Origin of the sequence: Marinovum sp. PR37 (assembly GCF_028807375.1) — a bacterium.
Lineage (GTDB): Bacteria > Pseudomonadota > Alphaproteobacteria > Rhodobacterales > Rhodobacteraceae > Marinovum > Marinovum algicola.
Map to the genome: position 1 here is coordinate 1 of NZ_JARAML010000025.1, position 84,733 is coordinate 84,733.

The window sequence follows — 84,733 nt, forward strand, 5'->3', positions numbered from 1 at the left end:
TATGCCGCCCCTCAGGGCCATCACCAACTTTCGGCTATATCTCTCCGGCGACAAGAACCCCGAGCATGAATACGGCAAGGGCAACGTGCGGGGTATCATCGCGCCTGAAACCGGCACCGCCGCGCACCTGCCCGGCGCGATCATCCCCACCGTCGCTTTCGGCGTGCCGGGCAATCCACCGATGGCGGTGCTGCTGGGCATCTTTGTCGTCCTCGGTGTGCGCCCGGGCCGGGACATGCTGACCTACAAGCTCGACGAGACCTTCATGATGGTCAATGTCGTGACCGTCGCCAATATCATCGCCGCCGTGCTCTGCCTTGTCTTCCAGCGCTACCTGGTGCGGCTCTGCTTCGTGCGCGCAACGCTTCTGGTGCCCTTCATCCTGGCCGCGATGGTCATGGGGGCGTCCTTCTCCAACCTGTCGCTGGGCGATATCGGCTTCTTCGCCGCCGCCGGCATGGCGGGCTACATCTTCAAGCACATGGACTGGCCCCGCGTGCCAATGGTCATGGGCCTGATCCTGGGCGGCATCGCAGAACCCTACTTCTTTGCCGCATGGGACCGCTATGGCCTGACCTGGCTTTACGAACGGCCCATCGTGCTGATCCTCGAAAAGATGATCCTGTTCATGCTGTTCTCCAAACCGATCCGCCGCCTGCTACTTGACCGGTATGGCAGAGAGGCCAAGGCCAATGACTGATCCTGACGATCTCTCCCCCGAACGCCGTGCCGCCATCGGCTTTGGCAGAAAGGCCGACTGGATCATTGCCGTGACGATCATGGTGATTGCGGTGGTCTTCATCTGGATGCTGCAACCGTTGCCGCAGCGGGCCACGTTTTTCCCTTGGTTCATCACCATCAGCATCCTGATCATCGGCACCGTCTATGGCGTGGGCAAGTTGCGCAACCCGGCGCGCTGGGACGCGGAATACGATCCGGAGGAAGAGGCCGGCGACACCGGCCCGCCCTTTCTTGTCGAGTTCCGCGCGGGCATTCTGCGGGCGCTGGTGGTCTTCGTCTGCCTCATCGCGGGCACCATGGCCTTTGGTCCGAAGCTCGCCGTTCCGGTGTTCGTGACAATCGCCCTCTGGCTCAACAAGGAAAACAGGATCGTCGCCGTGTTGTCAGGCATCGCCTTCTGGCTCGCGATCCATTTCGTCTTCGGCAAGTCGATGTCGATCAACCTGCCCACCGGCTATTTCACCGACGCGCTCGGACTGTAAGGAAGAATGACCATGATAGACGTGACACGATTTGACGACGCCAAGGCCTATGACGCCAAAGGCCATTTCGGAATGACGGCCATGCGGTTGCAGGGGCAGGGGGTGACCGGCCTCGAGGATTACTGGGTGGGCTTTTCCACCTTCCTGCCCGGTGGCGGGGCCGACAAGGCCGCCGCGCCCACCGGCAAGGTCTATGTCGTGCTGGAGGGCGAGATCACAGTGACCACCGCCGAGGGCGACACCGTGATCGGCAAGTACGACAGCTGCTACATCCCGCCCAATACCGAACGGTCGATCGTCAACGCCACCAACCACGCCGTTCAGATGCTCGTCATCTCGCCGAACTGACGCCATGTACGACGCATCCCGGATTAACACCGTCACGGTCATCGGCTTCGGCACCATGGGGCTGGGCATCGTGCAGAACTTCGCCGAGGCCGGGTTCGCCGTGCGCGCCGTGGACCGCTCGCCCGAGCAGTTGCAGCGCGGTAAGGCGCAACTGGCGTCCAGTTTGCGGCTGGCGCAGGAGGAAGGGTTGATCGCCGATCCCGAGGCCGTGCTGGGCCGTGTGTCGGTGTATTCCTTCGACGATCTCGCCGATGCGACCGAGGGGGCGCAGCTTGTGGTCGAAACCGTGCCGGAGGTGCTGGAGATCAAGAAAGAGGTCTTTGCCGCGCTCGATGGTCTGCCTCGTGACGTGCTGATCGGCTCGAACACCTCCAGCTTTACCGTCAGCCAGATGACCGGCGAGATGGCGATGCCCGAACGTGTCGTCGGCCTGCACTATTTCAACCCCGCCCACCTGATCCCCGCGGTCGAGGTACATCACGGGGAAGCCACCGACCCCGCCGCCATCGACGCGGTGATCGCGGTGATGGAACGCGCTGGCAAGGTGCCGGTGCGGGTCCGCAAGGAGGTGCCGGGCTTCATCATCAACCGGCTGACCGGCGCATTGGAACGCGAGGTGGACTTTCTGCTCGACAACGGGGTGGTGACGCCGGAAGACTTGGATGTCGCCGTCCGCGCGAGCTTCGGATTCCGGCTGGCCTGCCTTGGTCCGATGGAGGCCGAGGATTTCATCGGTCTGGATACTTCATGGCGCGTGTCAAATAACGTTTTCAAGGGGTTGAGCAATGCCGACAAGGCGTCACCCGACCTTGGCGAAAAGGTTGAACGTGGTGAGCTGGGCGTGAAATCCGGCAAGGGCTGGTACGATTATGCGGGCCGTACCACGGAAGACATCTGTGCCGAACGCGACCGCAAGCTGATGCGCCAACTGGCGGTCTATCGCAGCAACAACCCGAACACAGGGGACAACTCGTGAAACTTGTCACTTTCGAAATCGCATCGCCTGTGGGGCGCGTCGAACGCATCGGCGCCCTGACCGACGCGGGCATCGTCGACCTGAACCTTGCCTGTGCCGCGCAACTGGCTGCAAGCGGTGACACCGGCCGGCCATTCGAGATTGCCGACGCGTTGCTGCCCCCTGAAATGATTGGCTTTCTGGCCGGTGGCGCGCTCAGCCGCCGGGCCGCCGATGAGGCGTTGGATTTCGTCGCCAAAGGCACCCGCACCGGCCCGGATGGCGCGCAACTGCTCTACGCCGAAGATGCCGTGCGCTTGTTGGCCCCGGTGCCGCGCCCGAACTCGATCCGCGATACGCTTTCTTTCGAAGGTCACATGATCAACTTCGAGCGCCGTACCGGCAAGAAGACCCCGCCGCGCTGGTACGAGGCGCCGATCTATTACAAAGGCAACCGGATGTCGGTGATCGGCCCCGAGGAAGAAGTGCCCTGGCCCGACTATACCGAGAAGCTGGACTACGAGCTGGAGTTCGGCATCTACATTGGCAAGGAGGGTGTGAACATCAGCGAAGAGGAGGCGCCTGCCCATATCGGCGGCTACACCATCTTCAATGACATTTCCGCCCGCGATGTCATTCCCGGCGAGGTGCAGATGTTCCTCGGCCCGGCCAAGGGCAAGGACATGGACCGCGGCAACATCATGGGGCCGTGCCTGGTCACGCCGGACGAGCTGGACGCCGGAAATCTGGAGATGATGGCCCGCATCAATGGCGAGGAATGGTCGCGGTCGAACTCCACCGACATGTACCACAGCTTCGCCCGCATCATCGCCTATATCTCGCGTCACGAGACGCTTTATCCCGGCGATTTCATCGGCTCGGGCACCGTCGCCAATGGCTGCGGCGACGAGATGGAGCGCTGGATCAAGCCCGGCGATGTCGTGGAACTGGAAGTCGAGGGCATCGGCATCCTGCGCAACCGTATTGCAGAAAAGAAGGGCTAGGGAATGAACCCGAGTATCGCCAAACTGTTTGATTTGTCCGGAAAATCCGCCCTGATCAGCGGCGCGACCGGCGCCCTGGGCGCCGCCGCGGCGCGTGCCTTATCGGGTGCCGGGGCGCATGTGACGATTGCCGGGGGCAATGCCGAAAAGCTCTCCGAGATCGCGGAGGAACTCAAGGCTGGGGGCGCAGGTGTGACCATGGTGGAAGGCCGCCCCTCGGATGAGGCCGCCTGCGACGCCATGGTTGCCGCCGCCTGTGCCGAGGGCAGGGGGCTGGATATTCTCGTGCCCGCGTCGGGGACGGCCGCCGTCAAACCGGCCATCGAGATGGACCTGGAGACCTGGGACAAGGTGATGGATGCCAACGTGCGCCAGACCTGGCTGCTGTGCCGTGCCGCGGGCAAGGCGATGATCGACCGAGGGCGGGGCGGGGCGATCATCCCGGTGTCCTCGGTCCGGGCGCGGTTTGCCACGCCCGCGGGCACCAGCGCCTATGGCCCTTCCAAAGCCGCCGTCGACATGATCACCAAGTCGTTGGCCACCGAATGGGGCCAGCACGACATCCGCGTCAACGCCATTGCGCCGACGGTGTTCCGCTCGGAACTCACGGCCTGGCTCTTCGAGGATAACGAGCGCGCCAACGAGGCCCGCAAGGGCGTCTTGTCTCGCATTCCGCTGGGCCGCCTGGCCGAGCCGGACGATTTCGCCGGCGTGCTGATCTTTCTCGCCTCCCCTGCATCCGGTCTGATCACTGGCGAGACGATCAACGTCGATGGGGGATTTTCGGCCAATTGAAGGCGCGGGGCATTGCCGGGTTGCTTTGGTTTGGCCTGCCTTGGCCCGAGCGTCTTGCGTCAAGCTGCCCTTTCGTGCGCAGCGTCGTCCCAAGGAACGAAGGCCGCGGAGCATGCGGGGCGATATGAGGTTGTCGTAATTGTTGCCGCCGGTTTCGGCGCTCTGGGCCGGATGAGCGCTCAGCCGGGGCCGGCCGAGCCGCGTTCGACGATGCCACTTGACAGCAGCTTCTTGTAATAGCCCTCGCCGATGAACAGCCGGGCGTAGCGCACCGGCGCGCCGGCGTGTTCGCGCATCATGTGTTCGGCGCGTACCGCATCGCCGGCGCGGATCGCATCCCAGATGATGACGTGCTGGGTATGCCCGACCGTGATCCGCAGCATTTCGGCCTGCGCCATGCCCTCGACCTCGGTAAAGGCGCCGGGGGCGACAATCGGGATATTGGCGATCTTTTCCAGCCCGAGGCGGACGAAATCATTGTCGCAGGCATCGACGATGGTGGTGTGAAACAGCTCGTTGGCCTCCTGATAGATCGCCACCTCGCGCCGGGTGACGGCGCTGCGGCTGACAATCCCCTCGGTCATGGCAATCGAGCTTTCAATCGCCGCCACGGTCTCTTGCGACGGGCCAAGGCTGGCGAGGCGTCCGGCGGCCAGCGCCTCGAGCGCGGCGCGCACCTCGGAGGCCTTTTCCAGATCTTCGAGGCTGAAGGGCCGGATCTTGTAGCCGCGCCCCTCCAGCTTGACCAGCAGCCCCTCGGTCTCGAGCTGGGCCAGCGCGGCCCGGACCGGGGTGCGCGAGAGGCCGAGGAGGCTGGCCGCGCTGCTTTCCGTCACCCGGTCGGAGACCGGCAGCTCGCCATTCACGATCATCGCCCGAAGCTCGGAGACAGCGGTTTCGACTGCGGTGCCCATATGCGATTTCGGCCCTCTTTGAATACATTTCTTGCCTCGTCATAGCAGCTTGCCGGCCATTTGGTCAAATATGCATCCGTTCTTGAAATACGGATACGTTTATGGTACGAATCTATAAATCGGGAGGGTATCCGAGATTTTTGGATACAAAATGTGCCACGGCAGGGCTGCGGCCATCGCTCCCTTTCGGGCAAATGGAGGACGACGATGCCACTTGGAACCAACAGGATCGCCGAAAGCGGGTTGCCCCTGATCCACGAGATCGGGAATTACGACAGCCTCGGTCCCGGCACGCCGGAAATCCGCCGTGGCGATGCCTTGCGCACGCTGGTCACCTCGCTGTCGGGCTTCCAGAAAGAGGCGCTGGTGTCCTCGCGCCGCTCGGCCAGGACCTGGCGGATGGTGTCGGACGAGGGCAAGTACCTGAACGGGCATGACGCCGCGCCGCCGCCGCTGTCGTTTCTGACCGTCGGCATGATCGCATCCTACATGAACGAGATCACCGCGCTGGCGCGGCGGGACGGCATCGAGATCCGGCACCTGAAGCTGACGCTGGACAATTACTACACCATGACCGGCTCGATGCAGAAGCGCACGATGGTGGGCGGCGCCGAACCGGTGGAATTGCAGGTCGAGATCGATTGCGACCTGTCGGGCGGCGCGCTGACGCAGTTCCTGATGAACGCGGTGCATGCCTCGCCGTTGAACGGGCTGATGCGGGGCGAGCATGACAGCCTGTTCGCGCTGTCGAAAAACGGCGTGGAGCTGGCGCCGAAGACGGTGGCGAAGCTGGCGGCGCCGCTGCTGCCCGATCCCAGCGACGCCGGCGCGCGGGCAGAGATGACGGCGGGGGGCGAGACGCTGCTGGCACCTCTCGGCCTCACCGAGAAGAAGCCGGTGCAAGGGGGCACCGAAAAGGCGGCTTCGTCGCTGTCGGAACATCAGGACCGCCGGCTGAACATCGCCGCCACCGCCGTTCTGCGCGCCGACGGGATGAAGGAAATCCGCCAGCAGCTTTATTCGCCGCATGGCAAGGAATGGCTGTTTCTCTCGGAAGAGGCCGAGGTGGATGGCGGCAGGGGCAGGGCGCCGGATGCGGCCAGCTATATCTCGGCCGGCATCGGCTTTTGCTTCATGACGCAGTTCGGCCGGCTGGTGCCGATGCTGGGGCTCGATCTGCCGCAGTATCAGATCCTTCAGGACACGCATTTCAGCCTTGGCGGCGCCTCTGGCGGCACGGGCAGGGCAGGCGAGGCCGATCCGGTGGAAACCCATGTCTATCTGACCACCGAGGAAAGCGACGCGGTGGCGCAGGAGATGCTCGATCTGAGCGAACAGACCTGTTTCCTGCATGCATTCTGCCGCACCGACCTGAAAACCAAGCTGAAGACGGTGACAAAACCGGCTTCGACTGCCGCAGCATAGGGGGCGCGACATGGCAAGGATTGGCAAGAACCTGATCGCCGACAGCGGGCTTGTGCCGTTTTTCAAGCTGGCCAATGCCGACGAGGTGTCGACTGACGCGCCGGAGAACCGCAAGGGCGACGCGCTGCGCACCTGGGTGCGGTCGCTCTCGGGATTTCAGAAAGAGGCGCTGGTGCGGTCGGCCAGGACCGGCGACACGTGGCGGCTGGTCTCCGACGAAGGCCCCTATTTGAACGGGCATGATGCCGCGCCGTGCCCGCTGGCCTTTCTGTCGACCGGCATGGTGGCGAGTTTCATGAACGAGATCACGGCGCTGGCGGACATCCGCGGTGTCGAGATCCGCAAACTCAAGCTCATTCAGGACAATTACTACACGATGAAAGGCTCGATGCCGAAACGCACCATGGTGGGCGGGGCCGAGAACATCGAGCTTCAGGTCGAGATCGATTGCGATCTGGACGATGCGGCGCTGCATCAGTTCCTGCTGGATGCCACCTATGCCTCGCCGCTCAACGGGCTGATGCGCGGCCAGTTGGAGAGCCTGTTCAAGCTGGGCCGCAACGGCAAGGAGCTGGCGACGGCCAAGGCGGCGGAGCTGGACGCGCCGCTGTTTCCCGATCCGGGGCAGCATTTCGATACTTCGGTGCCGGAGGCCTCGGGTCTGACGCTGATGGAGCCGGTGGGCGCAACGCCGAAGAAAGCGGTTGTGCTGGGCACCGCTTCGGGCGGCTCGTCGCTGGCCGACGAACAGGACCGGCGGCTGAACATCGGGGCGGTGGCGGTGCTGCGCGAGGACGGGATCAAGGAGATCCAGCAGATGCAGTATTCGCCTTACGGCACCTCGTTCCGCTTTCTCAGTTCCGAGGACGGCCGGGCGCCGGATGCCAATACGCTGATCTCGGCCGGCATCGGCTTCTGCTTCATGACGCAGTTCGGGCGGTTCGTGTCGATGCTGAAACTGGATCTGCCGGATTACCGCATCGTGCAGGACACGCATTTTTCGCTGGGCGGTGCTTCGGGCGGCACGGGCAGGGCAGGTGAGGCCGATCCGATCGAGACGCATGTCTATCTTCAGACCGGCGAGAGCGAGGAGACCGCGCAGGAGATGCTGGATATCTCGGAACAGACCTGTTTCCTGCATGCCTTCTGCCGCACCGATCTGAAAACCAAGCTGCGCGTGCGGAGGGTGTGAGATGAAGACCCAGGTCTGCATCATCGGCGGCGGTCCGGCGGGGCTCATGCTCAGCCATATCCTTGATGCCAACGGCATCGACAACGTGGTGCTGGAACGGCAGTCGAAAGACTATGTTCTGGGCCGGATCCGCGCCGGGGTGCTGGAGGCCAACACCGTGCAGATGCTGCGCGATTACGGTCTTTCCGAGCGGATGGACCAGATCGGCAAGCCCAAGGACGGCACGCGGATCCTCTGGGAAAACCGGCCCGCGTTCTTCATCGACGTCAAGAAATGGACCGGCAAGCAGATGATGGCCTATGGCCAGACCTATATCACCGAAGACCTGTATGCCGCGCGCGACCGCGACCGTGGGGCGGTGATCTGCGAGGCCAGGAATGTGGCGCTGCATGAGATCGAGAGCGACAGCCCGCATGTGACCTATGAAAAGGACGGGGTGCGCCATCGGGTGGAGTGCCGGTTTATCGCCGGCTGCGACGGGTTTCACGGGCCGTCGCGCAAGGCGATCCCCGAGCGTTCCCGGAGCGAATATCTGCGCGAATATCCCTTTGGCTGGATGGGCGTCATGGTGGAGCAACCGCCGCTCGACGATTTCATCTATGCCTATCACAGCGAGGGCATGGCGATGGCGGCGCAGCGCAATCCGATGCTGTCGCGGTACTACGTACAGGCGCCGATCACCGACGCCCCCGAGGATTGGAGCGACGAGCGGTTCTGGGACACCCTGCTGCACCGGTTTCCGGCGGATGTCGCGGCCAGGATCCGGACCGGGCCGACAATCGAGAAATCCATGGCGCCGCTGCGCAGTTTCGTCTCCGAGCCGATGCGGCATGGCAGCCTGTTCCTGGCCGGGGATGCGGCGCATATCGTGCCGCCGACCGGGGCCAAGGGGCTGAACCTGGCGTTTTCCGATGTCCATTACCTGCAACGGGCGCTGGTGGCGTTCTTCAAGGACGGGCAGGGCGCGCTGATCGAGCGCTATTCCGACACCGCGCTGCGCCGGGTCTGGTCGGCCGAGAATATCTCGTGGCGGCTGACCAAACTGTTGCACGTGTTTCCGGGGGAAGATGCCTTTGCGCAGAAGATCCGCGAAAACGACTATGACCTGCTTTTGATGTCCGAGGCGGCGCAGCATGCGCTGGCTTACGAATACATCGGCCTGCCGTTCGAGGCGTGAGCGGCGCCATCCCCTCTGGCGCAGGGAGGAGACCGCGCCGGGGGGGCACAAGAAGACTTGTTCAAGGGAGGAAAACATGAACAAATTTACGGCACTCGCAACCGCGGCCTGCATTCTGGCCGCGCCCATGGTGGCCGCCAAGGAGCTGGCGCTGTCCTATTTCATGGGCCCCAATCACCCGATGAACAAGGCGGTGTTCACACCCTTTGCCGAAAAGTTGGCTGAGGTGTCGGGCGGCAAGCTGACGGTCTCGCAGTTCCCCGGCGGGGCGCTGAATTCCTCGCCGCCGAAGCAATATTCCATCCTGCTGGACGGCATCGCCGATGTGGCCTTTCACTTGCCGGGCTATACCGCGCAGCTGTTCCCGGTGACCACGGCGATCACCACGCCGGGCATGTGCGACGATGCGGTCGCCTGCACCGAGGCGATGTGGCGCGCCATCGAGCCGATCGAACAGGAATTCGATGCCAAGCTTCTGGCGCTCTGGGCGAATGATCCGCAGGTGCTATACACCAAGGACAAACCGGTGCGCAGGCTCGAGGACATGGAGGGGCTGATCGTGCGCGTGACCTCGGCCCAGGACATTCCCTTTACCGAGGCGCTGGGGGCCTCGTCGGTGTCGCAGCCGGTGTCGGTGATCAACCAGAACCTGGCCAATGGCGTGGTGGATGGCGTCGCCATCGACCCCTCGGCCACCATGTCGTTCAAGATGCATGAGCCGGCCAATTACATGACCACCAACATTCCCGGCGCGGGCAGCGCCTTTGTCCTGTTGATGAACAAGGGCGTCTACAATGCGCTGTCGGAGGAGGAAAAGGGCTGGGTCGACGAGGCCTCGGGCAAGTGGCTGTCGATGCAGGGCGGTCAGGCCTATCGCGACATGGCCGACCGGGGCATCGAGATCGCGCGGGAGAACGGCGTCGAGATCATCGAGCTTTCCGACGAGGAACGCGCCCGCTGGGACGCGGCAATCCAGCCTGCGATGGACGACTGGCTGGCGAGCGATCTTGGCCAGGGACTGACCGGGGCCGACCTCGAACGCCTGTTCAAGGGCGAGTAGGCCATGAGCGGCGTCAAGACCCAGGAGACCACCGGCCCGGCTGGCCGGTGGTTTCACAGGCTCGCGAACCTCTTTGCCATCTTGGGCGGGATCGGGCTGTTCGCGCTGATGTTGATCACGGTGATCTCGGTGTTCTGGCGCTATGCGCTGCGCGACCCGATCTTTGGCATCGGCGATCTGTCGTCGATGTCGCTGGTTGTCGTCGTGGCCGCCGGGGTGGCCTACGGCGCCGTGCATCGGGTGCATATCAGCGTCGACATCATCTCGGCCTTTGCCGGGCGCGGGGTCAAACGGGTTACCGATCTGATCGTGCGTGCGCTCAGCGTGCTGATCTGCGGCTTTGCGGCCTGGGCGCTGGCGGTCAAGGGCGGCTGCGGGCTGCCCTGCGGGGCGGTGACGCAGAACCTCAATATCGTGCACACGCCCTTTTACTATCTGCTCTCGGCGGCGCTTGCCCTGATGACGGGCTTTCTGCTCTACCAATTGATCCTCGGCCTGAAACATTGGTCGGGCGCGGACCCCAGCGAGGTTGACCTCTGATGGACACCACCACACTTGCCATTCTGGGATTTGCCGCGCTGCTGATCCTGCTGTTCCTGCGCATGTCCGTCGGCGCCGCGATGCTGCTGGTCGGCGCGGTGGGGATCTGGATGATCCGGCCCGCCGCCAGCCTGCCGGTGGTGGCCGGCGAGATCTTTGGCGAGGCGTCGAATTATTCGCTGACCATCCTGCCGCTCTTTATCCTGATGGGCAATCTGGCCGGGATCTCGGGCATGAGCCGCGATCTCTATGACGCCGCGCACAGCTGGATCGGCCATCTCAAGGGCGGGCTGGCCTCGGCCACCATCGTCGGCTGCGCCGGGTTCTCGGCGCTGTCGGGCTCGTCGCTGGCGGCGGCGCTGACCATGGGCAAGGTGAGCCTGCCCGAGATGCAGCGCTATCGTTACCACGACGGGCTGGCCACCGGATCGATTGCCGCCGGCGGCACGCTGGGCATCCTGATCCCGCCGTCCGCGGGCTTCGTGATCTATGCCATCCTGACCGAGGAATCGATCGGCCGGCTGTTCATGGCCGGGGTGCTGCCGGGGCTTTTGCTGACCACGCTGTTCATCCTCGCGATCTATGCCGTGGTGACGCTGAACCCGAACAAGGCCCCGACATCGCGGGGGGCCGAGAGCCTGTCGCAGCGGCTGGCGGCGCTGGGCCGGGCGCTCTGGATCATCGGTATCATCGTGCTGACCATCGGCGGCATCTACACCGGGGTGTTCTCGGCCGTCGAGGCGGCGGGCATCGGCGCCTTCCTGGCGCTGGTCGTCTGTTTCCTGCGCGGCTCGATCACCTGGGCGAGCCTTAGAGAAGTGACCACCAGCACGCTGAAATCTACCGGCATGGTGTTCTTCATCCTGTTCGGCGCCTTCGTCTTCAAGACCTTCGTGGGTTTTACCGGCGTCACATATGCGATGACCCAATGGGTCGAGGCGCAGGGCTTTGGCGCGGCGCAGGTGGTGATTGCGATCCTGCTGGGCTTTATCGTGCTGGGCACCTTCATGGAGGGGTTCGCGATCCTGGTGCTGGCGGTGCCGCTGGTGCAGCCCTTGCTGGAATCGCTGGGCGTCGACCTGATCTGGTTTGGCGTGCTGATGGTGATCGTGCTGGAAATGGCGCTGATCTCGCCGCCGGTGGGGGTGAACGTCTTTGTCGTCAAGGGCATCGCGCCGACGGTCTCGCTCAACACCATCTTTCGGGGCATCTGGCCGTTCTGGCTGGCGATGTTCCTGGCGGTGCTGCTGATCCTGCTGATCCCCAACATCGCGCTCTACCTGCCGAACCGGATGTTCGGCTGACGGGCGGCATGCTGCGTGCCGGGCGGGGCGCCGCCCGGCGGGCTTGGTGGTTCGAGAGCTTTCGGCTGTTCAGGCACTGGCGAGCGCCTTGTCCGCTGCAATCGTCGCGCCACGCAGAATCCGGATTATGGTAAAAAGATACCTCATCCGGCCTGCAAGACCCGGTTGGCCATCACCTCGGCCTTCTCGATCAGCCAGGCGCAATCGATCATGGAGTTCTTCCTCTCCGGCTCGATGGCCAAGGTCCTCACCCTGCTGACCGTGGTCGGCATCCTGATGCTGCGTCCGCAGGTGCTCTTTGCCCTCAAGCTGCGCAAGTGACCCGGAGGTCAGACAGATGAAATCTCACAGCCACGCCTTCCTCTCGCCCCGCGACATGATCGGCTTTGCCCTGCTCGCCGCGGTGCTCTTCGTGGTCTTCCCCCTGCTGCTCGAGCCGTTCCGGCTCAACCTTTTCGGCAAGTACCTGACCTATGCCTTTGTGGCGGTGGGCCTCGTGCTCTGCTGGGGCGTCGGCGGCATCCTGTCGCTGGGCCAGGGCGTCTTCTTCGGCCTCGGCGGCTATTGCATGGCGATGTTTCTCAAGCTCGAAGCCTCGAGCCCCGAGAACACCGCCATCCAGTCGACGCCGGGCATCCCCGACTTCATGGACTGGAACCAGCTCTCCGCCCTGCCCTGGTGGTGGGAGCCGTTCAACTCCTTCGCCTTCACCCTCATTGCGGTGATCGCGGTGCCGGTCGTGTTTTCCTACATCATCGGCGTGGCGATGTTCCGCCGCCGGGTGGGCGGGGTCTACTTCGCCATCATCACCCAGGCCATCGCCGCGATCCTGACCATCCTGATCATCGGCCAGCAGGGCTTTACCGGGGGCGTCAACGGCATCACCGACCTGCGCACCCTGCACGGCTGGGACATCCGCACCGACGCGGCCAAGACCACGCTCTATTTCGTTAACGGCGTGCTGCTCTTTGCGGTGCTCCTTGCCGCGCAATTCGTTCGCCGGTCCAAGCTCGGGCGCTTGCTGATCGCCATGCGCGACCAGGAGGACCGGGTGCGCTTTTCCGGCTATGACGTGGCCAACTTCAAGATCTTTGTCTTCTGCCTTGGCGCGGCCTTTGCCGCCATCGGCGGGGCGAGCTGATCAAGGGCGGGATGGAGAAATACGGCATCCGCAACCCGATCTTCAAACCCTCGCCGATCACGCCGAAATATGACGACTACCTGATCTTCGAGGGTATCTCGGTGGATGAGCATGGTGGTCAGCATTACCTCGACGTGCATGTCGCCTATCGGCAGGCCTGTCTCAACGCCATCGAGTACCTCAAGAAATTCGGCTACACCGGGGCGCAGGCCTATGCGATCCTCGGCACCGCGCCGGTGCAGGGGCATATCTCGGGGGTGGTCGACATCCCGAACGCCTGCGCCACGCTCTGGCTGCCGAACGAGATCTTCGATTTCGACATCATGCCCGGCAGCGATGGCCCGGTGAAGCATCTCGATGGCACGGTCGACATCCCGCTGGCCCCCGATCTCTGATCTCCCGCGGGCGGGCCGATGCGCCCGCCCCATCCGCTTCAGGAGGCTTTCATGCCCTATTACGACTACCTCTGCGACACCTGCGGCCCGTTCACCGAACAGACCAGCATGGCCAATTTCGACCATCCCTGCGATTGCCCCGACTGCGGCGCCTCGGCGCCCCGCGCGCTGTTGCGGGCGCCGATCCTGGCCAACATGGACAGCGCCCGCCGCACCGCCTTTGCCACCAACGAACGCGCCGCGCATGCTCCGAAATCGACCCGCAGCCACGGGCCGGGTTGCGGCTGCTGTTCGGGCAGGAAGAAGCCCTCGCGCACACTGCACCGGCCCGACGGCGCCAAGAGCTTTCCCTCGGCCCGGCCCTGGATGATCTCTCACTAGGGCAGGCTACCGCACCTCGCCCAGCCGTTCGTTGGCCTCGTCGATCTCGCGGAGCCGCCGGCGCCCGTCGCTGCCGGCCTTGAGGGTGGTGCGAGTCACGATCTGGTGGCAGAGCGAGAACACCGAGGCATGGTTGAACTGCGGGCTGGAGGTCTCGATCCGGCAGCGGAAATGCCAGGCCGCGCGGGCGTCGGGCGCCATGCCGTCATCGCTGATCACCACGGTGGTGACGCCGATCCGGGCCAGTTCGGCGAGCAAGGGCTCTGTATTGGCGGCGCGGCGGCGCAGGGCGGTCAGAATGACCAGGTCGTCGGGGGACATTTCGGCGGTGTATTCGCCAAGGCTCTCGCCGGCCTGGGGCAGCACGCTGGCCGAGGGGATCACCTTGAGCAGCTGCCAGTAAAGATAATCCGCGAAGACCCGGCTGATGCGATAGCCGATCAGCCAGACCCGGCGCGCCGACAGCGTGGCCTCGGCCAGCGCGTCGAGATCGGCGGGCGCGAGGCGCTCGAAAGTCCAGGCGACATTGTTCATTTCCTGCTGGAGACTTTGTGACAGCGGGTCTTCGGTCGGCAAGTCCTCGGCATGGGCCAGGAAATGCCGCGAGCCTGTCTGACGTTCCTCGCGGGCAGCGCGGCGGGCGGCCTCGTAGTTCTCGAAGCCGATCCGCCGCACGAAGCGCGAGACCGTGGCCTTGGAAACGCCGCTGAGCCGGGCCAACTCCTGCGCGTCGTAGGAGGCGAGATCGCCGGGGAAATCGAGCAGGAAATTGCCCAGCCGCCGCTCGGCCCGGTGCAGATCGGGAAGCGCCGTCCGAATCCGGGGCAGAAAGCTCGCAGGCGGGTCATCGTGAAACTGTGGTTCCATGGTGCCACTTTGCGCCAGCCGCCCGGGCGTGACAAGCTTTGCCGCGCAGCCCGGCCTCTGCCGCTGATTCGCACGTTAAATGTGATGATTTTCACCCGGTTTCCGCCCAACAACCCGCCAGACTCCCGCCGCAACGCCCGGAATTTGCGCGAAATTCGGGTTCCGACGGGTCAAATTCGTGAAACTGAGATTTCTTTTCTTTGTGAATTTCAAGAGTTGTGGAACCATGGTTTCATCAATCCACGGAAGGGAAACCCCATGTACCGCCGCACTCTTCTTGCCTCGGCAGCCCTCGCTCTCACTGCACTGGCTCTGCCCGCCAGCGCCGAAACCCCCTGGCCGGAGCGCCCGGTCCGCATCCTCGTCTCCTTCCCGCCGGGCGGCTCGTCGGATCTGGTGGCACGGCTCCTGTCAGAAAAGCTTTCGGCCAGTCTTGGCCAGCAGTTCGTCGTCGAGAACAAGCCCGGCGCCGCCGGCACCGTCGCGGCTTCGGCGCTGCAACAGGCTGCGCCCGATGGCCATACGCTGATGCTGTCGAACCTGACGCCGTTCAACGTGGCGCCGATCCGCTTTCCCGACACGCCCTATGATCCGATCGCCGATTTCGACCACATCACCTATGTCGGCACCGTGCACCTCGGCCTCTTTGCCACGCCCTCGCTGGGCGCCGAGGATCTGACGGGTTTCCTCGAGATGGCCCGGGCCGAGCCGGGCAAGTTCGAATACGGCAGCTCCGGCGTCGGCTCCTGGGGGCATATCATCGCCGAACAGTTCCAGGACGAAACCGGAGTCGAGCTGTTCCACATCCCCTACAAGGGCTCGGGGCCGATGCGGCTCGATTTCATGGGCGGGGTGGTGCCGACGATCTTTGACGCGGTGCCGCAGAACCTGCCGGCGGTCGAGGAGGGCACCGCCATCCCGCTTGCGGTCTCGGCGCCCGAACGGATCGCAACCCTGCCCGATGTGCCGACTTTCCGCGAAGCCGGTTTTGACATCCTGGCCGAGAACTGGCTGGGGGTCAGCGCGCCGGCCGGCGTGCCCGACGCGGTCAAGGACAAGCTGGACGCGGCGCTTTCGGAGGCGATGGCCGATCCCGAGGTCATGGCGCAATTCGACAGCTGGGGCCTGATCCGCGCCCCCAAGTCCAGCGCCGAATTCTCCGATTATGTCGAGGCGCAGCTGGCCCAATGGACGCCCCTGGTGCAGGCGGCAACCCAATGAGTGCCAAGATGAAAATCGCCGTTTTCTTCGTGGGCGAGGTGCAGGACGCGGGCTTTAACGCCAGCGCCCTGCAAGGCGCTGAACGCGCCGCCGCGCAAGGGGTTGCCGAGATCTCGGTGATCTCGGGCGTGCGCTATGAGCAGGACGCCATTCGCGCCCGGATGGCCGAGGTCGTGCCCAAGGTCGACGGGCTGGTCTTTATCGGCGGCCAAGGCAATATTGCCACACCGGAGGCCGCAGCGGCCCATCCCGACACCCGCTTTGCCATTGTCCAGGGGCAGAAGACGGGGACTAACCTCGCCAGCTATGACGTGCGGCAGGAGGATTCCGCCTTTCTCGCCGGTGTGCTGGCGGCCCATGTCACCCGAAGCGGCATTGTCGGCCATCTCTCGGGCCACCGGGTTCGCCCGGGGCTGAAGGGGCGCGCGGCCTTTCTTGCCGGGGTCGCCCACGCCCGACCCGAAGTGAAGGTGCTCACCGGGTTCTGTGGCACCCAGGATGACAATTCCGTCACCCGCGCCTGGGCCGAGGCCGAGATCGCCGCCGGCGTCGATGTGCTCTTTACCATGCTCAACGGCGCCCGGCGCGGCGCGATCGAGGCCTGCCGCGCCGGCGGCGCGCGCCAGATCGGCAATGCGCTCGACTGGGTGGAGACCGATCCCGAGGTCTTCCTCGCCTCGGCGCTGGCGCGCATCGACCTTGGCGTCGAACGGGCGATTTCCGATATGGTGGCGGGCCAGGTGCCGCCCGGGATCGTCGAATTCGGGCTGGGGGAAGGCGATGTCGTCTCGCTCCGCCTCGGCGCCGATGTGCCGGAGCCCGCGCGGGAGGCCGTGGCACAGGCGGCAGCGGACCTGCGCGCCGGCCGCATTGCCATCCCCGACAGCTACGAAGGGCCGGAATTCACGCCGGAGCGCGTCGCATGCGACGGCTGATTCCCCAGATCGGCCCGGTCCTGATGCTGGCAGCGGGGCTGTTCTTTGTCCTCGGCGCCCTGACCGCGCTCGATCTGGGGTCATTCCGGCGGATGGGCCCCGGAGCCTTTCCGCTGCTGGTGGGCGGCCTGCTCTGCCTTCTGGCGCTGATCGGGCTGGTGCAGAACCTGCGACAGCCCCTCGCCCCCGGCCGGCCCGACCCGATGGCGGTGCTGGGGGTGGTCGGCGGCGTCGCGGCCTTTGCCTTCTTCACGCCGCTGGCCGGGGTACTGCCCGCCACCGCCATGGCGGTGCTGGCCACCGGCGCGGTCATTCCCGGCTTTCGCTGGCGCTACCGCATCCTCTTGGCGCTGGGTGTCGCGCTGGCCGTCTGGCTGATCTTCGTTCTGGGGCTCGGCATTCCTTTCATCGCCATCAGGGGACTCTGACATGGACCTGCTCGCCAATCTTTCGCTCGGCCTCGCCACGGCGGCGACGGCTCAGAACCTGATGTATTGCTTTGTCGGGGTCTTCCTCGGCACCTTCATCGGGGTGCTGCCCGGCGTCGGTCCGCTGGCCGCCGTCGCCATGCTGTTGCCGGTGTCCTTCTATCTGCCGCCGGAAACCGCGCTGGTGATGCTGGCCGGGGTCTATTACGGCGCCGAATACGGCGGATCGATCGCTTCGATCCTGCTCAACATCCCCGGCACGCCCTCGGCCTCGGTCACCTGTCTCGATGGCTACCCGATGGCGCAGCAGGGCCGCGCCGGGGTGGCGCTCTTTGCCACCGCCATGGCCTCGATGTTCGGCGCGCTCTTCGGCGTGGTTGTGATGGTGCTGCTCTCGCCGAAACTGGCCGAGTTTGCCCTGTTGTTTCAGCCGGCCGAGTATTTCTCGGTCATGGTGCTGGGGCTGGTGGCAGCCTCGATCGTCAATTCCACCGGTGCGGTCAGGGGCTTGATGATGGTCTGCCTCGGCATCCTGCTGGGCACCGTCGGCGTCGATGTGAACTCGGGCGAGACCCGCTTTACCGGCGGTTTCCAGGAGCTGCGTGACGGGGTGTCGCTGGTCGTCGTGGCCATGGGCCTCTTTGGCATTTCCGAGGTCATGGTTTCCTTGCGCGGCGCCACCAAGAGCTATGCCGGCGCCGGGCTCACCGGTTCGATGCTGCCCACCGCGCGGGAATGGCTGCGCAGCCTGATGCCGGCACTGCGCGGCTCGGCCGTCGGCAGTTTCTTCGGCACCCTGCCCGGCACCGGCCAGACCGTGGCAAGTTTTGTGGGCTATGCGCTGGAAAAACGCGTCAACAAGCGCGGCGCCAGCTTCGGCACCGGTGCGATCGAGGGCGTGGTGGTGCCGGAATCCGCCAACAACGCCGCCGCCCAGACCGCCTTTATCCCGACGCTGACCCTGGGCATTCCCGGCTCCACCACCATGGCGCTGATGCTCGGCGCGCTGATGATCCATGGCATCACGCCAGGGCCGCGGCTGATCTCGGAACACCCCGAGCTCTTCTGGGGACTGGTGGTGAGCTTTGTCTTCGGCAACATCTTTCTGCTGATCCTCAACATCCCGCTGATCGGCCTCTGGGTGCGAATCCTGCGGGTGCCGCATCACTACCTCTATCCGACGGTGATCGTGCTGATCTGTGTCGGCGTCTTCAGTATCTCGAATTCGCTCGCTGATGTCTGGATGACGCTGCTCTTCGGGTTGATCGGCTATGTGCTGCGGCTGTTCCGCTTCGAGCCGGCCCCGATGTTGATCGGCTTCGTGCTGGGCCCGATGATGGAGGAATTTTTCCGCCGCGCCATGCTCTTGTCGCGTGGCGATCCGAGCGTGTTCCTGACCCGGCCGGGCAGTGCCCTGCTGCTTGGGGTGGCAGTCCTGTTGCTGGCTGCCTCCGTGCTGCCGTGGCGGTCCTGGCTGGCTTCGGGCCGGCTGGCGGTGCGGCGCCGCGCCTGAGCGCGCCGCACCGGGGATTTGCCACCGGGGATTTGCCATCGACAATCGGGCGGAGGTCCGGGCAATCTCCGGGACAGCAAGACCACGAGGACCCCGATGGCGAAACCCAGAATTCTGGTGACGAGAAAGCTGACCGATCCGGTCGAAGCGCGGCTGGCGGCCGACTATGACGCAACCTTCAACCCGAGCGACCGGCCGATGCCGGCAGCGGCGCTGGCCGCGGCGATGCGCGACCATGACGCCCTGGTGCCGACGGTCAGCGATCGGATCGCGGCCGGGATGTTGCAGGCCGAGGGGTGCCGGGTGCGGATGATCGCCAATGTCGGTGTCGGCTTTTCCAATATCGACACCGAGGCCGCCAGGGATGCGGGCATTGCCGTCTCGAACACGCCGGACGTGCTGACCGATGCCACCGCCGACACCGCCATGTTGCTGATCCTGTCGGCCACCCGCCGCGCCTTTGCCGCCGAAAAGATGCTGCGCGCGGGCCGCTGGGGCGGGTTCTCGATTGTCGACGGGCTGGGCACAAGCATTCAGGGCAAGGTGCTGGGCATCATCGGCATGGGCCGCATCGGCCGGGCCACCGCGCGCCGGGCGGCAGCCGGGTTCGGCATGGAGATCGTCTATTACAACCGTTCGCCGGTCGGCGAACTCGGCTTCGAGGCGCGGCGGCTGGAGAGCATCGAGGCGGTCATGGCGGCGGCCGACGTGGTGTCTGTGCATGTGCCGGGCGGCGGGGCGGCGCCGCTGGTGACGGCCGCGCATATCGCCTGCATGAAGCGCTCGGCCTATCTGATCAACACCGCCCGGGGCGACAGTGTCGATCAGGATGCCCTGATCGAAGCGCTGGCCCGGGGGCGCATCGCCGGTGCCGGGCTCGATGTCTTTGCCGAGGAACCCGAGGTGCCCAAGGCGTTGCGCGCGATGGAGACCGTCACCCTGCTGCCGCATATCGGATCGGCCACCCAAGAGGTGCGCACCGCCATGGGGCATCTGGCGGCCGACAATCTCGACGCCTTCTTTGCCGGCAAGGAGCTGCCCTGCCGGGTGGTCTGAGGACGGCCCGCTAGGCGGCTGGCTGGCCGTTCAGTCGTCCGGGCGGCCCGGTCGAGGCGCGGACCATCAATTCGATCTCGAGCAGCCGGGGCTGCGGCACGGTCTGGGTCTCGACCCATCCGGCCAGCGCATCGGCGGCGGCCAGGCCCATGCGCGACACCGGCAGGTGAACGGTGGTCAGCTCGGGATAGAGATGCGCCGAGCCGGGCAGATCGTCCACCCCGATGAGCGAGATCTGCCCGGGCACGGCGATGCCCGCGCGCTGCAATTCGAACAGGACGCCCGAGGCCAGCACGTCTGACAGGCAGAGCACGGCGCTGGTGCGCGCCGCCGCCGTCCGCACCGCCTGCCCCGCTGCGCAGCCGCCGGCGATCGACAGCGGCACCTCGTGATAGACCAGATCGACCTCGGGGCGGTGGCCGGCCAGAGCTTCGATCCGCGCCCGGGTGCGGTCGTTCAGGTGGCTCGGGCCATGTACTACCGCGATCCGGCGATGGCCCTGATCGGCCAGGTGGTCCAGCGCCGCCCGCGCGGCGGCGGCGTTGTCATAACCGATGGTCGGCAGCCGGTAGTCGGGATCGAAACAGGAGATCGCGATTGCCGGCAATTGCCCGCGCTCGATCAGCCCGAAGAACTCCGGCGTGTGGGTCATACCCGAGACCATCAGCCCCTCGGCGCCGATATCGATCAGGCCTTGCGCCTTTTCGGCCTCGATCCGGGGATCGTCGTCGGTGGTCGCAACCACCAGCGACAAGCGGTGGCTGGCCAACTGGCGTTCGAGCCCGGCCAGCACGCGGGCGAAAATGTCGTGTTCCAGTGTCGGCACCAGCGCGCCGACAAAGCGGGTGCGGCCCGAATTGATCGCCCGCGCCGCGGCACTCGGCAGCCAGCGCAGCTCCTGCATCGCCTGCTCGACCCGAGCGCGGGTTTTCTCGGCCACGGTTTCCGGCGCGTTCATCACCCGCGACACGGTTGCCACTGAAACTTGCGCCGCCGCCGCGACGTCGCGCAGATTGGCGCGTTTGCGCTGTGCCTTCATTTTGACCCCCTCTGCCTGCCCGAGCAGCAACACTCCGCGGTCCGCTGCCAATTTTCAACTTCGTTATACACCCACTTGACGGATGTAACTAGTTTCATTCACTCTGTAACCAGTTACAAAACGAGAATCGGCCAGAATATGACCCAATACGCAGTCCTTCGTGATTTCGACAACATGGGCTTTCGCAGCCAGGCCAGATCCTTTCCGGGGTTCCCCGCGCCATTGCAGACGCATCTGCGCCGTCTCGCCCCGCGTGAGGCGCTGCGCCAAGATCTTCGCGCCGGCGACCTCTTGTCGATCGAGGCTCCCGCGGGTGGCGCGCAGATCGTTGCCTTCGATGCCGCCGGCCGCCCGGCGCTGGACACGCTCGGCCTGAAACCGGACGGCCCGCTTGCCCTTGGCGCCAGCGACACCGGGGCGCTGACCGGCTGGATTGTCGCCCAGGGCGGCGATGCCACGGCGCCGATCCCGGCCGCCTGCCCCGCGCCGCTGGCCGAACCGCTGCTGCTCAAGGCGAACGCGGCGGTGACGGTCTGGATTCTCCGCCCGCTTCAACCCGAGGCGCTGGTTGACGGCTCGGCCGGCGGCAGCGTCACCGTCAGCCTCAAGCGCGCAGCGGGCCAGTCACCGCTGCTGCCGCCGCTGCTCGGCGACACCCGCGACGAATTCACCGTGCCGCGCGGCACGGCGATGGCCTATGAGGTGAAACAGGGCGAATTCGTCCAGATCATCGACATCGAGGGCCAGCAATGCTCGGACTTCACCGCCTTTCGCAGCGACGGTCTCGACCGCGGCGAAGAGCTGATGATCGACGGCACCGCCACCCGGTCGATGGTGCGGCGTGCCTATCCCGGCCCCGGGCTGCTCGACAAGTTCTTTGACCGCGACATGCGGCCGCTCTTGAACGTGGTGCAGGACACCTGCGGCCGGCATGACACCTTTGGCCTGGCCTGCACCGCGCGCGGCTATGAAGAGCGCGGCTTTCCCGGCCATGTCAATTGCTCCGACAATATCTCGCGGGCGCTGGCGCCTTATGGCGTGGCGCCGCGCGCGGCCTGGCCGGCGATCAACTTCTTCTGGAACACCTGGATCGACCTGCACAGCCACAACATCATGACCGAGGAATCGCATTCGCGGCCCGGCGATTACGTTGCCATGCGCGCGCTGGAGGATCTGGTCGCCGTCTCCACCGCCTGCCCCGACGACGTCGATCCGATCAACGGCTGGAATCCCACCGATGTGCATGTGCGCATCTATCGCCCTGACACCCCCCTGCGCCGCGCCGTAGCGTATCGCGAAAAGGAAGACGCCCCGATGACCATCTCGCAGACCTCCGCCTTCCACGAACGGCTGGAACCGATGACCCACAATTTCGCCCCCGCGCGCGATCTCTGGGCGCCGGTCAGCTTTCCGGCGGCGGGCGCAACCGGCGAATACTGGGCCTGCCGCGAGGCGGTGACCGTGCAGGACATGAGCGGGCTGCGCAAATACGACATCGTCGGCCCGGATGCCGAAACGCTGTTGCAGCGCGCGACCACCCGCAATGTCGCCAAGCTGGCGGTCTGGCGTGGGCAATACACGCTGATGTGCGATGCGGCCGGAACGGTGATCGATGACGGCACCCTGTTCCGGCTGGGCCATGACCTGTTCCGCTGGTGCTGCGGATCGGAGGAAAGCGGCCGGGTGCTGGAAACGCTGGCGCAGGAACTGGGGTTGCAGGTCCGCATCCATCACATGGGCGGCGCCATGCCGAACCTGGCGATTCAGGGGCCGAAATCGCGCGATCTGCTGCGCAAGATCGTCTTTACCCAGCCGCATGTGCCGGCAATGGACCATCTCAAATGGTTCGGCGTAACCGTGGCCCGGCTCAACGACCGCGAAGGCGCGCCCTTCATGCTGTCGCGCTCCGGCTATACCGGCGAGCTGGGGTACGAGATCTTCTGTGCCAAATCCGACGCGGTGGCGATCTGGGACGCGGTGTTGGCGGCGGGCGAGGAGTTCGGGATCACGCCGATGGGTTCCGAGGCTCTGGGCACCATCCGCATCGAGGCCGGGCTGGCGGCCGCAGATGCCGAATTTGCGCCGGGCGTCGATGCCTTCGAGGCCGGGCTGGGCTTTGCCGTCGATCTGACCAAACCCGAATTCACCGGCAAGGCGGCACTGGAGCGCAACGCGCAAGACCCGCGCCGGGTGCTCAAGGGGCTGCTGCTGGACGGGCCGGACGTGCCGCATCACGGCAGCCCGGTGCTCGACGGCGAACGCCAGGTGGGCGTCGTCACCTCGGCCACCCGCTCGCCCACGCTGGGCCATGCCATCGCCATGGCGCGGCTGGGCGTGGAACATGCCGAAAACGGCGCCCGGCTGGACATCGGCCAGCTTGACGGCCGGATGAAACGCCTTGGCGCCACGGTTTCCGACATTCCCTTCATAGACCCGCAACGCAAGCGGGCGCGCGCCTGAGAGCGCATAAACCCAACCTGAGAGGACCCACGATGAAAGCACTTTCCACATTGACCGCCCTTGCGGCCCTGACCCTCGGCACCGGCGCGCTGGCGCAGGAAAAGGTCATGGTCGGCGAACCCAGCTGGCCCGGTGCCAAGGTGATGAGCCGCGTCATCGGCCAGGTGATCGAAACCCGGCTTGGCGGCGAGGCCGGCTATGCCCCGGGCGCCAACGCGGTGATCTTTGCCGCCATGGACGGCGGCCGCGGCGATATTGACGTGCATCCCGATGTCTGGCTGCCGAACCACGAATCCTTCCGCAAGGAATACGTCGAACAGAAAGGCACCGTCGCCCTGTCGTCGGGCAGCTACGAGGGCCGCACCGGGTTCTGCACGCCCACTTACATGGCCGAAGAGCACAACATCCGCTCGATCTTCGATCTGGCCACCCCAATGGCGCAGGATCTCTTTGACACCGACGGCGACGGCAAGGGCGAGATCTGGGTCGGCGGCTCCGGTTGGGCCTCGACCAATGTGCACAAGGTCAAGGTGCGCGACTATGGCATCGAGACCTTTCTCGACCCCTCGACCGAGGACGAGGCGGTGTTCTATGCCCGGCTGAATGACGCCATCGACCGGAAGCAGGGCGTGGTCTTCTATTGCTATTCGCCGCACTACGTGCACGCGCTCTATGACGTGACCATGATCGAGGAACCGGCCTATGACGAGGCCGCCTATACCATGGTGCAACCGGGCGAGGATGCCGACTGGTTCAACAAGTCGTCGATCACCACCGGCGACATGATCAAGACCGTGACAGTGGGCTACTCGCGTTCGCTGGAAGAGCGCAACCCCGCCGCGGCCGCCTTCCTGAGCAAGATCGACATGGAGTCCGAGGAGCTGTCCAAGCTGACCTATGAGGTCGTGGTACAGGGTCGCGACATCGACGCCGCGGTGTCGGACTGGCTTGCGGCGAACGGCAAGGTCGTCGATGGCTGGCTCGGCCTGAACTGATCCCCGTCTGCCGGCCTGTGGCCTCGCGGGGCCACAGGCCCCTCGACCCACATTCGTGACAGGAGAAGCCATGTCCGGCGAGATAGCGATAGACGCAAACGGCGTCTGGAAGATTTTCGGCAAACGTGCCGATGAGGCCCTTCGGGCGATCCATGACGAGGGGCTGACCAAGGCGCAGGTGCTGGAGCGCTTCAACTGCGTCGTCGGCGTGGCGGATGCCAGCTTTCAGGTCAAGCGCGGCGAATTGTTCTGCGTCATGGGCCTGTCCGGGTCCGGCAAGTCGACGCTGGTGCGCCACGTCAACCGTCTTCTGGAGCCCACCGCCGGACATATCCACATCAACGGCGAAGACGTCATGGGCCTGGACGATGCCGGCCTGCGCGATCTGCGCAACCGTCGCGTTGCCATGGTGTTTCAGAACTTCGGCCTGATGCCGCACCGCACGGTGCGCGACAATGTTGCCATGCCGCTGGAAATCCGCGGCACCGGCAAGGCGCGGCGGTGGGAAGAGGCCGACCGGGTGCTCGATCTCGTCGAGCTTGGCGGCTGGGAAGACAAATATGCGCATGAGCTCTCGGGCGGGATGCAGCAACGGGTCGGTCTGGCCCGGGCCATCGCCTCGGACCCCGAGATCCTGCTGATGGACGAGCCGTTCTCGGCGCTCGATCCGCTGATCCGCAAGCAGTTGCAGGACCAGTTCATGCAGCTCAGCCGCAAGCTGGGCAAGACCACGATGTTCATCACGCATGATCTGGACGAGGCGATCCGCATCGGGCACCGCATCGCCATCATGAAGGATGGCCGCATCGTTCAGATCGGCACCCCGGAAGAGATCATCCTCAACCCGGCCGACGGCTATGTGGCGGATTTCGTGGCCGGCATCTCCAAGCTCAACATGATCTTCGCCCATTCGGTGATGCAGCCGGTGGGGGAGTTTGAATCCGCCTACGGCAGCGTGCCCGGCGACGCCAAGGTTGCCCATCCCGAGATGGACCTGAGCGACCTGATGAACCTCGCGGTGGATGGCCATGGCATCGTCACCGTCGCCGACGCCGGCAATACCGTCGGCGTGATCAACCGCGCGCGCCTGCTGCGCGCCATCCAGAACAGCCAGGCGTGAGGAGACGAAACATGCAACATGTCGATCCGATGCAGATCAAACCCGACGCCAGCGCGCGTATGCAGGCGCTGGTCGGGGATTTCGCCGGGCAGTCGCAAGGCTATTACCGCCGGGTTTTCGCGCATATGATGCAGGCTCCCGGCTACGCCTTTACCCTAAACCTCGCCGCCGGGCTGCTCGGGCCGGTCTGGTTCGGGGCGCGGGGGCTGTGGTCGTGGTTTCTGGGCTTCCTGGTCCTCGAAACCCTGGCCTATATCCAGATCGGCCTTGGCCTCTTTGGCGATCTCGGCCGCGATGCCCGGCTGCGGGCCGATCAGATCGCCCAGACGCTCGACCTGCGCCGCCAGCAGATCGAGGCGGCTGAAACCTCCGGCGCGGCCTCGCTCGAAGCGTTGAAGCGCGCCGCGACCTCGCTGGAAGAGGCGCTCACGGGGGCGCGGCTCGCGGCGGACAGTGCCGATGCCAGCGGGCTTGTCTATCTCGCCGTGGGGCTCGGGCTTCTGCTGACCTTCAAGTTTGCCGCCGCCGCGCTTGCCAACTGGACGCTGGAAGGGCAGTTCGCCCGCTGGCGCTCGGACCGGCGGGTGGCCAGCGGCTGGTCGCAGCTGCGCATGCTGCTGGCCGGGCTGATCACCCTGGCCGTGGTGGTGATCTCGACCGCGAAATTCGCCCGCCCCGACGCCTTTCCGGTGCTCAACGCCTTTCCCACCGACCGCGACTGGCGGCTTGGCACCGGCGACTGGGTGCAGGCCGGCTTCGACTGGCTCAAGACCCATGGGCGCGGCTTCTTTGACGGGCTGACCGTCGGTATGCGCAGCCTGCTCGACGCCATCGAGGTGGTGCTGGTGGGCACCCCCTGGCCGGTGGTGGCGCTGGTCTTCGTGATGCTGGCCTATCTGTCGGGCGGCGCCCGTGTGGCGATCTTTACCGCCGCGGCGCTGGCCTATCTCGGGCTGCTCGACTTCTGGGAAAAGGCGATGACCACGATCGCCCTGCTCGGTGCGGCGGCGCTGATCTCGATCACCCTGGGCATTCCGCTCGGCATTTTCTGTGCCCGCCGCCCCGCGGTCTTTGCGGTGGTGCGCCCGGTGCTGGATTTCATGCAGTCGATGCCCTCGTTTGTCTACCTGATCCCGGTGGTGGCCTTCATCGGCTCGGGCAAGCCTGCGGGCGTGGTCGCCACGATGATCTTTGGCAGCCCGCCGGTGATCCGGTTCACGGTGCTGGGTCTGCAACAGGTGCCCAAGACGGTGCGCGAGGCGGCATTGGCCTTTGGCGCGACCCCCCGCTATTTGCTCTGGCGTGTCGACCTGCCGCTGGCGCGCAAGACCATCATGGCCGGCGTCAATCAGACCATTCTGCTGTCGCTGGCGATGGTGGTGGTGGCCTCGCTGATTGGTGCCAAGGGGCTGGGCGAGGATGTGCTGGAAGCGTTGCAATACGCCGCCGCCGGTCAGGGCATCCTTGCCGGGCTCGCCATCCTGTTCTGTGCCCTGATCCTCGACCGGATCGTCGCCGGCAAGAAATAACCCCGGCCACCCCGACCCAATCGAAGCCCAAAGGCGGGATCGCTCCTGATCCCGCCTGCCGCCCTCCCCTTGCCTCCCCCGGTGCCGCCCCTCCAGCGCGGCCAGAACGAAGGACCCTCGCCCATGGCTCTCCCCCCTGAAAACGCCCGTGTCGTCATTGTCGGCGGCGGCGTCATAGGCTGTTCGGTGGCCTATCACCTGACCAAGCTCGGCTGGACCGATGTGGTGCTGCTCGAACGCAAGCAGCTGACCTCCGGCACAACCTGGCACGCCGCCGGGCTGATCGCCCAGCTGCGCGCGACCGAGAACATGACCCGGCTGGCCAAGTACAGCCAGGAGCTTTACGGCCAGCTTGAGGCCGAGACCGGCGTCGCCACCGGCTTTCGCCGCAATGGCTCGATCACCGTGGCGCTGTCGGACGAGCGGCGCGAGGAAATCCTGCGCCAGGCTTCGATGGCGCGCGCCTTCGGCGTCGAAGTCGAGGAAATCAGCCCCGCTGAGCTGAAAACCCGCTATCCGCATGTCAATGCCGAGGACGTCAAGGCGGCGGTCTATCTCGACAAGGACGGCCAGGGCGACCCGGCCAATATCGCGCTGGCCATGGCCCGTGGCGCCCGCCAGCGCGGTGCGCAGGTGCTGGAGCGTACCAAGGTCACCGGCCTTGTCCGCGACGCCCGCCGGATCACCGGTGTCCACTGGGAGGCCGAGGGCGAAAGCGGTACCATCACCTGCGATCACGTGGTCAACTGCGCCGGCATGTGGGGCCATGAGGTCGGCCGGCAGATGGGCGTCAACGTGCCGCTGCATGCCTGCGAACACTTCTACATCGTCACCGATACCGTTCCCGGGCTGTCCCAGCTACCGGTGCTGCGGGTGCCCGAGGAATGCGCCTATTACAAGGAAGACGCCGGGAAAATCCTGCTCGGCGCCTTCGAGCCGGTGGCCAAGCCCTGGGGCATGGCAGGCATCCCCGAAAGCTTCGAGTTCGACCAGCTGCCGGAGGATTTCGACCATTTCGAGCCGATCCTCGAACAGGCGGTGAACCGCATGCCGCTTCTGGCCGAGGCGGGCATCCACACCTTTTTCAACGGCCCCGAAAGCTTCACCCCCGACGACGCCTATCACCTGGGACTGGCGCCCGAGATGGACAATGTCTGGGTCGCCGCCGGCTTCAACTCGATCGGCATCCAGTCGGCGGGCGGCGCCGGCATGGCGCTGGCGTCATGGATGGACAGCGGCGAAAAGCCCTTCGATCTGGGCGACGTCGATATTGCGCGGATGCAGCCGTTCCAGGGCAATCGGCACTACCTGTTCGAACGCTCCAAGGAAACGCTGGGCCTGCTCTACGCCGACCATTTCCCCTATCGTCAGAAAGCCACCGCACGCGGCATCCGCCGCTCGCCGCTGCACGAGACCCTGCTGCGCGAGGGTGCGGTGATGGGCGAGATCGCCGGATGGGAACGCGCCAACTGGTTCGCCGACAGCGGCCAGACGCCGGCCTATGAGTATTCGTGGAAGCGGCAGAACTGGTTCGGCAATGCCGCCCGCGAACACAAGGCGATCCGCGAGAATGTCGGGCTTTACGACATGTCCTCCTTTGGCAAGATCCGCGTCGAGGGGCCCGACGCCGAGGCCTTTCTCAACCATGTCGCGGCCAGCAACCTTTCGGTGCCCGTGGGCAAGATCGTCTACAGCCAGTTGCTCAACAGCCGGGGCGGGATCGAGGCCGACGTGACGATCACCCGTCTGAGCGAGACCGCCTACCTCGTGGTGACCCCGGCCGCCACCCGGTTGGCCGATGAGACATGGCTGCGGCGGCATGTGGGCGATCACCGCGTGGTGGTCACCGACATCACCGCCGCCGAGGCGGTGATCTGCGTCATGGGGCCGAAGTCGCGCGCGCTGTTGCAGCGGGTGTCGCCCAACGATTTCTCCAACGCCGCCAACCCCTTTGGCACCGCGCAGGAGATTGAGATCGGCATGGGTCTGGCCCGCGCCCACCGCGTGACCTATGTCGGCGAGCTGGGCTGGGAGATCTATGTCTCTGCCGACATGGCGGCGCATGTCTTCGAGGTGCTGCACGAGGCCGGGCGCGAGATGGACGCGCGGCTGTGCGGGCTGCACATGATGGACAGCTGCCGGATCGAAAAGGGTTTCCGCCACTTCGGCCATGATATCTCGTCCGAGGATCACGTGCTCGAGGCCGGGCTGGGCTTTGCGGTCAAGAAGAACAACGTCTCCTTCATCGGCCGCGACGCGGTGGAGCGCAAGCGCGAGCAGGGCTTGCAGACCCGGATGGTGCAATTCCTGCTGCAAGACCCCGAACCGCTGCTCTATCATGCCGAACCGATCCTGCGCGATGGCGACATCGTGGGCTTTCTGACCTCGGGTAGCTACGGCCATCACCTCGGCGGTGCCGTGGGTCTGGGCTATGTACCCAGCGCCGGCGAAACCGCGGCAGATGTGCTGGCCTCGCGCTACGAGATCGAGATCGCCGGAAGCCGCGTGGCCGCCACCGCCTCGCTCAAGCCGCTCTACGACCCGAAATCCGAACGCGTGAAGGTCTGACCCACCGGGCGGCGCGGCACATGGCCCGTGCCCGCCGCCAACCCGCCAACGCGCGCCTACTCTTGACCAACAGGATCGCCCCATGACCAAATACTGTCTCACCGTCACCTGCCCGTCACGCCGCGGCATCGTCGCCGCGATCTCGACATTCCTGACCGACAAGACCTGCAATATCACCGATGCGTCGCAGTTCGACGATCAGGAAACCGGCTATTTCTTCATGCGGGTCAGCTTCACCCCCGAGAACGGCTCGGATCTCGCGGCCCTGGCCGAAGGCTTTGCCGAGATCGCCGAGCCCTTCGGCATGACCTACGAATTCCACGACGAAAGCCGCAAGATGAAGGTCGCGATCATGGTGTCGCGTTTCGGCCATTGCCTGAACGACCTGCTCTACCGGGTCAGGATCGGCGCCCTGCCGGTCGAGGTGGTGGCGGTGATCTCGAACCACATGGATTACCAGAAACCGGTGGTGAACGCTGACATCCCGTTCCACTGCATCAAGGTCACCAAGGACAACAAGCCGCAGGCCGAGGCGGCAATCATGAAGGTGGTCGAGGAGACCGGCGCCGAGCTGATCGTGCTGGCGCGCTACATGCAGATCCTGTCGGACGAGATGTGCCAGAAGATGTCGGGGCGGATCATCAATATCCACCACTCGTTCCTGCCGTCGTTCAAGGGCGCGAACCCCTACAAGCAGGCCTTCGAGCGTGGGGTGAAGCTGATCGGCGCGACCTCGCATTACGTCACCGCCGATCTCGACGAGGGGCCGATCATCGAGCAAGACATCGTGCGCATCACCCACGCGCAATCGGCGGCCGACTACGTCAGCCTCGGGCGCGACGTCGAAAGCCAGGTGCTGGCCCGGGCGATCCACGCCCATGCCCACCACCGGGTCTTTCTCAACGGCAACAAGACGGTGGTCTTTCCCGCCTCGCCCGGCAGCTATTCGAGCGAGCGCATGGGCTGAGCCCCCGAGTCCGGCCAGGCGGTGTCAGTTCTGGCCGGGCACACGTAGGGTAATGCCCAGCACCAAACCGCGCTCCAGCCGGGGCCGGCGATCCAGTCATAGATCCCCCGGTCACTCGGACAGGGGATGGAAACAGGCGGCTTCGGTTCGCGGACCCACCGGCGACAGGCGCGGCGTCTCGGTCCGGCATCGCTCGGTCGCCCTCGGGCAGCGGGCGGCAAAGGCGCAGCCCGGGGGCGGGTTCAGCGGGTCGGGCAGCTCGGTGCCCTCCGCCTCGGGCGCAGAGAGCGGCCGCCCCACCACCGGCGCGCTGTCGGCCAGCAGCCGGGTATAGGGGTGGCTGGGGTTGGCAAAGACCTCTTCCGCCGGGCCGATTTCGACCACCGCGCCGAAATAGAGCACCGCGATCCGGTCGCTGACTGCCTCGACCACCGCCAGATCGTGGCTGATGAAGAGATAGGTCAGGTCGAAGTCGCGCCGCAGGTCGGCCAGGAGGTTCAGCACCTGGGCCTGGACCGAGACATCGAGCGCCGAGACCGGCTCGTCGAGGATCAGGATGCGCGCCTGGGCCGCGAGCGCGCGGGCAATGCCGATGCGCTGGGCCTGGCCGCCGGAGAATTCATGCGGGTAACGGTCGAGGAATTCCTCGCGCAGGTTCACGCTGTCGAAGATCTCGGAAATGCGGGCGCGGCGCTCGGCGGCGGGCATCCCGTGCAGCCGCTTGAGCGGGGCCTCCATGATCTGGCGGATGGTCTTGCGCGGGTTGAGCGAGGAAATCGGATCCTGAAAGACATACTGGATGCGCTTGCCGAACGCGGCCGGGTCGGCGGTATCGAGCGCGGCGCCCTCGATCTCAATCTGCCCGGTGGTGGGCTCCAGCAGCCCGACCAGCATCCGGGCCAGGGTCGACTTGCCGCAGCCGGATTCGCCGACGATGCCCAGCGTTTCACCCTGATGCACCGTCAGGGACAGCGGATGCACCGCCTTGACCGATCCCTTGGGCCCGCCGAAAAGCCGGCGCCCCACAGGGAAGGTCTTGGACAGGTCTGTGAGCTTCAGCGCCTCGGTCATTGGGCCGCCTCCCGGCTGTCATCGATCGGATGCAGGCAGCGCACCCCATGCCCGCCGGCCCGCGCCAGGGGGATGTGCCCCTGGCGGCAATCCTCCTGCACCCTGGTGCAGCGTTCCGCAAAGGCGCACCCCGGCGGCAGCTTGTTCACCGCTGGCGGCAGTCCCGCGATGGCCTCCAGCCGCCGCTTGCCGCCGCCCAGTTCGGGCACGCAAGCCATCAGTCGGGCGGTATAGGGGTGGCGCGGCGCATCGAGGATTTCGGCGGTCCGCCCCTCTTCGACGATCCGCCCGGCATACATCACCGCCACCCGGTCGCAGAGCTGTGCCACGACGCCGAAATCATGGGTGATGAAGACGATGGCAAGCCCGCGCGAACGCCGCAGGTCGTCGAGGATCGTCAACACCTGCGCCTGCACGGTGACATCCAGCGCGGTGGTCGGCTCGTCGGCGATGATGATATCGGGATCATTGGCCAGCGCCATGGCGATGCCGACCCGCTGGCGCATGCCGCCCGACATCTCGTGCGGATAATCGGAAATGCGCGTCTCGGCATTGGGGATGCGCACCGCCCTGAGCAGGTCCACCGCCTTCGCGCGCCCCTCCGCCTTGCTGATGGGCCGATGGGCGCGGATCGCCTCGATCAGCTGATCGCCGACGCGGTACAGCGGATGCAGCGTGGCCAGCGGATCCTGGAAGATATAGGCGACGTTGCGCCCGCGCATCTCGCGCAGCCGCCGATACGGCGCGCCGATCAGATCTTCGCCATCGTAATATACTGCACCGCCGGTCACCACGCCGGGCGGCGAGGCGACCAGCCCCATGACCGAGAGCGCGGTGACGGATTTGCCCGAACCGCTTTCGCCGATGATGCCGAGGCATTCGCCCTTTTCCACGTGCAGATCGACCCCGCCGACCGCGCGGTAGACCCGATCCTTGACGTGAAATTGCGTCTCCAGCGATTGCACGTCCAGCAGGCCGGCACCCGTCGGCGCGGGCACCGGGGCCTTGCGGTCGACGCGAGTGGCCGCCATCGGCCGCGACAGCGCGCCCGACTTCAGCCGCGGATCAAGCGCGTCGCGCACCCCGTCGCCCAGCAGGTTGATCGCCATCACGATGATCAGGATCATCATCCCCGGCACGATCGAGGTATGCGGGTTGGTGATCAGCGCCGAACGCGCCTCGCCCAGCATCGAGCCCAGGTCGGCCTGCGGCGGCTGGCTGCCGAGCCCGAGAAAGCTCAGCCCCGCGGTTTCCAGGATCATCCAGCCGATGGTGGTGGACATGGCGATGACGATCACCGGCACCACGTTGGGCAGGATCTCCGATAGGATGATCCGGGTGTTCGACAGCCCCGCCAGCCGTGCGGCATCGACAAATTCCTTGTGCGCGATGCCCACGGTGATGCCGCGGATGTTGCGGGCAAAGAACGGCACGTTGACGGCGGCCACCGCGATCAGCGCATTCAGCAGCCCCGGCCCGAGCGCCGCGACGATGGCCAGCGCCAGCAGGATGTAGGGAAAGGCCATCAGCATGTCGACGCCGCGCATGATGACATTGTCGGTGCGGCCGCCGTAATACCCGGCGATGATACCGATCGCAGCGCCGAGTGTGGCGGCGACGATGGCCGCCGCGAACCCCACCGCCAGCGACAGCCGCGTACCCCACATCAGCCGCGACAGCAGATCGCGGCCGAGGTGATCGGTGCCCAGAAACGCATCTGGTGAAAAGATCGGCCGGAAGCGGTTCGACGTGTTGGTCACATCCGGGTCGGCCAGCGGCAGGAGCGGTGTCACCAGCGCCAGCAGTCCGACCAGCAGCAGCACGATGCCGCCGGCCAGCGCCAGCCGGTTGCGGGCGAGAAGCGTCAGGAAGCCGGTCATGTCTTGATCCTCGGGTCGAGCAGGCTCTGCGCCACGTCAACCGCGATATTGAACAGCACGTAACAGGCGGCGACAAAGACCACCCCGCCCTGAACCAGAAGGATGTCGCGCTTCAGGATCGCATCGACCAGCATGCGGCCCACACCGGGCCACTGGAACACGATTTCGATATAGACCGCGCCGGACAGCACGAAACCGGCCTGAATGCCCAGCACCGGGATGATCGCCACCATCGCCGCCTTCAGCGCGTGCCGCCAGATCACGCCACGCTCGTGCACGCCCTTGGCCCGCGCGGTGCGGATGAAATCCTGCCGCAGCACCTCGAGCATGGCCGAGCGCGACAGACGTGCGATCACCCCGGTCGCCACCACCGCCAGCGCCAGCGCCGGCATGGCAAGATGGGTGAGCAGCACGCCGAAGGTGCGATCGCCGTAGATCGGCCACATCCCCGAGACCGGGAACCACCGCAGGTTCACCGCAAAGAACAGGATCATCATCATGCCGAGGAAAAAGGACGGGATCGAGATGCCCAGCAAGACGACAAAGGTGATCGCCTTGTCGGCCAGCCCGTATTGATTGGCCGCCGAGATCACCCCGGCCATGACACCGAAGAAGGAACAGAGCACAAAGGCGGTGCCGGCAAGGACAAGCGTGCCGTTGAACCGTTCCAGCACCTCGTCGAGCACCGGGCGATTGAGCGCGAAGGAGGTGCCGAAATCGCCCTGGAGCATATTGCCGAGCCAAATGAAATATTGCTGCACCAACGGCTTGTCGAGGCCGAGGTCACGGTTCAGCTTTTCGACGTTCTCCGGCGTCGCATAGCTCCCCAGGATGGCGGTCGCCGGATCGCCCGGGATCAGCGCCATGATCAGGAAGACGATCACCGTGATGCCCAGCAGAACCGGGATGGCGGACAGCAGGCGTTTGAGGATGTAGCCGGTCATCGGAACTCCGGGCGGTCAGGGACAGGGCGCAGCGGCGCGCGCCGGGCTTGGCCCGGGGCCTCTTGGCAGGCCCCGGGGGAGGTCCCGGACCAGGTCCGGGACGCGGGGTGCCTCAGTTCTTGGCTACGTCGTCAAGCAGCAGGAAGAACGACGGTTGCAGGGTGAAATTCTCCACTCGGTCGCTGGTCACCGCATTCTGCTTCCAGTTGGCGACAAAGACCCAGGGCGCATCCTCCTGCACGATGGTCTGCATCTCCTTGTAGAGCCGCGCGCGTTCCTCCTGATCGGTGGCGACGCGGGCCGCCTCGAGCAGCTCGTCGACCTTGGGATTGGAGTAATACCCCGAGTTGAAGCCGCCCTTGTCCGGCCAGGCCTCGGTGCGCAGCGCGAGGAAGGGCAGCGTGTCGGGGTCATTGGTCATCCAGGCCATCTCGGCCATGTCGGCCTTGCCTTCAAGGCCGGGGTTCACTTCGCCCAGGAAGGTGTTCCACTCGTAGGTTTCGATGGTGACGTCAAAGCCCACCGCCTCCAGATCGGCCTGGATCGCGGTGCCCATGGCGATGGGGTCGAGCATGCCCGAGCCACCCTCGGTGACATAAAAGGTCAGCTCGGCGCCGTCGGCGCCGGCCTCGGCGATCAGCTCGCGCGCCTTGTCAGGGTCATAGGGATAGGGCTCCAGGCTTTCATTGTAGGCCCAGGCAAAGGCTGGCGGGGTCGGACCGGCGGCGACTTCGGCGGTGCCTTCCAGCACCTCGCTCACCAGCGCCGATTTGTTGACCGCATAGTTTGCCGCCTGCCGCACGCGTCTGTCGGCGAAAGGGCCCTCCTTGGCGTTGAGGATCAGGAACCAGACATGCGGGCCGGCCTGTTCATGCACCGCGTAGCTGTCATCCTGGAATTCGGAGAGCGCGACTGGCGGCACTTCGACCATCAGGTCGATGCCGCCCGCCAGCATCTCGGCGGTGCGGGTGTTGGCATCGGTGATCGGGCGGAACACCACGGCCTGCAATTCCGGCGCGCCGTCCCAGTAATCGGCGTTGGCCTCGACCACCACCGCCTCGTTCGACCGCCATTCGGCAAAGCGGAACGGCCCGGTGCCCGAGGGATTGCGCCCGAAATTCGCGCCATGCTCTTCCACCGCGGCGGGCGAGACGATCAGCCCGGTGGGATAGGCGAGGTTGGACAGGAAAGGCGCGTAAGGCGCGTTCAGCGTGAAACGCACGGTTTGCTCGTCCAGCGCCTCGACGGTCTCGACGGCCGAGAAGAAGAAGGAGAGCGGGAAAGGCCCGGTTTCGTAGAACGGATGGTCCTCGTTCAGCATCCGGTCAAAGTTGAACTTCACCGCTTCGGCGTTGAACGGGCTGCCATCGTGAAAGCGCACGCCCTCGCGCAGGGTGAAGGTATAGACCGTGCCGTCCTCGTTGATCTCCCAATCGGTGGCCAGCGCCGGTTCGACCTCGAGCGTGCCGTCCTTATAGCGCACCAGCCCGTCATAGACGTTCATCAGGATGCGGAAATCGTTGACCGCCGTCACCGCGGCGGGATCAAGCGCCTTGGGTTCGGCGATCTGGCCGACGATGAGAACGCCGGGCGGGGTCTGGGCCTGGGCTCCGCCGGCCAGGCCCAATGTCAGGGCCAGCGCTGTGCCGGCGGCAATGAGCCCCCGGCGGGTGACGTGAAAGACCGACATGTCTGTTTCCTCTCCTGTTGCGTCTTGGCAATTTGCGTTTTGGCTATTTTATCATGATAAATTGCATCTGGCCAAATTTTCATGATAAATTCAAGCGGGCTGTGAAACGGAGACCGTGATGACGATTTCGATCCTCGCTTATGACGAAAAATCGGGCACTTACGGCGGAGCGGCCACCACCGGAAGCCTTTGCGTCGGCGGCTGGGTTCTGCGCGGAGACGGCGAATCGGGCATGTCGGCATCGCAAGGCTCGCTTCCCAGCACCATGTGGGGCAGCGATGTTCTTGACCGTATGCGCGCCGGCACGCCGGCGGACGACGCGGTAGCGCAGATCACCGGGGCCGACAGCGGCCGCGCCGAGCGGCAGCTTTCCGCGCTCGATCCCGCCGGCGGCACTGGCCATTTCACCGGCGCCAACAGCATTGCCACGGCGGGCGGGCGCCGCGCGCGGTCGGTGATCGTGGCCGGCAACCTGTTGGCATCCGAGGCGGTGCTGGACGCCTGCCTCGATGGATTTGCCACCGCCACCGGCGCGCTCGACAACCGGCTTCTGGCAGCCCTGACCGCGGCCGCAATGGCCGGCGGCGACAGTCGCGGGCTCTTGTCGGCGGCATTGCTGGTGGTCGGACGAAGGCGGCCGCCGCTCACCCTGCGGGTGGATTATGCGCCCGCGCCGCTGGAGGCGCTGGCCGAGCTGCACCGCCACGCCACATCCGGCGAATATGCGAACTGGGTCCGACATGTGCCGACGCTGGCCGACCCCGAGCGCGCCACGCCTTATGAGCCGTGATCATTCCGCGATGAACCGTTTCATCACCTCGGCCTCCTGCGCCTCCATCAACCTGCGCGCCATTTCCATATGGCTGCGCATCACTTCCCGGGCGCGGTCGGCATCGCCCTGCCGCAAGGCCTCGATCAGATCGACCTGGTGGTCACGCCCCTGCTGCCAGAGATCGTGGTTGGGGGCCTTGTAGAGCCGCTTGTAGACGGTGAGATCGGTGAGGATCTGCGACATGAAGTTGATGAAGAAGCTGAGCAGCGCGTTCTGGCCGAAATCGGACAACCGCGCATGAAACCGCAACGAGGCCACATGCTGGCGGCGCTCTTCCTCGGCATCCGCCGCCGGGTCGGCATATTCCGCCATGATCGCCTCGAGCTCGGCCAGTTGGCTCTCGGTCAGGCATCCGGCCAGCTTGGCCGCCTGTTCCGGCTCGAGCGCGATGCGAACCTGATAGATGTCGTCGATGCTGACGTCGCGAAAGTAGAAGTAATTCGCCAGAAGCGCATTCGCCCGCTCGCGCGAAACCTCGCCAACGAAACTGCCACCGCCAGGGCCAGTCTTGGTTTCCACAAGGCCCTGCGCCTGCAACAGCCGCATGGCCTCGCGGATCGTGCCCTTGGACATGCCGAACTGCGCGATCAGCTCGGCCTCGCCGGGCAGCCGGTCACCCGGCTTCAATCCGCGCTCGACCACCCAATCCTTGATCGCATCGGCAACGCGCAACGGACGCGAACGGCGGGGCTGTCCCTGGGGCCGGGGCGATCCGGGTGTCATCAAAAAATGCCTCGCTTTTTCCTGTCTGGGCGGGGTATCTGTAATACAAGCCCATTTATCATGATAAATTCAAGGCCGCTATGACCTACGGAGACAAGGCTGCTGCCCGATTGCAGCAAATTGCCAAGGCGTCAACCACGACCGAGGGGGTCACCCGCCTGCCCTGGACCCCGGAACACCGCGTGGCCAGCGATGAAATCGCCGGCTGGATGCAGGCGGCCGGGCTCGACGTGACGCGCGATGCCGCCGGCACGCTTGTCGGCGCCAGCCCGAACCCCGAGGGCAAGCCGGTGCTGCTGATCGGCTCGCACCAGGACAGCGTGCCTTCAGGCGGGGCCTTTGACGGGATCATGGGGATTGCCGTCGGCTGCCTCGCGGCCGAGGCGTTGCGCCACGAGATACCGAAGTTTCCCTTTGCAATCGAGGTGCTGGCCTTCGCCGATGAAGAGGGCGTACGGTTTCCCACAGCGCTGATCGGCCCGCGCGCGCTGGCCGGAACCCTCGATCCCGGCGCATTGGAGATGACCGATACCGACGGCGTCTCGATGCGCGCGGCGATGGCAAGCTTCGGCGTCGAGGCCACGCAGAGCCTTGGCATAGCCCGCGATCCGGCGACGGTTGCCGGATATCTCGAGGCCCATATCGAACAGGGCCCGGTGCTCGAAGCCGAGAACCTCCCGGTGGCTGCGGTCAGCGCGATTTGCGGCATCTCCCGCTTCGAGGTGACGGTCACCGGCACCACCGGCCACGCCGGCACGGTGCCGATGTCCGGCCGGCAGGATGCGCTTGTCGCGGCGTCGCGGATCATTGCCCTGGTCAGCGATGAAGCCATGGCAACAGAGGTTCGCGCCACCGTGGGCAGCATTTCGGTCGGTCCCGGCGCGGTCAATGCGATCCCCTCCCGGGTGCGCTTCACGCTCGAAATCCGCGCAGCCAGCGATGCCACCCGCGCCGCCTTTGAAACCGGGATTCTCGGCCGCGCGCAAGAGATCTGCGCCGCGGCGGGCTGCGAAATCGAGGCCGGCCGCACCTATGTTCAGCCGGCGACGACCTGCGACCCGAGGCTGACAGAGGCGCTGGAACAGGCCATCCGCGACTGCGGCATCAGGCCGATGACAATCCCCTCCGGCGCGACCCACGACGCCTCGGCAATGGCCGATCTCTGTCCGGTGTCGATGCTCTTTGTCCGCTGTCGCGGCGGCGTCAGCCACCGGCCCGACGAATTTGCCAGCGCCGAGGATCTCGATGTGGCGATCACGGTTCTCGAACGCGCCATCCTGCGACTGGCCCGGCAGGGCTGAGACACCGCCGCAGCCCGCTGCCGCGTGCGGTCTACCTCTGCCGCAGACCGGCCTCGTCAAACCGCATCACCTGTGCCGAATCCCAGGCCAGGCCACAGCTCTGGCCCTCGGTCGGGATCGCCAGGCCGGACTCCTGGCGAACGGTGATCTGCTGGCCGTCCCCCGCGCGCAGATGCACCAGCGTCTCGGCCCCCAGGGCTTCGGCGTAGACGACAACCGCCTCGATCCGCCCCTGCTCGGCCAGGCGGACATGCTCGGGGCGGATGCCGATCCGGCCCGCCCTCTCGCCGTCCAGCAAGGCGGCGTCGATGAAATTCGTGGGCGGTGAGCCGATGAACCCGGCCACGAATTCGGTCGCCGGATCGGCATAGACCTCCAGCGGTGCGCCGATCTGATCTGCGACGCCGGCATTCATCACGATCATCCGGTCGGCCAGGGTCATCGCCTCGACCTGATCATGGGTCACGTAAAGCGAGGTCACCCCCAATTCACGCTGCAAGGCCTTGATCTCAAGACGCATCTGCACCCGCAACTTGGCATCGAGGTTCGACAGCGGCTCGTCGAACAGGAAGACGGCGGGCTTGCGCACGATGGCGCGTCCCATGGCGACGCGCTGGCGCTGCCCGCCGGAAAGCTCGCGCGGTTTTCGTTGCAGATAGGGCTCCAGCTGCAAGAGCTTGGCGGCGGTTTGCACCCGCTCGGCGATCTCGGGCTTGGCCACTTTCTGAATCTTCAGCCCATAGGCCATGTTGTCGAAGACCGACATATGCGGATAAAGCGCGTAGTTCTGGAACACCATGGCGATGTCGCGGTCCATCGGCTCGACGTCATTGACCCGCCTGCCGTCGATCCGCACCTCACCCGACGTCGCGGTCTCGAGGCCCGCCACCATGCGCAGCAGCGTCGACTTTCCGCAGCCCGAAGGCCCGACGATGACCACGAATTCGCCATCTGCGATGTCGATGTCGATGCCCTGGATGACCTCGGTCTTGCCGAAGGATTTCTTCAGGTTCTCTAGGGTGACGGTTGCCATTACTTCTCACTTTCGACGAGGCCGCGGATAAAGAGCTTCTGCATGCCGATGACCACGATGACCGGCGGCACCATGGCAAGGATCGACGTCGCCATGATCGTCGGCCAATGGGCAAAATCGTCGCCCGAGGGGAACATCTGCTTGATGCCCATGACGATGGTGTTCATTTCCGGTTCGGTGGTGATCAGAAGCGGCCAGAGGTACTGGTTCCAGCCGTAGATAAAGAGGATGACGAACAATGCGGCGATATTCGTGCGGCTCATCGGCAGCAGGATGTCGAAGAAAAACCGCATCGGCTTGGCGCCATCGACGCGGGCGGCCTCGGCCAGCTCGTCGGGCACGGTCATGAAGAACTGCCGGAACAGAAAGGTCGCGGTCGCCGAAGCGATGAGCGGCAGGATCAGGCCCTGATAGCTGTTCAGCATGCCGAAATTCGCGATCACCTCATAGGTCGGCACGATGCGCACTTCGACCGGCAGCATCAGCGTCAGGAAGATCAGCCAGAAGAACAATTGCCGCCCCGGAAAGCGGAAATAGACGATGGCAAAGGCCGAGAGCAGCGAGATGGCGATCTTGCCAAGCGCGATGCCCATCGCCATGACCAGCGAATTCCACAACATCGTCGCCACCGGCGCATTGATGCCCGAGGTCAGCGCCCTAGCGTAATTCTCGAAAAACTTGTCGCCGGGCAAAAGCGGCATCGGCGGGCGCACGATGTCATGCTGTTCGACGGTCGAGGCAACGAAGGCCAGCCAGATCGGGAAAAAGATGAAGGCGATGCCGACGATCAGCCCGAGATGGGTCAACCAGAGGCCCGTGCCCCGCTTTTCGACCATGCCATGTCGCTCTGCCATCAGTAATGCACCCGTCGCTCGATATATTTGAACTGCACGACCGTCAGGACCGAGACGATCAGCAGCAGGATCACCGATTGCGCCGCCGAAGAGCCGAGATCCTGACCCACGAAGCCATCGGAATAGACCTTGTAGACCAGGATCGTGGTGGCCTGCTGCGGGCCGCCACTGGTGATCGTATGGATCACCCCGAAGGTCTCGAAGAAGGCGTAGATGATGTTCACGACCATTAGGAAGAACGTCGTCGGCGACAGCAGCGGAAAGACGATGGTGCGAAACCGGGTCCAGAAATGCGCGCCGTCGATGGCGGCGGCCTCGATCACCGATTTCGGGATCGCTTGCAGGCCCGCCAGGAAGAACAGGAAATTGTAGCTGATGCGGCCCCAGGCTGAGGCGACGACGACAAGCCCCATCGCCTCGCCCTCGTTCAGCACGTGGTTCCAGTCATAGCCCAGCAGGCCCAGATACCAGGTCACCACGCCGACCCGCGTGTTGAACATGAACAGCCACAGCACGCCGGCCACCGCCGGCGCCACGGCATAGGGCCAGATCAGCAGCGTCCGGTAGGTGCCCGAGCCCTTGATCAGCCGGTCGGCCAGCACCGCGAGATAAAGCGCCACGCCCATCGAAACCAGCGTCACCAGGATGGAAAAGACCGCCGTCGTGACAAAGGAGGCGCGGTAATAGGGATCCGACAGCAGGAACTCGAAATTGCCCAATCCGACCCAGCGCATCGACAATCCGAAAGGATCGGGGATGAACAGCGATTGCCAGATCGCCTGTCCGGCCGGGTAGAAAAAGAAGATCGCGGTGATCGCGATCTGCGGCAGGACCAGCAAAAGCGGCAGCCAGCGGCCCTTGAACGTGACGCGTTTTTCCATCGGTCCTCCTTGCTTCCCCGGACGCCACCGCCCCGGGACCGACCCGGGGCCTCCTCGTCAACCGGGAGGCCCCGGACCGGGGTCCGGGGCGGGCGGGATTGCCGCTAGCGCGAAGCCTGCTCGAAGCGGCGCAGCAGCGCGTTGCCGCGCTCCACCGCCGAATCGAGCGCCGCCTGCGCGTCCTTGTCGCCGGACCAGACCGCTTCCAGCTCCTCGTCGATGATGCCCCGGATCTGGTCAAACGAGCCCAGACGAAGGCCCTTGGAATTGGCCGTCGGCTGCTTGGCCGTCATCTGGGTCACCGCGATATCGGTGCCGGGGTTCTCGTCGTAGAAGCCCTGGCTGCGGGTCAGTTCGCCGGCCTCCGAGGTGATCGGCAGATAGCCGGTGTCCTGGTGCCACTTGGCCTGGATCTCGGGGCTGGACAGGAAATTGAGGAAGGCGGCGACACCCTTGTATTCTTCCTCGGTCTGGCCCTCCATCACCCAGAGCGAGGCGCCGCCGATGATGGTGTTCTGCGGCTCGTCGGTGACCGATTCCCAATAGGGCAGCGGCCGCACCTCGAAATCGAACTCGGCCTCCGCCTTGATCCCGGCATAGCCGGCCGAGCTCTCGGTGAAGAGCGCGCATTCCCCGGCGCGGAAGTTGGCGCCACCCTCGTTGCGGCGGCCGGCATAGATGAACTTGCCGTCCCGCGCCCAGTCGCCCATGGCCGAGATATGCGCCACCTGTGCCGCACCGTTGAAGGCCAGTTCGGTATCGGTGCCGCCAAAGCCGTTGTCCTTGGTGGCGAAAGGCACGTCATGATAGGCGGAGAAGTTCTCGAGATGGATCCAGCTCTGCCAGGCGGTGGTCATCGGACAATCGACCCCGGCCTCCTTGAGCTGGTCCAGCACCGCGCCGACCTGTTCCCAGGTCGACAGATCGGTGTCGGGATCGATCCCCGCCTCTTCCAGTTTGTCGCGGTTGACCCAGAGCACCGGGGTCGACGAGTTGAACGGCAGGGACAGCATGTCGCCGTCGGGCGTGGTGTAATAGCCCTTGACCGAACCGATGTACTTCGACTGGTCGAAATCGGCGCCGGCGTCTGCCATCACCTCATAGACCGGCTTGATCGCGCCCTTGGCGCCCATCATCGTCGCGGTGCCGACCTCGAAAACCATCAGGATGTCGGGCTGTTCCCCCGCCCGGAAGGCGGCGATCCCGGCATTCAGCGTCTCGGAATAGTTGCCCTTGTGCGAGGCCACCACCTGATAGGCGTCCTGAGAGGCGTTGAAGGTCTCGACCTGTTCGGCCACCAACTCGCCCAGGCGTCCGGTGAAGGCATGCCAGAATTCGATCTCGGTCTGGGCCAGAGCCGACTGGGCCGAGCCCAGCACCGCCGCCGCGGCCAATATGCTGATCGTGTGTTTCATCTCTTTCTCCCTAAGTTGAGGTTGTGGCGACTTTTCTCGCCGCGATGCCGCGCATTCTTGTGGCGCGTTGTAAAACAAATATAACATGACGGCCTCATGGCCGCCTCACAATGAAATCCGGCACGATACCGGCGCGCAAAACGGCCTGCTCGGCATCCTGACCGGCGAAAAATCCGAAATCGGTGATCAGCGCCGAAGGCAGGCCGGCGGTCTGGGCGCCGAGGATATCGGTGTGCAGGCTGTCGCCCACCATGACAATGCGGCTGCGGTCGACCTCGCCAAGTCGCGCGAAGGCGAGATCGAAGATATTGCGGAACGGCTTGCCGAAAAATTCCGGCGCTATGCCGGTTTGCTCGGCCAGCCGATGGGCAAAATGGCCGGGTTCCGGGGAGAACCCGGTTTCCCGCGGCGCCACGATATCCGGGTTGCCCACCAGCACCGGGCGGGGGTGCCGCCGCAGGGCCGCTTCGAGCAATTCCTGTCGCGGCTCGGTCCAGACAGCGCTGCCGATCAGCAGGAAACCGTCGACGGCCTCATAGGCGCCCGGATCCTCCTCGAGATAGGTGAGGTGCAATCCCTCCAGATCGCGCAGCCCGGCGCGCGGCGTCGCCATCAGCCCCCAGTGAAGCGCGCGCCGCGCGTCGAGACCGGCCAACAGCGTGGCGCGGCTGGTAATGATGTCTTCGGCAGCGAAATCATAGCCCAGACGGGTGTATTTCTCGATCAGGGCGGCATGGGGGAAACCCGCGGCATTGGAGACCACCAGCACCCGCTTGCCCCGGGCCTTCAACCCGGCGATCCGCTCGGGCGTGCCGGGGATTGCCGCCTCGCCGATGTTCAGCACGCCGAAGGCATCAAGCAGGAAGATGTCGAATTCGTCGGCCAGGTCGTCGAGCGTTTCGCAATGGCGGCAGGCCGGCGCCGCGGTCCGCGCCGGCGGCAGCCGGTGGCGCACGGATTCATAGACTTCAAAGGCCTCTTCTGCCGAGATCGCCATCAAATGATCGCCCCCCGCACCTTGGCCGACACCAGTTCGCTGATCAGCACGGCGACCAGGATCACGATCAGGATCAGGCTGACTTGCGGCCAGGCCAGCACGTTGAGCGAGGCCGAGAGCTGCAAGCCGATGCCCCCTGCCCCCACCAGGCCCAGCACCGTTGATTCGCGGATATTGATGTCCCAGCGAAAGACCGCGATGCCCGCGAAGGCCGGCAAGACCTGCGGCACGATCCCATAGGCCATGACCTGCCAGCGGCTGGCTCCGGTGGCGGTGATGGCCTCGACCTGGCCGGAATCGATTTCCTCGATCGCCTCGTACAGAAGCTTGGCGCAGAAACCGATCGACCGGATGGCGATGGCAATGACCCCGGCAAAGACGCCGGGGCCGATGATCGCGATCAACAGCAGCGCCCAGATCAGCGAGTTGATCGACCGGGTCGAGACGATGATCAGCAGCGCGACCGGCCGGATGAACAGCGCCGACGGCGTGGTGTTGCGCGCCGCTAGAAAGGCCACCGGCACCGCCAGGCAGAGCGCGATCAAGGTGCCAAGGGTGGCTATGTTGAGCGTGTCCCAGATCGGCCGGCCGAGCTGGGTGATGTATTCCCACCGGGGCGGCGTGGCGCGGGTCCAGATGTCATTGGCGATGCGCGGCGCATCCCAGACAAAGAACCACGTGGTCGAGGCCGAGATGATCTGCCAGCAATAGACAAAGACCGCCACGCCGATCAGCCAGCCGAACCAGCGGATCAGGCTGTCGCGCCCGGTTCGCCGGCGCCAGATCTGCGTGCCTGCGCGCTCCAGGACCGGCATTACTGCACCCTCGCGCGGATGATGCCGGAAAGATATTCCAGCGCCATGACGATGCCGATGATCAGGATCAAAATGGCGGCGGCAGTGTCGTACTCGTAGCGGTCGAAGGCGGTGTTCAACGTCGCCCCGATGCCGCCGGCGCCCACCAGCCCCAGAATGGCGCTTTCGCGGAAGTTGATGTCGATCCGGTACATCGACAGCCCCACCAGACGCGGCATGACCTGCGGCTGCACACCGTAGTTGATCCATTGCATCCACCGCGCCCCCGAGGCCCGGATCGCCTCGGCCTGCGCCTTGTCCATCGCCTCGATATCCTCGGCCAGAAGCTTCGACAGGAAACCGATGGTGGCAAAGGACAGGGTCAGGAAGCCGGCCAGCGGGCCGAACCCGAAGATCGCCACCAGAAGGATGGCCACGATGATCTCCTGCAAGGCGCGGCTGATGGCGACGATGCCGCGGCAGATCACATAGACCGGCAGCGGCGCGATATTGCGGGCCGCCCCGAGGCCGATCGGAATGGAAATCGCGATCCCCACCACCGAGGCGGCGACGGTCATCACGATGCTTTCCAGCAGTCCGCTCCAGATGTCACTCCACCGCGAGAGGAAATCCGGGCTGGTAAAGGCCAGAATGAAGGCCCAGCCCCGATCCAGCCCTTCATAAACCCGTCCCCAGTCCACCTCGATGGTCAGGACGGCGGCGATCAGATAGGCGACAAAGCCGAGGCCCAGCCCCCATCGCAACAGCGGATTCCGGACGAAGGCCGGTTTGCGCCAGCCTTTGCCCAGCATGTCGTCAAGTTCCCGGTGGCTCATTCCGCGGCCTCGATCTCTTCGTCCTCGACCTTCTCGATGGTCGCTTCCCAATCCTCCTCGCCATAGATCTCGGTCAGCTTGTCGGGGGTCAGCCCGGTGGGCAGCCCGTCATAGACGATCTCGCCAAGACGCAGCCCGACGACACGTGGCACGAACATCTGCGCCAGCGCCACGTCGTGAATGTTGATGATCGCCGCCAGCCCGCGTTCCTGGCAAAGCTCGGTGATCAGCCGCATGATCTGCCGGCTGGTCTTTGGATCGAGCGAGGCGGTCGGCTCGTCCACCAGCAGCAGCTTGGGCTGCTGGATCAGCGCGCGGCAGATCCCCACCCGCTGGCGCTGACCGCCCGAAAGCTCGTCTGCCCGCTTGTCGGCCATATGCAACAGACCCACCCGATCGAGCAGCCGAAACGCCGCATCGACGTCCGATTGCGGATAGCGGCGCAGGAAGCTGCGCCAGAAGCCGACATAGCCCAGCCGGCCCGACAGCACGTTCTCCATCACCGTCAGACGTTCGACCAAGGCGTATTCCTGGAAAATCATCCCCATCTCGCGCCGCGCCTTGCGCAGCCGGCCCGGGCCGAGCCCGGTGAGATCGACCTCATCCAGCAGCACCGCGCCGCCGGTCGGCTCGACCAACCGGTTGATGCAGCGGATCATCGTCGATTTCCCCGCCCCCGACGGCCCGATCAGCGCCAGAACCTGGCCCTTGGGCACATCGAGATCGATCGCCGTCAGCGCCTGGTCGCCGGTCTTGTATGTCTTGGATAGCTTTTGAAGGCGCAGCATCGCATTCCCCTTGCGCGCTGCGGCGGCCCGGATCCGGGGCCGCCGCCATGTTGCCGGATCACTGGCAGGCGTAGCTGACGTCGTTGGCCGCATCGATCTTGCGGATCACGTCCCAGTATTCCTTGTAGGTGATCGGCAGGAACTGACCTTCGCCGTTCTTCTCGAACTCTTCCTTCAGGCTGGAGCCTTCCCATTCGAAGTTGAAAAAGGCGTCGCGGATCTGCTCCTGCAACTCGGGCTTGAGGTTGTAGACCACGCCGTATCCGGTGGTCGGAAAGGTCTGGGACTTGTAGATCGACACGATCTGATCGGCGCTGACCACGTCGCGTTCGATCATCCGGCCCATGACCGAATTTGCGACGGCGGCGGCCATGTAATCCTTGTTGGCGACACCCAGAACCGAATTGTCGTGTTTGCCCGAGAACACCGGCTCGAAATCCTTTTCCGGCTCCATGCCGTAATCCGCCTTCAGGATGGCCGAGGGCGCCTTGAACCCGGAATTCGACGTCGGCGCGGTAAAGGCGAGCTGCTTGCCCTGGATATCCTCGATCTGCTCGATGCCGCTGCCGGGATAGGTGATGATCTCCATCTCATAGCCGAAACTGCCGTCCGGCGCGGCCATGATGGTAAAGGGGCGGAAGCCGGCGCAGTTCACCGCCAGCGGGTTGGACCCGGTGTTGAAGCCCGCGATATGAAGCCGGCCCGAGCGCATCGCCTCGATCTGGGCGGCATTGTTCTGGACCGGAAAGAAGATCACGTCCTTGCCGGTTTCGGCTTCGAGATGTTCGAGGAAGTCCGCCCAGGCCGTCTTGTAGACCGCCGGATCCTCCACCGGGGTATAGGCAAAGACCAGCGTGTCAGGATCGATCTGCTCCGCCGGATCGGTCGGAATGTCGGCAATCATGTCGTCGTCGGCGTCGCAGTAGCGCGCATCGAGGTCGCCGCGCGGGCACTCCTGGGCCGCAGTCGCCCCGCCAAGGGACATGAGCGCCATGGCCGATGCCCCGATCAATAGTGTGATCTCCGTCTTCATCTTGTCCTCCCTGAGTTACGGCGTTTTTGCCGCGGTTGATATTATCCTTCGTCCGTCGCGATGATCCTGACCTTGGCCGCCTCCAGGGCCGCCAGGAGTGCGCCCGCCGGGGCGGTGTTCACGACAATCGACCGCAGGTCCGACATGTCGCCCACATGGGCCAGCCCCCTGCGTCCGAACTTTTCCGAATCGATCAGGAGATGCCGCTCGCGCGCCCGGTGCAGCATCGTCCTTTTGACCGCCGCAAAGCCGCGCACGGTTTCCGACGGGCCTTCCTCCGAGAACCCGGACGAGCCGATCATGCAGCGGTCGACATTATAACGCGACAAGAATTCCAGGGTCTCGGTGCCGATGACGGCGGATTCGGCGGCAAGGTATTCGCCGGGGCACAGCAGGATCTGCGCGGCCCCGTGGCCAAGGGTCATCGCCACCGGAATCGAATTCGTGATCACCGTGCAGGAGGTGCCGAGATAGGCCAGCGCGCGCGCCATCTCGATCGTGGTCGAGCCGGAATCGATCATCACCGTCTCGCCGTCCTGCACCAGTTCGGCGGCCCGTTTGCCGATCCGCTCCCGCTCCTCGATGCGTGCATTCGCCCGCTCGTCAAGGCTGGGATAATGGCCCTGAGTGGGCGCGGTCGCCCCGCCGTGCGCGCGGGCGACAAGCCCCTCATCGGCCAGCGCGTCGAAGTCGCGCCGCAGGGTCTCGGTCGAGACGTTGAAGCGCTCGGACAATTCGCTGATCCGGACATGCGGGCGCAGTTTCAGCTCCAGCAGGATTTGCCGGCGGCGCTCCTCCTTCTTGAGCCGCCTGCGTCCCCTGACCGGTATCTCTGATGTCGTGCCCGCGTGCGCCATACCACCCCGCCGATTCACTTGCTGTCATCAAAAGTGTGGAGTTTCGGCAGTATATGCAATGAATTTTGTTGCAAAAGCCTCGTTCTGGTGGTGAGATTTTTGCATGGGCAAGGAAATCAAACCGTTGAAAGCGCCTGTTTCGTCCGACACTCGTATGCCTGCGGCCCGGCCGACATGATCCTGCTCGCGGTCAACCTGGCGGCGGCTGTCGCGCTTCTGTTGTGGTCTGTCCGGATGATCCGGACCGGCGCCGAACGCGCCTATCTGCCGGAACTGCGTCGCTGGCTGAAAGAGATGTCGGCGCACCGGCTCTCGGCGGCCGCGGCCGGCATTCCGACGGCGATGATGTTGCAAAGCGCCACCGCCGTGGCACTGATCGGCAGCGGTTTCGCGGCCTCCGGCCTGCTGTCTTCGGGCGCGGCGCTGGCCATGATTCTCGGCGCCGAACTCGGCTCGGCGCTTATGGTGCAGGTGCTTCAGCTCCCGGTCGACAAGGTGGTGCCCCTGATCCTGCTTGTCGGCGTGATCCTGTTTCTCAACGCCCGGTCCCGCAAGGCCAAGCAGACCGGGCGGATCACCATCGGCGTCGCGCTGGTCTTTCTCTCGCTGGGCATGATCCGCCAGGCCACGGCGCCGATCGGAGAGAACGACATCGTGCAGGCGGCGGCCGCCTATTTCGAACGGGATCTGCTCAGCGCATTCGTCATCGGTGCCCTGCTGGCCTGGCTGATGCATTCCAGTCTGGCCGCCGTTCTGACCTTTGCGATGTTCGCGGCAACCGGCCTCGTCGGCACCACCGCGGCCGCGGCGCTGGTCATCGGCGCCAATCTCGGCGGCGCCATGATTGCGGTCGGATTGCTCTGGTCAGAGCGGGGTGTGGCGCGGCAGGTCGCCGTCGCGAACCTCGTGGCGCGCGGCGGCGTGACGCTGGCGGCCTTCGCCCTGCTGGTCTTCGGCGCCTTCGACCTGTCGATGCTGTGGGGCGGGGCAAGCCAGCAGGCGGTCACCTTGCATGTGCTTCTGAACGCCGCTCTGCTGGTTCTGGCCCTGCCGGTCACCGGCCAGCTGGTCGGCCTGGCCGAAACCCTGGTGCCGCAATCGACCGAGGCCGAGGCGGTGACCCGCACCGCGCTGGATCCCGGCGTGCTCGACGAACCGGCCATGGCGCTGGCCTGCGCGCAGCGCGAACTGCTTCGGATGGGCGAAACGGTGCAGGCCATGCTGTCGCCGATCCCGGGGCTGCTGCGCCAATGGGATCAACAGGCGGCGGATCTGATCGAGCTTCGCGAAGATGCCGTCGACCGGATGCATTACGAAACCAAGATCTACCTGTCGCAGCTGCGCGACAAGGACATCCCCCGCGAACAGGCGCGGCGTGCGGTGGAACTGGTCGCCATGGCCAACAGCCTCGAAGAGGCCGCCGACCGCGTCGCGGTCAACCTGTTGACCCTGGCAAAACGGCTGCACGACAAGGCCCATGCCTTCTCGGACGAGGGGCTGCGGGACATCGAGGCCTTTCATGACCAGGTGGCAACGAACACGCGGCTGGCGCTCTCGGTGCTGACCACCGGCGATGCCGAGTCGGCGCGCCAGTTGGTGGCGGAAAAGGATCGCATCCGGCGCGAAGAGCAGAAATTGCAGGAACGCCACCTGACGCGCCTCGGCCAGGGCAACCCGGCCAGTATCGCCACCACAAACGCCCATCAGGAAACCCTGAGGCTGCTGAAACAGGTGAATGCCGCGATCAGCTATGTCGCCTACCCTATCGCCGAGGAAACCGGCGATCTTCTCGCCAGCCGGCTGGCGCGCCCGAAATTCGCGGGGAAGCCGGCATGAGCAAATCCAAGGCCCGCATCGCCAGGCAGATCGCCGCCTTGCCGGTCCATTGGGACAGGAAAGGCCGGTTGCGGGTGCTGATGGTGACCTCTCGCGATACCGGGCGCTGGGTCATGCCCAAGGGCTGGCTGATGGACGGCAAGAAGCCTTGGCGCGCCGCCAAGATCGAAGCGCTGGAAGAGGCCGGCGCCGTCGGCTTCGTCTCCGACAAGGCGCTCGGCCGATACCATTACGAAAAACGCCTGACCGGCGGCGAAAGCGTGCTGTGCCGCGTGACGGTCTATCCGATGGTGGTCGACCGGCTCAAGCGCCGCTGGAAAGAGCGCAAGGAACGCAAACGCCATTGGTTTTCGCCGAACAAGGCGGCCAGGCTGGTGAACGAGGAGGAATTGACCGGCCTTCTGAAACGGCTGGCGGAAGACTCCGGGAAATTGACCGCATTGGAGGAATTGCGGCGGGCTTCGTAGATTCGGGCGGTGAAAGGCCGGAAAAACGGCCAAACCAAACCCAAGGGAGGAAGACATGAAGACATTGACACGTACCGCAGCCCTGTCGCTGATCGCCTATGCCGCGTCGCTGGGGGCGGCACAGGCCGAAAAGCTGACGCTCTACTGTTCGGCGCAGGAAGACTGGTGCCAGCTGATGGCGCGCAGTTTCGAGGATGCCACCGGCATCGACGTCAACATGACACGCAAGTCCAGCGGCGAGACCTTTGCGCAGGTCCGCGCCGAAAGCGCGAACCCCAAGGGCGACGTCTGGTGGGGCGGCACCGGCGATCCGCATTTGCAGGCCGCCGAAGAGGGCCTGACCATGGAATATGTCTCGCCCATGCGCGACCAGTTGCACGACTGGGCGATCTCGCAGGCGGAAAGCGCCGGAAACCGGACCATCGGCATCTACTCTGGCGCGCTGGGTTATGGCTACAACGCCGATCTTGTCGCCGCCAACGACCTGCCCGAACCGGCCTGCTGGAAAGACCTGCTGAAACCCGAGTACAAGGGCCATGTGCAGATGGCCAATCCCAATTCCTCGGGCACGGCCTATACGACGCTGGCCTCGATGGTGCAGATCTTCGGTGAAGACGAGGGCTTCGAGTTCATGAAGGGCCTGCACAAGAACATCAACCAATACACCAAATCCGGCTCGGCCCCGATCAAGGCCGCCGGTCGCGGCGAAAACACCATCGGCATCGTCTTCATGCATGATGCGGTGAAACAGGCGGTCTCGGGCTTCCCGATCAAGGTTGTCGCCCCCTGCGAAGGCACCGGCTACGAAATCGGCTCGATGTCGATCATCGACGGCGCCCGCAACCTGGACGAGGCGAAAAAGTTCTACGACTGGGCGCTCAGCGCCGAGGCGCAGAACCTCGCGCTCGAGGTGAACGCCTTCCAGGTGCCGTCGAACATGGCGGCCGAAACCTCCGAAAGCGCCCCCGACATGAGCCAGATCAAGCTGATCGACTATGACTTCAAGAAATACGGCTCCTCGGACGAACGCAAACGGCTGTTGCAGAAATGGGATGAGGAAGTCTCGGTCCTGCCGCAGTAAGTGAGGGAGGAACCGGAAAAGACCGCTCACCCGGTGCTGATCTTCTGGATCCTTGCCGGGTGGGTCGGTTTCGGCCTTCTGCCATGGTACATGGTAGAGGATGGCCTGTGGTCGTTCGACTGGCTGACCGGCGGCTATCCTTTCGATGCGGATGTCGCGCCGGCCCTGTTCCTGATCGGACAGGGCGAAAAGCTGTGGCTGGCGCCGCTCCTGCTCCCGCTGGCGCTGCCGCTGTTGGTGCTGCGGCGGGCAAAAAACGACCCGATCTATGCCCGCATCCTGATCCTTGCCGGGGCGCTCGGGTTCGGCTGGATGATCGTGCAGGGCTTTTCCATCGGCATCCGCGGCTTCAGCTTCGCCTGGCAGGAGGCGCTGTTCGGAGATCTCCCGATCCGCCAGTTCGGCATGGGCTACGGCGCGATGATCTGCGCCTCGGCCTTTCTCTTCCTGCTGACCCAGGGCGTCGCCGCGCGGGGGGCGATCAACGGCGATGTCTTTGTGGTCAGCGCCATCGGCGGCGTGATCACCATTGTCACCGCCTTTGTGTTCTTTCCGATCGCCAGAATGCTGTTTGCCGCCTTCGTCACCGAGGACGGCGCCTATTCGGTCAGCGTCTTCCTGTCGAAGTTCTTCGATGACCGGCTCTGGGGCATCGGCTGTTTCTGGGGCGCCCGCTGCGGCGCCGCCTGGAATTCGCTGGCCCTCGCCATCCTCGTCGGGCTGATCACCACGGTGTTGGGCCTCTGCTTTGCGCTTGTGGTGACGCGCTCGGGCTTTCGCTACAAGCGGGCCTTGCGGGCGCTCACCGTCCTGCCGATCATCACGCCGCCTTTCGTGATCGGCCTCGCGCTGATCCTCCTGTTCGGGCTTTCGGGCTCGGTCACCCAATTTGTCGCCGAGATGTTCGGCACGCAGCCCACCCGCTGGCTCTACGGCATGCCGGGGGTGCTGATCGCCCAGACCCTCGCCTTCACGCCGATCGCCTTTCTGGTGCTGATCGGCGTGGTCGAAGGGGTCTCGCCCTCGATGGAGGAGGCCGCTCAGACATTGCGCGCCAACAGATGGCAGACCTTCCGGACCGTCTCGCTGCCGCTGATCCGCCCCGGGCTCGCCAATGCCTTTCTTCTGGGCTTCATCGAGAGCATGGCTGATTTCGGCAACCCGCTGGTCCTCGGCGGCAATTTCGACGTCCTGTCGACCGAGATCTTCTTTGCCATCGTCGGCGCGCAATACGATCAGGGCCGTGCCGCCGTTCTGGCCATGGTGCTGCTGTTCTTCACCCTCTCGGCCTTTTACGCGCAACGCGCCTGGCTCGGAAAGAAAAGCTATACCACCGTCACCGGCAAGGGCGACGCGGGCATGCATCCCCTGATGCCGACCGGCCTCTCGGTGCCGGTGCAGATCATCGTGATCGGCTGGGGCCTGTTCACCATCGTGGTCTACGGCATGATCGTCTATGGCAGCATCGTCGAGCTCTGGGGGGTCAACAACGCGCTGACGCTCAAGCATTATGTCACCGCCTTCTCGGTCCGCGTCGAAGAGGCGGGCATCCGCTGGACCGGGGCCGCCTGGGACAGTTTCTGGACCACGATCAGCATTGCCGCCATCGCCGCGCCGCTGACCGCCGCCGTCGGGCTGATCACCGCCTACCTCCTGACCCGGCAGAGCTTTGCCGGCAAGAACGCCTTCGAGTTCGGAACCATGCTGAGCTTTGCCATCCCCGGCACCGTCATCGGCGTCAGCTATATCCTGGCCTTCAACGTGCCCCCGATCGAGATCACCGGCACCGGCGTCATCCTGGTGGTCAGTTTCATCTTCCGCAACATGCCGGTCGGCGTGCGCGCCGGTATCGCCAGCATGTCGCAACTCGACAGGTCGCTCGACGAATCCTCGCTGACCCTCGGGGCCAATTCCTGGCAGACCTTCCGCCGGATCATCCTGCCCCTGCTGCGCCCGGCGATCCTCGCCGCCCTGGTCTACAGCTTCGTTCGCGCGATGACCGCGATCTCGGCGGTGATCTTCCTGGTCTCGGCGGAATACGACATGGCCACGAGCTACATCATCGGCCGCGTCGAGAACAACGATTACGGCCTCGCCATCGCCTATTCCACGACGCTGATCTTCGTCATGCTGTCCGCGGTCGGGCTTTTGCAATTTCTCGTCGGCCGGGTTCAGATCGGCCGGCGCACCGAACTCGGAACCGGGAGAACTTCATGAGCGACAGCAAAATCGGCTCCAAGGCCGCCCCGGTCCGGTTCGAAGGCGTGTCCAAGCTCTTCGGCAAGGACGTGGTGGCCGTCGACCGGATCGATCTCGATGTGGCCGCCGGCAAGCTGGTGACGCTGCTCGGGCCCTCCGGCTGCGGCAAGACCACCACCCTGCGCATGATCGCCGGGCTCGAGATGGCCAGCGCGGGCCGCATTCTCATCGGTGGCCGGGACGTGACCAGACTGCCCGCGACAGACCGCGACGTTTCCATGGTCTTCCAGTCCTATGCGCTCTTTCCGCACATGAACGTTCTGGAGAACGTGATGTACGGGCTGACCTTTTCGGGATTTGCCAGGGACGAGGCCCGGAGCCGCGCGCTTCACGGCCTCGATCTCGTCGGCCTCCGCGGTTTTGATGGCCGGCTGCCGTCGGAATTGTCCGGCGGACAGCAGCAGCGCGTGGCCGTCGCCCGCGCCCTGGTGCTGGAACCGCAGGTGCTTCTGTTCGACGAGCCGCTCTCCAACCTCGATGCCAAGCTCCGTCGCCAGGTGCGCGAGGATATCCGCGCGATTCAGCAGGATCTCGGGTTGACGGTGGTCTATGTCACCCACGATCAGGAAGAGGCGCTGGCGGTCTCCGACGAGATCGTCGTCATGCGCAACGCCGCGATCGCCCAGATCGGCACGCCGCGCCAGCTTTTCGAGGCGCCCAATGACCGGTTTGTCGCGGATTTCATCGGCGAAGCCAACCTGCTGGCCTGCACCATCGTCGCCATCGACGGCCAGACCGCCACGATCGACATCGAAGGCTATCGCCACGACCTGCCCTCGCGCGGTCTTTCGGAAGGCCCGGCCACCATCGCCGTTCGCCCGTCCCGGCTGAGGATCGGCGATGACCGGGGCATCCGCGCCACCGTGGCCAAGGCGACCTATGTGGGTGTGCGCATGGAATACACGCTGACCGGCGCCTTCGGACAGGTGTTTGCGGTGCATGAGGATGTGGATGCGCCGCTGGCGCCCGGGGCCGAAGTGCGGATGGGTTTTGCCGCTAAAGGCCCGGTGCTGCTGCACGAATGACCCCCCGGCACGCCGCCGCCGGTCAGCCCGGGTGCCTGGCCGCGGCCGCTGGCGCCAGCACCGCGGCGATCAGGCCCAGCGGATGCAGCAGATCGCGGCCGGCGAGGCGGTGGCCCTGGCTGCGGCACGAAAAGCCGCAGGCGGCGGTGGGATATGGGGCATCGACCTGATCCCGCCAGGACAGGGCAAAGAGATCGCGCGACATGCGCTGATGGCGCGCCTGGTGGCCGAACAGCCCGGCCATGCCGCAACAGCCGGTGTCGGGTGTTTCCAGCGCGACCCCGAGCGCGGCAAAGACCTGCCGCCACTGCCGGGCGCTTTGCGGATTGGCGGTGACTTCGGTGCAATGGCCCAGCAGCCGCGCCCCGTCCTGCCCGGCCTGCGGAAAGGCCCGGCCCCGCGCCAGCTCTTCCGCCAGAAACTCCTGCGGCATCAGGACCGCCGGCGCGCGAATCCCGGCCTTTGGGTATTCCTGCCGCAGCATCATGCCGAACGCCGGATCGAGCGCCAGGATCGGCGCCCCGATGGCCGCCGCGCGGTGCAGGCGCGCGGCCAGCCGACCGGCAAGGCGCCGAAAGCCCGGCAGATCGCCGGCGCCATGGGCGGCCTTGCCGCCGGGACAGAGCGGCAGCAGACGCGGCGAATAGCCCAATGCGCGGAGCCCGGCCACGGCCTGGCGCTGCGCGGCCGCGTCGAAGAGCGCGGTAAACCAGTCTTGGGCGAGGATCACGCTTCCCTCGGGCAGCGACCCCGCCAGTTCGTTGTCGCGCAGGTACAGCTCGGGCGCCAGCCGCCGGGCCAGCCGCGGCGGTAGATCGGTGGTGGCGGTCAGCCTTTCGGCCAGCGGGCGAAGCAGCGGCCAGAGGGGCGCGACAACGGGCGCCAGCCACAGCGCCAACGGGCTGGCGCGCTCGGCCAGGAGGGTCAGCCGCTCGGTCAGACCGCGCCGGTGGCGGCGGTGGTAGTCGGCCAGGAACCGGCTGCGCATCTCGGGAATGTCGACCTGCACCGGGCAAGACGTGGCGCATGCCTTGCAGCCAAGGCAGGTATCGAGCACCACATGCAGCTCGGCCTCGCGCCGGGCCAGCTCTGCCGGCGGCGCGCTGTCGCGGGCGCCGTGCCAGGCCCGCAGCGCATCGGCCCGGCCTTTCGGGCTGTGGCGCAGGTCGGCGCTGGCCTTGAACGAGGGACACATCGGCGTCGCGGCGGCATAGGAGAGGCATTGCGCATTGCCATTGCAGCGAAAGGCCTTGTCGAGCGGGTCGCCCTCGGGCGCGTTGAACGGCCGGAACGGGGTGGTGGTGATGCCCATCAACCGCTCGGGCGGCGCCACCAGCTTGCCGGGGTTGTAGCGCCCCTCCGGGTCGAAGGCGGCCTTGACGCCTTGCAGCGCGGCATAGGCCTCATCGCCGATCCAGTCGCGCAGATAGGCTCCGCGCACGCCCTTGCCGTGTTCTCCCCAGAAGATGCCGCCATGCTTGCGGGTCAGCGCAAAGACCGCATCCGAGACTTTCTGCAAGATCGCGCGGTCGGCGTCGCGGTCGATGTCAAGCGCCGGCCGAACGTGCAGGCAGCCGACATCGGCATGACCATAGATGCCGTAGTTCAGGCGGAAGCCATCCAGCGTGGCGAGGAAGTCGTCGAGAAAGGCGGCCAGGTTCTCCGGCGGCACCACCGCGTCTTCGACAAAGGCGACTGGCCGGGCGCGGCCTTCCGTGCGGCCCAGCAGGCCGACCCCGGCCGAACGCACCGCCCAGAGCCGGCGGATTTCGTCTCGTCCGGCAGCGAGATGGGTGGCGCGCAGCCCCGGCAAGCTGGCCAGGATCTCGCCGATCGCCGCCACCCGGGCCTCGACCTCCTCGGGGCCGGTGCCATTGACCTCGATGAACACCGGGGCGATGTCGGGCGCGCGCAGCGCCTCGGGCAGCGCGTCCAGCAGACCGGCGTCGGCGGCCAGCCCCTGGGTGCGCGCGTCCATGACCTCGACGGCGGTCGGCGCCCCTCGCGCCAGCGGAACCGCGGCAGAGAGTGCGGCGCGAAACCCGTCGAAGCCGGCCAGGATCAGGCGTTTCTCGGCCTCGATGCGGCGCAGCCGGACGCGGATGCGCGAGATCAGCCCCAGCGTGCCCTCGGCGCCGGGAAACAGCCGCCACCAGTCGAAGCCGCCCGGCTCGGGGCAGGCGCGTTCGAGATCGTAGCCGGTGAACCGCCGGTTCAGCGCGGGGGTGGCCGCGACAAACGCGGCGCGGCCGTCGCGCGCCGCACGCCCGGCCTCGGCCAGCATCGGCCGGGCCCAGTCCGGAGCCGGGTCACCGCTCCACAACAGCCCTTCGGGGCGCGCGATCTCAAGACCCACAAGGTTGTCCGAGGTCTTGCCATAGACCCGCGACCCCTTGCCCGAGGCGTCGGTGCTGACCATGCCGCCGATGGTGCAGCGGGTCGACGTCGAGGTTTCCGGTGCGAAAAACCAGCCGGTGTCGCGGATCTGCGCGTTCAGATCGTCGAGTACCAGGCCCGGCTCGACATCGGCCCACCCGGCCTCGGCATCGAGCGCCAGCAAGCGGTGCATGTGGCGGCGGGTGTCGACCACCACGCCCCGGTTGAGACTCTGGCCGTTGGTGCCGGTGCCGCCCCCCCGCGCGGTCAGCGGGATGGCGCGGAACCGCGGCTGATGCATCACCGCCACCAGTACCGCCATGTCGGCGGCATCGCACGGGGCGGCAACCAGATCGGGGCAGATGCGATAGACCGAATTGTCGGTCGACATCGCCTCGCGCAGGGCGCTGTCACCGTCCAGCGCGCCGCGGAATCCGGCCTGCCGCAGCGCCTCGTCCAGCGCTTCGATGGCAACCGCCGCGCCGTCGCCTGTCTGCGGAAGCTCACTCATATTCGGCCGCCTTTTGTCGGAATCTGTTGCTTTGTGGCGTTTAGTATCATATTTTCCGAATAACATGAAAGCTTCGACAGACAAATTGAATATCAATTTCCGCCATCTCCGCGCCCTGCATGCAATCGCGGCGCAGGGAACCTTCGCCGCGGCGGCAGAATCGCTGGGTGTCGTGCCCTCGGCGCTGTCGGAGCTAATGCGCCAGCTCGAGGCCGACATCGGCGCCCCGCTGTTCGACCGTCGCACCCGGCCGCCCTCGATCACGCCGCTCGGCCGCGACTTTCTTGCCGATACCGCGCCGCTGGTGTCCGGCATGGACCGGGCAATCGACCGGCTCAGCGCCCGCGCCGGGCTGGAAAGCGGCACGCTGCACATTGGCGCCTCCCCCTCGGCGATCTCGGAGCTGCTGGCGCCGGTGCTGGCGGATTTCCTTGCCGGGCGGTCGGGGCTGCAATGCTTGCTGCACGACGACATCGCCGAACGCCTGGCGCAGATGGTGGCCGAGGGCCGGCTCGATATCGCCATCGCCGGGCGGGCAAAACATTCGGCCGATCTGCGCCAGCGCGGCATCCTGCGCGACGAGATCGGGCTGGCCTGTCCGGCGGGTCACGCCTTTGCCGGCTGCGACGCCGTGCGGCTGGACGAGATCGACGCCGCCTCGCTGATCGGGCTCGACGCCCAGGCCGGCACCCAGCAGCTTCTGACCGATTGCGCGGCGATCCCGCGCGCCTTTCTCGCGCCGCAGCTGCGCGCCCATTCGACCATTGCCCAACTCTGCATGGTGCGCGCCGGGCTGGGGGTCGCGCTTCTGCCCAGGAACGCGGTGCTGCTGTTCCGCGACCCGCAAATCCGCTTTGTGCCGGTGGCGGGCCTCGACCTTTGGCGCAGCCTCTACCTGCTGGAGCCGGCCCGCAGGCCGCTGACCGAGGCCGCCCGCGCCTTCGTCGCGACGCTCGAGCAGCGGGTGCCGGCCCTCACCGAAAGCGCCACCGCCCCATGACCCCAGGACGCCCTGCGCGGGCCCGACCACAGGACCGATCATGACGCAAGCTCCCTCCCTGCCCTTCACCTGCCGCAAGGCCCCGGCCAGCGGGTCCGGCGGCGTCGTCGTCACCAACCACCCGCTGGGCAGCGCCGCCGGCCACGAAATGCTGGCGGCGGGCGGCAATGCCGTGGATGCGGCGGTCGCCGCGTTGCTGGCGCTGACCGTGGTCGAGCCGATGATGGTGGGCATTGCCGGCGGCGGCGTCGCGCATCTGCGCACCCCGGACGGCCGCCACGTGGTCTATGACTGCCTGTCGCATGCCGGCGCCGCCGCCACGCCCGGGATGTTCCGCCCGGTCTCGGACCGGCTGCCCGATTACATGGAGACGGAAGGCCGCCGCAATCTCGTCGGCCCGGCGGCGGTGGCGGTGCCCGGCAACCTGCGTGGCTGGTGCGCGATGCAGGCGGCGCAGGGCGCCCTGCCCTTTGCCGATGTCATCGCCCCGGCGATCCGGCTGGCCGCAGGCGGTTTCCGGGTCACCGCCTATCTCAACGGCACGATCCAGCGCCATGCCGCGGATCTGGCCCGCGACCCGGTGATCGCCGCGCTGTTCCTGCCGGGCGGCGCCCCCGCCACGCCCGGCCACCGGCTGGTGCAGGGCGATTATGCCGAGAGCCTGCGGCAGATCGCCCGAGAGGGCGACACCGCGCTGCACGGCGGGTCGCTGGGCGCGGCGCTGGTCGAAAGGCTGGGCGCCGAGGGCAGCGTCTCGCTGGATGATCTGCGCGACTACCGGGCGCGCGAACGCGATGCCATCTTTGCCGACTATCGCGGCCACCAGATCGCCGGGCCGCCGCCGCCGGCCTCTTCGGGCGTGCATGTGGCGCAGATGCTCAACATCCTCGAAGGCTACGACCTCGCCGCCATGGGCTTCGACAGCGCCGCGCGACTGCATCTTCTGGCAGAGGTGATCCGCGTCGGCTTCGAGGACCGCCGCGCCGCCTCGGGCGACCCGGATTTCGTCGACATCCCGGTCGAGCGGCTGATTTCCAAGGACTACGCCCGCGACTGCCGCGCCCGGCTGCGCGATGCCGGGGGCGCCGGGCAGGTGCCGCCGGGCCATGAGAGCCGGAATACCACCCATGTCACCGTGGCCGACCGCGACGGTTTCGTGGTTTCCGCCACCCATACCATCAACGGCCTGTTCGGGGCGCGGATCATGGTGCCGGGCACCGGCATCATCCCCAACAACTACATGTACAATTTCGATCCCCACCCCGGCAAGGCGCTGTCGATCCAGCCCGGCAAGCGGGTGCCGACCTCGATGGCGCCGATGATGGTGCTCAAGGATGGCGTGCCGCGCTTTGCGCTCGGCCTGCCCGGCGCGCTCCGCATCTTCCCCTCGGCGATGCAGGCCATCGTCAACCTGATCGATTTCGGCCTCACCCCGCAACAGGCGGTCGAGGCGCCGCGGATCTGGACCGAAGGCGGTCATGTCGAACTCGAACCCGACTACGCCCATCACCGGGAGGCGCTGGAAGCCAGGGGCCACGAAGTCGCCCTGGTGCCGCATGTCGGCGGCGGCATGAACGCCATCGCCTTCGGGCCGGGCGGGCAGATGACCGGCGCCGCCTGCTGGCGCGCCGACGGCACGGTTTCGGCGATGGGCGGCGGGCTGGCCGAGGCCGGCGTCTCCTTCCATATCTGAGCCGACAAGACCGCAAAGGACGCACCGGATGACCCAGAAGACACTCTTGCTCACCGGCGCCAGCCGTGGGATCGGCCACGCCACGGTCAAGCTGTTCCAGGCCGCCGGCTGGCGGGTGCTGACAGTCTCGCGCAGCGCCTTCGATGCGCGGTGCCCCTGGCACGCCGGCACCTCCGATCATTTCCAGGGCGATCTGGCGGATCCGGCCGCGCGCGCCGATCTGGTGGCGCGCCTGCGCGAGACATTGGGCGACGGCGGTCTCAACGCCATCGTCAACAATGCCGGCATCTCGCCGAAGGGGCCGCAGGGCGAGCGCCTCGGCGTGGCCACCAGCAGCGACGAGATCTGGCGGCAGGTGCTTGCGGTCAACCTGATCGGCCCCGCGGCGCTGATGCGCGACCTGATGCCCGAGCTCGCGCGTGGTACGGGCGCGGTGGTCAATGTCGGGTCCATCGTCGGCACCCGCGTGCACCCCTTTGCCGGCACCGCCTATGCCTGTTCCAAGGCGGCGCTGGCGGCCCTGACCCGCGAGGCGGCGGCCGAGCTCGGCCCGCGTGGCATCCGGGTAAACATGGTTACCCCGGGCGAGATCGAGACCGAGATCCTGTCACCCGGCACCGAGGAGATGGCCAGCCTGATCCCGATGCGCCGGCTCGGCCAGCCCGACGAGGTCGCCCGCGTCGTGCTGTTCCTGTGTTCAGCCGAGGCCGGCTATGTCAATGGCAGCTCGATCGACGTGAACGGGGGCCAACATGTCTGAGGGCCCCCGCCGGATATCAGTAGCCGCGCGCCGCATCGGCCACATCGGGGCAGGTGCCGGTCTCGGCGAACTGCCGCAGGTTCTCGGCAATTATCCGGCCGCCGGTGTCGGCATCGATCTTCGAGGCGATATGCGGCGTCACGGTGATCCCGCGATGGCTCCAGAACGGGTGATCGGCGGGCAGCGGCTCCTGGTGAAAGACGTCGAGCGTGGCCTGTTTCACCTGGCCGCTGTCAAGCGCCGCCAAGAGATCGTTATCCACCAGATGCGGGCCACGGGCGCAATTGATCACGCAGGCCTCGCGCGGCAGCTTGGCGAAGAGCTCGGCGTTCAGGATGCCGCGCGTCGCCTCGGTCAGCGGCAACAGGTTGACCAGGATCTCGCAGCCGTCGAGGAAGGCGTCAAAGCCCTCGGCCCCGGAATAGCATGTCACGCCGCTGATCTCCTTGGGCGATTTCGACCAGCCACGGGTGGCAAAGCCCAGCCCGGCCAGCGTCTGCGCCGCCGCCGCACCGAGATTGCCCAGCCCCATCACCCCGACCGTGCGGTTCGGCGCCACCGGCACCACGATGGCGTGCCAGTCGGCCTCGGCCTGGGCCTGAAGCTGGCGCGGCATGTCGCGGTGATGGCGCAGCACGTGCAGGGCGACGTATTCGCGCATCCGCTGCGTCAGGTCGTCGCCGACGGTGCGGATGATCGGCACGCCGACGGGGAGTTTTTCGTCGGCGAGAACATGGTCGATGCCGGCACCGATCGAGACGATGGCCTTGAGGTTCGCGAACCGGGCGAGATCGCCGGTGCGCGGGCGCCAGACCACGGCGACGTCGATGCTTTCCGGCTCGCTCGCCTGATCCATCGCGACGACCTGCCAGCCGGGCAGCAGGCCTTGCAGCATCTCGACCCACCATTGGATCTTGTCTTCGAGGGGCAGGTAGACGGCGGCTTTCATGGGTCTGTCCTTCATTGTTCGTGTCGGGGAGTTAGGGGATGAATTTCAAACAGCTCGAGGCCTTCTACTGGCTCAGCCAGATTCAGAACTACCGGCAGACCGCGCAGCGCCTCGGGCTGACGCAACCGGCGGTCTCGGCGCGGATTCAGTCGCTCGAGACCGATCTCGGCAAGACCCTGATCGACCGCAACGCCCCGGCCTTCCGGCTGACCGATCAGGGCATGGAAGTGGCGGATTTCGCGTTGCAGTTCCTGAACCTGCGCGAGACGATGAACACCCGGCTTCTGGACAAGCACAAGCAGCGGCTGACCATCGGCCTGGCTGGGATGGCGGCACTGACCTGGGGGCCGATCCTGCTGCAACGGCTGCGCGACGAACTCCCGGAGATCACCCTCGACGTCTATTCCAGCTCGGATCTGCAACTGGCGCGTTTCATCGATGCCGGGACGCTGGATCTCGCCTTCACCGCCGGCGGCGACAGGGTGCCGGAGGCCGCCTTCACCACCCGCTTCGATGTCGGCTGGGTGGCACGGCCGGATCTGGTGCAGGGCGTGGTGCAGCCGCTGACGCCCGAGGCGCTGCGCAATCTGCCGCTGGTACTCTATCCCAAGACATCGCCGATGTGGAACCCGGTGGCCGAGGTCATCGACGAGATGCGCTCGCAGCCGGCGGCGCGGCACTACGGCAATTCGCTGTCGACGATGTACGACATGCTGCGGCGGGGCTATGGCGCCTCGGCGCTGGCCCTGGCCGGCGTCGAGCAGGAGCTGGCCGACGGCCGGCTGGTCCAGCTCGAGGTGACCGACAAGATCCCGCCGCTCGACCTCGCCTGCACCTACGCCAACCGGGCGCGGCGCAAGCAGGTCAAGCTGGTTCTGGAACTGGCACGCGACAGCGCGCAGGCCTGGTGTCGGGATCATCCGCGCTATACCTCTTACATCGAGGGCAACTAGGGTCAGGTTACATCGTAGGCAACGGGGGTCAGCCCCCCAGCTTGCCCTCGACCATCTTCGTCGCACCGGACAATTGGCCGAGATGCGTGCCGTCGCTGACCTTGGCCTCGCTGATGCGGCCGCGCTCGGTCTTCAACTCGCCCTCTTCCAGCACCGCATCGAGATCCTCGGGCGCGATGAACAGCACCCCGGAGGCATCCGCCAGCACCGCATAGCCCGGCAGCACCGCCGCGCCGCCGATCGAGACCGGCACGTTGAAGCCGCCGCCGGTGTTGTAGAGCCGCGTCGTCACCGGCGAAGCACCGCGCGACCACATGGCAAAGCCTTGTTCCTCGATCTCGGCGGTGTCGGTGTGCGGGCCGTCGACGCAGCCGCCCTCCAGCCCGATCATCGCCGCCATCCGGGTCACGCCGCCGCCCCAGCAGGCATATTTGCTGTCGCCCAGCCGGTCGACGGCCAGGAAGTAACCCGGCCCGCATTGGCTCAGGCAATGGTGCAGCAGCGTCGAATCGAGGCCGGGAATGGCCAATGTCGCCACCGTCGCCGCCACCACCTTGCCGGGCAGCACCGGCTGAATCGCCGGCGCGGCAAAGCCGAAGTGATAGAAATGCCCGATGGTCGCGGTTTCCAGCTTGGCCAGACGGTCGAGCTTGTCCTGCGCGATCGGCGTCGGCATCGGGTTCATCTTGTAGGTCAGGTTGGTCATGGTTCGTCCTTATTGCGGGCCCAGCACGAGGTCGGGCAGGAAGGTCACGATCTGCGGCACATAGGTCAGCAGGATCAGCACGGCGAAAAGCGGCAGCAGCATCGGCAGCACGGCTAGGGTCACCCGCTCGAAGCGGACGCGGCCGACCTCCGAGACGATGTAGAGCCCGATGCCCATCGGTGGCGTGGCGATGCCGATCAGCAGGCCCAGCTGGATGATGATGCCGAAATGCACCCGGTCGATGCCGTAAGCGTCGATCAGCGGCAGCAGCGTCGGCACCAGGATCAGCTTGGCCGGCACGCCCTCGACGACACAGCCGACGAGCACGATGAAGATCAGCAGCAGCGCCAGAAAGACATGCCGGCTCTCGGTCAGCGAAAAGGTCCAGTCGGCCAGTTTCTGCGGCGTCTGGTCGATCGCCAGCAACCAGCCCATGGCAATCGAAAAGGCGATGATGATCATGATCACCGAAGTCATCATCGCTGTATCCGACAGCGCCTGGACAAAGTTGCGCAGGGTCAGCTCGCGATACCAGATGCCAAGCCCGATGCAGTAGAGGCAGGCCAGCACCCCGGCCTCGGTGGCGGTGACAAAGCCGAACAGGATGCTGCCCAGGATGATGCCAGGCGCGATCAGCGCGGCAAAGCCGTGACGGGCGCTGCCCACCACCTGCCGCGGGGTGGCGCGGGGTTGGGTCGGAAATTGCTCGAAACCGGCGCGCAGCCGCACATAGATCATCAGCGCCAGCCCGACGGTCAGCCCCGGCACCAGCCCGGCAAGGAACATCCGTTCGATGCTCTGCTGCGCCAGAAAGGCATAGATCACCAGCCCGATCGAGGGCGGGATCAGCGGCCCGATCACCGAAGAGGCGACGGTGATCGCCGCGGCGAAATCGGCCTTGTAGCCGCGTTCGCGCATCGCCTTGATCTCGATTGCGCCCAGCCCGGCGCAATCGGCCACCGCCGCGCCCGAGATGCCGGCAAAGATCATCGACGACAGGATGTTGACCTGCGCCAGCCCGGCCTTGAGATGGCCGACCAGCGCATTGGCAAAGGCAAAGATGCGCTCGGTCACGCCGGTGGCGTTCATCAGGTTGCCCGCCATGATGAAAAAGGGCACCGCGGTCAGCGAGGCCTTGTTGACCCCCTCGAGCATCTGCTGCGGGATGATCTGCATCGCCGAGGAGAAATCCGAAGTGGCAAAAGTCAGCACCGTCGCCGCGCCGATGGCGATGGAAACGGGCACGCGCACCAGGATCAGCGCGATGAAGGTTCCGATCAGGATCCAGGCCATGGGTCAGCTCTCCGGGTGATGGTCGGCGACGTTCTCGGGCATCCCGGCGCCGATCTTGGCCAGGTCGAGCAGCGCGGTCAGCGTCACCAGCGCGGCCGAGACGAACAGCGGGATCGACAGCGCCAGCCGCGGCAGTTCGAAACCGGCGGGCAGGATCGCACCGTCATAGACCCCGCGCGAGGTGGCGATGACCTTGGGCAACTGCCACAGCAGCACGCCGGTCACCGAAAGCGTCGCGGCATCGCTCAGCAGCCGGGTGACGGCCATGCCGGCGGGGCCGAACAGACCGGCGATGAAATCGACGCGCACATCCTTGAGCCGCACGTACATGGCGAAAAAGCCGAAGAAGCTGAGCCAGATGAAAAACACCATGGTCCAGGGCCACATCCAGTAGGGCGCGAGGCTCATCGGCCGCAGGATGATGGTGGCCACCGTCAGCCCCAGCATCACCAGCAGGCAGGCATTCGACAGCCACATGAAGATGCCGCCCAGATCCCAGTTCAGCCGGTCGATCCGGTTGAGGGCCCGCTGTCGCGGGCCCCTGGGAGTATAGTCGTAAGGCGTCACTGGCCGGAGGCCCGGCTGGCCTCGACCGCCGCCATGAAGCCCTCGGGCAGCTCGCCCTGCGCGGCCATGTCATCGTAGAAGCTCTGCATCTTCTCGACCAGCGGCGCGGTGTCGAGCACGCTGAAGGTGGCGCCGGCCTCCTCCATTCGCGCGATGCTCTCTTCGGCGACGCCGAACATCACCTCCTGCGAATAATCGCCGGCCGCCTCATAGGCCTTGAGCAGCCCGGCGCGGGTCTCCTCGTCAAGCGCGGCAAGCGCCTGTTCGTTGACCATGAAACCGATCGACTGCCAATATTCGTCGTGGCGGGTGATATAGGGCGCGACCTCGTTGAAGCGCATCGATTCGACCAGCGCAATCGGCGAGTTCACGGCCTGCACGATGCTCTTGGAGATGCCCTGATAGACCTCGGTCCACGGCAGGGTGATGACCTCGGCGCCAAGGTGGTCCCAGGTCTCGATGGCCACCTTGTTCTCATGCATCCGCAGCTTGACGCCCGCGATGTCGGCGGCGCTCTCGATCGGCACGTTGGACACCATCACCCGGTACGGCCCGCGCAGCACCTGCGTCGGATCTCCCAGCGGCCGCACGCCGGATTGTTCAGCGGCGTTGTCGAACCAGCCGGTCACCGTCTCGGAGGTCATGAACCGCTGCCAGTGGTCGTAATTGTCAAAGGCGAAGGCGGCGGCGACCCAGGCCAGCGCCGGCTCCCATTTTTTCATGTAGCCGAAGCCCTCGGCGTAGACCTGGATGATATTGGCCTGCAATTGCTCGAGTACCGCGTCTTCCTTGCCGAGCTGCTCGTTCGGAAAGACATCGATCTTGAGCTCGCCATCGGTGTATTCCTCGGTCAGCTCGGCGAACTTGGCGAACACCTGCCCCTCGGGGCTGTCCACCGGCATCTTGGTCGCCATGCGCCAGGTGGTCTCGGCCAGCGCCGGGCCGGCCAGCGCCAGCGCCAGCGCGGTGGTCAGGGTCAGTCGCATCGTCTTGGTCATGGTCTTCTCTCCGTGTTGGGGGCTGCGCGACCGGTTGTCCGGTTCATGATGTCTTTGCTTGGCAGCCGGGGGTTGGCGGTTCGGTGTCGGCCGGTCCGCGGGATGGGGTCGGTCAGTCGTGCAGGCCCGGGGCGACATGGTCGCGCACCAGCGTGGCGCCGATGGCGGCCAGCCGCGCCACCAGCCTGTCGCCGGTCTCGGCCGAGCAGAGCGTCGGGTCGCAGCCGAAGGCGCCGGTCTCGGTGGCCTCCAGCGCCTCGATCGGCACTTGTATCCTGGCGCCGTCGACGGTGACGGTGTTGAAACCGGAAATCGCCAGCCCCTTGATCTCGGCGCCTTCGGGAGCCGGCCGGATCAGGTCGGGGCGCAGCAGGTCGGGATAGAAATGCAGCCCGACCGAGGTCAGCGGATCGCCGCCATGGCCCGAGGATTTCGCCGCCTGCTCCGGGCCGATCAATCCCGGCAGCTCGCCATAGGCCACTTGCCAGAGATACATCGACGGCACGAAAAGCCCGGCCTTCTGGCGCCAGCGCAGCGTCACCTCGGTGATCGCCGGAACATTGCCGCCATGGCCGTTGACGATCATCACCTTGCGGATGCCGTGCCGGTTGAGACAGGCGAACATGTCGTCGAGAATGCCGCACAGCGTGGCATGGCTGATCGAGATCCCGCCATGGCTGCTGTCAAAGTAATCGCGTCCGCCAAAGGGGATCACCGGCGCCACAAAGGTCGCCACGCCCTCGGCGCGGGCCGCTTTGGCGATCTCCACCGCCATCAGGTCGGCGGCCAGATAATCGCCCATCGGCGCATGGATGCCCTGATCCTCGAGCGAGCCCATTGGCAGCAGCACGACGGCCTCTGCGGTCAGGGCCTGCCGCGCCTCTTCCGAGGTCAGTTCCGCCATGCGGATCTTGTTGATCATGAGGGGCTCCTTGAAATGCTTGTCACTGTCACATGCAGTGAACCGGTCGCGGGCGGCGCCGTCCAATTCAAAGGGTTTGTCAGCCGATAGAGAAAATTTTTGCCGTGCCGCCAGAGGCTTGGCAGCGCCTCTCAGGCGCCCTTGCGGAGCGGACCGGCGGCGGCCGCCGCCCGGCGCGCGCCGGGCAGCCGGGCAAGGCGGAATGGCGCGGGATCGACCAGCGGCGCGGCGCCGGTGGCCAGTTCCGCCGCCAGTTGCCCGGCACCGGGGCCCAGCCCGAAACCATGGCCGGAAAAGCCGGTGGCGATCACCAGCCCCGGCAACCTCGGGGCATGGTCGATCACCGGCACCCCGTCCGGGGTCACGTCGATGATCCCGCCCCAGCGCTCGCGCACCGGCACGCCGGCAAGCGCCGGAAAGCTGTGGCAGACGTCGCGCAGCGCGGCCGCCAGCAGCCGGTCCTGCGGCGCGGGATCGAGTACCCGGCAGCGCTCGAACGGGCTGATCTCGTCGCCGCGCCAGCGCCGCGGCGTGACCAGCGTGTCGATCAGGCTGCGATCCACGGTCAGGGAAATCTCGCGGCGGTTCTGCCGCAGCCCGGCGGCAAAGCGCGGCGCCTGGCGCAGCAGATCATGGGTGAGCTGCACCGGCGTGCGGCCGCGGCGCGCCACGGTATAGCCACCGTCGGCCCGCGGCCGGATGCCAAAACGACCGGTGCCGAGCGCCAGCGCCGGGCCGCCGGCCACCGGCGCGGTGCGCAGCACCGAGCTGCGCACCCGCACCTGTGGCAGATCGATCCCGAGATTGCCGCAGAACAGCCGCGACCAGGCTCCGGCCGCAAGGATGGCGGCGCCGCAGCGGATCACCCCGCGCTCGGTCACCACCGCCGACACCCGGCCGGCCTCGGTCTCCAGCCCGCGCACGGCGCAATTGGTGAGCACGGCCGCCCCGGCGTCGCGCGCGCCCTCGGCCAGCGCCGGCGCCGCCAGCGCCGGTTCGGCGCGGCCGTCGTCAGCGGTCATCAGCGCCGTCGTGGCGGCCAGCCGCGCGCCGGGAAAGTGATCGGCCAGCCCGGCGCGATCCAGCCGCGTGACCCCGAGGCCGAAACGCCGAGCCTCGGCCTCGACCCGGTCGAGCCAGGCCTCCTCGCGCGCACTGCCGGCGCCATAGACGATGCCGCAGCGGCGAAAGCCGGTGTCGCGGCCGATGCGGGCGTTCAGCCCGGCCCAGAGCGTCAGGCTCGCGATGCCCAGCGGATATTCCGCCGCCGCCCGGCCCATGCGCCGCACCCAGCCCCAGTTGCGCCCCGATTGCTCGCCTGCGATCCGGCCCTTTTCCAGCAGCGCCACCCGCAGCCCCTGCTCCGCCGCCCAGAGCGCCGCCGAACAGCCGATGATGCCGCCGCCGATGACCACCAGGTCCACCGCCTCGGGCAGATCGGCGTCGCCCGCCACCGTCGTCACCCAGGGCCGCATCACAGCCCCGGCTCGTAGCGCCAGTTCACCGCCAGTTCGGAGACGCTGGCGCTGTTCGGCAGGCGCACGATCTCGGTTACCAGCCGGCCCAGATCCGCGGGCTGGGTGATCTCCTCGCGCGGCAGATCGTGGCGCAGGGTCATGTCGGTGGCGGTGAAACCGGGGCAGATGGCGCAGGCCCGCACGCCGCTGTCCCAGCCGGCCCGGCGGGCGGCATGAGACAGCGCCACAGCGGCATGTTTGGTCATCTGGTAGCCGGCGTTCAACCCCAGCACCCGCTTGCCCGAGAGCGAGGCCAGCACGATCACCCGGCCCTGCCCCGACCGGCAGAGCGCCGGCAGCGCCGCCCGGGTCAGCCGGAACGGCGCCTTGACGTTCACCGCCAGCAATTGCTCGAGCGCCGTTTCCATCTCGTCATCGGGCTGCGGCGCCTCCGGCATCAGCTCCAGCGGGCCGCCGGTTCCGGCATTGTTGACCAGCACGTCGATGCGGCCGAACTGCGCCTCGGTCGCTGCCACGAAGGCGCGGGCGGCGGCCGGATCGGCGGCATCGTAAGGCACCTCGAGCGGATCGAGCGCGGCGATCTCGGGCGGCAGGCTGCCGGCGCGGCGCAGCCCCAGCGCAAGCCGGTAGCCGCGCGCCGCCAGCGCCTGCGCAATCGCCGCCCCGATGCCGCGGTTGCCGCCGGTGATCATCGCCACCGGCGCACTCATGCCACCGCCTCCGGCGCCGCCTTGATGCAGGCGGCCTGCCACCGCGGTTCGATCCTGCGCGCCGCTGGCACCGCCTCGGCGCAGGCCGCCTCGGCCAGCGGACAGCGGGTGCGGAACGGACAGCCCGAGGGCGGGTTCGCCGGGCTCGGCAACTCGCCGGGCAGAATTCGCGGCGCGCCGCCGGTCGGGCGCGGCTTCAGGCTCGGCGTCGCGGTCAGCAGCGCCCGGGTATAGGGATGCGCCGGCGTGGCAAACACCCGTTCGGCCGGGCCCTCTTCGACAACCCGGCCAAGATACATCACCACGATCCGGGTGCAGAGATGGCGCACCACATGCAGATCATGGCTGATGAACAGCATCGCGAGGTCGAGATCGCGGCGCAGGTCCATCAGCAGGTTGACCACCTGCGCCTGGATCGACACGTCGAGCGCCGAGACCGGCTCGTCGGCGACGATGAAATCCGGCCGGGTCGAAAGGGCGCGGGCCACCGCGATGCGCTGGCGCTGGCCGCCGGAGAAGGCATGCGGCCGGCGCGACGCAGCCGAACGCGGCAAGCCGACCTGATCGAGCAGGCGAAACAGCTCGGCCTCGATCTCGCCGGGCGGCACCAGCCGGTGAATGCGCAGCCCGTCGGTGATCTGCGCGCCGATGCTGCGCCGCGGATCGAGCGAGCCGAAGGGATCCTGAAACACCATCTGCATGCGCCGCGACAGCTTTCGCCGCTCGGCCGCCGACAGCGCCGCCAGATCGCGGCCGTCAAAGCTGACGCGGCCCTCGGTCGGCCGGTCGAGGCCCATCATCATCCGGCCGAGCGTGGATTTGCCGCATCCGCTTTCGCCGACCACGCCGACGGTCTCGCCCGGCGCCAGCGCCAGGGTGACATCGCGCACCGCCCAGACATCGCGCACCCGGCCCAGCAGGCCCTGCCGGCCGGGAAAGTTCCGCGCGAGGCCCCGGGCCTCGACCAGCGGGGCGGGCTTGGCTCCCATGTCGAACATCAGCAGACCTCCTTCCAGCGGATACAGCGCGAGCTGCGGGACGCCTCCGGGTGGCTGGTTTCCGGCACCCGGCTGGTGCATTGCGGCAGCGCATGATCGCAGCGCGGCGCAAACCGGCAGCCCGGTGGCATGTCATGCGGCGGCGGCACGCTGCCGGGAATGGCGCGCAGCTGATCTGCCGCGCCCTCGGGGACCGAGGCGATCAGCGCCGCGGTATAGGGGTGTTTCGGCCGGGCAAAGACCTCGGCCACCGGCCCGGTCTCGACCACCTCTCCGGCGTACATCACCACCACCCGGTCGGCCAGTTCCGAGACAACCGCAAGGTCATGGGTGACGAAGATCAGCCCCATGTCCGGCGTGTCGGTCTTGAGCTTGCGGAACAGGTCGAGGATCTGGGCCTGGATCGTCGGGTCGAGCGCGGTGGTCGGTTCGTCGGCCACCAGCAGCCGGGGAGAATTGGCCACCGCCAGGGCGATCATCGCGCGCTGGCGCTGCCCGCCCGAAAGCTCGTGCGGATAAGCGCGGCGGCGGCGTTCGGGATCGGGTATGCCGACATGGCGCAGCAGCTCGACGACACGGGCCTGCACCGCGCGCTCGCCGGTCAGCCCGCCGGCGCGCAGCGCCTCCGCCAGCTGGTCGCCGACCCGGTGCACCGGGTTGAGCGCCGCGGCGGCGTCCTGAAACACCATCGACACCTCCGGCCCGCGCAGCGCCCGAAACGCCTCTTCGTCCATCTGCGCCAGGTCGAGCACCACGCCCGCGCGGGTGCGATAGCGCATTTCGCCGGCACTCACCCGAAGCTGGTCGGGCAGAAGCCCGAGCAGCGCCAGGCTGGTGAGCGTCTTGCCCGATCCGCTCTCGCCGACCAGCGCCACGGTCTCGCCCGGCATCACCGTCAGCCCGGCACGGCGCACCAGGTCGATCTGCGGCGTCCGGCCGACCGAGATGGCGAGGTTGCGGATTTCGACCAGCGGCCCGTTGTCGTCCGCGGCCCCGGGCCGCCGCGCCGCCGCCGTCTTGCGCCGCCCCGGCCGCCGCATCCACAGCGCGCCGCCCTTGGTCACCTCGCGCGGGTCGAGCGCGGTTTGCAGCCGGTCGCAGAGCAGGTTGAAGGTCAGGATGGTGCCGGCCAGCGCCAGCGACGGCCAGACCAGCAGCATCGGCGCCTGTTCCATCGCGCCCCGGGCGGCGCGGATCATCAGCCCCCAGGACGGCGTCGGCGGCACCACGCCCAGGCCGAGGAAGCTCAGCCCGCTCTCGATCACCATGGCCGAGGCCACCACCAGCGACATCTGCACCAGCAGCGGCGGCAGCACGTTGGGCAGGATGGTGCGGCCGAGGATGGTCAGCGGCGGCGCGCCCATGGCGCGCTGTGCGGTGACGTAATCCAGCCCGCGCACCTGAAGCGTCGCGGCATAGGCGACGCGGGCGTAATTCGGGGTATAGAGCAGCGTCAGCGCCAGGATCAGCGGCCAGGTGCCGGCGCCGAGGATGGTCACCACCAGCAGCGCCAGCAACAGCGGCGGCAGGCACAGCAGCACCTCGGCGGCGCGCACCGTCAGCACTTCGACGACGCCGCGGAAATAGCCGCCAAGCAGGCCCAGCAGGGTGCCGATCGTGGCCGCCGCCAGGGCCGAGCCGACGGCAATGAACAGCGAGGCCCGCCCGCCCCAGATCAGCCGCGCCAGCACGTCGCGGCCGAACTCGTCCTGGCCCAGCCAATGCGCGGCCGACGGGCCGGCGAAACGGTTCGGGATGTCCATGGCGCGCACGTCGTGCAGCGGCAGAAGCGGCGCCAGCAGCAGCACGGTGACAAGCGCGAGGACGATGCCGCCGGGCAGGAGCAGTTTTCGGGTCGATCGGCTCATGGCGTCACCAGCGAGATACGCGGGTCGAGCGCGGCATTGACCACGTCCACCACCAGGTTGAGAAAGACAAAGAGTACCGAGATCGTCATCACGATACCGACCACCTCGGGATAGTCCCGGGCGTCGACGGCGGCGACGAGATAGCCCGACAGACCCGGCCAGTTGAACACGAATTCGACCAGCACGGTGCCGCCGATCAGCGTGCCCATCTCGAGCCCCAGCACCGTCAGCACCGGGATCAGCGCATTGCGCACCACATGGCGGCGCAGGATGGTGTTGCGGCCCAGCCCCTTGGCGCGGGCGGTCCGCACATGGTCGCGCTCCAGCACCTCCAGCACCGAGGCGCGGGTCATCCGGGTAATCACCGCCCAGAGGCTCAGCGCCACGGTGCCGGCCGGCAGGATCAGCAGTTTCAGGTGTTGCACCGGATCCTCCGAGAACGGCACGAAACCGCCCGCCGGCAGCCATTTCAGCTGTTGCGCAAAGATCAGGATCACCACCGAGCCGACCACGAAGACCGGCGTTGACAGCGCCGCCGAGGCCAGCAACGAAACGAAACCGTCGGCCTTGCCGCCGGCGCGGATCGCCGCCCAGGTGCCCAGCGGCACCCCCGCCAGACTGGCCAGCAGGGCGGCGGTGAAAATCACCTCGAGCGTGCGCGGCAGGCGCGTGGCGATCTGTTCCATCACCGGCGCGCCGTCACGGAACGACGCGCCGAGATCGCCCGAGAGCAGCCCCCCCAGATGGTCGAGATACTGCTGCCACAGCGGGGCGTTGAGCCCCATCTTCTCGCGCAGCGCGGCCACCGCCTGCGGGTCGGGCGCGATGCTGCCCTGGCTCAGCAGAAGTTCCGCCGGATCCCCGGGGATCAGGTGCAGCAACAGGAAGACCAGCGTCACCACCACCCAGACCAGGAAGATCGCGACGAGACTGCGGTAGGCTATGTATCTGACCATCGGGGACCGCTCAGCCCAGCATGGTTTCTTCCAGCGTGATGCCGGAATAGAAGGTCAGCTGCCCGGGCAGGTTGGCAAAGCCCGAAACGCCCGCCTTCATGCCATAACCCTGCGCCCGCCAGGCGAGACCGACCAGCGGCACCGTTTCGATCGCGGTGCTTTCCAGCTCGTGGTAGATCGCCTTGCGTTCCTCGGTGTCAAAGGTCGCCCGACCCCTGGCGAATAGCTCGGTGATTTCCGGCGTCTGCATGTCATAGCTGCGCACGAACGAGGGCGGCAGCGAGCCGTCAAGCACATTGACCAGCCCGTCGGGGTCGTTGTTGTCGGCGGTGGTGCCCATCACGGCAAGGTCGTACTGGCCTTCGTTGCCCTTCTTCACCCGGCTCGACCATTCCGGCAGATCAAGCTGCGCGTTGATGCCCACCATCGAAAGATAGGCCTGACAGACCTCGGCGGTGGATTGGTGCATGCCGTATTGCGCCGTCGACAGCATGGTGCAGGAGAAACCGTCGGGATAACCGGCCTCGGCCAGCAGCGCCTTGGATTTTTCCGGGTCGTAAGACCAGGCGTCGGCCAGGTCGGGGTTGAAGAATTCCGATTTCTCCGCGATCGGCAGATGGGTCAGCGCCCCGCCGCGATCGTAGAAGGCCGCCGCAACGATATCCTCGCGCTTGATGGCATGGGCCACGGCCTGCCGCACCTTGGGGTTGTCGAACGGCGGCTTGCCGGCGTTGAAGGTCAGATACATGAACGGCCCGTCGGTGACATCGAGCCTCAGCGCGTCATTGTCCTCGACCTGCGCCATGGCCTGCCAGGGCACGTATTCGGCAAGATCGACGTCGCCCGCTTCCAGCGCCGCAACGCGCAGGTTCTCGTCGGCATAGACGATGGCCTCGACCCCGGCGAGCTTCGGCAGCCCGGGCTTGTAATAGCCGTCGAAGGCCGTGAGGCTCAGCGACACGCCGCGTTCGATGCTGTCGAGCGTGAAGGGCCCGGCGCCGATCTCGGTTTCGGGGCTTTCGCCGGTCTTGATGATCGGCATGTGGTAATGCGCGAACCAGCCCGGCAGGGTCGCCAGCGGCTCCGAGGTATGCAGCCGCACGGTGCGGGCGTCGGGCGTCTCGACCTTGGTGATCAGCGACATCTGGCCCTGGCTGAAAGCGGCGCTGTCGGGCTTGGCGACCTCGGCGATGGTATAGGCCACGTCCTCGGCGGTGACCGGCGTGCCGTCGTGCCACTGCGCCTCGCGCAGGGTGAAGGTCCAGACCCCGGCGTCATCCACCGACCAATCCTCGGCCAGCTCGCCGCGCAGCATGCCGTCGGCTCCGTAGCTCAGAAGCCCGCGGTGCATCATCAGCTTGATGGTCCCCGCCGCCGTTCCGGCCGAGGTCCAGGCCGCGAGGCTCGGCGGAAAGGTCGACAGCGCAAAGCGCAGCGTGCCGCCCTCCTGCGCCATCAGCGCGCGCGGGCCGAGGAAGCTCAGCGCCCCGGCGCCTCCGAGTGTCGTGGCGAGAAAGCCGCGGCGGTTCAGTCCATTGGTCATTGCAGTCTCCTTGTCGGTTGTGGCGGGCTCTTTTCGGCCCTTCGGGTGGGTAAAGGTTCGGGGGCGCGTCACTCGGCGGCGACGCGGCGTTCCTCGGGATGGCCATAGCCGCCCCCGCCGGGGGTGACCACCTCCAGCCATTCGCCCCGGCGCAGGGCACCCTGGCCGCGATCGAAAGGCGCGGTGCCGGGGCCGGTGGCATAGCTGCCGTGGCCGCCCTCGCCGCCGCCCGCCAGCCCCCAGGAGCGCGACAGGTTGCGCGAGATATCGACCCGGACAAGGCAATCCTCGGTGGCGCGGTAGACCCGGCGCAGCCCCATGCCGCCACGCTGGCGGCCGGTCCCCTGCGAGCCGTCGACCAGCTCGTAGCGCTCGAGGATCAGCGGATATTCGACTTCCAGCGCCTCGACCGGCAGGTTCGATGTATTGGTGGCATGCACATGGATGCCGTCCAGCCCGTCGGCCGCGGGCCGGGCGCCGCCGCCGCCGCCGATGGTCTCGAGATAGACCCAGTAGGCGCCGGCCTCCGGCCCGCTCTGCCGGGTGCCCGAGAACTGCGCCACCGTGCAGGTCGAATTGGTGCAGGCCGAGACCCGCTCGGGCGCCGCCTGCGCCAACGCGCCAAGGATCAGATCGGCCACCCGCTGGCAGGTCTGCACCCGCCCGTTGACCGCCGCCGGATGGGCGCAATTGAGGATCGATCGGTCCGGCGCCGTCACCGTGATCGGCCGCGCCAGCCCGGCATTGGGCAGCACCGTCGGATCGACCACCGATTTCACGATGTAATAGACCGTGGCCAGAAGCGCGGTGCGCGTCATGTTGATGCCGGCACGGACCTGCGGCGGCGCCTCGAAGGCCAGGGCGATGTCCTCGCCGGAAATTGTCACCGTGACCGCCAGCGGGATCGGCGCGTCGAAATCGAGATTGTCGAACACATCCTCGAACCGCCACGCCCCGTCCGGCAGCGCCGCCAGGCCGGCGCGCATCTTGCGCTCGGCGTAGTCCAGCAGCGCCTGCCCCGAGGCCAGCACCGTCTCGGCGCCATAGCGCGCGCACAGCTCCTGAAAGCGCTGCACGCCGACCCGGTTCGCCGCCATCTGCGCGCGCAGATCCGACAGCCGTTCGCGCGGCACCTGACAGTTCAGCAGGATCAGGTTCTGCACATCCTCCTGCAACACCCCTTCGCGATACAGCCGGATCGGCGGGATGCGCAGCCCCTCCTGATAGATATGGGCATGCGCCCGGTCGACGAAATCTGAATGGTGCGCAAGGTTCACCGTCCAGGCCACCAGCCGGCCGCCATGAAACACCGGCTCGGCCAGCACGATGTCGGGCAGATGGGTGCCGCCGCCCTGATAGGCGTCATTGCCGACAAACACATCGCCGGGGCGGATGCCCGCCGCGTCATGCAGCGACAGCACCATCGGGATGAAATCGAGGAAACTGCCCAGGTGCACCGGGATATGCTCGGCCTGGCACAGCGTGCGGCCGGCCCGGTCGAACAGCGCGGTGGAACAGTCGCGGCGCTCCTTGACGTTGGTGGAATAGGAGGCGCGCACCAGCGCCTCGCCGGTTTCCTCGACGATCGAGGACAGCGCGGCGCCGATGACCTCGACGGTGATCGGATCGAGCGCGGGGGCGGTGTCGGTCATTGGCCAAGCTCCAGGATCAGATTGTCGATTTCGTCGACGTGGGCCGAAACCCCCGGCGGGATCAATGTGGTGGTGTCCATCTGCTCGACGATGGCCGGCCCGTCAAAACGCATCCCGGGCCGCAGCCGATCGCGGGCATAAAGCGTGGTCTCGGTAAAACAGCTGGTTTCCGGATACCAGACCCGGCGCGCGCCGATGATGGCGCGGTCGGCCGCCTCGGGGCCAAGCGCCGCCCGCGGCAGCTCGGCCTTCTGCACCAGCCCCACCGCCTCGGCGCGGAAGGTGACGCAGAAAATGCGCTCCTGCTCCACGGCAAAGCCATACATGCGCCTGTGCGCTTCGGTGAAGCCCTGGCGCAGCGCCGCCAGTGTCTCGGAGGTGACCGGCCCGGCGGGCAGGTCGATCGACAGCTCGTAATTCTGGCCTTCATAGCGCATGTCGACACGGCGGGTCAGCCCGCGCTTGTCGGCGGCGATCTCCTCGGCGGCGAACCAGCCCTCGGCCTCGGCCGTGACCGCCGCGGCGGCGGCGCCGATCTCGGCCAGAGACGCCTCTTCGAGCGGCATCAGCCGGGTCAGCGGGAATTCCGCCCGCAGATCGGTGAGCAGCAGCCCCATGGCGCAGAGCGTGCCCGGCGTGCGCGGGATCAACACGCGCGGCATGCCCAGCTCCTGCGCCAGACGCACCGCGTGCAGCGGCCCGGCGCCGCCAAAGGCCATCAGCGCATAGGCCCGCGGATCGTGGCCGCGCTGCACCGAGATCACCCGGATCGCCTTGGCCATGTTGGCGGTCACCACCGAGATGATGCCCTGGGCGGTGGCCATGGTGTCCATGCCCAGCCGTTCGGCCATGCGGTCGATGGCGGCCAGGGCGAGATCGCGGCGCACCTCCATGCGGCCGCCCAGCAGATGCGTCGGATTGAGCACCTGCAACACGATATTGGCGTCGGTCACGGTCGGCTCCGCCCCGCCGCGCCCGTAGCAGACCGGGCCGGGATCGGCGCCGGCGCTGTCCGGGCCGACCTTGAGCAGCCCGCCGGCGTCGATCCGCGCGATCGAGCCGCCACCGGCGCCGACGGTGTGGATGTCGAGCATCGGCGCCTTGATCGGATAGCCGTGCACCTGGCTTTCATGGGTCCGTGCGGTCTGGCCACCGGCCATCAGCGCCACATCCGACGAGGTGCCGCCCATGTCAAAAGTGATGATGTCGGGCGCGCCGGCCGCCGCACCGATCACCTGCGCCGCCACCACGCCGGTCGACGGCCCCGAGAGCACTGCCCGCACCGGCGTCTCCGCCGCCACCTCGAAACGCACCACGCCGCCGTTCGACTGGGTCAGATGCGGCGGCACTGTCAGGCCGAGACTGTCAAGCCGCGGTGTCAGGCGGTGGATATAGCGCTGCATGATCGGCCCGAGATAGGCATTCACCGTCGCGGTCGAAAGCCGTTCGAATTCGCGAAACTCCGGTGCGATCTCATGGCTGGCGCAGAGAAAGACCCCGGGCAGCTCCTGCTCGAGGATCGCCCCGGCGCGCTGTTCATGCGCCGGGTTGACGAAGGCATAGAGAAAGCAGATCGCCACCGCCTCGACCCCTGCCGCGCGCAGCCCGGCCCCGGCCCGGCGCACCGCGTCCTCGTCAAGCGCGGTCTCGACACTGCCATCGTGCAGCAGCCGCTCCGGCACTTCGAACCGCAGCGCCCGCGGCACCAGCGTCTGCGGCTTGTCAGCAAAGATGTCGTAGAGATCCGGGCGTTTCTGGCGGCCGATCTCCAGCAGATCGCGAAAGCCGGCGGTGGTCAAAAGCCCGACGCGGGCGCCGCGATGGGTGATCAGCGCATTGGTCGCCACCGTGGTGCCATGGCCGAGATAGGCCACCGCGGCCGCCGGATCGGTCTCGGCGCCGGCGCATTCGCGCATCGCCTCCTCGACGCCGCAAGCCATGCCGCGCGACGGATCATCGGGGGTCGAAGACACCTTCCAGACGTCCATCTTGCCCGAGGTCTCGTCGAACAGGCAGATATCGGTAAAGGTGCCGCCCGAATCCACCCCGACGCGCCATTGCGCCAGACCATCCGCCGTGTCGGTAACATCCTTCATTTTCGCGCTTTCCCTGCTCTGCACTCTGCGATAGGCACCAGCTCGATCCGGCCGGAGGCACCTGACCCCCCTGCCCGCTCCGCCTGGAACGGCCCGGATCAGACCGGCCGAACCCGGCCCGGTGGCCTGGGGTCATCGGACACGCGGAACCCCCGCGCCGTCCAATCCAAAACTTTTGTGACAGGGAAAAAAAAGTCTATCGAGGGCAGGCCAGACCGGCGCCGCCCAATCCGCAGGCATTTGAAAAGCCTGGGCGTTTTTCGGGGCCTCGGGCATGCCGCCGCGCGCGGGTCACCGGGAATTTGCCCGCAAGAGCGCCCCGGATCCGACGCGCAAAGATCCACCGTTGCCGGTCAACCGCCGACGAAGGGCGGGGAAGCAACCGCCGGCGCCCGCCGGGCCAAGGTCCGAAACCGGCCGAAGCGGCCGCGCGATCCCGGCTCCACCGCGCCGGGCCGAACTGCGCTCAGGCCTCGCCCATCCGGGCCGCCGGCTCAGCGATAGACCGCATTCGGCAGCCAGAGCGCGATGCCGGGGATGAAGGTGATCAGCAGCAGCACGATCACCAGCGGCACGAGAAAGGGCATCGTGGCCCGCACACATCGCTCGAAACGCACGCCCGAAACCTCGGCCAGGACAAAGAGCACCATGCCCACCGGCGGCGTCAGCAGCCCCAGCATCAGGTTCAGGATCAGCAAGATCCCCAGGTGCACCGGGTCGATGCCGGCGCTCAAGGCGATCGGCATGAGCACCGGCACGAGGATGGTGATCGCCGCGATGGTCTCCATGAACAACCCGATCAACAGGACGATCCCCATCATGATCAACAGCAGGATCTGCGTGTTGTCGGTGATGCCCAGAAGTGCCGCGCCCAGCTTGGTCGCCACCTGCTCCGAGGTCAGGATCCAGGCAAAGACCGCCGCCGAGGCGATGATCATCAGAATCGCGGCCGAGGTGATGATCGTGTCCATCGACACCCGCACCAGGTGCCGCCAGGTCAGTGAACGATAGACCAGGAGGCCCAGCACCAGCGCATAGCAGACGGCGGCCACCGCGGCCTCGGTCGGGGTAAAGATGCCGGTGGCGATGCCGCCGACGATGATCACCGGGGTCAGCAGCGGCAGAAAGGCCTGCTTGAAGGTCTCCCAGATGCGGCAGGCGCTGATCCGGCCGTCGCGCGGATAGCCGCGCTTCCACGAATACCATGCCACCATGACCATCAGCGACACCGCCATCAGCAGCCCCGGCACCAGACCGGCCGCGAACAGCTCGCCAATCGAGACCGAGGCCATGACGCCATAGATCACCAGCGGCAGCGAAGGCGGAATGATCGGGCCGATGGTCGATGAGGCGGCGGTGACCCCGACCGAGAAATCGGTGTCATAGCCGCTTTCGCGCATGGCCTTGATCTCGACATTGCCAAGCCCGCCGGCATCGGCCACCGCGGCCCCCGACATGCCGGCAAAGATCACGCTGGCCCCGACGTTCACATGCCCCAGCCCACCGGGCAGCCAGCCCACCAGCGACCGGGCAAAGGCAAAGATCTTGGTGGTGATGCCGCCGGTGTTCATCAGATGCCCGGCAAGGATAAAGAACGGAATGGCCAGCAGCGGAAAACTGTCGATGCCGCCGATCATCCGGTGGATCAACAGCACATCGGGCAGCCCCTTGATCATGATATAGGCCAGCGAGGCGCCGCCCAGGGCGACCGCGACCGGCACGCCCAGGATCAGGAAGACGGCGAGCAGGATGAAAAGCACGGTCAGAGCCATGTCAGGTGTCCTCCGAGATGAACGGGAGCTTGGCGGCGGCGATGTCCTGCGCCGGGCGCCGCGCCTGCCGCACCAGGATGACGGCGGAAAGACCCGCCATGCCGGCGCAGCCCAGGGCGACGGCGTAATAAAGATAGGCCTTGGGCATCTGCACCGAGACCATGCTGGAATTGGTCCGCTGCGCCAGCTCCACACCAAGCCAGCCGGCATAGCCCCAAAAGACCGTCACCAGCGCCTCGACCCCCAGAACCACCGGCTTGATCACCCTCGGCGCCATGTAGTGATAGGCAAATTCGAGAAAGATATGCTTGCCCAGGCGAACACAGGTCACGCCCCCCAGAAAGCCCAGCAAGATCAGGAAATAGCGCGCGATCTCTTCGGTCCAGCCGAGGCTGTCGTTCAACACGTAGCGGGTGAAGAATTGCAGCGCGACAATCACGAACAGGATCGCAAAGACGAGCAATACGGGGATGTCCATCCAGCTGACATCCGAAATATCGTCGGTGACTTCCTCCGCCTCGCCGATCAGCGCGTCGATCTGGTCTTTCCGAGTCATCGGGTCCTCCTCCCTGGGGTGCCGCGGCCCGGCAAGCCTCGGGCCGCGGCGGCGTGCGATCTCGCCTTACTCGGCGTCCGGCACCGCCTGCAAGCGCTCGTAAAGCTCGGTCGGGAACGGCTGATCGCCATTGGTCAGCGCCGGCGCCACGGCGGCGATAAAGGGCGCGCGGTCCACCTCGTTGACGGTGACCCCCTCGCCCCGGAACCAGTCGGCCAGCTCGGTCTCGGCCTGCACGATGGCGGCGGTGGCGTCGTCGGCGGTTTCCTTCAGCACCTCGTCCAGGATCTGCCGGTCCTCGTCCGACAGCATCCCCAGCCGGAAGCCGGACACCACGGTATAGGTCGAGTTGATGATGTGGCCGGTCAGGCTGATGTCGCTCTGCACCTCGTGAAAACGCTTGGCCTTGATCGTGGTCAGCGGGTTTTCCTGGGCATCCACCACGCCCTGTTGCAGCGCCAGATAGACCTCGGCAAAGGCCAGCGGTGTCGGGTTGGCCCCGACGGCGGCCGGAAACAGCATATAGGCCGGCGCGCCGGGCACGCGGATTTTCAGGTCCTGCATGTCCTCGGGCGTCAGGATCGGCTTGTTGGCGGTCACGTGGCGCGAGCCGTAATAGCTGACCGCCGCGATCTCGTTGCCGCCGGTGGCATCGGCGTAGCCCCGGGCCACCTCGGCAAAGACGTCACTGCCGAAATAGGCTTTCCAGTGATCGAGATTGCGCAGGGTAAAGGGGAAATCGGTCATCGAGGCCGGGCCATAGAACGACCCCGCAAAGCCGGCGCCGGTATAGATGATATCGACGGTGCCCAGCGACAGGCCTTCGTTCAGGTCGGTCTCCTTGCCCAGCGACGAGGCCGGGAAAACCTCGATCGAATGGCGGCCTTCGGTGCGCTCCTCGAACAGCTCCGCGGCCTTTTCGGCGGCGGCCTGCAACGGGTGGCCGACTTCGTAGACATGCGCGAACTTCAGCACATCGGCAAAGGCGGCGCTGCCCATCAGGCTCGCGGCCAGGGCAACGGGCCCCATGACATTGGTGATCTTCATTTCTCTCCTCCGGAATTTCATGGTTTGGGGTGGGTGCAACGTCAGGCCGCCACATCGTTGGCGCGGCGCAGCTTGTCCCAGTCGAATTCGACACCGATGCCCGGCGTCGAAGGCGCAACGGCCCGGCGGTTTTCAAGCACCAGTGGCCGGTGGGTGTATTCGTCGATTGGAAAACTGTGCACCTCGATCCAGCCGGCATTGGGCCGGGCGGAAACAAGGCTGACGTGAAGCTCCTGCATGCCGTGGCTACAGACCGGGATACCGGCCTCGCGCGCCATCTCGGCGACCTGCAACCAGCCGGTGATGCCCCGGCAGTTCGAGGCGTCGGGCTGGATGAAGGCCAGTTTCGAATTCTCGAAGGCGTGGCGGAATTCCTGTGCGGTATGCAGGTTCTCGCCCATCGCCAGCGGGCAGCCGGTGGTCTCGGCGATGTGGCCATAGCCGACATAATCGTCCGGCTCGATGGGCTCTTCGAACCAGGTGATATCCAGCTCCATGAACCCACGTGCCGCCGCGATGGCCTGATCGACCGTCATCGCGTAATTGGCGTCGACCATGAAGTCGATATCCGGCCCGATCAGCGCGCGCACCGCGCGGGCGCGGGCCAGGTCTTCGGCCAGATCGGGCTTGCCGACCTTGATCTTGACGCCATCGAACCCCTGATCGAGATAGCCCTGTACGCTGGCCAGAAGCCTGTCCTGCGAATAGTTCAGATCGATCCCGCCGCGATAGGCCCGGCACCGGTCCGAGGCGCCGCCGGCCACCTTCCACAGCGGCTGGCCCAGTTCGCGGCACCTGGCGTCCCAGAGCGAGATATCGATTGCGGCGATGGCAAAGCTGTCGATGCCGCCGCGGCCGACATAATGGATGTGCCGGCCCATCGCGGCATTCAGCGCTTCGATGTCACCGGCCTCTTGCCCGGTCAGCCACTCCGCGAAATCGTGCTCGATCATGGCAAGGATCGCGTGGCCGCCCTTGCCGCCGGTATAGGTATAGCCGGTCCCGCGGCTGCCATTGTCCAGCCGGACCTGCACGATCACCAGTTCGAAATGGGTATGATCCCCATGCATGGCATCGCTGAGAACCTCTGCCAGCGGCAAGGTGAACAATTCGGCGGTGACGGCTTCTATCTTGGGCATGTACCTGGCTCCTCCTGTCATTTTGGTCTTACCAAATAACGATACAAGGCGTCAATATCCGAATTTTCCTGCCAAGTCTGTATTTATGGTAAGTCCAGTTTCGGGGCTTTGGGGCCTAAAGCGACATGGGACAGGCCTGATGGCACTAGGTGCCTGCCATCGAAGGAACGGCCCCTGATCCACCCGGCCCGGGGCCGCAGCCCCCTGCCCCACCCATGGCCAGCGGCACGCAGCGCTTCGGGCAATCCCTCCGGGGCCTCTCCGAGCGGTCCGGGGCGGAGCCAAAGATCGTCTTCCGAGGGTTCGTCACTGCCGTCTGGGACGCTGGTCGCCGCCTGGCGCAATCCCATCGATCCCCATCGTCAGTTCGGCATTCCCGCCTTGTGAAGTAAATGCCCCCGTGACCGGGACCACGAGAATGTAGGCCCTGTCCGCGTGGGTTGGACAGGAATTGCCAGCCGACAATGTCCGCGCGGGATGGCGGTGTCAGGAACATTGCCAAGTTGACAATGGTGCTTTGGGTCGGATGGCGTTCTGAGATGACCGATTATGCTTCCGGGCCGCGGCTGAAGGGCTTGCGTTTTCCGCGCGAGGTGGTCAGCTAGGCCGTCCGGGCATACCACGCGTTTCGCGTTAAGCGCGGCAGATGTCGAGGGCCTCCTCGCACAGCGTGGCGTCACGGTCAGCGGGGAGGCTGCGGGTGAACCGCTTTGGCGCTCATTTTGCAGCATGCACCGCGCGCAGCGAACAAATGGCATCTTGACGAAGTGGGGATCTCGATACGCAGCGTGACGCACTGGCTCTGGAGCGCGATCGACGACCATGGCGACGTTCCAGACATTCTCCTCCAGCCGCGCCGGAACGCGACGGCGGCGAAACGATCCCTGAAGCGTTTGATCGCTCAGTTCGGCGCGCCTCGCGTTGTCGTCACCGTCAAGCTGCGCAGCGACACCAGGCCGATCAGGGCCCTGGTGCCGAACGACGATACAGGGTCAGGATATAGCGCGACAATCAGGGTGAGATCAGCGCGACAATCAGGAT

At 66.3% G+C, this 84,733-nt stretch carries 75 protein-coding genes and 1 pseudogene; 39 read left to right on the forward strand and 37 right to left on the reverse strand.

Features of this window, described 5'->3' with window-relative positions:
* The 6 genes from PVW49_RS18200 to PVW49_RS18225 form a co-directional block, all read left to right on the forward strand.
* On the forward strand, nucleotides 1-700 hold a 700-nt coding region (locus PVW49_RS18200; RefSeq protein WP_274591230.1), incomplete at its 5' end, for a tripartite tricarboxylate transporter permease.
* On the forward strand, nucleotides 693-1,223 hold the full coding sequence (locus tag PVW49_RS18205; protein WP_274591231.1) for a tripartite tricarboxylate transporter TctB family protein: 531 nt from the start codon (nucleotides 693-695) through the stop codon (nucleotides 1,221-1,223). The genes PVW49_RS18200 and PVW49_RS18205, both read left to right, overlap by 8 nt.
* Before the next feature lie 12 nt (nucleotides 1,224-1,235).
* Nucleotides 1,236-1,571, forward strand: a complete 336-nt coding sequence (locus PVW49_RS18210; RefSeq protein WP_211569010.1) for a cupin domain-containing protein — start codon at nucleotides 1,236-1,238, stop codon at nucleotides 1,569-1,571.
* A gap of 4 nt (nucleotides 1,572-1,575) precedes the next feature.
* Nucleotides 1,576-2,547 carry a 3-hydroxyacyl-CoA dehydrogenase family protein gene (locus PVW49_RS18215; protein WP_274591232.1) on the forward strand — a complete coding sequence of 324 codons (972 nt, stop codon included), beginning with the start codon at nucleotides 1,576-1,578 and terminating at the stop codon, nucleotides 2,545-2,547.
* Complete coding sequence (locus tag PVW49_RS18220; protein ID WP_274591233.1) at nucleotides 2,544-3,530, forward strand: fumarylacetoacetate hydrolase family protein; 987 nt, start codon at nucleotides 2,544-2,546, stop codon at nucleotides 3,528-3,530. The genes PVW49_RS18215 and PVW49_RS18220 overlap by 4 nt, the downstream gene beginning before the upstream one ends.
* 3 nt (nucleotides 3,531-3,533) lie before the next feature.
* A complete protein-coding gene (locus PVW49_RS18225; RefSeq protein WP_048534772.1) occupies nucleotides 3,534-4,325 on the forward strand; it encodes an SDR family NAD(P)-dependent oxidoreductase in 792 nt (263 codons plus the stop codon).
* Between the two features lie 179 nt (nucleotides 4,326-4,504).
* Here the strand turns inward: PVW49_RS18225 and PVW49_RS18230 are convergent, their stop codons facing one another.
* Nucleotides 4,505-5,239: a GntR family transcriptional regulator gene (locus PVW49_RS18230; RefSeq protein ID WP_048534770.1), complete on the reverse strand. Its 735-nt coding sequence runs from the start codon at nucleotides 5,237-5,239 to the stop codon at nucleotides 4,505-4,507.
* 207 nt (nucleotides 5,240-5,446) lie between these two features.
* Between PVW49_RS18230 and PVW49_RS18235 the strand changes: the two genes are divergently transcribed.
* The 10 genes from PVW49_RS18235 (at nucleotide 5,447) to PVW49_RS18280 (ending at nucleotide 13,854) form a co-directional block, all read left to right on the forward strand.
* Nucleotides 5,447-6,664, forward strand: coding sequence for an OsmC family protein (locus PVW49_RS18235; protein ID WP_274591234.1), 1,218 nt, complete (start codon nucleotides 5,447-5,449; stop codon nucleotides 6,662-6,664).
* 10 nt (nucleotides 6,665-6,674) lie between these two features.
* Nucleotides 6,675-7,856: an OsmC family protein gene (locus PVW49_RS18240; protein WP_274591235.1), complete on the forward strand. Its 1,182-nt coding sequence runs from the start codon at nucleotides 6,675-6,677 to the stop codon at nucleotides 7,854-7,856.
* A 1-nt stretch (nucleotide 7,857) separates the two neighbouring features.
* A complete protein-coding gene (locus PVW49_RS18245; RefSeq protein ID WP_274563456.1) occupies nucleotides 7,858-9,033 on the forward strand; it encodes a 4-hydroxybenzoate 3-monooxygenase in 1,176 nt (391 codons plus the stop codon).
* Nucleotides 9,034-9,109: 76 nt separating this feature from the next.
* Complete coding sequence (locus tag PVW49_RS18250; protein ID WP_048534765.1) at nucleotides 9,110-10,093, forward strand: TRAP transporter substrate-binding protein; 984 nt, start codon at nucleotides 9,110-9,112, stop codon at nucleotides 10,091-10,093.
* Between the two features lie 3 nt (nucleotides 10,094-10,096).
* Nucleotides 10,097-10,633 (forward strand): TRAP transporter small permease, encoded by a 537-nt coding sequence (locus tag PVW49_RS18255; protein ID WP_048534763.1) that lies wholly within the window; start codon nucleotides 10,097-10,099, stop codon nucleotides 10,631-10,633.
* Complete coding sequence (locus PVW49_RS18260; protein WP_274591236.1) at nucleotides 10,633-11,937, forward strand: TRAP transporter large permease; 1,305 nt, start codon at nucleotides 10,633-10,635, stop codon at nucleotides 11,935-11,937. The genes PVW49_RS18255 and PVW49_RS18260 overlap by 1 nt, the downstream gene beginning before the upstream one ends.
* A 165-nt stretch (nucleotides 11,938-12,102) precedes the next feature.
* On the forward strand, nucleotides 12,103-12,258 hold the full coding sequence (locus tag PVW49_RS18265) for a hypothetical protein (protein WP_274591237.1): 156 nt from the start codon (nucleotides 12,103-12,105) through the stop codon (nucleotides 12,256-12,258).
* Between the two features lie 16 nt (nucleotides 12,259-12,274).
* Entirely contained in the window at nucleotides 12,275-13,078 is an 804-nt protein-coding gene (urtC, locus tag PVW49_RS18270; RefSeq protein WP_274591238.1) for an urea ABC transporter permease subunit UrtC, read from the forward strand.
* An 11-nt stretch (nucleotides 13,079-13,089) separates the two neighbouring features.
* The gene (locus tag PVW49_RS18275; protein WP_274591239.1) at nucleotides 13,090-13,473 is read left to right on the forward strand and encodes an acetamidase/formamidase family protein; all 384 of its coding nucleotides are present in this window, start codon (nucleotides 13,090-13,092) and stop codon (nucleotides 13,471-13,473) included.
* Between the two features lie 51 nt (nucleotides 13,474-13,524).
* Nucleotides 13,525-13,854: an FmdB family zinc ribbon protein gene (locus tag PVW49_RS18280; RefSeq protein WP_274591240.1), complete on the forward strand. Its 330-nt coding sequence runs from the start codon at nucleotides 13,525-13,527 to the stop codon at nucleotides 13,852-13,854.
* Nucleotides 13,855-13,860: 6 nt separating this feature from the next.
* On the opposite strand, the gene PVW49_RS18285 is transcribed toward PVW49_RS18280, so the two are convergent.
* Nucleotides 13,861-14,721, reverse strand: a complete 861-nt coding sequence (locus PVW49_RS18285; protein ID WP_274591241.1) for a MurR/RpiR family transcriptional regulator — start codon at nucleotides 14,719-14,721, stop codon at nucleotides 13,861-13,863.
* Nucleotides 14,722-14,979: 258 nt separating this feature from the next.
* On the opposite strand from PVW49_RS18285, the gene PVW49_RS18290 reads away from it, so the two are divergent.
* The 5 genes from PVW49_RS18290 (at nucleotide 14,980) to PVW49_RS18310 (ending at nucleotide 19,874) form a co-directional block, all read left to right on the forward strand.
* Complete coding sequence (locus PVW49_RS18290) at nucleotides 14,980-15,942, forward strand: Bug family tripartite tricarboxylate transporter substrate binding protein (RefSeq protein ID WP_074838097.1); 963 nt, start codon at nucleotides 14,980-14,982, stop codon at nucleotides 15,940-15,942.
* Between the two features lie 8 nt (nucleotides 15,943-15,950).
* Nucleotides 15,951-16,877: a BMP family protein gene (locus PVW49_RS18295; protein WP_170850587.1), complete on the forward strand. Its 927-nt coding sequence runs from the start codon at nucleotides 15,951-15,953 to the stop codon at nucleotides 16,875-16,877.
* On the forward strand, nucleotides 16,865-17,305 hold the full coding sequence (locus PVW49_RS18300) for a tripartite tricarboxylate transporter TctB family protein (RefSeq protein ID WP_048534749.1): 441 nt from the start codon (nucleotides 16,865-16,867) through the stop codon (nucleotides 17,303-17,305). The genes PVW49_RS18295 and PVW49_RS18300 overlap by 13 nt, the downstream gene beginning before the upstream one ends.
* 1 nt (nucleotide 17,306) lies before the next feature.
* Nucleotides 17,307-18,818 (forward strand): tripartite tricarboxylate transporter permease, encoded by a 1,512-nt coding sequence (locus PVW49_RS18305; protein WP_274591242.1) that lies wholly within the window; start codon nucleotides 17,307-17,309, stop codon nucleotides 18,816-18,818.
* 96 nt (nucleotides 18,819-18,914) lie between these two features.
* A complete protein-coding gene (locus PVW49_RS18310) occupies nucleotides 18,915-19,874 on the forward strand; it encodes a 2-hydroxyacid dehydrogenase (RefSeq protein WP_274591243.1) in 960 nt (319 codons plus the stop codon).
* A 10-nt stretch (nucleotides 19,875-19,884) separates the two neighbouring features.
* On the opposite strand, the gene PVW49_RS18315 is transcribed toward PVW49_RS18310, so the two are convergent.
* Complete coding sequence (locus tag PVW49_RS18315) at nucleotides 19,885-20,913, reverse strand: substrate-binding domain-containing protein (RefSeq protein WP_082154658.1); 1,029 nt, start codon at nucleotides 20,911-20,913, stop codon at nucleotides 19,885-19,887.
* 138 nt (nucleotides 20,914-21,051) lie between these two features.
* Here PVW49_RS18315 and PVW49_RS18320 point away from each other — a divergent pair, with 138 nt between their 5' ends.
* The 6 genes from PVW49_RS18320 (at nucleotide 21,052) to purU (ending at nucleotide 30,552) form a co-directional block, all read left to right on the forward strand.
* Nucleotides 21,052-23,373, forward strand: a complete 2,322-nt coding sequence (locus PVW49_RS18320; RefSeq protein WP_274591244.1) for a DUF1989 domain-containing protein — start codon at nucleotides 21,052-21,054, stop codon at nucleotides 23,371-23,373.
* Nucleotides 23,374-23,405: 32 nt separating this feature from the next.
* Entirely contained in the window at nucleotides 23,406-24,368 is a 963-nt protein-coding gene (locus PVW49_RS18325; protein WP_274565536.1) for an ABC transporter substrate-binding protein, read from the forward strand.
* A gap of 70 nt (nucleotides 24,369-24,438) precedes the next feature.
* Entirely contained in the window at nucleotides 24,439-25,488 is a 1,050-nt protein-coding gene (locus tag PVW49_RS18330) for a quaternary amine ABC transporter ATP-binding protein (RefSeq protein WP_048534742.1), read from the forward strand.
* A gap of 11 nt (nucleotides 25,489-25,499) precedes the next feature.
* Entirely contained in the window at nucleotides 25,500-27,017 is a 1,518-nt protein-coding gene (locus PVW49_RS18335) for an ABC transporter permease (RefSeq protein WP_274591245.1), read from the forward strand.
* Between the two features lie 123 nt (nucleotides 27,018-27,140).
* Complete coding sequence (locus PVW49_RS18340) at nucleotides 27,141-29,585, forward strand: GcvT family protein (RefSeq protein ID WP_274591246.1); 2,445 nt, start codon at nucleotides 27,141-27,143, stop codon at nucleotides 29,583-29,585.
* Between the two features lie 82 nt (nucleotides 29,586-29,667).
* A complete protein-coding gene (gene purU / locus PVW49_RS18345) occupies nucleotides 29,668-30,552 on the forward strand; it encodes a formyltetrahydrofolate deformylase (protein ID WP_048534737.1) in 885 nt (294 codons plus the stop codon).
* Nucleotides 30,553-30,663: 111 nt separating this feature from the next.
* Here purU and PVW49_RS18350 read toward each other — a convergent pair whose 3' ends face one another.
* From PVW49_RS18350 to PVW49_RS18365, 4 genes are all read right to left on the reverse strand, one after another.
* A complete protein-coding gene (locus PVW49_RS18350) occupies nucleotides 30,664-31,623 on the reverse strand; it encodes an ABC transporter ATP-binding protein (protein ID WP_274591247.1) in 960 nt (319 codons plus the stop codon).
* Nucleotides 31,620-33,503, reverse strand: a complete 1,884-nt coding sequence (locus tag PVW49_RS18355) for a dipeptide/oligopeptide/nickel ABC transporter permease/ATP-binding protein (protein ID WP_274591248.1) — start codon at nucleotides 33,501-33,503, stop codon at nucleotides 31,620-31,622. Before PVW49_RS18355 ends, PVW49_RS18350 begins: the two co-directional genes overlap by 4 nt.
* Complete coding sequence (locus tag PVW49_RS18360) at nucleotides 33,500-34,447, reverse strand: ABC transporter permease (protein ID WP_048534731.1); 948 nt, start codon at nucleotides 34,445-34,447, stop codon at nucleotides 33,500-33,502. The genes PVW49_RS18355 and PVW49_RS18360 overlap by 4 nt, the downstream gene beginning before the upstream one ends.
* 112 nt (nucleotides 34,448-34,559) lie before the next feature.
* The gene (locus PVW49_RS18365; protein WP_274591249.1) at nucleotides 34,560-36,137 is read right to left on the reverse strand and encodes an ABC transporter substrate-binding protein; all 1,578 of its coding nucleotides are present in this window, start codon (nucleotides 36,135-36,137) and stop codon (nucleotides 34,560-34,562) included.
* 118 nt (nucleotides 36,138-36,255) lie between these two features.
* On the opposite strand from PVW49_RS18365, the gene PVW49_RS18370 reads away from it, so the two are divergent.
* Nucleotides 36,256-36,927 carry a DUF1028 domain-containing protein gene (locus PVW49_RS18370; protein WP_274591250.1) on the forward strand — a complete coding sequence of 224 codons (672 nt, stop codon included), beginning with the start codon at nucleotides 36,256-36,258 and terminating at the stop codon, nucleotides 36,925-36,927.
* Here the strand turns inward: PVW49_RS18370 and PVW49_RS18375 are convergent, their stop codons facing one another.
* Nucleotides 36,928-37,692 carry a FadR/GntR family transcriptional regulator gene (locus tag PVW49_RS18375; protein ID WP_048534725.1) on the reverse strand — a complete coding sequence of 255 codons (765 nt, stop codon included), beginning with the start codon at nucleotides 37,690-37,692 and terminating at the stop codon, nucleotides 36,928-36,930.
* Nucleotides 37,693-37,772: 80 nt separating this feature from the next.
* Between PVW49_RS18375 and PVW49_RS18380 the strand changes: the two genes are divergently transcribed.
* Nucleotides 37,773-38,993: a M20 family metallo-hydrolase gene (locus tag PVW49_RS18380; RefSeq protein ID WP_274591251.1), complete on the forward strand. Its 1,221-nt coding sequence runs from the start codon at nucleotides 37,773-37,775 to the stop codon at nucleotides 38,991-38,993.
* Between the two features lie 31 nt (nucleotides 38,994-39,024).
* On the opposite strand, the gene PVW49_RS18385 is transcribed toward PVW49_RS18380, so the two are convergent.
* The 10 genes from PVW49_RS18385 to PVW49_RS18430 form a co-directional block, all read right to left on the reverse strand.
* Complete coding sequence (locus PVW49_RS18385) at nucleotides 39,025-40,026, reverse strand: ABC transporter ATP-binding protein (protein WP_274591252.1); 1,002 nt, start codon at nucleotides 40,024-40,026, stop codon at nucleotides 39,025-39,027.
* A complete protein-coding gene (ugpE, locus tag PVW49_RS18390) occupies nucleotides 40,026-40,862 on the reverse strand; it encodes a sn-glycerol-3-phosphate ABC transporter permease UgpE (RefSeq protein ID WP_048534719.1) in 837 nt (278 codons plus the stop codon). Before ugpE ends, PVW49_RS18385 begins: the two co-directional genes overlap by 1 nt.
* A 17-nt stretch (nucleotides 40,863-40,879) precedes the next feature.
* Complete coding sequence (gene ugpA, locus PVW49_RS18395; protein ID WP_048534717.1) at nucleotides 40,880-41,761, reverse strand: sn-glycerol-3-phosphate ABC transporter permease UgpA; 882 nt, start codon at nucleotides 41,759-41,761, stop codon at nucleotides 40,880-40,882.
* A 104-nt stretch (nucleotides 41,762-41,865) separates the two neighbouring features.
* Nucleotides 41,866-43,176: a sn-glycerol-3-phosphate ABC transporter substrate-binding protein UgpB gene (ugpB, locus tag PVW49_RS18400; RefSeq protein WP_074838136.1), complete on the reverse strand. Its 1,311-nt coding sequence runs from the start codon at nucleotides 43,174-43,176 to the stop codon at nucleotides 41,866-41,868.
* A gap of 94 nt (nucleotides 43,177-43,270) precedes the next feature.
* Entirely contained in the window at nucleotides 43,271-44,173 is a 903-nt protein-coding gene (locus PVW49_RS18405) for an HAD-IIA family hydrolase (RefSeq protein WP_074838138.1), read from the reverse strand.
* Nucleotides 44,173-44,988, reverse strand: coding sequence for a phosphonate ABC transporter, permease protein PhnE (phnE, locus tag PVW49_RS18410; RefSeq protein WP_274591253.1), 816 nt, complete (start codon nucleotides 44,986-44,988; stop codon nucleotides 44,173-44,175). Before phnE (PVW49_RS18410) ends, PVW49_RS18405 begins: the two co-directional genes overlap by 1 nt.
* Nucleotides 44,988-45,803, reverse strand: a complete 816-nt coding sequence (phnE, locus tag PVW49_RS18415; protein ID WP_048534711.1) for a phosphonate ABC transporter, permease protein PhnE — start codon at nucleotides 45,801-45,803, stop codon at nucleotides 44,988-44,990. The genes phnE (PVW49_RS18410) and phnE (PVW49_RS18415) overlap by 1 nt, the downstream gene beginning before the upstream one ends.
* Nucleotides 45,800-46,591 (reverse strand): phosphonate ABC transporter ATP-binding protein, encoded by a 792-nt coding sequence (phnC, locus tag PVW49_RS18420; protein WP_048534710.1) that lies wholly within the window; start codon nucleotides 46,589-46,591, stop codon nucleotides 45,800-45,802. Before phnC ends, phnE (PVW49_RS18415) begins: the two co-directional genes overlap by 4 nt.
* A 58-nt stretch (nucleotides 46,592-46,649) precedes the next feature.
* A complete protein-coding gene (gene phnD / locus PVW49_RS18425; RefSeq protein ID WP_274591254.1) occupies nucleotides 46,650-47,624 on the reverse strand; it encodes a phosphate/phosphite/phosphonate ABC transporter substrate-binding protein in 975 nt (324 codons plus the stop codon).
* A 41-nt stretch (nucleotides 47,625-47,665) separates the two neighbouring features.
* Nucleotides 47,666-48,481: a DeoR/GlpR family DNA-binding transcription regulator gene (locus PVW49_RS18430; protein WP_074838143.1), complete on the reverse strand. Its 816-nt coding sequence runs from the start codon at nucleotides 48,479-48,481 to the stop codon at nucleotides 47,666-47,668.
* 174 nt (nucleotides 48,482-48,655) lie between these two features.
* On the opposite strand from PVW49_RS18430, the gene PVW49_RS18435 reads away from it, so the two are divergent.
* The 5 genes from PVW49_RS18435 to PVW49_RS18455 are packed head-to-tail and all read left to right on the forward strand — an operon-like array spanning nucleotide 48,656 to nucleotide 55,149.
* On the forward strand, nucleotides 48,656-50,317 hold the full coding sequence (locus tag PVW49_RS18435; protein ID WP_048534704.1) for a Na/Pi cotransporter family protein: 1,662 nt from the start codon (nucleotides 48,656-48,658) through the stop codon (nucleotides 50,315-50,317).
* Nucleotides 50,314-50,784, forward strand: a complete 471-nt coding sequence (locus PVW49_RS18440; RefSeq protein ID WP_048534703.1) for an NUDIX hydrolase — start codon at nucleotides 50,314-50,316, stop codon at nucleotides 50,782-50,784. The genes PVW49_RS18435 and PVW49_RS18440 overlap by 4 nt, the downstream gene beginning before the upstream one ends.
* A 55-nt stretch (nucleotides 50,785-50,839) precedes the next feature.
* A complete protein-coding gene (locus PVW49_RS18445) occupies nucleotides 50,840-51,865 on the forward strand; it encodes an ABC transporter substrate-binding protein (protein ID WP_048534702.1) in 1,026 nt (341 codons plus the stop codon).
* 33 nt (nucleotides 51,866-51,898) lie between these two features.
* A complete protein-coding gene (locus tag PVW49_RS18450; protein ID WP_274591255.1) occupies nucleotides 51,899-54,082 on the forward strand; it encodes an ABC transporter permease in 2,184 nt (727 codons plus the stop codon).
* Entirely contained in the window at nucleotides 54,079-55,149 is a 1,071-nt protein-coding gene (locus tag PVW49_RS18455) for an ABC transporter ATP-binding protein (RefSeq protein WP_074838150.1), read from the forward strand. Before PVW49_RS18450 ends, PVW49_RS18455 begins: the two co-directional genes overlap by 4 nt.
* 22 nt (nucleotides 55,150-55,171) lie before the next feature.
* On the opposite strand, the gene PVW49_RS18460 is transcribed toward PVW49_RS18455, so the two are convergent.
* Entirely contained in the window at nucleotides 55,172-58,036 is a 2,865-nt protein-coding gene (locus PVW49_RS18460) for an FAD-binding and (Fe-S)-binding domain-containing protein (RefSeq protein ID WP_274591256.1), read from the reverse strand.
* 85 nt (nucleotides 58,037-58,121) lie between these two features.
* Between PVW49_RS18460 and PVW49_RS18465 the strand changes: the two genes are divergently transcribed.
* Genes PVW49_RS18465 through PVW49_RS18475 form a run of 3 tightly spaced genes read left to right on the forward strand, consistent with a single transcriptional unit; the run spans nucleotide 58,122 to nucleotide 61,489 of the window.
* Complete coding sequence (locus PVW49_RS18465) at nucleotides 58,122-59,036, forward strand: LysR family transcriptional regulator (protein WP_274591257.1); 915 nt, start codon at nucleotides 58,122-58,124, stop codon at nucleotides 59,034-59,036.
* A gap of 40 nt (nucleotides 59,037-59,076) precedes the next feature.
* Nucleotides 59,077-60,729: a gamma-glutamyltransferase gene (gene ggt, locus PVW49_RS18470; protein WP_274591258.1), complete on the forward strand. Its 1,653-nt coding sequence runs from the start codon at nucleotides 59,077-59,079 to the stop codon at nucleotides 60,727-60,729.
* Between the two features lie 28 nt (nucleotides 60,730-60,757).
* Nucleotides 60,758-61,489, forward strand: a complete 732-nt coding sequence (locus PVW49_RS18475; protein WP_274591259.1) for an SDR family NAD(P)-dependent oxidoreductase — start codon at nucleotides 60,758-60,760, stop codon at nucleotides 61,487-61,489.
* A 16-nt stretch (nucleotides 61,490-61,505) separates the two neighbouring features.
* On the opposite strand, the gene PVW49_RS18480 is transcribed toward PVW49_RS18475, so the two are convergent.
* The gene (locus PVW49_RS18480; RefSeq protein WP_274591260.1) at nucleotides 61,506-62,438 is read right to left on the reverse strand and encodes a 2-hydroxyacid dehydrogenase; all 933 of its coding nucleotides are present in this window, start codon (nucleotides 62,436-62,438) and stop codon (nucleotides 61,506-61,508) included.
* A 38-nt stretch (nucleotides 62,439-62,476) separates the two neighbouring features.
* On the opposite strand from PVW49_RS18480, the gene PVW49_RS18485 reads away from it, so the two are divergent.
* Nucleotides 62,477-63,391, forward strand: coding sequence for a LysR family transcriptional regulator (locus tag PVW49_RS18485; RefSeq protein ID WP_074838169.1), 915 nt, complete (start codon nucleotides 62,477-62,479; stop codon nucleotides 63,389-63,391).
* A gap of 28 nt (nucleotides 63,392-63,419) precedes the next feature.
* On the opposite strand, the gene PVW49_RS18490 is transcribed toward PVW49_RS18485, so the two are convergent.
* The 17 genes from PVW49_RS18490 to PVW49_RS18570 form a co-directional block, all read right to left on the reverse strand.
* The gene (locus tag PVW49_RS18490; RefSeq protein ID WP_082154647.1) at nucleotides 63,420-64,097 is read right to left on the reverse strand and encodes an RraA family protein; all 678 of its coding nucleotides are present in this window, start codon (nucleotides 64,095-64,097) and stop codon (nucleotides 63,420-63,422) included.
* 9 nt (nucleotides 64,098-64,106) lie between these two features.
* Complete coding sequence (locus PVW49_RS18495) at nucleotides 64,107-65,390, reverse strand: TRAP transporter large permease (RefSeq protein ID WP_274591261.1); 1,284 nt, start codon at nucleotides 65,388-65,390, stop codon at nucleotides 64,107-64,109.
* Nucleotides 65,391-65,393: 3 nt separating this feature from the next.
* Entirely contained in the window at nucleotides 65,394-65,957 is a 564-nt protein-coding gene (locus PVW49_RS18500) for a TRAP transporter small permease (protein WP_274591262.1), read from the reverse strand.
* On the reverse strand, nucleotides 65,954-66,955 hold the full coding sequence (locus PVW49_RS18505) for a TRAP transporter substrate-binding protein (protein ID WP_274591263.1): 1,002 nt from the start codon (nucleotides 66,953-66,955) through the stop codon (nucleotides 65,954-65,956). The genes PVW49_RS18500 and PVW49_RS18505 overlap by 4 nt, the downstream gene beginning before the upstream one ends.
* Before the next feature lie 112 nt (nucleotides 66,956-67,067).
* A complete protein-coding gene (locus tag PVW49_RS18510) occupies nucleotides 67,068-67,877 on the reverse strand; it encodes a creatininase family protein (RefSeq protein WP_048534680.1) in 810 nt (269 codons plus the stop codon).
* Between the two features lie 131 nt (nucleotides 67,878-68,008).
* Nucleotides 68,009-69,352, reverse strand: coding sequence for an NAD(P)/FAD-dependent oxidoreductase (locus PVW49_RS18515; protein ID WP_274591264.1), 1,344 nt, complete (start codon nucleotides 69,350-69,352; stop codon nucleotides 68,009-68,011).
* A complete protein-coding gene (locus PVW49_RS18520) occupies nucleotides 69,352-70,065 on the reverse strand; it encodes an SDR family NAD(P)-dependent oxidoreductase (RefSeq protein ID WP_074838257.1) in 714 nt (237 codons plus the stop codon). Before PVW49_RS18520 ends, PVW49_RS18515 begins: the two co-directional genes overlap by 1 nt.
* Nucleotides 70,062-71,063: an ABC transporter ATP-binding protein gene (locus PVW49_RS18525; protein WP_274591265.1), complete on the reverse strand. Its 1,002-nt coding sequence runs from the start codon at nucleotides 71,061-71,063 to the stop codon at nucleotides 70,062-70,064. The genes PVW49_RS18520 and PVW49_RS18525 overlap by 4 nt, the downstream gene beginning before the upstream one ends.
* On the reverse strand, nucleotides 71,063-72,931 hold the full coding sequence (locus PVW49_RS18530) for a dipeptide/oligopeptide/nickel ABC transporter permease/ATP-binding protein (protein ID WP_274591266.1): 1,869 nt from the start codon (nucleotides 72,929-72,931) through the stop codon (nucleotides 71,063-71,065). The genes PVW49_RS18525 and PVW49_RS18530 overlap by 1 nt, the downstream gene beginning before the upstream one ends.
* Nucleotides 72,928-73,887 (reverse strand): ABC transporter permease, encoded by a 960-nt coding sequence (locus tag PVW49_RS18535; protein ID WP_048534675.1) that lies wholly within the window; start codon nucleotides 73,885-73,887, stop codon nucleotides 72,928-72,930. The genes PVW49_RS18530 and PVW49_RS18535 overlap by 4 nt, the downstream gene beginning before the upstream one ends.
* 10 nt (nucleotides 73,888-73,897) lie before the next feature.
* Complete coding sequence (locus tag PVW49_RS18540; protein WP_274591267.1) at nucleotides 73,898-75,430, reverse strand: ABC transporter substrate-binding protein; 1,533 nt, start codon at nucleotides 75,428-75,430, stop codon at nucleotides 73,898-73,900.
* Between the two features lie 68 nt (nucleotides 75,431-75,498).
* Nucleotides 75,499-77,082, reverse strand: a complete 1,584-nt coding sequence (locus PVW49_RS18545; protein WP_074838188.1) for a hydantoinase B/oxoprolinase family protein — start codon at nucleotides 77,080-77,082, stop codon at nucleotides 75,499-75,501.
* Nucleotides 77,079-79,178: a hydantoinase/oxoprolinase family protein gene (locus PVW49_RS18550; RefSeq protein ID WP_274591268.1), complete on the reverse strand. Its 2,100-nt coding sequence runs from the start codon at nucleotides 79,176-79,178 to the stop codon at nucleotides 77,079-77,081. Before PVW49_RS18550 ends, PVW49_RS18545 begins: the two co-directional genes overlap by 4 nt.
* Before the next feature lie 494 nt (nucleotides 79,179-79,672).
* Nucleotides 79,673-80,950 carry a TRAP transporter large permease gene (locus PVW49_RS18555; protein ID WP_274565515.1) on the reverse strand — a complete coding sequence of 426 codons (1,278 nt, stop codon included), beginning with the start codon at nucleotides 80,948-80,950 and terminating at the stop codon, nucleotides 79,673-79,675.
* Between the two features lies 1 nt (nucleotide 80,951).
* Nucleotides 80,952-81,506, reverse strand: a complete 555-nt coding sequence (locus PVW49_RS18560; RefSeq protein ID WP_074838196.1) for a TRAP transporter small permease — start codon at nucleotides 81,504-81,506, stop codon at nucleotides 80,952-80,954.
* Between the two features lie 66 nt (nucleotides 81,507-81,572).
* Nucleotides 81,573-82,553 carry a sialic acid TRAP transporter substrate-binding protein SiaP gene (locus PVW49_RS18565; protein ID WP_083416123.1) on the reverse strand — a complete coding sequence of 327 codons (981 nt, stop codon included), beginning with the start codon at nucleotides 82,551-82,553 and terminating at the stop codon, nucleotides 81,573-81,575.
* A 41-nt stretch (nucleotides 82,554-82,594) separates the two neighbouring features.
* Complete coding sequence (locus PVW49_RS18570) at nucleotides 82,595-83,692, reverse strand: mandelate racemase/muconate lactonizing enzyme family protein (protein WP_274591269.1); 1,098 nt, start codon at nucleotides 83,690-83,692, stop codon at nucleotides 82,595-82,597.
* Between the two features lie 539 nt (nucleotides 83,693-84,231).
* Here PVW49_RS18570 and PVW49_RS18575 point away from each other — a divergent pair.
* A pseudogene (locus PVW49_RS18575) lies at nucleotides 84,232-84,733 on the forward strand (IS6 family transposase); the annotation flags it as partial.

Coding starts and splice junctions, on each gene's coding strand:
- PVW49_RS18205 (WP_274591231.1), top strand. CDS start 693: ATGACTGATCCTGACGATCTCTCCCCCGAACGCCGTGCCGCCATCGGC.
- PVW49_RS18210 (WP_211569010.1), top strand. CDS start 1,236: ATGATAGACGTGACACGATTTGACGACGCCAAGGCCTATGACGCCAAA.
- PVW49_RS18215 (WP_274591232.1), top strand. CDS start 1,576: ATGTACGACGCATCCCGGATTAACACCGTCACGGTCATCGGCTTCGGC.
- PVW49_RS18225 (WP_048534772.1), top strand. CDS start 3,534: ATGAACCCGAGTATCGCCAAACTGTTTGATTTGTCCGGAAAATCCGCC.
- PVW49_RS18230 (WP_048534770.1), bottom strand. CDS start 5,239: ATGGGCACCGCAGTCGAAACCGCTGTCTCCGAGCTTCGGGCGATGATC.
- PVW49_RS18235 (WP_274591234.1), top strand. CDS start 5,447: ATGCCACTTGGAACCAACAGGATCGCCGAAAGCGGGTTGCCCCTGATC.
- PVW49_RS18240 (WP_274591235.1), top strand. CDS start 6,675: ATGGCAAGGATTGGCAAGAACCTGATCGCCGACAGCGGGCTTGTGCCG.
- PVW49_RS18245 (WP_274563456.1), top strand. CDS start 7,858: ATGAAGACCCAGGTCTGCATCATCGGCGGCGGTCCGGCGGGGCTCATG.
- PVW49_RS18250 (WP_048534765.1), top strand. CDS start 9,110: ATGAACAAATTTACGGCACTCGCAACCGCGGCCTGCATTCTGGCCGCG.
- PVW49_RS18255 (WP_048534763.1), top strand. CDS start 10,097: ATGAGCGGCGTCAAGACCCAGGAGACCACCGGCCCGGCTGGCCGGTGG.
- PVW49_RS18260 (WP_274591236.1), top strand. CDS start 10,633: ATGGACACCACCACACTTGCCATTCTGGGATTTGCCGCGCTGCTGATC.
- urtC (WP_274591238.1), top strand. CDS start 12,275: ATGAAATCTCACAGCCACGCCTTCCTCTCGCCCCGCGACATGATCGGC.
- PVW49_RS18275 (WP_274591239.1), top strand. CDS start 13,090: ATGGAGAAATACGGCATCCGCAACCCGATCTTCAAACCCTCGCCGATC.
- PVW49_RS18280 (WP_274591240.1), top strand. CDS start 13,525: ATGCCCTATTACGACTACCTCTGCGACACCTGCGGCCCGTTCACCGAA.
- PVW49_RS18285 (WP_274591241.1), bottom strand. CDS start 14,721: ATGGAACCACAGTTTCACGATGACCCGCCTGCGAGCTTTCTGCCCCGG.
- PVW49_RS18290 (WP_074838097.1), top strand. CDS start 14,980: ATGTACCGCCGCACTCTTCTTGCCTCGGCAGCCCTCGCTCTCACTGCA.
- PVW49_RS18295 (WP_170850587.1), top strand. CDS start 15,951: ATGAAAATCGCCGTTTTCTTCGTGGGCGAGGTGCAGGACGCGGGCTTT.
- PVW49_RS18300 (WP_048534749.1), top strand. CDS start 16,865: ATGCGACGGCTGATTCCCCAGATCGGCCCGGTCCTGATGCTGGCAGCG.
- PVW49_RS18305 (WP_274591242.1), top strand. CDS start 17,307: ATGGACCTGCTCGCCAATCTTTCGCTCGGCCTCGCCACGGCGGCGACG.
- PVW49_RS18310 (WP_274591243.1), top strand. CDS start 18,915: ATGGCGAAACCCAGAATTCTGGTGACGAGAAAGCTGACCGATCCGGTC.
- PVW49_RS18315 (WP_082154658.1), bottom strand. CDS start 20,913: ATGAAGGCACAGCGCAAACGCGCCAATCTGCGCGACGTCGCGGCGGCG.
- PVW49_RS18320 (WP_274591244.1), top strand. CDS start 21,052: ATGACCCAATACGCAGTCCTTCGTGATTTCGACAACATGGGCTTTCGC.
- PVW49_RS18325 (WP_274565536.1), top strand. CDS start 23,406: ATGAAAGCACTTTCCACATTGACCGCCCTTGCGGCCCTGACCCTCGGC.
- PVW49_RS18330 (WP_048534742.1), top strand. CDS start 24,439: ATGTCCGGCGAGATAGCGATAGACGCAAACGGCGTCTGGAAGATTTTC.
- PVW49_RS18335 (WP_274591245.1), top strand. CDS start 25,500: ATGCAACATGTCGATCCGATGCAGATCAAACCCGACGCCAGCGCGCGT.
- PVW49_RS18340 (WP_274591246.1), top strand. CDS start 27,141: ATGGCTCTCCCCCCTGAAAACGCCCGTGTCGTCATTGTCGGCGGCGGC.
- purU (WP_048534737.1), top strand. CDS start 29,668: ATGACCAAATACTGTCTCACCGTCACCTGCCCGTCACGCCGCGGCATC.
- PVW49_RS18350 (WP_274591247.1), bottom strand. CDS start 31,623: ATGACCGAGGCGCTGAAGCTCACAGACCTGTCCAAGACCTTCCCTGTG.
- PVW49_RS18355 (WP_274591248.1), bottom strand. CDS start 33,503: ATGACCGGCTTCCTGACGCTTCTCGCCCGCAACCGGCTGGCGCTGGCC.
- PVW49_RS18360 (WP_048534731.1), bottom strand. CDS start 34,447: ATGACCGGCTACATCCTCAAACGCCTGCTGTCCGCCATCCCGGTTCTG.
- PVW49_RS18365 (WP_274591249.1), bottom strand. CDS start 36,137: ATGTCGGTCTTTCACGTCACCCGCCGGGGGCTCATTGCCGCCGGCACA.
- PVW49_RS18370 (WP_274591250.1), top strand. CDS start 36,256: ATGACGATTTCGATCCTCGCTTATGACGAAAAATCGGGCACTTACGGC.
- PVW49_RS18375 (WP_048534725.1), bottom strand. CDS start 37,692: ATGACACCCGGATCGCCCCGGCCCCAGGGACAGCCCCGCCGTTCGCGT.
- PVW49_RS18380 (WP_274591251.1), top strand. CDS start 37,773: ATGACCTACGGAGACAAGGCTGCTGCCCGATTGCAGCAAATTGCCAAG.
- PVW49_RS18385 (WP_274591252.1), bottom strand. CDS start 40,026: ATGGCAACCGTCACCCTAGAGAACCTGAAGAAATCCTTCGGCAAGACC.
- ugpE (WP_048534719.1), bottom strand. CDS start 40,862: ATGGTCGAAAAGCGGGGCACGGGCCTCTGGTTGACCCATCTCGGGCTG.
- ugpA (WP_048534717.1), bottom strand. CDS start 41,761: ATGGAAAAACGCGTCACGTTCAAGGGCCGCTGGCTGCCGCTTTTGCTG.
- ugpB (WP_074838136.1), bottom strand. CDS start 43,176: ATGAAACACACGATCAGCATATTGGCCGCGGCGGCGGTGCTGGGCTCG.
- PVW49_RS18405 (WP_074838138.1), bottom strand. CDS start 44,173: ATGGCGATCTCGGCAGAAGAGGCCTTTGAAGTCTATGAATCCGTGCGC.
- phnE (WP_274591253.1), bottom strand. CDS start 44,988: ATGCCGGTCCTGGAGCGCGCAGGCACGCAGATCTGGCGCCGGCGAACC.
- phnE (WP_048534711.1), bottom strand. CDS start 45,803: ATGAGCCACCGGGAACTTGACGACATGCTGGGCAAAGGCTGGCGCAAA.
- phnC (WP_048534710.1), bottom strand. CDS start 46,591: ATGCTGCGCCTTCAAAAGCTATCCAAGACATACAAGACCGGCGACCAG.
- phnD (WP_274591254.1), bottom strand. CDS start 47,624: ATGAAGACGGAGATCACACTATTGATCGGGGCATCGGCCATGGCGCTC.
- PVW49_RS18430 (WP_074838143.1), bottom strand. CDS start 48,481: ATGGCGCACGCGGGCACGACATCAGAGATACCGGTCAGGGGACGCAGG.
- PVW49_RS18435 (WP_048534704.1), top strand. CDS start 48,656: ATGATCCTGCTCGCGGTCAACCTGGCGGCGGCTGTCGCGCTTCTGTTG.
- PVW49_RS18440 (WP_048534703.1), top strand. CDS start 50,314: ATGAGCAAATCCAAGGCCCGCATCGCCAGGCAGATCGCCGCCTTGCCG.
- PVW49_RS18445 (WP_048534702.1), top strand. CDS start 50,840: ATGAAGACATTGACACGTACCGCAGCCCTGTCGCTGATCGCCTATGCC.
- PVW49_RS18455 (WP_074838150.1), top strand. CDS start 54,079: ATGAGCGACAGCAAAATCGGCTCCAAGGCCGCCCCGGTCCGGTTCGAA.
- PVW49_RS18460 (WP_274591256.1), bottom strand. CDS start 58,036: ATGAGTGAGCTTCCGCAGACAGGCGACGGCGCGGCGGTTGCCATCGAA.
- ggt (WP_274591258.1), top strand. CDS start 59,077: ATGACGCAAGCTCCCTCCCTGCCCTTCACCTGCCGCAAGGCCCCGGCC.
- PVW49_RS18475 (WP_274591259.1), top strand. CDS start 60,758: ATGACCCAGAAGACACTCTTGCTCACCGGCGCCAGCCGTGGGATCGGC.
- PVW49_RS18480 (WP_274591260.1), bottom strand. CDS start 62,438: ATGAAAGCCGCCGTCTACCTGCCCCTCGAAGACAAGATCCAATGGTGG.
- PVW49_RS18485 (WP_074838169.1), top strand. CDS start 62,477: ATGAATTTCAAACAGCTCGAGGCCTTCTACTGGCTCAGCCAGATTCAG.
- PVW49_RS18490 (WP_082154647.1), bottom strand. CDS start 64,097: ATGACCAACCTGACCTACAAGATGAACCCGATGCCGACGCCGATCGCG.
- PVW49_RS18495 (WP_274591261.1), bottom strand. CDS start 65,390: ATGGCCTGGATCCTGATCGGAACCTTCATCGCGCTGATCCTGGTGCGC.
- PVW49_RS18505 (WP_274591263.1), bottom strand. CDS start 66,955: ATGACCAAGACGATGCGACTGACCCTGACCACCGCGCTGGCGCTGGCG.
- PVW49_RS18510 (WP_048534680.1), bottom strand. CDS start 67,877: ATGATCAACAAGATCCGCATGGCGGAACTGACCTCGGAAGAGGCGCGG.
- PVW49_RS18515 (WP_274591264.1), bottom strand. CDS start 69,352: ATGCGGCCCTGGGTGACGACGGTGGCGGGCGACGCCGATCTGCCCGAG.
- PVW49_RS18520 (WP_074838257.1), bottom strand. CDS start 70,065: ATGAGTGCGCCGGTGGCGATGATCACCGGCGGCAACCGCGGCATCGGG.
- PVW49_RS18525 (WP_274591265.1), bottom strand. CDS start 71,063: ATGTTCGACATGGGAGCCAAGCCCGCCCCGCTGGTCGAGGCCCGGGGC.
- PVW49_RS18530 (WP_274591266.1), bottom strand. CDS start 72,931: ATGAGCCGATCGACCCGAAAACTGCTCCTGCCCGGCGGCATCGTCCTC.
- PVW49_RS18535 (WP_048534675.1), bottom strand. CDS start 73,887: ATGGTCAGATACATAGCCTACCGCAGTCTCGTCGCGATCTTCCTGGTC.
- PVW49_RS18540 (WP_274591267.1), bottom strand. CDS start 75,430: ATGACCAATGGACTGAACCGCCGCGGCTTTCTCGCCACGACACTCGGA.
- PVW49_RS18545 (WP_074838188.1), bottom strand. CDS start 77,082: ATGACCGACACCGCCCCCGCGCTCGATCCGATCACCGTCGAGGTCATC.
- PVW49_RS18550 (WP_274591268.1), bottom strand. CDS start 79,178: ATGAAGGATGTTACCGACACGGCGGATGGTCTGGCGCAATGGCGCGTC.
- PVW49_RS18555 (WP_274565515.1), bottom strand. CDS start 80,950: ATGGCTCTGACCGTGCTTTTCATCCTGCTCGCCGTCTTCCTGATCCTG.
- PVW49_RS18560 (WP_074838196.1), bottom strand. CDS start 81,506: ATGACTCGGAAAGACCAGATCGACGCGCTGATCGGCGAGGCGGAGGAA.
- PVW49_RS18565 (WP_083416123.1), bottom strand. CDS start 82,553: ATGAAGATCACCAATGTCATGGGGCCCGTTGCCCTGGCCGCGAGCCTG.
- PVW49_RS18570 (WP_274591269.1), bottom strand. CDS start 83,692: ATGCCCAAGATAGAAGCCGTCACCGCCGAATTGTTCACCTTGCCGCTG.